Source organism: Oceanibaculum sp., assembly GCF_022449305.1.
Taxonomy (GTDB): Bacteria; Pseudomonadota; Alphaproteobacteria; order Oceanibaculales; family Oceanibaculaceae; genus Oceanibaculum; species Oceanibaculum indicum.
In genome coordinates, this window is record NZ_JAKUSO010000003.1 from 56,957 (window position 1) to 167,263 (window position 110,307).

General features: G+C 66.0%; 112 protein-coding genes (2 of these 112 only partly in view). 45 read left to right on the forward strand and 67 right to left on the reverse strand.

Annotation, left to right across the window (positions count from 1 at the left end; translation table 11 throughout):
• The 7 genes from MK313_RS01775 to MK313_RS01805 form a co-directional block, all read right to left on the reverse strand.
• A protein-coding gene (locus MK313_RS01775; RefSeq protein ID WP_287779899.1) for an NAD-dependent epimerase/dehydratase family protein crosses the window boundary here: on the reverse strand, positions 1–703 show its 5' portion. It extends 230 nt beyond the left edge of the window; 703 of the gene's 933 nt are visible here — the first part of the coding sequence; it begins with the start codon at positions 701–703; its stop codon lies off the left edge, out of view.
• A gap of 3 nt (positions 704–706) precedes the next feature.
• Positions 707–1,720 carry an MraY family glycosyltransferase gene (locus MK313_RS01780; RefSeq protein WP_287779900.1) on the reverse strand — a complete coding sequence of 338 codons (1,014 nt, stop codon included), beginning with the start codon at positions 1,718–1,720 and terminating at the stop codon, positions 707–709.
• An 18-nt stretch (positions 1,721–1,738) separates the two neighbouring features.
• The gene (locus tag MK313_RS01785) at positions 1,739–3,433 is read right to left on the reverse strand and encodes a heparinase II/III domain-containing protein (protein ID WP_287779901.1); all 1,695 of its coding nucleotides are present in this window, start codon (positions 3,431–3,433) and stop codon (positions 1,739–1,741) included.
• A gap of 2 nt (positions 3,434–3,435) precedes the next feature.
• Positions 3,436–4,098: a ribulose-phosphate 3-epimerase gene (gene rpe, locus MK313_RS01790; protein ID WP_287779902.1), complete on the reverse strand. Its 663-nt coding sequence runs from the start codon at positions 4,096–4,098 to the stop codon at positions 3,436–3,438.
• An 18-nt stretch (positions 4,099–4,116) separates the two neighbouring features.
• Positions 4,117–5,409 (reverse strand): RsmB/NOP family class I SAM-dependent RNA methyltransferase, encoded by a 1,293-nt coding sequence (locus MK313_RS01795; RefSeq protein WP_287779903.1) that lies wholly within the window; start codon positions 5,407–5,409, stop codon positions 4,117–4,119.
• A gap of 8 nt (positions 5,410–5,417) precedes the next feature.
• The gene (locus MK313_RS01800) at positions 5,418–6,008 is read right to left on the reverse strand and encodes an NUDIX hydrolase (protein WP_121221245.1); all 591 of its coding nucleotides are present in this window, start codon (positions 6,006–6,008) and stop codon (positions 5,418–5,420) included.
• A 133-nt stretch (positions 6,009–6,141) separates the two neighbouring features.
• A complete protein-coding gene (locus MK313_RS01805) occupies positions 6,142–6,411 on the reverse strand; it encodes a hypothetical protein (protein WP_147431084.1) in 270 nt (89 codons plus the stop codon).
• 239 nt (positions 6,412–6,650) lie between these two features.
• On the opposite strand from MK313_RS01805, the gene MK313_RS01810 reads away from it, so the two are divergent.
• Both MK313_RS01810 and MK313_RS01815 read left to right on the forward strand, forming a co-directional pair.
• Complete coding sequence (locus MK313_RS01810) at positions 6,651–7,256, forward strand: SCO family protein (RefSeq protein WP_287779904.1); 606 nt, start codon at positions 6,651–6,653, stop codon at positions 7,254–7,256.
• Between the two features lie 89 nt (positions 7,257–7,345).
• Positions 7,346–8,278 carry a dihydrodipicolinate synthase family protein gene (locus MK313_RS01815; RefSeq protein WP_008945545.1) on the forward strand — a complete coding sequence of 311 codons (933 nt, stop codon included), beginning with the start codon at positions 7,346–7,348 and terminating at the stop codon, positions 8,276–8,278.
• 71 nt (positions 8,279–8,349) lie between these two features.
• Here the strand turns inward: MK313_RS01815 and MK313_RS01820 are convergent, their stop codons facing one another.
• From MK313_RS01820 to ugpB, 7 genes are all read right to left on the reverse strand, one after another.
• On the reverse strand, positions 8,350–8,901 hold the full coding sequence (locus MK313_RS01820) for an SRPBCC family protein (protein WP_287779905.1): 552 nt from the start codon (positions 8,899–8,901) through the stop codon (positions 8,350–8,352).
• A gap of 71 nt (positions 8,902–8,972) precedes the next feature.
• Positions 8,973–9,866, reverse strand: a complete 894-nt coding sequence (locus MK313_RS01825) for a DMT family transporter (RefSeq protein WP_287779906.1) — start codon at positions 9,864–9,866, stop codon at positions 8,973–8,975.
• The gene (locus MK313_RS01830; protein ID WP_287779907.1) at positions 9,863–10,792 is read right to left on the reverse strand and encodes a bifunctional helix-turn-helix transcriptional regulator/GNAT family N-acetyltransferase; all 930 of its coding nucleotides are present in this window, start codon (positions 10,790–10,792) and stop codon (positions 9,863–9,865) included. Before MK313_RS01830 ends, MK313_RS01825 begins: the two co-directional genes overlap by 4 nt.
• Positions 10,793–10,872: 80 nt before the next feature.
• Positions 10,873–11,952, reverse strand: coding sequence for a sn-glycerol-3-phosphate import ATP-binding protein UgpC (locus MK313_RS01835; RefSeq protein WP_287779908.1), 1,080 nt, complete (start codon positions 11,950–11,952; stop codon positions 10,873–10,875).
• 21 nt (positions 11,953–11,973) lie between these two features.
• Positions 11,974–12,813, reverse strand: coding sequence for a sn-glycerol-3-phosphate ABC transporter permease UgpE (ugpE, locus tag MK313_RS01840; protein WP_008945550.1), 840 nt, complete (start codon positions 12,811–12,813; stop codon positions 11,974–11,976).
• Positions 12,814–12,823: 10 nt separating this feature from the next.
• On the reverse strand, positions 12,824–13,705 hold the full coding sequence (ugpA, locus tag MK313_RS01845; protein WP_008945551.1) for a sn-glycerol-3-phosphate ABC transporter permease UgpA: 882 nt from the start codon (positions 13,703–13,705) through the stop codon (positions 12,824–12,826).
• Positions 13,706–13,815: 110 nt separating this feature from the next.
• A complete protein-coding gene (ugpB, locus tag MK313_RS01850; protein ID WP_008945552.1) occupies positions 13,816–15,135 on the reverse strand; it encodes a sn-glycerol-3-phosphate ABC transporter substrate-binding protein UgpB in 1,320 nt (439 codons plus the stop codon).
• Between the two features lie 220 nt (positions 15,136–15,355).
• On the opposite strand from ugpB, the gene ada reads away from it, so the two are divergent.
• From ada to MK313_RS01865, 3 genes are all read left to right on the forward strand, one after another.
• Positions 15,356–16,450 carry a bifunctional DNA-binding transcriptional regulator/O6-methylguanine-DNA methyltransferase Ada gene (ada, locus tag MK313_RS01855; RefSeq protein WP_287779909.1) on the forward strand — a complete coding sequence of 365 codons (1,095 nt, stop codon included), beginning with the start codon at positions 15,356–15,358 and terminating at the stop codon, positions 16,448–16,450.
• Positions 16,451–16,817: 367 nt separating this feature from the next.
• Positions 16,818–18,653, forward strand: a complete 1,836-nt coding sequence (locus tag MK313_RS01860; RefSeq protein WP_287779910.1) for a transglycosylase domain-containing protein — start codon at positions 16,818–16,820, stop codon at positions 18,651–18,653.
• A 36-nt stretch (positions 18,654–18,689) separates the two neighbouring features.
• Positions 18,690–19,079 (forward strand): VOC family protein, encoded by a 390-nt coding sequence (locus tag MK313_RS01865; RefSeq protein WP_287779911.1) that lies wholly within the window; start codon positions 18,690–18,692, stop codon positions 19,077–19,079.
• Positions 19,080–19,110: 31 nt separating this feature from the next.
• Here the strand turns inward: MK313_RS01865 and MK313_RS01870 are convergent, their stop codons facing one another.
• From MK313_RS01870 to mutM, 11 genes are all read right to left on the reverse strand, one after another.
• Entirely contained in the window at positions 19,111–20,307 is a 1,197-nt protein-coding gene (locus MK313_RS01870) for a multidrug effflux MFS transporter (RefSeq protein ID WP_287779912.1), read from the reverse strand.
• Positions 20,300–21,028 carry a M48 family metallopeptidase gene (locus MK313_RS01875; protein ID WP_287779913.1) on the reverse strand — a complete coding sequence of 243 codons (729 nt, stop codon included), beginning with the start codon at positions 21,026–21,028 and terminating at the stop codon, positions 20,300–20,302. The genes MK313_RS01870 and MK313_RS01875 overlap by 8 nt, the downstream gene beginning before the upstream one ends.
• Complete coding sequence (locus MK313_RS01880; RefSeq protein WP_287779914.1) at positions 21,025–22,230, reverse strand: multidrug effflux MFS transporter; 1,206 nt, start codon at positions 22,228–22,230, stop codon at positions 21,025–21,027. The genes MK313_RS01875 and MK313_RS01880 overlap by 4 nt, the downstream gene beginning before the upstream one ends.
• Before the next feature lie 73 nt (positions 22,231–22,303).
• Positions 22,304–24,754, reverse strand: a complete 2,451-nt coding sequence (gene gyrB / locus MK313_RS01885; protein ID WP_287779915.1) for a DNA topoisomerase (ATP-hydrolyzing) subunit B — start codon at positions 24,752–24,754, stop codon at positions 22,304–22,306.
• 13 nt (positions 24,755–24,767) lie between these two features.
• Positions 24,768–25,949 (reverse strand): DNA replication/repair protein RecF, encoded by a 1,182-nt coding sequence (recF, locus tag MK313_RS01890; protein ID WP_287779916.1) that lies wholly within the window; start codon positions 25,947–25,949, stop codon positions 24,768–24,770.
• 11 nt (positions 25,950–25,960) lie between these two features.
• Positions 25,961–27,079 (reverse strand): DNA polymerase III subunit beta, encoded by a 1,119-nt coding sequence (gene dnaN, locus MK313_RS01895; RefSeq protein WP_287779917.1) that lies wholly within the window; start codon positions 27,077–27,079, stop codon positions 25,961–25,963.
• 253 nt (positions 27,080–27,332) lie between these two features.
• Entirely contained in the window at positions 27,333–28,772 is a 1,440-nt protein-coding gene (dnaA, locus tag MK313_RS01900) for a chromosomal replication initiator protein DnaA (protein WP_008945564.1), read from the reverse strand.
• A gap of 640 nt (positions 28,773–29,412) precedes the next feature.
• On the reverse strand, positions 29,413–29,673 hold the full coding sequence (gene rpsT / locus MK313_RS01905; RefSeq protein ID WP_287779918.1) for a 30S ribosomal protein S20: 261 nt from the start codon (positions 29,671–29,673) through the stop codon (positions 29,413–29,415).
• Positions 29,674–29,795: 122 nt separating this feature from the next.
• A complete protein-coding gene (locus MK313_RS01910; RefSeq protein ID WP_008945566.1) occupies positions 29,796–30,572 on the reverse strand; it encodes an enoyl-CoA hydratase in 777 nt (258 codons plus the stop codon).
• Positions 30,573–30,634: 62 nt separating this feature from the next.
• Positions 30,635–31,003, reverse strand: coding sequence for a hypothetical protein (locus MK313_RS01915; RefSeq protein ID WP_287779919.1), 369 nt, complete (start codon positions 31,001–31,003; stop codon positions 30,635–30,637).
• 17 nt (positions 31,004–31,020) lie between these two features.
• Positions 31,021–31,851 (reverse strand): bifunctional DNA-formamidopyrimidine glycosylase/DNA-(apurinic or apyrimidinic site) lyase, encoded by an 831-nt coding sequence (gene mutM, locus MK313_RS01920; RefSeq protein ID WP_287779920.1) that lies wholly within the window; start codon positions 31,849–31,851, stop codon positions 31,021–31,023.
• 74 nt (positions 31,852–31,925) lie between these two features.
• Here mutM and MK313_RS01925 point away from each other — a divergent pair, with 74 nt between their 5' ends.
• From MK313_RS01925 to MK313_RS01945, 5 genes are read left to right on the forward strand one after another with little or no spacing between them, the layout of a single operon-like run.
• Positions 31,926–32,726 carry a class I SAM-dependent methyltransferase gene (locus MK313_RS01925; protein ID WP_008945569.1) on the forward strand — a complete coding sequence of 267 codons (801 nt, stop codon included), beginning with the start codon at positions 31,926–31,928 and terminating at the stop codon, positions 32,724–32,726.
• Between the two features lie 5 nt (positions 32,727–32,731).
• A complete protein-coding gene (gene ubiB / locus MK313_RS01930; RefSeq protein WP_287779921.1) occupies positions 32,732–34,282 on the forward strand; it encodes a 2-polyprenylphenol 6-hydroxylase in 1,551 nt (516 codons plus the stop codon).
• Between the two features lie 31 nt (positions 34,283–34,313).
• The gene (coaBC, locus tag MK313_RS01935) at positions 34,314–35,528 is read left to right on the forward strand and encodes a bifunctional phosphopantothenoylcysteine decarboxylase/phosphopantothenate--cysteine ligase CoaBC (RefSeq protein ID WP_287779922.1); all 1,215 of its coding nucleotides are present in this window, start codon (positions 34,314–34,316) and stop codon (positions 35,526–35,528) included.
• Positions 35,525–35,992 (forward strand): dUTP diphosphatase, encoded by a 468-nt coding sequence (gene dut / locus MK313_RS01940; protein ID WP_008945572.1) that lies wholly within the window; start codon positions 35,525–35,527, stop codon positions 35,990–35,992. Before coaBC ends, dut begins: the two co-directional genes overlap by 4 nt.
• Positions 35,993–35,997: 5 nt before the next feature.
• A complete protein-coding gene (locus tag MK313_RS01945; protein WP_287779923.1) occupies positions 35,998–36,453 on the forward strand; it encodes an RrF2 family transcriptional regulator in 456 nt (151 codons plus the stop codon).
• Positions 36,454–36,462: 9 nt separating this feature from the next.
• Here MK313_RS01945 and MK313_RS01950 read toward each other — a convergent pair whose 3' ends face one another.
• From MK313_RS01950 to MK313_RS01960, 3 genes are all read right to left on the reverse strand, one after another.
• Positions 36,463–37,212 (reverse strand): SDR family oxidoreductase, encoded by a 750-nt coding sequence (locus MK313_RS01950; RefSeq protein ID WP_008945574.1) that lies wholly within the window; start codon positions 37,210–37,212, stop codon positions 36,463–36,465.
• Positions 37,213–37,238: 26 nt separating this feature from the next.
• On the reverse strand, positions 37,239–38,030 hold the full coding sequence (locus MK313_RS01955; RefSeq protein ID WP_287779924.1) for a hypothetical protein: 792 nt from the start codon (positions 38,028–38,030) through the stop codon (positions 37,239–37,241).
• A 108-nt stretch (positions 38,031–38,138) separates the two neighbouring features.
• Positions 38,139–39,122: a nicotinate-nucleotide--dimethylbenzimidazole phosphoribosyltransferase gene (locus MK313_RS01960; protein WP_287779925.1), complete on the reverse strand. Its 984-nt coding sequence runs from the start codon at positions 39,120–39,122 to the stop codon at positions 38,139–38,141.
• A 117-nt stretch (positions 39,123–39,239) separates the two neighbouring features.
• Between MK313_RS01960 and MK313_RS01965 the strand changes: the two genes are divergently transcribed.
• Positions 39,240–39,887 (forward strand): histidine phosphatase family protein, encoded by a 648-nt coding sequence (locus tag MK313_RS01965; RefSeq protein ID WP_008945577.1) that lies wholly within the window; start codon positions 39,240–39,242, stop codon positions 39,885–39,887.
• A 111-nt stretch (positions 39,888–39,998) separates the two neighbouring features.
• Positions 39,999–40,685 carry a lipid-binding SYLF domain-containing protein gene (locus MK313_RS01970; protein ID WP_287779926.1) on the forward strand — a complete coding sequence of 229 codons (687 nt, stop codon included), beginning with the start codon at positions 39,999–40,001 and terminating at the stop codon, positions 40,683–40,685.
• 42 nt (positions 40,686–40,727) lie between these two features.
• Here MK313_RS01970 and MK313_RS01975 read toward each other — a convergent pair whose 3' ends face one another.
• On the reverse strand, positions 40,728–41,237 hold the full coding sequence (locus tag MK313_RS01975) for a pentapeptide repeat-containing protein (RefSeq protein WP_121221195.1): 510 nt from the start codon (positions 41,235–41,237) through the stop codon (positions 40,728–40,730).
• A 1,096-nt stretch (positions 41,238–42,333) separates the two neighbouring features.
• Here MK313_RS01975 and sdhC point away from each other — a divergent pair.
• From sdhC to MK313_RS01995, 4 genes are read left to right on the forward strand one after another with little or no spacing between them, the layout of a single operon-like run.
• Positions 42,334–42,732 carry a succinate dehydrogenase, cytochrome b556 subunit gene (gene sdhC / locus MK313_RS01980; RefSeq protein ID WP_040707927.1) on the forward strand — a complete coding sequence of 133 codons (399 nt, stop codon included), beginning with the start codon at positions 42,334–42,336 and terminating at the stop codon, positions 42,730–42,732.
• Between the two features lie 3 nt (positions 42,733–42,735).
• The gene (gene sdhD / locus MK313_RS01985; RefSeq protein WP_008945581.1) at positions 42,736–43,116 is read left to right on the forward strand and encodes a succinate dehydrogenase, hydrophobic membrane anchor protein; all 381 of its coding nucleotides are present in this window, start codon (positions 42,736–42,738) and stop codon (positions 43,114–43,116) included.
• A 3-nt stretch (positions 43,117–43,119) separates the two neighbouring features.
• Positions 43,120–44,916 carry a succinate dehydrogenase flavoprotein subunit gene (gene sdhA / locus MK313_RS01990; RefSeq protein WP_008945582.1) on the forward strand — a complete coding sequence of 599 codons (1,797 nt, stop codon included), beginning with the start codon at positions 43,120–43,122 and terminating at the stop codon, positions 44,914–44,916.
• Positions 44,917–44,957: 41 nt separating this feature from the next.
• The gene (locus tag MK313_RS01995) at positions 44,958–45,737 is read left to right on the forward strand and encodes a succinate dehydrogenase iron-sulfur subunit (RefSeq protein ID WP_008945583.1); all 780 of its coding nucleotides are present in this window, start codon (positions 44,958–44,960) and stop codon (positions 45,735–45,737) included.
• 61 nt (positions 45,738–45,798) lie between these two features.
• Here the strand turns inward: MK313_RS01995 and MK313_RS02000 are convergent, their stop codons facing one another.
• From MK313_RS02000 to MK313_RS02015, 4 genes are all read right to left on the reverse strand, one after another.
• Positions 45,799–46,788 carry a cobalamin biosynthesis protein gene (locus tag MK313_RS02000; RefSeq protein ID WP_287779927.1) on the reverse strand — a complete coding sequence of 330 codons (990 nt, stop codon included), beginning with the start codon at positions 46,786–46,788 and terminating at the stop codon, positions 45,799–45,801.
• A 231-nt stretch (positions 46,789–47,019) separates the two neighbouring features.
• Complete coding sequence (locus MK313_RS02005; RefSeq protein WP_287779928.1) at positions 47,020–48,447, reverse strand: alkaline phosphatase D family protein; 1,428 nt, start codon at positions 48,445–48,447, stop codon at positions 47,020–47,022.
• Positions 48,448–48,451: 4 nt separating this feature from the next.
• The gene (locus tag MK313_RS02010) at positions 48,452–49,249 is read right to left on the reverse strand and encodes an ABC transporter permease (RefSeq protein WP_121221188.1); all 798 of its coding nucleotides are present in this window, start codon (positions 49,247–49,249) and stop codon (positions 48,452–48,454) included.
• Positions 49,246–50,013: an ABC transporter ATP-binding protein gene (locus MK313_RS02015; RefSeq protein WP_121221186.1), complete on the reverse strand. Its 768-nt coding sequence runs from the start codon at positions 50,011–50,013 to the stop codon at positions 49,246–49,248. Before MK313_RS02015 ends, MK313_RS02010 begins: the two co-directional genes overlap by 4 nt.
• Positions 50,014–50,063: 50 nt before the next feature.
• On the opposite strand from MK313_RS02015, the gene MK313_RS02020 reads away from it, so the two are divergent.
• Both MK313_RS02020 and MK313_RS02025 read left to right on the forward strand, forming a co-directional pair.
• The gene (locus MK313_RS02020) at positions 50,064–51,368 is read left to right on the forward strand and encodes an ActS/PrrB/RegB family redox-sensitive histidine kinase (protein ID WP_121221184.1); all 1,305 of its coding nucleotides are present in this window, start codon (positions 50,064–50,066) and stop codon (positions 51,366–51,368) included.
• Positions 51,369–51,491: 123 nt separating this feature from the next.
• Positions 51,492–52,040: an ActR/PrrA/RegA family redox response regulator transcription factor gene (locus MK313_RS02025; protein ID WP_008945589.1), complete on the forward strand. Its 549-nt coding sequence runs from the start codon at positions 51,492–51,494 to the stop codon at positions 52,038–52,040.
• Between the two features lie 25 nt (positions 52,041–52,065).
• Here the strand turns inward: MK313_RS02025 and MK313_RS02030 are convergent, their stop codons facing one another.
• Positions 52,066–52,500: a DUF1178 family protein gene (locus MK313_RS02030; RefSeq protein ID WP_121221182.1), complete on the reverse strand. Its 435-nt coding sequence runs from the start codon at positions 52,498–52,500 to the stop codon at positions 52,066–52,068.
• 76 nt (positions 52,501–52,576) lie between these two features.
• On the opposite strand from MK313_RS02030, the gene MK313_RS02035 reads away from it, so the two are divergent.
• A complete protein-coding gene (locus tag MK313_RS02035) occupies positions 52,577–53,095 on the forward strand; it encodes a class I SAM-dependent methyltransferase (protein ID WP_121221180.1) in 519 nt (172 codons plus the stop codon).
• 18 nt (positions 53,096–53,113) lie between these two features.
• Here MK313_RS02035 and MK313_RS02040 read toward each other — a convergent pair whose 3' ends face one another.
• Positions 53,114–53,554 (reverse strand): hypothetical protein, encoded by a 441-nt coding sequence (locus MK313_RS02040; RefSeq protein WP_008945592.1) that lies wholly within the window; start codon positions 53,552–53,554, stop codon positions 53,114–53,116.
• Between the two features lie 295 nt (positions 53,555–53,849).
• Here MK313_RS02040 and MK313_RS02045 point away from each other — a divergent pair, with 295 nt between their 5' ends.
• Positions 53,850–55,298 (forward strand): malonyl-CoA decarboxylase, encoded by a 1,449-nt coding sequence (locus tag MK313_RS02045; protein ID WP_416054101.1) that lies wholly within the window; start codon positions 53,850–53,852, stop codon positions 55,296–55,298.
• An 8-nt stretch (positions 55,299–55,306) separates the two neighbouring features.
• On the opposite strand, the gene MK313_RS02050 is transcribed toward MK313_RS02045, so the two are convergent.
• Positions 55,307–56,719, reverse strand: coding sequence for a helix-turn-helix domain-containing protein (locus MK313_RS02050; protein WP_287779930.1), 1,413 nt, complete (start codon positions 56,717–56,719; stop codon positions 55,307–55,309).
• Positions 56,720–56,888: 169 nt separating this feature from the next.
• Between MK313_RS02050 and MK313_RS02055 the strand changes: the two genes are divergently transcribed.
• Positions 56,889–57,137, forward strand: a complete 249-nt coding sequence (locus tag MK313_RS02055; protein WP_008945595.1) for a hypothetical protein — start codon at positions 56,889–56,891, stop codon at positions 57,135–57,137.
• Between the two features lie 137 nt (positions 57,138–57,274).
• Positions 57,275–58,588, forward strand: a complete 1,314-nt coding sequence (gene aceA / locus MK313_RS02060; RefSeq protein WP_121221639.1) for an isocitrate lyase — start codon at positions 57,275–57,277, stop codon at positions 58,586–58,588.
• A gap of 171 nt (positions 58,589–58,759) precedes the next feature.
• Here aceA and MK313_RS02065 read toward each other — a convergent pair whose 3' ends face one another.
• Positions 58,760–59,410, reverse strand: a complete 651-nt coding sequence (locus MK313_RS02065; RefSeq protein WP_121221178.1) for a TetR/AcrR family transcriptional regulator — start codon at positions 59,408–59,410, stop codon at positions 58,760–58,762.
• Between the two features lie 124 nt (positions 59,411–59,534).
• On the opposite strand from MK313_RS02065, the gene MK313_RS02070 reads away from it, so the two are divergent.
• Complete coding sequence (locus tag MK313_RS02070; protein ID WP_121221176.1) at positions 59,535–59,981, forward strand: ABA4-like family protein; 447 nt, start codon at positions 59,535–59,537, stop codon at positions 59,979–59,981.
• The gene (locus MK313_RS02075) at positions 59,978–60,787 is read left to right on the forward strand and encodes a hypothetical protein (protein WP_287779931.1); all 810 of its coding nucleotides are present in this window, start codon (positions 59,978–59,980) and stop codon (positions 60,785–60,787) included. Before MK313_RS02070 ends, MK313_RS02075 begins: the two co-directional genes overlap by 4 nt.
• An 11-nt stretch (positions 60,788–60,798) precedes the next feature.
• Here the strand turns inward: MK313_RS02075 and MK313_RS02080 are convergent, their stop codons facing one another.
• On the reverse strand, positions 60,799–62,640 hold the full coding sequence (locus MK313_RS02080; RefSeq protein WP_008945600.1) for a bifunctional diguanylate cyclase/phosphodiesterase: 1,842 nt from the start codon (positions 62,638–62,640) through the stop codon (positions 60,799–60,801).
• 228 nt (positions 62,641–62,868) lie between these two features.
• Positions 62,869–64,158 carry a phosphoribosylamine--glycine ligase gene (purD, locus tag MK313_RS02085; RefSeq protein WP_287779932.1) on the reverse strand — a complete coding sequence of 430 codons (1,290 nt, stop codon included), beginning with the start codon at positions 64,156–64,158 and terminating at the stop codon, positions 62,869–62,871.
• Positions 64,159–64,218: 60 nt separating this feature from the next.
• On the opposite strand from purD, the gene xseA reads away from it, so the two are divergent.
• Together xseA and MK313_RS02095 are read left to right on the forward strand one after the other, a co-directional pair.
• Positions 64,219–65,823: an exodeoxyribonuclease VII large subunit gene (xseA, locus tag MK313_RS02090; RefSeq protein WP_287779933.1), complete on the forward strand. Its 1,605-nt coding sequence runs from the start codon at positions 64,219–64,221 to the stop codon at positions 65,821–65,823.
• The gene (locus MK313_RS02095; RefSeq protein WP_287779934.1) at positions 65,823–66,722 is read left to right on the forward strand and encodes a M23 family metallopeptidase; all 900 of its coding nucleotides are present in this window, start codon (positions 65,823–65,825) and stop codon (positions 66,720–66,722) included. The genes xseA and MK313_RS02095 overlap by 1 nt, the downstream gene beginning before the upstream one ends.
• Here MK313_RS02095 and MK313_RS02100 read toward each other — a convergent pair.
• The 9 genes from MK313_RS02100 to MK313_RS02140 all read right to left on the reverse strand — a co-directional run bounded on the left by MK313_RS02100 (position 66,655) and on the right by MK313_RS02140 (position 76,122).
• Positions 66,655–67,548 carry a lysophospholipid acyltransferase family protein gene (locus tag MK313_RS02100; RefSeq protein ID WP_287779935.1) on the reverse strand — a complete coding sequence of 298 codons (894 nt, stop codon included), beginning with the start codon at positions 67,546–67,548 and terminating at the stop codon, positions 66,655–66,657. The genes MK313_RS02095 and MK313_RS02100 overlap by 68 nt on opposite strands.
• Positions 67,541–68,539, reverse strand: coding sequence for a tetraacyldisaccharide 4'-kinase (gene lpxK / locus MK313_RS02105; RefSeq protein ID WP_287779936.1), 999 nt, complete (start codon positions 68,537–68,539; stop codon positions 67,541–67,543). The genes MK313_RS02100 and lpxK overlap by 8 nt, the downstream gene beginning before the upstream one ends.
• A gap of 11 nt (positions 68,540–68,550) precedes the next feature.
• Positions 68,551–69,837, reverse strand: coding sequence for a 3-deoxy-D-manno-octulosonic acid transferase (locus MK313_RS02110; protein ID WP_287779937.1), 1,287 nt, complete (start codon positions 69,835–69,837; stop codon positions 68,551–68,553).
• Positions 69,834–70,556 carry a lysophospholipid acyltransferase family protein gene (locus tag MK313_RS02115; protein ID WP_040708245.1) on the reverse strand — a complete coding sequence of 241 codons (723 nt, stop codon included), beginning with the start codon at positions 70,554–70,556 and terminating at the stop codon, positions 69,834–69,836. The genes MK313_RS02110 and MK313_RS02115 overlap by 4 nt, the downstream gene beginning before the upstream one ends.
• 6 nt (positions 70,557–70,562) lie before the next feature.
• Positions 70,563–72,434 (reverse strand): ABC transporter ATP-binding protein, encoded by a 1,872-nt coding sequence (locus MK313_RS02120; RefSeq protein ID WP_287779938.1) that lies wholly within the window; start codon positions 72,432–72,434, stop codon positions 70,563–70,565.
• A 55-nt stretch (positions 72,435–72,489) separates the two neighbouring features.
• Entirely contained in the window at positions 72,490–73,326 is an 837-nt protein-coding gene (locus tag MK313_RS02125) for an FkbM family methyltransferase (protein WP_287779939.1), read from the reverse strand.
• Positions 73,323–74,180, reverse strand: a complete 858-nt coding sequence (locus MK313_RS02130; protein ID WP_287779940.1) for a DUF5672 family protein — start codon at positions 74,178–74,180, stop codon at positions 73,323–73,325. The genes MK313_RS02125 and MK313_RS02130 overlap by 4 nt, the downstream gene beginning before the upstream one ends.
• 85 nt (positions 74,181–74,265) lie before the next feature.
• A complete protein-coding gene (locus tag MK313_RS02135) occupies positions 74,266–75,342 on the reverse strand; it encodes a glycosyltransferase family 4 protein (protein WP_287779941.1) in 1,077 nt (358 codons plus the stop codon).
• 6 nt (positions 75,343–75,348) lie between these two features.
• The gene (locus MK313_RS02140) at positions 75,349–76,122 is read right to left on the reverse strand and encodes a UDP-2,3-diacylglucosamine diphosphatase (RefSeq protein WP_121221154.1); all 774 of its coding nucleotides are present in this window, start codon (positions 76,120–76,122) and stop codon (positions 75,349–75,351) included.
• Between the two features lie 209 nt (positions 76,123–76,331).
• Here MK313_RS02140 and MK313_RS02145 point away from each other — a divergent pair, with 209 nt between their 5' ends.
• Positions 76,332–77,228: a diacylglycerol/lipid kinase family protein gene (locus MK313_RS02145; RefSeq protein ID WP_287779942.1), complete on the forward strand. Its 897-nt coding sequence runs from the start codon at positions 76,332–76,334 to the stop codon at positions 77,226–77,228.
• Between the two features lie 19 nt (positions 77,229–77,247).
• Here the strand turns inward: MK313_RS02145 and MK313_RS02150 are convergent, their stop codons facing one another.
• The 3 genes from MK313_RS02150 to MK313_RS02160 form a co-directional block, all read right to left on the reverse strand.
• Positions 77,248–77,739 (reverse strand): nucleoside deaminase, encoded by a 492-nt coding sequence (locus tag MK313_RS02150; RefSeq protein ID WP_287779943.1) that lies wholly within the window; start codon positions 77,737–77,739, stop codon positions 77,248–77,250.
• 66 nt (positions 77,740–77,805) lie between these two features.
• A complete protein-coding gene (locus tag MK313_RS02155) occupies positions 77,806–78,114 on the reverse strand; it encodes a DUF1153 domain-containing protein (protein ID WP_008946006.1) in 309 nt (102 codons plus the stop codon).
• A gap of 160 nt (positions 78,115–78,274) precedes the next feature.
• On the reverse strand, positions 78,275–79,171 hold the full coding sequence (locus tag MK313_RS02160; protein ID WP_008946007.1) for a branched-chain amino acid aminotransferase: 897 nt from the start codon (positions 79,169–79,171) through the stop codon (positions 78,275–78,277).
• A 113-nt stretch (positions 79,172–79,284) separates the two neighbouring features.
• Between MK313_RS02160 and MK313_RS02165 the strand changes: the two genes are divergently transcribed.
• The 4 genes from MK313_RS02165 (at position 79,285) to MK313_RS02180 (ending at position 83,231) form a co-directional block, all read left to right on the forward strand.
• Positions 79,285–79,851 carry a MarR family winged helix-turn-helix transcriptional regulator gene (locus MK313_RS02165; RefSeq protein WP_121221144.1) on the forward strand — a complete coding sequence of 189 codons (567 nt, stop codon included), beginning with the start codon at positions 79,285–79,287 and terminating at the stop codon, positions 79,849–79,851.
• Positions 79,848–80,552 carry a response regulator gene (locus MK313_RS02170; protein WP_008946009.1) on the forward strand — a complete coding sequence of 235 codons (705 nt, stop codon included), beginning with the start codon at positions 79,848–79,850 and terminating at the stop codon, positions 80,550–80,552. Before MK313_RS02165 ends, MK313_RS02170 begins: the two co-directional genes overlap by 4 nt.
• Before the next feature lie 7 nt (positions 80,553–80,559).
• Positions 80,560–81,882, forward strand: a complete 1,323-nt coding sequence (locus MK313_RS02175; RefSeq protein WP_287779944.1) for an ATP-binding protein — start codon at positions 80,560–80,562, stop codon at positions 81,880–81,882.
• 80 nt (positions 81,883–81,962) lie between these two features.
• Positions 81,963–83,231: a hypothetical protein gene (locus MK313_RS02180; protein WP_121221138.1), complete on the forward strand. Its 1,269-nt coding sequence runs from the start codon at positions 81,963–81,965 to the stop codon at positions 83,229–83,231.
• A 6-nt stretch (positions 83,232–83,237) separates the two neighbouring features.
• Here the strand turns inward: MK313_RS02180 and MK313_RS02185 are convergent, their stop codons facing one another.
• The 5 genes from MK313_RS02185 to MK313_RS02205 all read right to left on the reverse strand — a co-directional run bounded on the left by MK313_RS02185 (position 83,238) and on the right by MK313_RS02205 (position 86,519).
• Positions 83,238–83,762: a hypothetical protein gene (locus MK313_RS02185; RefSeq protein WP_287779945.1), complete on the reverse strand. Its 525-nt coding sequence runs from the start codon at positions 83,760–83,762 to the stop codon at positions 83,238–83,240.
• A 119-nt stretch (positions 83,763–83,881) separates the two neighbouring features.
• On the reverse strand, positions 83,882–84,220 hold the full coding sequence (locus MK313_RS02190) for a tRNA-binding protein (RefSeq protein ID WP_008946013.1): 339 nt from the start codon (positions 84,218–84,220) through the stop codon (positions 83,882–83,884).
• A 134-nt stretch (positions 84,221–84,354) separates the two neighbouring features.
• Entirely contained in the window at positions 84,355–84,795 is a 441-nt protein-coding gene (locus MK313_RS02195; protein WP_008946014.1) for a phasin family protein, read from the reverse strand.
• A 140-nt stretch (positions 84,796–84,935) separates the two neighbouring features.
• A complete protein-coding gene (locus MK313_RS02200) occupies positions 84,936–85,508 on the reverse strand; it encodes a TetR/AcrR family transcriptional regulator (protein WP_287779946.1) in 573 nt (190 codons plus the stop codon).
• 87 nt (positions 85,509–85,595) lie between these two features.
• A complete protein-coding gene (locus tag MK313_RS02205; protein ID WP_183077992.1) occupies positions 85,596–86,519 on the reverse strand; it encodes a LysR family transcriptional regulator in 924 nt (307 codons plus the stop codon).
• A 130-nt stretch (positions 86,520–86,649) separates the two neighbouring features.
• Here MK313_RS02205 and MK313_RS02210 point away from each other — a divergent pair, with 130 nt between their 5' ends.
• From MK313_RS02210 to MK313_RS02230, 5 genes are all read left to right on the forward strand, one after another.
• Positions 86,650–87,072, forward strand: a complete 423-nt coding sequence (locus MK313_RS02210) for a winged helix-turn-helix domain-containing protein (RefSeq protein WP_287779947.1) — start codon at positions 86,650–86,652, stop codon at positions 87,070–87,072.
• Between the two features lie 77 nt (positions 87,073–87,149).
• Positions 87,150–87,953 (forward strand): molybdate ABC transporter substrate-binding protein, encoded by an 804-nt coding sequence (gene modA / locus MK313_RS02215; protein WP_287779948.1) that lies wholly within the window; start codon positions 87,150–87,152, stop codon positions 87,951–87,953.
• A gap of 37 nt (positions 87,954–87,990) precedes the next feature.
• Entirely contained in the window at positions 87,991–88,659 is a 669-nt protein-coding gene (modB, locus tag MK313_RS02220; protein ID WP_287779949.1) for a molybdate ABC transporter permease subunit, read from the forward strand.
• Positions 88,656–89,777 (forward strand): ABC transporter ATP-binding protein, encoded by a 1,122-nt coding sequence (locus MK313_RS02225; protein ID WP_287779950.1) that lies wholly within the window; start codon positions 88,656–88,658, stop codon positions 89,775–89,777. Before modB ends, MK313_RS02225 begins: the two co-directional genes overlap by 4 nt.
• A 7-nt stretch (positions 89,778–89,784) precedes the next feature.
• A complete protein-coding gene (locus MK313_RS02230) occupies positions 89,785–90,381 on the forward strand; it encodes a nucleotidyltransferase family protein (protein ID WP_287779951.1) in 597 nt (198 codons plus the stop codon).
• On the opposite strand, the gene MK313_RS02235 is transcribed toward MK313_RS02230, so the two are convergent.
• Positions 90,351–90,914 carry an HNH endonuclease gene (locus MK313_RS02235; RefSeq protein ID WP_008946022.1) on the reverse strand — a complete coding sequence of 188 codons (564 nt, stop codon included), beginning with the start codon at positions 90,912–90,914 and terminating at the stop codon, positions 90,351–90,353. The genes MK313_RS02230 and MK313_RS02235 overlap by 31 nt on opposite strands.
• 172 nt (positions 90,915–91,086) lie before the next feature.
• The gene (locus MK313_RS02240) at positions 91,087–91,737 is read right to left on the reverse strand and encodes an alpha/beta hydrolase (protein ID WP_287779952.1); all 651 of its coding nucleotides are present in this window, start codon (positions 91,735–91,737) and stop codon (positions 91,087–91,089) included.
• A gap of 90 nt (positions 91,738–91,827) precedes the next feature.
• Here MK313_RS02240 and gluQRS point away from each other — a divergent pair, with 90 nt between their 5' ends.
• Positions 91,828–92,664, forward strand: a complete 837-nt coding sequence (gene gluQRS / locus MK313_RS02245) for a tRNA glutamyl-Q(34) synthetase GluQRS (RefSeq protein WP_287779953.1) — start codon at positions 91,828–91,830, stop codon at positions 92,662–92,664.
• Between the two features lie 191 nt (positions 92,665–92,855).
• Here the strand turns inward: gluQRS and MK313_RS02250 are convergent, their stop codons facing one another.
• The 5 genes from MK313_RS02250 to MK313_RS02270 all read right to left on the reverse strand — a co-directional run bounded on the left by MK313_RS02250 (position 92,856) and on the right by MK313_RS02270 (position 97,227).
• Entirely contained in the window at positions 92,856–93,740 is an 885-nt protein-coding gene (locus tag MK313_RS02250) for a DUF4743 domain-containing protein (RefSeq protein WP_287779954.1), read from the reverse strand.
• A 17-nt stretch (positions 93,741–93,757) separates the two neighbouring features.
• A complete protein-coding gene (locus MK313_RS02255) occupies positions 93,758–94,447 on the reverse strand; it encodes a J domain-containing protein (protein WP_287779955.1) in 690 nt (229 codons plus the stop codon).
• 181 nt (positions 94,448–94,628) lie between these two features.
• Positions 94,629–95,099 (reverse strand): 8-oxo-dGTP diphosphatase MutT, encoded by a 471-nt coding sequence (gene mutT / locus MK313_RS02260; RefSeq protein WP_287779956.1) that lies wholly within the window; start codon positions 95,097–95,099, stop codon positions 94,629–94,631.
• On the reverse strand, positions 95,080–96,312 hold the full coding sequence (argJ, locus tag MK313_RS02265; RefSeq protein WP_287779957.1) for a bifunctional glutamate N-acetyltransferase/amino-acid acetyltransferase ArgJ: 1,233 nt from the start codon (positions 96,310–96,312) through the stop codon (positions 95,080–95,082). The genes mutT and argJ overlap by 20 nt, the downstream gene beginning before the upstream one ends.
• A 30-nt stretch (positions 96,313–96,342) precedes the next feature.
• Positions 96,343–97,227, reverse strand: a complete 885-nt coding sequence (locus tag MK313_RS02270) for a peptidylprolyl isomerase (protein WP_121221112.1) — start codon at positions 97,225–97,227, stop codon at positions 96,343–96,345.
• A gap of 281 nt (positions 97,228–97,508) precedes the next feature.
• On the opposite strand from MK313_RS02270, the gene secA reads away from it, so the two are divergent.
• Both secA and MK313_RS02280 read left to right on the forward strand, forming a co-directional pair.
• On the forward strand, positions 97,509–100,241 hold the full coding sequence (secA, locus tag MK313_RS02275) for a preprotein translocase subunit SecA (protein ID WP_121221110.1): 2,733 nt from the start codon (positions 97,509–97,511) through the stop codon (positions 100,239–100,241).
• 231 nt (positions 100,242–100,472) lie between these two features.
• Positions 100,473–100,823 carry a hypothetical protein gene (locus tag MK313_RS02280; protein WP_121221108.1) on the forward strand — a complete coding sequence of 117 codons (351 nt, stop codon included), beginning with the start codon at positions 100,473–100,475 and terminating at the stop codon, positions 100,821–100,823.
• 14 nt (positions 100,824–100,837) lie between these two features.
• Here the strand turns inward: MK313_RS02280 and MK313_RS02285 are convergent, their stop codons facing one another.
• Complete coding sequence (locus MK313_RS02285; RefSeq protein WP_287779958.1) at positions 100,838–102,064, reverse strand: glycoside hydrolase family 2 TIM barrel-domain containing protein; 1,227 nt, start codon at positions 102,062–102,064, stop codon at positions 100,838–100,840.
• Positions 102,065–102,170: 106 nt separating this feature from the next.
• Between MK313_RS02285 and MK313_RS02290 the strand changes: the two genes are divergently transcribed.
• Positions 102,171–102,884, forward strand: a complete 714-nt coding sequence (locus MK313_RS02290; protein ID WP_287779959.1) for a tellurite resistance TerB family protein — start codon at positions 102,171–102,173, stop codon at positions 102,882–102,884.
• A gap of 213 nt (positions 102,885–103,097) precedes the next feature.
• Here MK313_RS02290 and MK313_RS02295 read toward each other — a convergent pair whose 3' ends face one another.
• Both MK313_RS02295 and MK313_RS02300 read right to left on the reverse strand, forming a co-directional pair.
• Complete coding sequence (locus MK313_RS02295) at positions 103,098–104,141, reverse strand: histone deacetylase family protein (protein ID WP_287779960.1); 1,044 nt, start codon at positions 104,139–104,141, stop codon at positions 103,098–103,100.
• The gene (locus tag MK313_RS02300) at positions 104,141–105,418 is read right to left on the reverse strand and encodes an ArgE/DapE family deacylase (protein ID WP_287779961.1); all 1,278 of its coding nucleotides are present in this window, start codon (positions 105,416–105,418) and stop codon (positions 104,141–104,143) included. Before MK313_RS02300 ends, MK313_RS02295 begins: the two co-directional genes overlap by 1 nt.
• A gap of 130 nt (positions 105,419–105,548) precedes the next feature.
• On the opposite strand from MK313_RS02300, the gene MK313_RS02305 reads away from it, so the two are divergent.
• A complete protein-coding gene (locus tag MK313_RS02305; protein WP_287779962.1) occupies positions 105,549–106,778 on the forward strand; it encodes a Zn-dependent hydrolase in 1,230 nt (409 codons plus the stop codon).
• A gap of 2 nt (positions 106,779–106,780) precedes the next feature.
• Complete coding sequence (locus MK313_RS02310; RefSeq protein ID WP_287779963.1) at positions 106,781–107,749, forward strand: GNAT family N-acetyltransferase; 969 nt, start codon at positions 106,781–106,783, stop codon at positions 107,747–107,749.
• On the opposite strand, the gene MK313_RS02315 is transcribed toward MK313_RS02310, so the two are convergent.
• Positions 107,733–108,185: a nucleoside deaminase gene (locus tag MK313_RS02315; RefSeq protein WP_121221095.1), complete on the reverse strand. Its 453-nt coding sequence runs from the start codon at positions 108,183–108,185 to the stop codon at positions 107,733–107,735. The two genes, MK313_RS02310 and MK313_RS02315, sit on opposite strands and share 17 nt — an antisense overlap.
• A 275-nt stretch (positions 108,186–108,460) precedes the next feature.
• Here MK313_RS02315 and MK313_RS02320 point away from each other — a divergent pair, with 275 nt between their 5' ends.
• The 3 genes in view from MK313_RS02320 to rsmD are tightly spaced (each overlapping or abutting the next) and all read left to right on the forward strand, a layout consistent with a single transcriptional unit that may run on beyond the window.
• Positions 108,461–109,174, forward strand: a complete 714-nt coding sequence (locus tag MK313_RS02320; protein WP_287779964.1) for a gamma-glutamyl-gamma-aminobutyrate hydrolase family protein — start codon at positions 108,461–108,463, stop codon at positions 109,172–109,174.
• The gene (locus MK313_RS02325; RefSeq protein ID WP_287779965.1) at positions 109,174–110,061 is read left to right on the forward strand and encodes a pseudouridine synthase; all 888 of its coding nucleotides are present in this window, start codon (positions 109,174–109,176) and stop codon (positions 110,059–110,061) included. Before MK313_RS02320 ends, MK313_RS02325 begins: the two co-directional genes overlap by 1 nt.
• Positions 110,027–110,307, forward strand: partial view of a 16S rRNA (guanine(966)-N(2))-methyltransferase RsmD gene (gene rsmD / locus MK313_RS02330; RefSeq protein WP_287779966.1) — the 5' portion only. 280 nt of this gene lie beyond the right edge of the window; 281 of the gene's 561 nt are visible here — the first part of the coding sequence; its start codon is at positions 110,027–110,029; its stop codon lies off the right edge, out of view. The genes MK313_RS02325 and rsmD overlap by 35 nt, the downstream gene beginning before the upstream one ends.

The following is a 110,307-nucleotide window of genomic DNA, read 5'->3' on the forward strand; positions in this document are numbered from 1 at the left end:
CCAGCGATAGTTCCTCCGCATCATTCAGGAGGAACCGCTGGCCGCCGGAGACCGGATGGGTTTCCAGACAACGCCTTATGGCGTCTACCATATTACCGACATAAAGCATCGCCCGCCGATTGTCGATACTGGCGACGGGCAGCGGCAGTGGAATCAGCGCCAGTCGAAGCAGCCGGGCGAAATTGCCGCCGGCACCGGGTCCATAGACCAGCGGCGGGCGCAGGATGGTGGCGCCAGGCAGGGCCGCCAGAACCGCCTCCTCCGCCTCCAGCTTGTAGCGCGCATAGGGCGTGGCCGGGGCTGGCATGTCGCTGTCGTCGAAGGACCGGCCGGGCGGCGTCTCCTCGCCCATCACCTTGGCGCTGCTGACCTGCACGAAACGCCCGATGCCGGCGTCCGAGGCGGTACGGGCCAGGGCTATAGCGCCCTCGACGGTGATGCGCCGCAGGCTGGGTTCGTCCAGTCCGCTCTGGTCAGCGGGCGAGGCAAGATGGATGACCGCATCGATGCCTTCCAGCGCCGGGCGCCAGTCCGTTGCCGGTCCAATATCGCCGACGATGACAGGCTCCATGCCCTCTGGGAGCGGTGTGGATGCGGGAGTGGGCCGTCGCAGCGCCGCACGGACGCGATGGCCATGTGCCAGCAGATGCTGGCTGAGCGCCCGCCCGAGATAGCCGCCGGCGCCGGTGACGAGAATATGCATGGACTAGCGGCTGCCCTTCGGTTGCGCGCGGGCCATCCAGGCCAGCAGCCCGGCAGTGACCAGCAGCGCTCCGGCCAGCGCCGGCGCCTCATGGCCATGGGTGGCCAGTGCGGACAGGACAATCAGCAGGCTATTGCCGATGGCGACACGCAGGCTGACAGCGGCATGGCTGAAACCGCGCCGGACCGCCTGCTGGTAGAAATGCTCGCGGTGGCCATGCCAGAATTTCTCGCCGCGCAGGATACGGCGGACCAGCGTGATGCTGGCATCGGCGAGGTAATAGGCCGGCAGGATCAGCGCCGCCGCCCACTGCCCGCCGGCCGCCGCGGCCAGCAGCAGGAAACCCAGCAGGAAGCCCAGCGGCACGCTGCCGACATCGCCCAGGAACAGCCGCGCCGGGTGCCAGTTGAACCACAGGAAGCCGGCTGCTGCTGCTGCCAGCATCAGCAGCGGCGGCTGCCAGTCGGCGAGGGCAGTGGTCAGCGGTGCCAGCAGGGCGAGGCCAAGCGCCAGCGCCACCGTTTGCACGCCGGCCAGCCCGTCGATCCCGTCCATGAAGTTGAACAGGTTCACGAACCACAGCCACAGCAGAAGCGTGGCCAGCATATCCAGCCAGCCGGGCAGCAGACCCTGAAAGACCGGGCCGATATCGGCCAGCGCCAGCATGCCCAGCAGGACCGCGAGAAACTGCGCCAACAGGCGGGTGGTAGCCTTCAGGTCGAACAGATCGTCGAGGAAGGAAACGGCGGCCAGCCCAGCCGCCGCCGCCAGCAGCAGCGCCATGACCGGCAGCAGCGCCGGCATGGTCAGCGCATAGGCGATCCAGCCGATGGCCAGCGCCGCCAGGACGGCGATGCCGCCACCGCGCGGCACCGCGACGTTGTGGCTGGACCGCCGGTTCGGATGGTCGAGCACGGCATGGCGCAGCAGCAGGCCCAGCACGGCGCGCGTCGCCATTGCCGCCAGCAGCAGCACCCCGAGCGGGGCTGCCATCGACCAGACCCAGCCTGCGGCCATTCCTTCGCGCCTTTCTTCTCAGTCCTGTTCCGGCGGCGTCTTGTCTGGTGCGCGCTTTTCCTCGCGCCGCAACGCCCATTTCACAGTCGTTCCGCTACCGGAAAGAGTGCCGGACAGCACGATCTGCTGGTTGCGCTTCATCTCGCCGCGCTGGCCGAGATAGACGCTGTCCGCCAGCTCCATCGCCGCACCAGCGCTGCGTAGCCGCCAGCCCTGCCCGCCGGGCAGGCGCAGCAGCACGAAGGCCCCGTTCTGGCTGAGCGAGGCCTTCACCTTCGGGTGCAGATGGAAGCGGATGGCGAAGCGTTCGCCGCCGCTGCCCGTCAGCATGTCCTCGCCGCGCACATCGGCGCCATCGGCTGAGAGGAACAGCCGGCGCTGGTGGGTCAGCATCAGCCGCTCCGCATAGCCGTCATGGCTGGCGTCGATCAGCTGGTCGCCATCCTGTTCCTGGCGCTGGGCGGTAACGTGCTCCGGTCCCCGGGCCAGTGTGCCATCCTCCAGGATTTCGGCGGAATTCACGTCGCCCACGATCAGCGTGGAATGGGCGGCGGTGGCGCGTTGCGCCCGGTTCCAGTCGGGCCGGCCAGAAGCGGCGCCGCAATTCACGATCAGCCGCTCCTTGCCGACGCTCATCTCGAAGGACAGGGTGCCGGCATGGGCGCAGCCATCCAGGGCACCGGGCCGGCCGGCATCGACGATCAGCAGCGTGCGGGCGGCGGATAGCCGGTGGAAACCCGACGCCCCGGGGTCGTTCTGGGGACGGATCTTCGCTTCCGATTGCGCCAGGACGGCGTCGATCAGCAGCGTATCCTCCTCATTGCTGTCGTTGAATAGGGCCAGCCCGCCATCGCCGTGGCGCAGGGCCCGCAGCATCGCCGCCATACGCTCGATGGCGGCCTCGACGGCGTCTGGAACGTTGCTGCCGCTGGCGCGCAGGCAGGCGCGGATATCGATCAGGTCACGCAGCACAGCGAGGTGGCGCGACGGGCTGCGTGAGGCGTGGCAGCCATCGGCCAGGATCTGCACCGACAGCCGCTCCGACAGCAGCCGCTTGCCCAGTGCCAGCCAGGCCTTTTCCTCGGGCAGGGCGGTGCCGGCGTAAACCAGACCCTTGGCGGCCTGTACCAAGCCAGTGCCATCGCCTACCGTCGTCGCAACCCGGCCGAGATGGCGGGCCTGCCGGAACAGGCTGTCCAGGAAGCGGGCGCGGAACTCGTCGTCGGCGCTGGCGCAGAAGAAATCGTGATGGCTGATCCAGTTGGCGATGCGCTCGCCCAGAATGTCGGCTTCCCAGGCGAAGCTGTCCCAGTCGTCGTAACGGTCGGTCCAGTCCGCCACCAGCTCACGCGCGCGGCGCCTCGCCATGTCACCACCGACCTGGCGCAGGTCGCGCAGCCAGGCGAAGCCGTTCAGGGCGGCCTGCCAGTCACCGGTGGCGTTCTCCGGCACCCAGGCGTCGGGATCGCGGGGGTCCGCCGACAGCAGCACCACATGGCCGAGCAGCGAGAAGCGGCCCTCCAGGATCATCCGGCCATGGTCGGAATTGCCGGGCCAGCTATCGGAGGGGACGGCGGCAATACGGTCGGGCACGCGGCCGGCGAGCATGTAGCGGTAGAGCGGCGTGCCGTAGGCGAAGGTCCTGACTGTCCGCCAGAGACCGCCCGGCCTGCCGCCTTGATGCCCGCCGCTGCTCTCGCGCGTGCCGCTCAACCCTATTTGCCCCTCAAGGTCTGGATGTTGGTGGCATAGGCGGCGGTGCCGCCGGCGAAAGTGGCGGTGCCGGCCACCAGCACATCGGCGCCGGCGGCAATCACCTGCGGCGCGGTGCGGGCATTGACCCCGCCATCGACCTCAAGCTCGATTACTCGGCCACTGTCGTCGATCATCCGGCGCAGCCGCGCAATCTTGCCAAGCTGGCTGTCGATGAAGCTTTGCCCGCCGAAACCGGGATTGACGCTCATCACCAGGATCAGGTCAATGTCGCCCATCAGATATTCGACCGCCTCGACCGGCGTTGCCGGGTTCAGCACGATGCCGGCCTTCTTGCCCAGCGACTTGATCAGCTGGACCGTGCGGTGCGGGTGCGGGCCAGCCTCCGGGTGGAAGCTGATGATGTCAGCGCCGGCCTCGGCAAAGGCTTCGATGAAGGAATCGACCGGCGAGATCATCAGATGCACGTCGAAGGGCAGCGGGCTGTGCGGGCGCAGCGCCTTCACCACCAGCGGGCCGATGGTGAGGTTCGGCACGAAATGCCCGTCCATCACATCGACATGCACATAGTCGGCGCCAGCCTCCGTCAGCGCGCGCACTTCCTCACCCAGGCGGGCGAAATCGGCCGACAGGATGGAGGGGGCAATCTTCACGGGTCGAGACATGCTGCGTTCCTTATCCCTTTAACCAAGACGCCGCAAGCGCGCGGCATAGAATCCATCAACTCCGCCCTCATCCGCAAGATGGGAGGGCAGGGTGCGCACATCGCCGTCCGGGGTCACGCACTCGGCCCAGCCGCCAATCTCGGCCGGATCGACCGGAACCCGCTCCCACTTGCCCGCAGCGCGACCGAGCAGGGCGGCGATGCGCTCCTCCCCCTCTGCCGGCAGCAGCGAGCAGGTGGCATAGACCATCAGCCCGCCCGGTTTCACAAGCTTGGCGGCATGATCGAGCAGCCGGTCCTGCAGGGCCGCCAGCTTGGTGACATCGGCGGGCGTCTTGCCCAGCGCCACATCGGGATGGCGGCGGATCGTGCCGGTGGCGCTGCACGGCGCGTCCAGCAGCAGCGCGTCGGCGGGTTCATTGGGGGTCCATGCCGTACCATCGGCGGCCTCTGTCGTGGCGGAAAGGCCGAGGCGCTGTAGATTGCGCGACAGCCTTTCCAGCCGTTTCGCAGAACGGTCAATTGCGGTGACCCGGGCGCCGGCGGCGGCCAGCTGCGCCGTCTTGCCGCCGGGCGCGGCGCACAGATCGATCACATCCTTGCCGGCAACATCTCCCAGCAGCCGGGCCGGCAGGGCGGCGGCGGCGTCCTGCACCCACCAGGCGCCTTCCTCATAGCCGGGAAGATCGGCGATGGCGCCGCCGAAGCCACGACGGATGGTGCCGGTCGGCAGCAGGGTGCCTTCCAGCCGTTCGGCCCAGAGTGCGGCATCGGCCTTCACGCTGATGTCGAGCGGCGGCTCGGTCAGGTTGGCGGCGGCGATGGCGCGGGCGGTCGCCTCGCCATAAGCGCCGGCGAGTGCGTGCCACAGCCAGTCCGGCATGTTCAGCCATGCGGCTTCCTGGCTTTCCAGCAGGGCCTTGCCCTCGCGGTCCAGCCGGCGCAGCACCGCGTTCGCCAGCCCCTTGAAGCCGGCATGGCGGGTCTTTGCCAGCAGCGAGACGGCGGAATCGATGGCGGCATGGGCTGGCACATCGAGAAACAGCAATTGCGTGACGCCCAGCCGCAGGGCGTGGCGCACCGGCTGGGCCGAGGCCGGCAGCGGCTTTTCCAGGCAATGCGCGATGAGGGCGTCGGTCTGGCCCAGCCGCTTCAGCGCCGTGCTGGCGATCAGCCGGGCGAAGCCCCGGTCGCGGGCTGACAATCCGTTGCCCGCCGCCTCGTCGAACGCTTCCTCCAGCGGCCGGTTGCGGTCCAGAACGGCGGATAGCGTGGCCAGGGCCACGGCGCGGTCTGCATAGGAACGGGGCATGGCCTGCTTCAGTAATGTCCGGTTTCGCCGGCGGGATTGCCGAAAGGCGGAAAATCGGTCATTCCGCTGGTCTGGCGATGATGGTCGAGCGCCCAGTGCACGCTGGGGAAGGCGATTTCCTGCCAGGGGATCTCCTCCCAGCGGAACAGCGCCACTTCCTGCGATTCCTCACCCGCCGCGACCTCGGGCGACAGCAGCCGGGCGCGGTAGATCAGCTGCACCTGGCTGATGCGGGGAATGTTATAGACCGCCAGCAGCCGGTCGATTTCGATGCGCGCGGTTGCCTCCTCGAAGGCTTCGCGGGCGGCACCGGCTTCCGTCGATTCGTTCAGTTCCAGATAGCCGGCCGGCAGCGTCCAATAGCCGATGCGCGGCGCAATGGCGCGGCGGCACAGCAGGATGCGGTCCTCATGCAGGCACACGGCACCGACCACGATCTTCGGATTGTCGTAATGGATGAAGCCGCAATCGTCGCAGATCAGCCTTGGCCGGTTGTCGCCCTCGGGCACGCGCCGGTTCACAGGCCCCTTGTTGAGGGCGGAATCCAGGGGCGTTTCGCCGGTCCGGGCATCGGGCCTGTCTGAGGGGTCGCGCGACATGCGCCTAGATTTGGCGGGCTTTGCCGGCGGCGGCAAGCAGAAATACCGGCCCTGCGCGCTGGGAGGCTATCGGGAGGCAGGCATGAAAAAGGCCGGCAAAGGCCGGCCCTTGAGGCATGGAGGCAGATTTGGCTCAGACGGTGATGTCGAGCTGGCTGCCGCGGCCTTCCGCATTCGCCTGGCTGGCCTGCTGGGCATTGCGGGCATCGAACAGGCGACCGCCATTGCGCTGCTCGTTCTCGCGGGCGCGCTCATCCTGGCGCTGCCGTTCGACGACCTGACGATTGCTGCTGACCGCCTCCGGTGTCACCTGCACGGGCTCGCCACGAATTTCCGCAGGGCGCGGGGCCGCTACGGTCGTGGTGGGCGTCGGTGCGACAGTCGGGGTAAACGGTTGCAACATTACAAATACTCCTACGCCCATAAGATAGTCCTGATGCGGGGCAAATACAAGGTCCGGCCGGGTTTGCCGGAAAGCCGGATCTGGAATCCCCGGGAACAGGGCATTGTCGGACCCTGCCAACACCCCACATAAAGGCGTGCGACGGCGGGCCGCATGGATTTTGTGGGCCCGCTGCTTCTATAAGAAGAGCTTGCAATTAACCTCCCGGTTCTTTTCCGACCGTTGCGAAAGACTGCCCGATGTCTTCCACCCTTCTGCGCCGCGCCCTGCTGATCTTCATCGCTGGCGCTCTCGTGCTGCTGGTCGCCTTGGCGGGCCGCGTCTACATGATGATGCAGCAGGATGCGCCGCAGGGCACGGCGGCGCTGATCGGCGGGCCGTTCGAGCTGGTCGATCAGGACGGCAAGCCGCGCCGCGACAGCGACTTCCGGGGCCAGTACATGCTGGTGAATTTCGGTTACACCTATTGCCCGGATGTCTGCCCGCTGGGGCTGCAGGTGATGGCGCAGGCCATGGACATGCTGCCGGAAGAAAAGGTGCAGAAGCTGACGCCGATCTTCATCACCGTCGATCCGGCGCGCGATACGGTGGAGCAGATGAAGAACTATGTCGGGTTCTTCCATCCGCGCATGGTCGGCCTTACCGGCACGCCGGAGCAGGTGGCCACCGCCGCCAAGGCTTACCGGGTCTATTACAAGAAGGTGGAGAGCGAGAGCGCCGCCGACTATCTGATGGACCACAGTGCCATCATCTATCTGATGGGTCCGGACGGTAAGTATCTTGCGAATTTCACGCATGAGACTCCGCCGGAACGGATGGCAGAGACCCTAAACAAGATGCTATAAGGCGCGCGGCAGCGCCGCCGCTTGATTCGCGGCGCCTTTCCTTCATAGAGTCGTGAAAGCGCTTACAACATTCTTCAGGAGACCCCGAAATGAGCACCCTGACCGGCCCGGCGGGCGTTGTCGCCGCCAGCCTTACCGCCTTCAAGCCCGATCTTTCCATCGATACGGAGCGCACCCTCGCGCACGCCAAGTGGCTGCTGGCCAATGGCTGTGACGGCGTGCTGATCTTCGGCACCACCGGCGAGGCGAACTCGCTGTCCGTCGCCGAGCGGCTGGAGGTCATCGAGGCGATCGGCAAGTCCGACCTGCCGAAGGACAAGCTGATGATCGGCACCGGCTGCTGCGCCATTCCGGATACGGTCGCCCTGTCGAAGGCCGCTCTCGCGGCGGGCGTGGTGCGCCTGCTGATGCTGCCGCCCTTCTACTACAAGAACCAGTCCGAGGACGGGCTGTATGCCGCCTTCGCCACCGCCATCGACCGGATCAACGATCCGCGGATGAAGATATTCCTGTACCACTTCCCGCAGATGTCGGGCGTGCCGATCCCGGATGCCGTCACCGCGAAGCTGATCAAGAACTACCCCGGCATCGTGGTCGGCATGAAGGACAGCTCCGGCGATTTCGAGCATATGAAGAAGATGCTGACCGAGCATCCCGGCTTCGAGCTGTATTCCGGCACCGAGAAGTATCTGCTGGATGTGCTGCGCCTGGGCTCGCCCGGCACGATTTCGGCCACGGTGAACGTGACCTGCGCACAGGCGGCGAAGGTGTTCGCCAATTGGAAGAGCGCCGATGCCGATGCGCTGCAGGCGGAAATGACCGCGCAGCGCGTCGCCATGGAAAGCGCGCCGGCGGCCAGCGCCATGAAGGAGATGATCGCCCGGCAGACCGGCGATGCCGCTTGGCGTCCGGTGCGTCCGCCCTTCGTCGCGATCTCCGACGAACGCTATGCGGCGCTGGAGGAGAAGCTGGCCCAGACCCAGTTCCGCTTCCCCGGCACCCAGGCCAAGGCTGCCGAGTAAGCTTTCGGCGCATGCAATAAGAAAAGCCCCGCTCGCAAGAGCGGGGCTTTTTCATGTGATGGCAGGTCCGGTCAGGCGGCGCGCGGGGCTTCCCACTCGGCCAGCTTCTTCAGATCGGCAAGGCCGGTCTCGAACGCCCCGCCTACCATCTTCTCGGAATTGCACACGAGGCTGAACGCCTTGCCGGCGAAGTTCATCGGGCCTTCCATCGCCCAGGTGAGCTTTGTCCCGCCCTGTGCCGGCTCCAGCGTGAAGATGACGCGGTTGCTGGCCTTCATCGGACGGCTCATCTCCAGGGCCAGGGCGATATGGCTGTGCGGCACGCTTTCGACGATGCGGATGCTGCCGGTCCCGCATTGCCGGCTGCCGTCCCAGGCGAGGGTCGCGCCAACCCCCTGGTCGGGGCCGGTGAAGACGCGCTTCATGTTCGGGTCCGTACGCTCGAAGGGCGACCAGTCGACGCCGCGCCGTGGGTTGTTCAGGATGGCGAAGACGGTCTCCGGCGGTGCGTCGATCAGCGTCGACCGGGCGATGCGGAAATGGTCCGGCCGCCGCGCCACGACCAGCGCCAGCAGGGCAATAGCTGCCAGAGCGGCAATCGTTACGATCCAGAAAAGAGTCATCTCAGCCTCCAAGTCTTAAAAGTTGATATCAACTTAAAATAAGACTGTCAAAGCCGTAATCTTGCGAACCTCTAGCGATGCGCCATCACGATTCCGGCGACGATGGCGGCAAGCCCGGCCAGCAGCGACAGGGTCAGCGGTTCGTCGAGGAGCAGGACCCCCAGCAACGCCGCCGTCGGCGGGCTGAGCGCCAGGAACACGGCAACGCGGCTGGCCGGGGCGTGACGCAGTGCCCAGAGCCAGAGGAAGAAGAACACGCCGCTGCTGAGCCCGATGAAAAGGACAGCAAGGGCTGCGGTCATATCGATGGCGGTGAGGGGTGTGGTCCCCTGCTCCCACCAGGCCGGCAGCAGCAGCGACAGGATGGCTGCCGCCATCGCCAGCGCCCCGACCCGCACCACCGGATAACGGGCAAGGTAGGGGCGGTACAGCACGGAACATATGGCGCCGGTGACCGCACTGCCCAGCACCGCCAGCGCGCCGAGCCAGTCATTTCCGTCGCCGGTCGGCGCGGCCAGTGTCTCACCCAGCGCCAGCCCGACGCCGATGAGTGTCAGCATCACGCCCAGACCCTTGGCGCCGCTCAGCTTTTCCTGCCCGATCAAGGCGGCCAGCAACAGCGTCAGCAAAGGCATGCTGGCAAAGACCAGGGCGGCGCGGGCGGCGGTGGTGTATTGCAGGCCGATATTCAGCAATGCCACCAGCAGCGCGAACTGGCCTATGCCCAGCAGAACGATGGCCAGCAGGTCGCGGGGCGCAAAGCGTGTCCGTGGCGCCAGCAGGGCAGGGGCCAGCAGGACCGCTAGCCCCAGCGCATAGCGGAGCAGCGTCAGCGTTGCCGGGCCTGTCTGCTCCACCGCATAGCGGCTGGCGACTAGGGTCGCGCCGACTTGGATGCCAGTGCCGGCGGCGGCCAGCCCGGCCAGCCGCGCGGTTCGCCGGTCGATTGCCGGCGCGCCTGTCACAAATCGCGCTCCCAGGTTTCGCCCACCAGATCCTTGCCGAAGCTGTGGTGCGGCTCGGAGGCGACCAGACGGAAGCCAGCTTTCACGTAGATGTGCCGGGCGGCATGCAGCACATCATTGGTCCACAGGATCATCCGGCGATAGCCGGCCTGGCGGGCGAAGCGCAGGCATTCCTCCACCAGCCGGGCGCCGATGCCGAGCCCGCGGGCCTTGGGATCGACGATCACCAGCCGCAGCTTCGCGGTCTCCGTATCCTGCCGGACCACGAACGCCGATCCGACGCGCTCCCCGGCGATCTCGGCCATCCAGCAGCAATCGCCTGCCGGATCAAAGTTGCGCAGGAACGTCGCCGCCACCTCGGCCACCAGAGCCTCGAAGCTGATGTCCCAGCCATATTCCTCGGCATAGAGTTCGGCATGGCGCTGGATCACCCAGCCGATATCGCCCGGCCGATGCGGCCGCAGGAGATAGGCGGGGGGCTGCAGGGCCTCACCGGACAGCAGGGTCTCAGCCGTTTCCAGCGATGACACCAGCCTTTGCCGCGCGGCTTCCGGCAGCGTGTCGAGGAGATCGCCGATCTCGTCATGACTGCGCGCATTGAGCTGAGCGAAGGCGGCCTGCCCCTCCTCGGTCAGGGACAACAACGTGCGGCGGGCATCCTCCGGCGACGGGCGCCGCGCAAGGATGCCCTTATCCTCCAGCCCCTTCAGGACGCGGCTCATATAGCCGGCGTCGAGGCCGAGATCGGCACCAAGATCGCTGGCGGTCAGCGGTGCATGCTGCGCCAGCTCATAGATGATTCGGCCTTCGGTCAGGGAATAGGGACTGCCGAGCAGCCCCTCATGCAGCACGCCGATACGCCGGGTATAGAAGCGGCTGAAGCGGCGGATCGCCGCGATGCGCTGTTCACGAATAGTCTCTTCCATGCCCGACCCTCCTGATCAGAAGGATCGAGCATGATTTATTTATTTGCCGATGGCAACCAATCCGCTGCTGATAGCAGGGATCAGTTCAGCCGCTTCTGGCTTTCCTTGTCGAACAGATGCAGCTCATTGTCGGCCGGGCGCAGGTGCAGCGTGTCGCCGGCCCGGAACTGCGCCACGCCGGGCAGGCGGGCGGTCAGATGCGCCTCGGTGCCCTGGATCGAGCCATAGACCAGCGTGTCGGCTCCCAGCATCTCCACCAGATCGACCGCGACTTCCAGCGTGCCCGGGGCGGCTTCGGCCTGCTGCTGGAGATGTTCCGGGCGAATGCCCAGCACCACCGGCTTGCCATCGGCAGCACCGCGGACCCCGCCATTCAGCGGCAGCATCACGCCGCCCAGATCGGCGGTGCGGCCGCCGTCGGACAGGGTGGCCGGCAGGAAGTTCATAGAGGGCGAGCCGATGAAGCCGGCGACGAACATGGTGGCCGGCTTCTCATAGACCTCCAGCGGCGTGCCGATCTGCTCGGCGACACCCAGATTCATGACCACCAGCCGGTCGGCCATGGTCATCGCCTCGACCTGGTCGTGGGTGACGTAGATCGAGGTGGTGCCGAGGCGCCGCTGCAGCCGCTTGATCTCCACGCGCATCTGCACGCGCAGCTTGGCGTCGAGGTTGGACAGCGGCTCGTCGAACAGGAAGACGGCCGGCTCGCGCACGATGGCGCGGCCCATGGCGACACGCTGGCGCTGGCCGCCGGACAGCTGGCGGGGATAGCGCTCCAGCAGCTGGCCGATCTGCAGCAGGCTGGCGGCATCCTGCACCCGCTTTTCGATCTCGGCCTTCGGCAGGCCCTTGATCTTCAGCCCATAGGCCATGTTGGCATAGACCGTCATGTGCGGGTACAGCGCGTAGTTCTGGAACACCATCGCGATGTCGCGGTCCTTCGGCTCCAGCTGGTTCACCACGCGGTCGGCGATCGAGATGTCGCCACCGGTGATTTCCTCCAACCCGGCCACCATGCGCAGCAGGGTGGACTTGCCGCAGCCCGACGGGCCGACCAGCACGATGAACTCGCCATCGGATATATCCATGTCGATCCCGTGGATCACCTGGGTATCGCCGTATTTCTTGAAGACGTTCTTCAGATGGACGTCAGCCATCGGTGTTGACCCTTCCAAGCCTTACTTTTCGGTTTCGACCAGGCCTTTGATGAACAGGCGCTGCATGAAGACGACAATGGCGACAGGCGGCAGCATGGCCAGCATGGCGGTCGCCATGACGGCCGGCCAGTCGGTGAAATCGTCCACGCCGATCATGTGGCTGATGCCCATGACGATGGTGTTCATGTCCTTGTCGGTGGTGATGAGCAACGGCCAGAGATACTGGTTCCAGCCATAGATGAAGAGGATGACGAACAGGGCGGCGATGTTGGTGCGCGACAGCGGCAGCACCACGTCGCGGAAGAAGCGCATCGGCCCGGCGCCGTCGATGCGCGCGGCTTCCAGCAGCTCGTCCGGGATCGTCATGAAGAACTGCCGGAACAGGAAGGTCGCGGTCGCCGACGCGATCAGCGGAATGGTGAGGCCGCCATAGGAATTCAGCAGCCCCAGATCGGCCACCACCTCGAAGGTGGGCAGGATGCGCACCTCCACCGGCAGCATCAGCGTGATGAAGATCGTCCAGAAGCACAGCATCCGGAACGGGAAGCGGAAATAGACGATGGCGAAGGCCGAGGTCAGCGAGATCGCGATTTTGCCGATGGCGATGACCAGCGCCATGATCAGGCTGTTCAGCATCATCTGCCCGACCGGCACCACCTTGCTCGACCCCTCGAACAGGGCGCGCGTGTAATTGTCGATCAGATGCGGCCCTGGCACCAGCGGCAGGGGCGGCTGCAGGATCTCGCCCTGCGTCACCGTGGAGGCGACGAAGGTCACGTAGAGCGGAAAGGCGACAATAGCGATTCCGCTCAGCAGGATGATGTGGCTGAGGATCGTCAGTCCGGGGCGGCGTTCGATCATGGCGCGTTCCTCAGTAATGCACGCGGCGTTCGATATAGCGGAACTGCACGACGGTCAGCGTGATGACGATCGCCATCAGGATGACCGACTGCGCCGCCGAACCGCCGAGGTCGAGGCTGACGAAACCGTCCGAGAACACCTTGTACACCAGCGTCTCGGTCGCCTTGCCGGGACCGCCCTTGGTGACGGCATGGATGATGCCGAAGGTGTCGAAGAAGGCATAGACGATGTTAACGACCAGTAGGAAGAAGGTGGTCGGGGACAGCAGCGGGAACACGATGGTCCAGAACCGCCGCGACGGGCCGGCGCCATCAATGGCAGCCGCCTCAATCAGCGATTTCGGAATTGCCTGCAGCCCGGCCAGGAAGAACAGGAAATTGTAGCTGATCTGCTTCCAGGCGGCGGCGAACACAATCAGCGTCATGGCCTGGTTGCCGTTCAGCACATGGTTCCAGTTATAGCCCATCTGCTTCAGCCAGAAGGCGACGAGGCCGGTCGACGGGTTGAACATGAACAACCACAGCACGCCGACGATGGCCGGGGCCACGGCATAGGGCCAGATCAGCAGGGTGCGGTAAGCGTCGGTGCCCTTGATGACGCGGTCGGCCATGACGGCCAGCACCAGCGCCATGCCGAGCGACAGCGCCGTCACCGAGATGCTGAACACGGCTGTGGTCTTGAAGGAGGAGAAATACAGCGGATCGCTCAGCAGGTTCTCGAAATTCTCGAACCAGACGAACTCGCTCGACAGGCCGAATGCGTCCTCGATGAGGAAGGACTGGTACAGCGCCTGGCTTGCCGGCCAGAGGAAGAACACAGCCGTAATCACAAGCTGGGGAAAGACCAGGGCCAGCGGCAGCAGGCGCTGGCGGAAGACGACGCGTTTTTCCATCGGGGCGGTCTGTTCTGCAGAAAAGGGCGAGGTTTGTGGCTTGGTAACGACTCAGGCGGCGCATCGCAAGGATGCGCCGCCCTCTGTCGTCGTCTTGAGCCGTCAGCGGGTTACTTGTTGGCCCGCTCGAAGCGGCGCAGCAGCTCGTTGCCACGGGCAACCGCATTGTCGAGAGCCGCCTTGGCGGTCTTCTGGCCGGACCACACGCCTTCCAGCTCCTCGTCGATGATGGTGCGAATCTGGTCGAAGCTGCCCAGGCGCAGGCCCTTGGAGTTATCGGTCGGGGCCTTGCCGGTCATCTGCTTGATGGCGATGTCGGTGCCCGGGTTCTTCTCGTAGAAGCCCTGGCTCTTGGTCAGCTCATAGGCGGCGTAGGTGATCGGCAGATAGCCGGTATTCTGGTGCCACTCGGCCTGCACTTCCGGCGAGGACAGGAAGTTCAGGAAGTTGGCCACACCCTTGTATTCCGCCGGGGAATGGCCGGTCATCACCCACACCGACGCGCCGCCGATGATGGTGTTGTAAGGCGCGCCCTCGACTTCGGCGTGGTAGGGCAGGTTGCTGATCGCGAAGTCGAACTTGGCCTCCTTCTTCACGCCTGCATAGCCGGCCGAGCTTTCGAACATCATGCCGCATTCGCCGCTGCGGAAGCGGGCGGCAGCCTCGTTGCGGCGGCCACCGTAGAAGAACTTGCCTTCCTTCGCCCAGGTACCCAGCATGTCGATGTGCTTCACCTGCACCGGGCCGTTGAAGGTCAGCTCGGCATCCATGCCCAGCATGCCGTTCGCCTTGGTGGCGAAGGGCTGGTTGTGATAGGCGCTGAGGTTCTCCAGCTGGGTCCAGGACTGCCAGGAGACGGTCATCGGACACTCGACGCCGGCGGCCTTCAGCTTGTCCACGGCGGCAGCGACCTCGGCCCAGGTCTTGGGCAGGGTGGCGGTGTCGATACCGGCCTTCTTGTACAGGTCCTTGTTCACATACATGACCGGGGTGGAGCTGTTGTACGGGAACGACAGCATCTTCCCGTCCAGCGTGCTGTAGTAGCCGGTCACGGCCGACAGATAGTTCTTCGGGTCGAACGGGAAGCCATTCTCGTTCATCACCTCATAGACCGGCTTCACCGCACCCTTGGCGGCCATCATGCTGGCGGTGCCGACCTCGTACACCTGCAGCAGGTGCGGCTGCTGCTTGGCGCGGAACGCGGCGACGCCGGCGTTCAGGGTTTCGGAGTAGTTGCCCTTGTTGGTGGCAACGACCTTGAACTCGCTCTGCGAGGCGTTGAACTTGTCAACCTGGGCCTGCAGCAGCTCGCCCAAGCGGCCGCCCATGGCGTGCCACCACTGGATTTCGGTCTGCGCATGGGCAGCGCTGGCGCCGGTGAGCGCGGTGGCGAGAACGCCAGCAGCGAGTGTAAACTTGCGGATGATCATTTCAGGTCCCCCCTTTATGGGCTGATCAGCGGTACGCTGGAGCCCTCTTGTAGGCTGAACTCATTATGCTCTCGCGACAAATTTGTGAAGCTTTTATTACAGCCGTGTGAGCGTCGGAGACTCTATTTCGACCGCGGATAAGGCCGCAAGCTTCGGATAGTGAAGCCTTTCCCGAAGGATGAGACTGGTGCCTGTGAAGCGGGATGACGAGGAGAAGATCATGCGGGCCCAGCGACAGGAAGCGGCGCCACAGAGGGCGGTCATGCAGCCGGCGGATGAAGAGGCACGCTGGCTGCAAGTTCTGGCACGCGATAGCGATGCCGATGGCCATTTCGTCTATGCGGTGAGCTCGACGGGGATCTATTGCCGGCCAAGCTGCCCCAGCCGCAAGCCCAAGCGCGAGAATATCGGCTTCTATGAATTGCCTGAAGCCGCCGAACAGGCGGGGTTCCGTGCCTGCAAGCGCTGCCGGCCGGAACAGGCTGCCCTTGCCGATCCGCGCATGGTGGCGGTACGCCGCGCCTGCCGGGAGATCGAGCGCACGGAACAGCCGGCACCCGATCTGGAGACGCTCGCAGCGGGTGCGGGCCTCAGCCCGTTCCATTTTCAGCGCCTGTTCAAGCAGCTGGTCGGGGTAACGCCGAAACAATATGCCGAAGCGCGCCGGCAGGCGCGGCTGCGCCACCATCTGCGCAAGGGCGAGGATGTGGCCAGCGCCCTCTATGGTGCCGGCTATGGCTCCAGCAGCCGTCTTTATGAGAAGGCGGGGGATTATCTCGGCATGACGCCGGCAGTCTATCGCAAGGGCGGCGAGGGGATGGCGCTGGGCTATGCGATGGCGGAGACGGCGTTCGGCCTGCTCTATGTCGGCGCGACGGAGCGCGGGCTGTGCGCGGTCGGCCTCGCCGATGATGCGGCGGAAGCACTGGCCGATCTTGCCGCCGAATTCCCGAAGGCTGCGCGGGTACCGGACCAGCAGGGGCTGGCGCCGGCGCTGGCGGCGATCCTGGCGCATCTGGACGGGCGCAGCCCGCATCTCGACCTGCCGCTCGACATCCGCGCGACCGCTTTCCAGCATCAGGTGTGGGAGGCGCTGCGCGTCATTCCGCGCGGCGAAACGCGCAGCTACAGCGAGATTGCGGCTGCACTCGGTCGGCCGGCGGCGGTGCGCGCAGTGGCGCGGGCCTGTGCCACTAATCCGGCGGCGCTGGTCATCCCCTGCCATCGGGCGGTGCGCCAGGACGGGTCACTGGCCGGCTATCGCTGGGGCATCGATCGCAAGCGCCGTCTGCTGGCGCAGGAGCGGAAGGTTTGACGCTGGATCAATTTTCTCTGATAATGTACTGAAATTCATGTTTATATTAACGGACTGTTAAACCAAAAGCTTAAAACTGGCGATTTTGAAGGCCTTCGCACTATCGCGGACGTAAGATCGAAGCCGATCCGGGTAATCGGGGATGCCGATTCCAGGCGGCGACAAGCTAATTGGCATATATCTCTAAAGCATGATAATGATGGGCCGAGGATAAGGCGTTCGGGGCTCCATGGCGGGAAAGCGGACAGCGGCACGGGCGAAAGCCGACACGCAGCGCCGTCGCACGAAAGGCGGCAATACAACGCCTCGATACGGAATAGCTCGATTTTTACTAAAATGGTCTTTTGTTTCCCTGGTCTGGCTCTCCATGCTGTTTGCCGGGGTGATGGGATACTTCGCCTATCAGCTGCCTGATATTTCCACCCTCAACGAACAGGCGCGCCGGCCCAGTGTGCAGCTGCTCTCGGCCGATGGCGCTGCCTTCGCCAGCTTCGGCGAGGTCTATGGCGAAACCCTGCCGGTCAAGCAGATGTCGCCGCACCTGCCGCGTGCCGTCATCGCCATTGAGGACCGGCGTTTCTACGATCATTTCGGTGTCGATCTGATCGGCCTGGCCCGCGCCAGTGTCGCCAATTTCCGCGAGGGCCGCGTGGTTCAGGGGGGCAGCACCATTACCCAGCAGCTTGCCAAGAACCTGTTCCTCACCTCCGAACGCAGCCTTGAGCGCAAGATCAAGGAAGTGATGCTGGCTCTCTGGCTGGAGCGGAAGTTCAGCAAGGACGAAATCCTCGGCATCTATCTGAACCGGGTCTATTTCGGCGCCGGCACTTATGGCGTTGATGCTGCGTCCCGGCGGTATTTCGGACGCAGCGCACGCGACCTCGATCTCTACCAGTCGGCCATGCTGGCCGGCCTGCTGAAGGCACCCTCGCGCTACAACCCGTCCCGCGACAAGGCGCAGGCCGATGGCCGCGCCCGGCAGGTGCTGGCGAGCATGGTGGAGGCTGGCCTGGCCGATTCGGCGGCCGCCGCCCGCGCGGCAAAGCAGGGCACGGCCATCGCCGTCGGCGCGCGGGGCGGCGATGGCGCGCGCTACTTCGCGGATTGGGTGCTGGATCGCGCCATGGGCTATCTCGGCCATATCGACCGCGACATCATCATCGTCACCACGCTGGACCCGGCCTTGCAGCGCGCCGCGGAAGAGACGCTCGACAGCGCGCTGGCGCGGGACGGCAAGGCCGCGAAGGCCGGCCAGGCGGCGCTGGTCGCGCTCGATCTTGATGGCGGGGTGCGGGCGATGGTCGGCGGGCGGGATTACGGCCAGTCGCAGTTCAACCGGGCAACCCAGGCGCAGCGCCAGCCCGGCTCGGCCTTCAAGCCCATCGTCTATCTGGCGGCCTTGCAGGCCGGCTGGGAACCGGCGGACAGCATCGATGACCAGCCGATCCGCATCGGTGACTGGAGTCCGGCTAATTTCGACGGTCGCCATCATGGCACGGTGACGCTGGCCGATGCCTTCGCGCAATCCTCGAACGTCGCGACCGTTCGGCTTGCCGAGCGTGTCGGCCGGTCGCGGGTGATCCAGACCGCGCGCCGCCTCGGCCTGTCGGGGGAACTGGCCAACCACCCCAGCCTGCCGCTGGGTGTCAACGAAGTCAGCCTGCTGGAGCTGACCGGTGCCTATGGCCCCTTTGCCAATGGCGGGCAGGGCGTCATCCCCTATGGCATCCGGGAAATCCGCGATGCCGACGGGCTGGTGCTGTTCCGTCATAACGGCTCGGGCATCGGCCCGGTCATGTCTCCGGCCGATGCGGCTGCCATGACCGACATGATGGTCGGTGTGATCTCCCGGGGCACCGGCCGCGCGGCGCAGCTCAGCCGGCCCGCGGCGGGCAAGACCGGCACCAGCCAGGATTATCGCGATGCCTGGTTCGTGGGCTATTCCAGCGATCTCATCACCGGCATCTGGATGGGCAATGACAATGCCGCGCCGATGAACAAGGTCACCGGCGGCGGCCTGCCGGCAAAGGCCTGGCAAAGCTTCATGGAGCGCAGCCATCAGGGGCTGCCGCCCAGCCCGCTGTTCGCCCATGCGCTGATGCGTATCCAGCAGGCCTCCGTCGAGCCGTCGCGGCCGGCGCTGGCAACGACCGGTGTCGCGCCGGGCAACCGCGTGGATGGCCTGTCCGGTGCGCGGGATTAGGGGTGTGTTGGACTCGAGACGGCCTGCGAGACAGGCATGAGCGGCCTCAGCCAGATCGGCCAGATCGATTACACCGTCATCTACACGCGCAATTTCGATGCGATGCGGCGCTTCTACGAAGAGGTAATGGGCTTCCCGCTCACGCGGACGCTCAGCGCGCGCTGGCTCGAATACAAGATTGGGCCGACCATCCTGGCGCTGACCACATATGGCGGGCGGTTCGACGACCCGCAATTGCCACCGGGTGCGCTTTCCGTGCAGTTGGCGTTCAGTGTTCCGCCTGAAGCTGTTGCGGTCTGCGCTGAGGAATTGCAGGCCAAGGGCGTGGCGCTCGAATCGCCGGTGACTGATCAGCCCTTCGGTCACCGGACCCTGTTCTTTAGGGACCCCGACGGCAATATCCTCGAAATCTATGCGGAAATCTGAGACGCCGGGCGCGCGGAATTAGCGCTTTCGTCTAGCGCTTCCTGGGCAGCACCAGAAACCGGAAGCTGAGCAGCGCCAGGATGGTCATGGCGGCGATGCTGGCCGTCATCGGGATGGCGGTGCCATCATGCCAGTGACCGACGCCGATGCCGACGATCGCGGCCATGCCCATCTGCAGGAACCCCATCAGCGCCGAGGCGGCGCCGGCCATCTGCGGATAGGGGCCGATGGCGCCGGCCATCGCGTTCGGCATGATCAGGCCGATTCCGGCCATGACCAGCGCGAAGGGCCCAACAATGCCGGCGACGCTGGGCAGGCCTGCCAGCACCAGCCCGGCCATGAAGGCCCCCGCCAGCGCGGCCAGCGTAGCGCCCAGCAGGATCAGCCGGTCGCCCCCCAGGCGCAGTGTCAGCCGCCCGGCGGCCAGCGCGCCGCTCATGAAGCCCAGTACCACGGCGGCGAAGCAGAAGCCGAAATATTCCTCCGGCACGCCCAGCACCCCGATCAGCACGAAGGAGGAGCCGGAGATGAAGCTGAAGATCGTGGAATAGGAAAAGGCGACGGTCAGCGCATAGCCAAGATAGGTGGGGTCTCGCAGCAGCAGCCGGTAATTGCCGATCAGGGTGGCGGGGTCGAGGGCCCGGGGGTTGCGCTGCGCGTTCGTCTCCGTCAGCAGGAGCAGCAGCCCTGCCAGCACCGTGCCGCCAAAGCCCGCCAGCACCCAGAAATTCGCCTGCCAGCCGAACCAGACATGCAGGAAGCTGCCCAGGATGGGGGCGGCTGCCGGTACCAGCGCCATGGCGCTGGACATGTAGGCCAGGACCTTGGCGGCGCGGGTGGGTCCATAGACGTCGCGGACCACGGCACGGGCCAGCACCGGCCCGCAGCAGGCGCCGACCGCCTGCAAGCCGCGCGCGGCGATCAGCGCCTCGATGTTCCAGGCCAGCGCACACAGGATGGAGGCCAGGAAATACAGCGCCATGCCGCCCAGCATGACCGGTCGCCGGCCGAACCGGTCCGACAGCGGCCCATAGATCAGCTGCGCCACGGCAAAGCCAACCAGAAAGACGCTGAGCGTCAGCTGCACGCTGGCCACGTCGGTCGAGAAGACCCGTGTCATGGTTGGCAGCGAGGCCAGATACATGTCGGTGGAGATCGGCCCCAGCGCGACGCACGCGGTCAGCAGGATGGCGACCGGCAGGCTGTCCGCCCTTGGCTTTTCAGCCATAGCGGTGCAGCCGGGGGCCGTGCGCCTTCAGCCAGCGCTGGGCGCGCTGCCGGTCCACCTCCAGCTGGTCCACCAGCCGCCAGAAGCGAACCGAATGGTTCATCTCCACCAGATGGGCGGCTTCGTGGGCGACCACATAATCGATCACGAAATCCGGGGCGAGGATCAGCCGCCAGCAGAAGGACAGGTCGCCGTTGGAGGAACAGCTGCCCCAGCGGCTGCGCGTGTCGCGGACCGTCACCCGGCCGATCTGCCGGCCCAGCCGGGCGGCATAGAGACGGGACCGCGCCGCAAGGTCGCGCCGCGCCTCCGCCTTCAGCCAGTCGGTCAGCCGGCGGGGTAGATGTTCTTCCGGCCCGGCGATGTGGAGTTCCGGCCCGTCCGCCGCTGCTTCCAGCCAGACCACGCCGCGCCGTCCCCGGCCTTCACCGGTGTTGCGATGGCAAATTCGATGCTCGACGCCGCGATAGGGAACGCTGGCACCGGGCGCGAAAGCCAGCTTTTCCGGCACCTTGGCCAGCCGGCTTTCCAGCCAGCCTGTATGCGCTTTCAGGAAGGCCTGCGCCTCCGCCTCGCGCACGCCGGGCGGCAGCACCAGCGTGACCTTGCCGGTCTGGTCGAGGCGCAGGATCAGCCGTTGGGCGCGGGCGCTGCGGCGGACGGTGACGGACACTGTGCGGTCCCGCCCGACGGACAGCTGCATCGCGCCGGCCCCGCTCATTGCAGGCGTACAGCCTCTGGTCGCGCACCGCGCACCAGCGCCAGATAGCTGGCGAAGGTCAGCAGGGCGGACAGGGCGAAGACAAGCGGCATGGGCATATCATGCACGGACTGCAGCAGGCCGACCAGCACCGACATCACCATCGCCATCGCCATCTGCAGGAAGCCCATCAGCGCCGAGGCGACGCCGGCCATGGCGGGAAACGGGCCGATGGCGCCGGCCATGGCGTTCGGGATCAGCATGCCCATGCCGGTCAGCATCACCATCATCGGCCCGATCAGGGTATAGGCCGTGACGAATCCGGCCAGCGAGAAGCCGATCATCGCTCCGCCGGACAGCAGCACGACGAGCGCGCCAATCGCCACCATGCGCGGTGCGGCCACACGGCCGGAGGTCCTGTTGGCGATGGCGCTGCCGATGGCGTAGCCCAGCACGTTGAAGATCGACAGCACGCCGAACAGGTCGGGCCGGATTCCCAGCTGGTCGATCAGGATGAAGGGAGAGCCGGTCATATAGGCGAACAGGCAGCCGAAGCTGAAGGCCAGCGTCAGCGTGTAGCCCATATAGAGGCGGTTGCGCAGCAGGCGCCCGAAATTACCCGCCATGACCGAGATGTCGAGGGCACGCGGGTCGCGGGCTGCATTGGTTTCCTGCACGCCCACCATGGTGACCAGCAGCAGCACCAGCCCCCATCCGGCCAGGAACAGGAAATTCGCCTGCCAGCCGAAGGCGACCTGCAGCACGCCGCCCAGTACCGGGCCGGCCGCCGGTGTCAGCGCCAGGGCGAGGCCGACCAGCGCCATCACCTTGGCGTAGCGCTGGCCCTCAAACAGGTCGCGGCCGATGGCGCGGCCCAGCACCTGACCGGAACAGGCACCGATGGCCTGGAACAGCCTGGCTGCGATCAGCCATTCGATGCTGGGGGCCAGCGCGCAGGCCAGGCTTGCCAGCGCGAAGATCGCCAGCCCGCCGATCACCACCGGACGCCGTCCGAAGCGGTCGCAGAGGGGGCCATAGATCAGCTGCGCCACGGCGAATCCCGCCAGAAAGACGCTCATTGTCAGCTTCACCGTGCCGGGATCGGTGGCGAAGACGGCGGCAAGCGACGGCATGGACGGCAGATAGATGCCGGTGGACATCTGCCCCATCGCGACCAGCACGGTCAGATAGGCGATGGTCCAGGCGGACTCCGGGCGGATCATGATTGGCGCACCAACTATTTTGTAATGCCGGTATACGCCGCTATGGCGACGGCGTACAGCCAGTACATCAGGACTAAACGTCCAGGTTGGCGACCTTCAGCGCGTTGGTCTGGATGAAATCGCGGCGGGGTTCCACAACATCGCCCATCAGGGTGGAGAAGATTTCCGCCGCCTCGTCGGCGTGGCTGACCTTCACCTGCAGCAGGGAGCGGACATTCGGGTCCAGCGTGGTCTCCCACAGCTGGTCGGGGTTCATCTCACCCAGACCCTTATAGCGCTGGATGGCGATGCCCTTGCGTCCGGCATCGAGGATCTTCTCGACCAGCTCGACCGGCCCGTAGATGCGGCTGCTGCCTTCCTTGGTCGTTAGGTCGGCAACCGTCTCGTAGCCCTGTGCCAGTGTCTCGGCCATCTGGTCGAGGCGCCGCGCCTCGCCGCTCGTCAGCGCGGCATGGTCGATGCGGAAGCTTTCGCGCACGCCGCGCAGCGTGCGCTCGAACACCAGCGCCTGGCCCGCGTCCACCTGGCCCTGCCAGCCGCGTTCGGTCTGCTTTTCCAGCGTGTCGAGGCGGCGCGCCACCTCGTTGGCCATTTCCTGGCCACGCGCCTCGTCGAGCAGCAGTTCCGGCTTCAGCGCGCCGGCAATCGCCGCCTGTTCGACGACGCCGAGGCTGCCGATCCGGCGGGTCAGCGGCTCGATCAGCCCCTTCATGCGGCGCGCCGTGTCCACGACATCGCGCAGATCCTGGCCGACACGGACGCTGTTGTCGCTCATCGTCAGGCTGGCATTTTCCAGCCCTTCGCTGACCAGGTAATCCTCAAGTTGCCGGTCATCCTTCAGATAGACGCCGGAATTGCCGCGCTTGGCCCGATACAGCGGCGGCTGGGCGATATAGAGATAGCCCTGCTCGATCAGCTGCGGCATCTGCCGGTAGAAGAAGGTCAGCAACAGGGTGCGGATGTGGCTGCCGTCCACGTCCGCGTCGGTCATGATGATGATCTTGTGGTAGCGCGTCTTCTCGACGTTGAAATCGTCGGCGCCGATGCCGGTGCCCAGTGCGGCGATGATGGTGCCGATTTCCGCCGAGCTCAGCATCTTGTCGAAACGCGCGCGCTCCACATTCAGGATCTTGCCGCGCAGTGGCAGGATCGCCTGGAACTTGCGGTCGCGCGCCTGCTTGGCGCTGCCGCCTGCCGAATCGCCCTCGACCAGGAACAGCTCGCTCTGTGCCGGGTCGCGCTCCTGGCAGTCGGCCAGCTTGCCGGGCAGGCTGGCGATGTCGAGCGCGCCCTTGCGCCGGGTCAGGTCGCGTGCCTTGCGTGCCGCCTCGCGGGCGATGGCCGCTTCCACCACCTTGCCGATGATGCGCTTGGCCTCGTTCGGGTTCTCCTCGAACCATTGCTGCAGCCGCTCGCCGACCACATTCTCGACCGCCGGCCGGACTTCGGAAGAGACCAGCTTGTCCTTGGTCTGGCTGGAGAATTTCGGGTCCGGCACCTTCACCGACAGCACGCAGGTCAGGCCCTCGCGCGCATCCTCGCCGCTCAGCGTCACCTTCTCCTTCTTGGCGATGCCGCTTTCCACGGCATAGCTGTTGATGGTGCGGGTCAGCGCGGCGCGCAGGCCTGCCAGATGGGTGCCGCCGTCGCGCTGAGGGATGTTGTTGGTGAAGCACAGCATGGTCTCGTGATAGGAGTCGGTCCACTCCATCGACATTTCGACCGTGATGCCGTCGCGCTCGCCGATCACATGGATCGGCCCCTCATGCAGCGCGCCCTTGGAGCGGTCGAGATACTTCACCATCTCGCGCAGACCGCCCTCGTAATGCAGATCCACCGTGGCCTGCCCCTCGACCGAGCGGGCATCGACGATCTGCAAGCGCACGCCGGAATTCAGGAAGGCCAGCTCGCGCAGCCGGTGTTCCAGCGTGGCGAAGTCGAACTCGCGGGTGCCGAAGGTATCCAGCGAGGGCAGGAAGGTGACCTGCGTGCCGCGCTTGCCCTCGGCCGGTCCAGTGACGGAAAGCGGCGCTTCCGGCTCGCCATGGCGGAAGCGCATGAAATGTTCCTTGCCGTCGCGCCAGACGGTCAGCTCCAGCTTCTCCGACAGCGCGTTCACGACCGAGACGCCCACGCCGTGCAGGCCGCCGGAAACCTTGTAGGAATTCTGGTCGAACTTACCGCCGGCATGCAGCTGGGTCATGATGACCTGGGCAGCGGAAACGCCTTCTTCCTTGTGGATTTCCACCGGGATGCCGCGGCCATTATCACGCACCGTGATCGAGCCATCCTCGTTCAGGATGACATTGATCATGTCGCAATAGCCGGCCAGCGATTCGTCGATGGCGTTATCCACCACCTCATAGACCATGTGGTGCAGGCCGGTGCCGTCCTCGGTGTCGCCGATATACATGCCCGGGCGCTTGCGCACCGCATCCAGGCCGCGCAGGACCTTGATCGAATCGGCGCCATAATCGGCGCCGTTATTCTCCGGCTGGCTGCCCAGGGCTGGCTCTGTGGTCATTTTCGGTTTCCCGTCAAACGGATGCTTCGGGTGTGATCGTGGCATCTGCCACGATGGCGTACTGCGCCCGCCCGGCGAACGGCTCGAACAGGGCCCGATCGGTCCCGGTCAGCCAGGCTTGCGAGCCCAGGGCGCAAATCTCGTCATACAGTGCGGCGCGGCGCGCCTCGTCCAGATGCGCCGCCACCTCGTCCAGCAGCAGGATCGGCGCGATGCCGGTCTCCGCCGTCTGAGCCCGCGCATGGGCCAGGGTGATGGCGATCAGCAGCGCCTTCTGCTCGCCGGTTGAACACAGGGCGGCGGGCATGTCCTTCTCGACATGGCGGGCCACGATGTCGCTGCGGTGCGGCCCTTCGGCGGCGCCGCCAGTCTCCGCGTCCAGTCGCCGGCTGTCGGCAAGGGCGGCGCGCAGCCGGTCTTCCGCGTCCAGCGCCGGCATCTCGGCCAGCCATTGATCGACCGCGCCCTCCAGCGCCAGCGCGGCGCGCGGGAACGGTCCCGTGCTCATCTCGCAGGCCTGGTTCAGCCGCGCCACCAGCGCCTGCCGGGCGGCGGCGATGGCGATACCGCCCGCCGCCATCTGTTCCTCCAGCGCCGTCAGCCAGCGGGCATCGGCCCGGCCCTGCTTCAGCAGCCGCGCGCGTTCGCGCAAGGCCTGCTCATAGGCCGACACGCGGCCGGCATGGGCCGGATCGGCGCCATAGGCCAGCCGGTCGAAGAACCGCCGGCGGCCCGAGGCGCCATCGAGGAACAGCCGGTCCATCTGCGGCGTCAGCCAGGCCATCGAGAGATGGTCGGCCAGCACGCTCTGGCTCTTCGCGGTCTCGCCGTCGATGCGCACGACCCGCCGCTCCACGCCGGTTGCCGCCGCCATGTCGCGGCCGGTGCCGATATCGAGCGGCCCCAGCGCCGTCTCCAGCCGGGCGGCGACCGCCCAGCCGCCGGCATCGCCGGAAAGCCGGTCAATCTCCGACAGTTTCGCGCGGCGCAGGCCACGGCCTGGCGCCAGGAAGGAAACCGCTTCCAGCAGGTTGGTCTTGCCCGCCCCATTGGCGCCGGTCAGCACGACCGGCCGGCCGTCGATCTCCAGCCGCGCCGAGGCGTAGCAGCGGAAATCGGTGACAATGAGCCTCTCCACCGCGAGCCGTGCGGAGGCACGGGCGGGCTGCTGCTGAAAGGCAAGGGCGGCGTTCACGCTGAGCCGGATCAGACGCGCATGGGCATCAGGACGTAGAGCGCGCTTTCGTCGGCCTGATCGCGCACGATGGTCGGCGAGGCGGCGTCCGCCAGGGAGAACTGTGCCTCGTCGCCTTCGATCTGCGTCGTGATGTCCAGCAGGTAACGGGAGTTGAAGCCGATCTCGATGGGGCCGGCGCCATAGGCGACCTCCAGCTCCTCGATGGCGGTGCCGTTTTCCGGGCTGGTGGCGGACAGCACCAGCATGCCGTCCTGCAGCGACAGCTTCACCGCGCGGCTCTTCTCCGTGGAGATGGTGGCAACCCGGTCCACCGCCTCGGCGAATTCCTTGCGGCCGACCTGCAGCGTCTTGTCATTGCCGGTCGGGATCACCCGCTCGTAATCTGGGAAGGTGCCGTCGATCAGCTTGGTGGTCAGCGTCACATCGCCGAACTGAAAGCGCAGCTTGGTCTCCGACAGGGCCACACGGATGTCGCCCTCGGAATCCTCCAGCAGCTTGCGCAGCTCGCCCACCGCCTTGCGGGGTACGATGACGCCCGGCATGCCGGCGGCGCCATCCGGCAGCGGCATTTCAACACGCGCCAGCCGGTGGCCGTCGGTGGCGACGGCCCGTAGCACCGGCACGCCATTGTTGCTGGCGGCGTGCAGATAGATGCCGTTCAGATAGTAGCGCGTCTCCTCGGTGGAGATGGCGAAGCGGGTGCGGTCGATCACCGCCTTCAGCTCGCCCGCCTGCAGCATGAAATTGTGCGGCAGGTCGCCGTCGCTCAGCGCCGGGAATTCCTCGGTCGGCAGCGTCGCCAGGCTGAAGGTGGAGCGGCCGGCGCGTACCGTCAGCCGGTTGCCGCCCTCATCCTCTGTCAGCTCGATCTGTGCGCCGTCCGGCAGCTTGCGGACGATGTCGTAGAGCGTGTGCGCGGCCACCGTCGTGGCACCGGGCTGGGACACCTCGGCGCCGACTTCCTCCACCACGTCAATGTCCATGTCGGTGGCGGTCAGCGCCAGCCGGTCCGAATCGGCGCGGAGCAGGACATTGCTGAGGATGGGGATGGTGTTGCGCTTTTCGACGACGCTCTGAACGTGGGCCAGGGGCTTCAGCAGCGCGGCCCGATCGATGATCAGCTTCATCCTGATAACTGCCTATCTGCGTGCGAATAGCGGTTGCGTAACGTACCTGTCGGCCCGCCCCGGACACCACGCCCGCAAGGTTGGAAGAACGGCCACGCCAAGGGGGCGGAGCAGCCTGCGGCGCGGGGCGCCGAACGGTCGCTGACTATAGCACAAATGGATGAAAGTCAGGGCAAATTTCACCCGGACGGACAAGAGATTTCGCGTGTCCAGGCGTCGCTGGCCACTAAGGATAGGGGATAGGCGCCTTAACTCAGCTTTCCAGCATCCGGCGCAGCAGCTCGACATCCTCGGCGAAGGACTGGTCGTTGCCGCGCAGCTCTTCGATCTTCTTCACCGCATGCATGACGGTGGTGTGATCACGTCCGCCGAACTTGCGGCCAATCTCCGGCAGCGACCGGGCGGTCAGCTGCTTGGCAAGATACATCGCCACCTGGCGGGGCCGGGCAACGGCGCGGCTGCGGCGGGCGGAATGCATGTCGGCGATGCGGATGTTGAAATGCTCGGCAACCCGCTTCTGGATTTCCTCGATGGTCACCCGGCGGTCATTGGCGCGCAGCAAATCATGCAGCAGTTCCTGCGCGCTCTCCAGCGAGATCGGCCGGCCGACCAGCGTGGCATGGGCCACGAGGCGGTTCAGCGCGCCTTCCAGCTCGCGGACGTTGGAGGTGATCTTGTGGGCGAGGAATTCCAGAACCTTGTAGGGGATCGGAATCTCGCACTTCTCGGCCTTGGCCTGCAGGATGCCCAGGCGCAGCTCATAGCTGGTCGGGTGGATGTCGGCGACCAGCCCCCAGCCGAGGCGGGAGCGTAACCGCTCCTCCATGCCTTCCAGGTCGTGCGGCGACTTGTCGGCGGAGATCACGATCTGCCGGTTGCGGTCCACCAGCGCGTTGAAGGTGTGGAAGAATTCCTCCTGCGTCGAATCCTTGCCGCTGATGAACTGCACATCGTCGATCATCAGCACATCGACCGAGCGGAACTGCTCCTTGAACGCCACCGTGTCCTTGAAGCGCAGCGCGCGGATGAACTGGTACATGAACTTTTCCGCCGACAGGTAGATGACGCGGCGGTTGGGGTCGCGCTTGCGGATGTGCCAGGCAATCGCATGCATCAGATGCGTCTTGCCGAGGCCTACCCCGCCATAGAGGAACAGCGGGTTGAAGGGCACGGTCGAGGATTCGGCGGCACGGCGCGCGGCGGCGAAGGCCAGTTCGTTGGGCTTGCCGACGACGAAATTCTCGAAGGTGAAGCGCGGATCGAGTCCGGCTTCCATCTCCAGCGGCTCCAGGCCGCCACCGTGCAGGGCGGGTGCGGCGAGATGGGCAAGAACAGGCCCCGGGACAGGGCTGGACCCCGCTTCCGACTGCGCGCTGCCATTTCCCGCTTCGGGTCTCGCTTCGGGGGTGATTTCCGGAACTGTGTCCGCCGCCTCGCTCCGGGCGCCATTTGCGGTTGCCTTGCCTGGGGCCGCCTTGCTCGGGGCTGCCACGCCGGTGACGATCTCGACATTGCGCAGCGCCGGGTCTTCGCTGGCCCACAGGGCGCGCAGCCGGTCGGCGTAATGGGTGTTCACCCAGTCCCGCATGAAGCGGGTCGGCACTGACAGGGTCACGCTCTGGCCATTGATGGCGATCAGCGTCAGCGGCTTCAGCCAGCTGCGGAAGGCAGAGTCGCCGACCTCGCTGCGCAAGCGTGCGCGAATCCGGGTCCATTGGGCGTCATGGGCGAACGTGCCGGTCTGGGATCCGGTGGACGTGCTATCAAGGTGAACCATTTCCGGCGCCTTTCCTTATTACTTATTGTTGCTGCGCGCGGGTGGCGTTCGGCAAGTCGGCGGCCATCACGGCAAAGCGCGGCGCATACAGGCGAGCGGGTACGGAAACGGTTCGCCGGAAGTCTGTTTTGGAATGCCGAGGCTGAGGGTTTGTCGCCGAATCACTTGCGGCGATGCCTGTATAAATCCCGTTTCTGTCAGGACGTGTTATGTAAAAGCGAAACACCGAAGCCCTCATTTTAAATAAAACTCTCTATCCCGATTGCCCTACCGGGTTTCAATTTTTAATCTAATACTCTGGACATTCAGATCGGTTTCAATTTTTAAGGCGCTGGCGTGAAATTTTGTTTCCTATTGCTTCCCGCCAACGCTTCTCAAATGTATCGGGCTAAAAATTGACTCGCAACAGGACGAATAGAGAACGGTGTATTTTTTGTCACCCGCCTGCAATGAAAATGACAAAAGCCCACTCATCGGGCCAGGAATGGACCGGGTGGGCTGTCGTCAGTGGATGCTGGTGGCGGTTCCCGAAGGGGCCGCCGGGTGGCGCGCCGGCTTACAGAGCCTTGATGCGCGCGGACAGGCGGGAGAGCTTGCGGGCGACCGTGTTCTGGTGCAGCACACCCTTGGTCACGCCGCGCTGCATTTCCGGCATGGCAGCCTTCAGCGCCTGGGCGGCAGCTTCCTTGTTGCCGCCGGCGATGGCGGTTTCCACCTGCTTCACGAAGGTGCGGATGCGGCTGACACGCGCACCGTTAACCGCCGTGCGGCGGATGGTCTGACGGATGCGCTTCTTTGCCGACGCTGTGTTGGCCATGATGTGCCCTTGCTCGCTAAATCACTGTCGCCTTATCGAAAGGAGCGCGGTTTATATACCCCGGCCCCCGGCGCGTCAAGGCCGCTGTGGGGGTATATCCACAGCCGGCCTGGCGCATTGCCTCATTCGTCGCGGAAGGCGGGTTTGCGCTTTTCGATGAAGGCGGCCATGCCCTCCTTCTGGTCCGCCGTGGCGAAGGTGGAATGGAACAGCCGGCGCTCGAACCGCACCCCTTCGGCCAGGGTAGTCTCATAGGCGCGGTTGACCGATTCCTTCGCCATCATCACGGCGGGCTTCGACATGCCGGCGATCCGCTCGGCGGTCTTCATCGCCTCGTCCATCAGCTCGGCCGCAGGGATGATGCGGCTGACGAGGCCGGCCCGCTCTGCCTCCTCGGCATCCATCATGCGCCCGGTCAGGCACATCTCCATCGCCTTCGACTTGCCGACGAAGCGGGTCAGGCGCTGCGTGCCGCCGGCCCCAGGAATGGTGCCGATGGTGATTTCCGGCTGGCCGAACTTGGCGGTGTCGGCGGCCAGGATGAAGTCGCACATCATGGCGATCTCGCAGCCGCCGCCCAGCGCGTAGCCGGCGACCGCCGCAATCACCGGCTTGCGGCACTGGGCGAGCCGTTCCCAGCCCCTGGTGATAAAGTCGGCCTTGTAGGCGTCCATGTAGGAGAAGCCGGCCATTTCCTTGATGTCGGCGCCGGCCGCGAAGGCCTTCTCGCTGCCGGTGACGAGGATGCAGCCGATCTCCGCATCGGACTCGAAATCGTCCAGCGCGGCGCCAAGGTCGGCGATCAGTCCGGCGGACAGTGCATTCAGCGCCTTCGGGCGGTTCAGCGTGATGACGCCGACGGCGCCCTTCTTCTCCGCGATGATGTTTTCGTAGGCCATGATAGTCCCCACTTCGAGATTGTTGACGGCGCTCTGCGGCGCCCGGTCAGCGTGGCGCCCGTTCAGCGTGGCGTGAGGGCGAAGCGGACGGTGAGCACGCCGCCCGACCGGGCGATCTCGATCACCAGCTCCTCGCCCTCGCGGCGATAGGTTCCCTCATCTGCCTGCTGCCAGCCCAGCTGCGGCAGGGTGCGGGCGTAGAAATCGGCAACCGATCCGGCATCGATGCGCCCGGTGGCCAGGGATTCGACGATACGTCCGCCCGCCGAATCGAAGCTCATGGCGGCATCCGGCACCGCCGTCAAGCCCGGTGCCAGCGGCAGATCCTCGAAGCCCGGCACGAATTCGTCCGCCGCGCGAGGGGCTGCCATCAGTGACGGAAAAGACAGCGCCGTCACCAGAAGCACTGCGAACTGTCGCCTGCTGATCATGGGCACCGTCTATACCATCAGCGCTGGCAGCGCGCACAATAGAAAGTGGACCGGCCGGACTGCACCAGCCGGAGCACGGGGCGGCCGCAGCCCGGATTGCCGCAGGCCTCGCCCCCGCGGCCATAGGCCTTGAAGGCGTGCTGGAAATAGCCCAGCTCGCCATCGGCCTGGCGGTAATCGCGCAGCGTCGAGCCACCGGCCTCGATGGCCTCGGCCAGCACCTGCTTCACCGCCGTCGCCAGCCGCTCGGCGCGCTCGCCCTTGACGGTGTAGGCCTGCCGGCGCGGCGACAGGCCCGCCCGGTACAGCGCCTCGCAGGCATAGATATTGCCGATGCCGGCGACGACATGCTGGTCCAGCAGCGCGGCCTTGATCGGCGTGCGCCGTCCCTTCAGGGCGAGCGCCAGCGCCGGCCCGTTGAAGGCGTTCGACAGCGGCTCCGGCCCCAGCCCGGCCAGCAGCTTGTGGGCGTCCAGCGCGTCCAGCGTGGTCAGGTCCATGGCGCCGAAGCGCCGCGCATCGTTGAAGCGCACCCAGATGTCGCGGTCGGTCGCCAGCACAATATGGTCGTGCTTTTCCAGCACCGGCGGCTTGCCTTCGGTGATCAGCATGCGGCCCGACATGCCGAGATGGGCGATCAGCACCGTGCCATCCTCCAGCTCGGCCAGCAGGTATTTAGCGCGGCGGCGCAGCGCCACCACCGTGCGGCCCTGCAGGCGCTGGGCGAAATCCACGGGCAGCGGCCAGCGCAGGTCGGGCCGGCGCGCCTCGACATGGACCAGGCGGCGTCCTTCCAGATGCGGGGCCAGGCCCCGGCATACGGTCTCGACCTCGGGCAATTCGGGCATGCGACATAAAACCTTAAGCGACAACCGGCGTTACCGTAGCGAAACCGCCGGGCAGAGGCTATCTTCCCCGAACCATGCAGACGGACAAGCAGGAAAAGCAGCCGACCATGCAGGCGCAGCACAGCGAAGAGACAGCCCCCTTCGGTTTTCGCGAGGTGAGGGCGGCGGAGAAGCACGGGCTGGTGCAGACGCTGTTCGGCGGCGTCGCGCAGAATTACGACCTGATGAACGATCTGATGAGCGGCGGCGTCCACAGGCTGTGGAAGTCGGCGATGATGGACTGGTTGGCGCCGCGTCCCGGCATGCGACTCATCGACGTGGCCGGCGGCACCGGCGATATCGCCTTCCGCTTCCAGGATCGCGGCGGCGGGCCGGTCATGGTCTGCGACCTGACGCCGGAAATGCTGGCGGTAGGGCGCGACCGCGCCATCGACAAGGGCCGGCTGACGCCCTACGCCGGGGGCGGCCTCGCCTGGGTTTCCGGCAATGCCGAGAGCCTGCCCGTCGCCGACCGCTCCTTCGACGCCTATACAATCGCCTTCGGGCTGCGCAACGTGACCCGCATCGACAAGGCGCTGGCCGAGGCGCACCGCGTGCTGAAGCCGGGCGGGCGCTTCCTGTGCCTGGAATTCAGCCATGTTGTGCTGCCGGTGCTGGACAGGCTCTATGACGCCTATTCCTTCAGCGTGCTGCCGGCGCTGGGCCAGTATGTGGCGAAGGACCGTGATGCCTATGTCTATCTGGCCGAGAGCATCCGCACCTTCCCGCCGCAGGAGGAGCTTGCGGCGCGCATCCGTGCCGTAGGGTTCGAGCGTGTGAGTTATCGCAACCTGTCGGGCGGCATCGCGGCGTTGCATTCCGGCTGGCGTATCTGACCCGCATGATCCGCGCCTTCCGCAATACCGGCCGGCTGATCGGCATCGTGCGCATCCTTGCCCGGCATGATGCGTTGTTTCCGCTGGAGGCCGTGCCCGGCCTGCCGGCGCTGCGCTGGTTTGGCCGGCTGCTGGGCAGGATCGGCCGCAAGCGCGGCCGGCAGCAGCGCCCCGGCCTGCGTCTGGCCGCCGCACTGCAGGAAATGGGGCCGAGCTTCATCAAGTTGGGGCAGACGCTGGCCACCCGGTCCGACCTGCTGGGCGAGGATATCGCCGCCGACCTTTCCACTCTGCAGGACCGGCTGCCGCCCTTCTCCAGCGCTCGGGCACGGGCCACCATCGAGGCGGAGCTGGAAAGGCCGCTGGCCGAGCTGTTCGCCAGCTTCGATGACCGGCCGGTCGCCGCCGCCTCGATCAGCCAGGTGCATTTCGCCGAAACGGCGGAAGGCGAAAAGGTCGCGGTGAAGGTGCTGCGCCCCGGTATCGAGGCTGCCTTTGCCCGCGATCTTGACCTGTTCGACTGGATCGCCGAGACGGTGGAACGGGTGCAGCCGCAGCTGCGCCGGCTGAAGCCGCGCGCGGTGGTCGCCACCTTTGCCGCCACGGTGCGCGCCGAGATGGATTTGCGGCTGGAAGCCGCCGCCGCTGCCGAGCTGTCGGACAATTTCGCCGATTATGACGGCTTCCGCGTGCCGCAGGTGGACTGGCAGCGCACCGCGCGCCGGGTGCTGACGCTGGAGCGGATCGATGGCATCCGCATCGACAATGTGGCGGCGCTGAAGGAGGCCGGACACGACACCGACCAGCTGCTGCGGCAGTCGGCGGAAGTGTTCTTCCTGCAGGTTTTCCGCGACGGCTTCTTCCATGCCGACATGCATCCCGGCAACATGTTCGTGGATGCGGAGAGCGTGCTGCGCCCGGTCGATTTCGGCATCATGGGCCGGCTTGACGTGAAGACCCGCTATTTCCTCGCCGACATGCTGCTGGGTTTCCTGAACGGCGATTACCGCCGCGTCGCCGAGGTGCATTTCCAGGCCGGCTATGTTCCCGCCGACCAGTCGATCGACGATTTCATGCAGGCCTGCCGCGCCATCGGCCAGCCGATCCTGGGCCGTCCCGTGCACGAGATTTCCGTCGCCCGGCTGCTGGCGCAGCTGTTCCAGGTGACCGAGACCTTCGCCATGGAGACCCAGCCGCAGCTGCTGCTGCTGCAGAAGACGATGCTGGTGGCCGAGGGGGTGGGGCGCACGCTGAACCCGACGCTGAACATGTGGGAGCTGGCGCGCCCGCTGATCGAAGACTGGATGCGTGCCCATCGAGGGCCGGAGGCACGCATCCGCCAGGCGGCGCTGGATATCGGCCAGGTGCTGGAGCGGCTGCCGGCGCTGCTGGGCCAGATCGAGCGCGCCGCTGACCGGCTGGCTGACCCGGTCGGCGTGAAGCTGCACCCTGACACGGCGGAGGCGCTGTTGCGCCGGCGCCGTAATGGTGCGGTGGCCCTCTGGCCGCTCTGGCTGGGATTGCTGCTTGTGTCGGTGGCAGCGGTATTGTACTAGGCGATACTGTGTTTTACCTGTTGGGGCTGACATGCTGGCCGGCAAGCGCATCCTGCTGATCGTCTCGGGCGGTATCGCCGCCTATAAGAGCCTGGAGCTGGTCCGCCGCCTGCGCGAGCGCGGCGCGGCCGTGCGCTGTGCGATGACCGCCTCGGCCGAACAGTTCGTCACGCCGCTCTCCCTGCAGGCGCTGACCGAGGACAAGGTCTATCGCGACCTGTTCTCGCTGACCGACGAATCCGAGATGGGTCACATCAACCTGTCGCGTCAGGCTGACCTCATCGTCGTGGCACCGGCGACCGCCAACATTCTCGCCAAGATGGCAGGCGGGCTTGCCGATGACCTTGCCACCACGCTGCTGCTGGCAACCGACAAGGAGGTGCTGGCCGCCCCCGCGATGAATGTCCGCATGTGGACCCATGCCGCGACCCAGGCCAATCTGGAGCTTCTGCGCCAGCGCGGCGTGCGCTTCGTCGGGCCGAACGAGGGTGATATGGCGTGCGGCGAATACGGGCCGGGCCGCATGGCGGAGCCGCTGGAGATTGTCGCTGCCATCGAGAGCTATTTCGGTAAGGGCGCCCCGTTGGCGGGGCTGCGCGCGCTGGTGACCAGCGGCCCGACCTATGAGGCCATCGATCCGGTGCGCTTTATCGGCAACCGCTCCTCCGGCAAGCAGGGGCATGCCATCGCCACGGCGCTGGCGCGCGCCGGCGCCGCTGTCACGCTGGTCTCCGGCCCGGTGGCATTGCCCGATCCGGCGGGGGTGAAGGTGGTGCGCATCGAATCGGCGCGCGAGATGCAGGCGGCCTGCGAATCCGCGCTGCCGGCCGATATCGCCGTGTTCGCCGCCGCTGTCGCCGACTGGCGCGTGGCGCAGGAAGCACCACAGAAGATCAAGAAGCCGGCGGAAGGCGGGGCCGCACCGACCCTCAGCTTCGCCGAGAATCCCGATATCCTGGCCAGCATCGCCGGCCTGAAACAGGGCCGGCCGGCCCTGGTCATAGGGTTCGCGGCGGAGACCGAGAAGGTGGCGGAGCATGCCGCTGCCAAGCGCGCCCGCAAGGGCTGCGACTGGATCCTGGCGAATGACGTCTCCGCCGGGACCGGCACCTTCGGCGGCGACGCCAACACCATCCATCTGGTGACGGAGAACGGCACCGAGGACTGGCCGCGCCTTACCAAGCAGCAGGTGGCGGAACGGCTCGCCGCCCGCATCGGCGATCATTTCGGAAAGAAAACGACATGAGCATTGCGCTTCCCGTCCGCATCCTGCCGCATGGCGAGGGGCTGGCCCTGCCGGCCTATCAGACGGCGGACAGCGCCGGCCTCGATCTGGTCGCGGCGGTGGAGGCGGAGATGGTGCTTCAACCGGGCGAACGCGCGCTGGTGCCGACCGGGCTCGCCATCGCCCTGCCATCCGGCTATGAGGCGCAGATCAGGCCACGCTCCGGCCTTGCCTTCAAGCACGGTCTCACGGTGCTGAATTCCCCGGGCACCGTCGATGCCGATTATCGCGGCGAGGTGAAGGTGCTGATGATCAATCTGGGGCAGGAGCCTTTCGCGGTGAAGCGCGGCGAGCGCATCGCCCAGATGGTGGTCGCCCCGGTGACGCAGATTGCGTGGCAGCCGGTTGCCGATCTGGACGAGACGGCGCGCGGCGCCGGAGGCTTCGGCTCGACCGGGACCGCGACCGGTACAGCCGGCACCTGACACCCATGCTGAAATCCTCGCGCAAGCTGCTGTTCGCCATCGAGGCGGTGCTGGATATCGCCTACAACGCGGCCGATACGCCGGTGCAGAGCCGGGAGATCACCGAACGCCAAGGCATCCCCCGGCGCTATCTGGAGCCGGTGCTGCAGCAGCTTGTCCGTGCCGACATATTGATCGGCGTGCGCGGCCCGCGCGGCGGCTACCGGCTGGGGCGGGAGCGGCGGCGCATCACGCTGGGCGAGATTTGCCGCACCGTCGATGGCGGGCTGGAGGCCGAGGAAGACCGGCAGGATACCGAAGGCTCCGAACTGGGGCGCGAGGTGCTGCGCCCGCTCTGGGCCGGCCTGCGCGACGAGTTGCTGGCCAGGCTGGATGCCGTCACCATCGAGGATCTGTGCGAGGAAGCCCGCGCCAAGGGCATCCGCAAGATCGGCAAGAGCGCCCTCGACTTCACGATCTGACGAAAATTCCTACAGCCGGCCGCCGCCGATCTGGATCGAGGTGCCGGTGACGTAGGACGAAGCCGGCGACAGCAGCCACAGGATCGCCTCAGCGACTTCCGCCGCAGTGCCGGTACGGCCCATCGGCACGCCCTTCACCAGCCGGGCGAGCCGGTTCGGGTCGCCGGTCGTGTCATGGATGTCCGTCTCGATCAGTCCGGGCGACACTGCGTTCACCCTGATCCCTTCGGCGGCTACTTCCTTGGCGAGGCCGAGCGTCAGCGTCTCGATGGCGCCCTTGCTGGCGGCATAGGGGATCAGCTCGCCGCTGCCGCCGATCCGCGCTGCGACCGAGGACAGGTTCACGATGCCGCCGCCCCGGCCGCCGCGTGACTTCGCCATGTGGCGCACGGCTTCGCGCGCCACCACCAGCGCGCCGGTCACGTTCAGGTCGATGACCGACTTGATGGTGGCGAGGTCAGTATCGGCCAGCAGGCTGCCGGTGCCGGTGATGCCAGCATTGTTCACCACGCCGGTCACCTTGCCGAGCGCCTTCTCGGCTTCCAGGAAGAGGCGGATCACGTCGGATTCGAGGGCCATGTCACCCTGGATGGCGACGGCGCGGCGGCCCTCGCTCTCGACCTCGCCAGCCACTGTCTTCGCGGCGCTGGCATTGCCCTTGTAGTTCACCACCACATCCCAGCCGCGCTGGGCGGCCAGCCGTGCGGTGGCGGCGCCAATGCCCCGGCTGCCGCCGGTGACGATGAGAATGCCGGTCATGATCCCCTCCCCTTATTCGCTTTATATTACTGCTTGGGCGGAACGTCCTCCCGCTTCGGGCCGCCACGCCGTTCCGGCGCCGGGGCGGTGGTGCCCAGGATCACGGTGGCGCTCTGCACGATGCGGCGGCTGACCGACAGGCCCTCGCCGCCAGCCTGGTCCTTCATCATGGCGGGCGCGGATTCCGCCGCCATGCCGCGCACCATCATGGCCGGGCGCGGGCTGGGCATGCCGGCCGACTGGAAATCGATCATGCGCACGCGGTAGTCCCGGTCCGGGAAGATGTCGGCCAGACGCGCCAGCTCTTCCTTGGTCTGGCGGTACAGCTCGGCACGCAGCGCCGATTCGACCGCCGTGTGCTCAGCCAGCGTCGGGGTGAAATCGATATCGGCGACGCGCACCGACAGGCCCGGCTTGCTGGCATTCTTGGCTTTGTCGTGGACGCCGGCCAGCTTCACCTCCGGCACGCGCGCCTCGGCGACAACCTGCCAGCGCTCCAGGCCCGCCGAATCCATCTGCCGGGAGAAGCGGGTGGTGCGCCAGTCCACACCGGCCACCAGTCCGCCCAGCGTGTCATTCACCTGTGCACGGGCATCCGCCATCTCACCACCCTGTAGGGCCATGTCGATGGCGACGATCAGCTTCGCGGTCTGGGTCTCGACCCAGCCTTCGGCCTCCAGCCGCAGGACGATCTCGTCGTCGGCGGGACCGTGGCGGCCGGCGGGCTGGGCCTGTGCGGCGAGCGGCACGCTCAGCAGCAGCACGGCCAGAACAGGCAGCGCCAGAAGGCGGGTCTTATTTGGCGCAGGATGGCGCATCGGAGTCTCCCTTGGCGGTTGTCCCCCTCAATCGGGGTATTTGTGCCAAGTAACGCCCGACAATGGCAAGAGTACGGCTGTTTTCGCCCCGTAAAAGCCGCGATATTCTCAGTTGCGCTGGTCGGCGGCGATCTGGCAGGCGCAGGCGGCGCGCAGCACGGACAGGGCGGTGGCTGAGGCGACACCATCGCCGGTCGAAATGCCGAGGTCGAGCAGCGGCTCGAACCCCAGCGCCCGGCCGAGTGCCGCCGCCAGCGGATCGGCGCTGGCATGGGCCAGCAGGCAGTGCTGGATTACCGTCGGCTCCAGCGCGCGCATCACCAGCGCGGCAGCCAGCCCTTCGATACCGTCGATCAGCACCGGCGTGCGGGCGAAGCGGCAGGCCAGGATGGCGCCGGCCATTGCCGCGATATCGAGGCCGCCCAGGCAGCGCAGCGCCTCCAGCGGGTCGGCCCTGGTGCCGGCATGCAGCGAGACCGCCTTGTCGATGAGGGCGAGCCGCGCCGGATCGGTGGAGGGTCCGCACCAGTCCGCCGCCATGCCGCCCAGCAGCAGGGTTGCCAGCGCCGCCGCCGGCAGCTGCGATTCGGCGGAGATGCTGGCCAGCGCCAGCACGTCGATGCCGGGTTCGACGGCGATCATGCCGTAGGTCATGGCGCGCGCGCAGTCGGCCTCCTCCAGCGCCGGGCCCTGCGTGAAATCGCCGCTCGCCAGCTCGACTGACAATTCGTAGATGCGCAGGTCGGAATCGAGCGATTCCGCCAGCCGGTTCAGCGGCGTCTCGCCGTCTAGGAAGCGTTTCACGGACGCCTCGCTCGCCGCCACCGGATCGAGGCCGAGCGCGGCGGCGGCGCCATGGCTGGCGGCGAACAGGGTCAGGCGCGGATGGTTCAGCTGCGGCGCGGCGCGGCCCTGCCAGCCGGCCAGGAAGCGCGCCAGCGTCGCCAGCCGGCCAGTGCCAGGCAGGGCGGCATGGCCCGCCGCACTCGCGGCATCGCGGTCGATGTCCGGCAGGTCGCCCAGCATGCGGCGGATTTCGCCGAAATGCGGCTCCTCTGCACGGGTCTCTTCGGCGCGGGGCTCCTGGGCCATGGCGGTGTCCTCTCCATATCGGGTCGGCTCATGTCGGCGATGAAGATATCGCGACGGCGCCTCTCTCCTATATCCTCACGCGCGAGAGAGAAAGCAGAATGAAAAGGATGCGACGGGATGAACCAGGACAGTCCGATGACGACGCGCTGGTGGTGGATACGGCACGCGCCGGTCAACAGCACTGGCGGCCGGATCTACGGCGCCGGCGATCCGCTGGCGGATGTGTCGGATATCGAGAGCTTCCGGGGGTTGGCCGGGCTGCTGCCGCGCGATGCGGTGTGGGTGACCACGCACCTGCAGCGCACCCACCAGACCATGGCGGCGATCGGCGAAGCCGGCTATCCGCTACCGGAGGCCGGCACGCAGGGCATCGAGATCGATCTCGGCGAGCAGAGTTTCGGCGATCTGCAGGGCAGGCCCCGGCATGAGGTGTTCGCCACGGTGGAATTCCAGCGCCACCGCTTCTGGCTGACCGCGCCGGAGGTGGCACCGCCGGGCGGCGAGAGCTTTGAGGATCTGCTGGGCCGCGTGACTCCGGTGGTCGAGCGGCTGACGCATGACTATGCGCGGCGGGATGTCATCTGCGTCGCCCATGGCGGCACGATCCGGGCGGCGCTGGCGCATGCGCTGGAGATACCGGCGGCCAAGGCGCTGCATTTCCAGATCGATAACCTGTCGGTCACCCGCATCGACCATCATCCGGCGGAGGAGAACTGGCCGGACCCGGCCTGGCAGGTGGTGATGGTGAACCGGCATCCTAAATAGGCCCAGGGCCAAAGGTGGAGACGGAACGTATTGCCGGTCCCGGCGTTTCTATCGGCAGGAAACAAGCCCGCACGGCGGGCATCTGTTGCATGAAACATGAGGAGATTGGCCATGCGCCGTCTGCGATACGCCCTTACCCTGGCCCTCGGCCTGTTCGTCGCCGCCCCGGCGATGACGGCCCCGGCCCATGCCGACGACACGCCGCAGCTGCTGGTGGACAAGTCGCTCGGCTCACTGCGCGCGATCCTGAATGAGAAGGGGCTGGAACCGGCCCGCGAGCATCTGAAGCAGGCCAAGGGCGTGCTGATCGTGCCCGACCTCATCAAAGCCGGCTTCATCCTGGGCGGCCAGGCTGGCGATGGCGTGCTGCTGACGCGCGGCGCGGATGGCAGCTGGAGCGGCCCGGCCTTCTATCAGGTGATAGCCGGCAGCATCGGCCTGCAGGCGGGTGTCGAATCGCGGGAGACCATCTTCCTGGTGATGAGTGATGCCGGCCTGAAGAAGCTGATGCAGAACGAGATGAAGCTTGGTGCCGATGCCAGTGTCGCCGTGGGCGGCGTGGGTGCCGGCGTGGGTGCGGCCAGTGCCGGTAACCCGGAAGCCGACATTCTGGTCTATGCCAAGTCGAAGGGTCTGTTCGGCGGCGGTGCGCTGGAAGGCGGTGTCGTGAAGCCGAAGCCTGAGATGAACAAGGCCTATTACGGTGCCGACGTCACGGCCGAGGGCATCGTCATGGGTGGCGGTCGCACGCCGGCCGGCAGTGCCGAGCTGCGCAAGGAGCTTGCCGCCAACGACTAAGGCCGCTTTCCCGGCCTTCTGGAAATCGGCGTCTGTCGCACATCAGCGGCAGGCGCCGATTGAGTCTTCGCCGCAGCGGCGCTTGCCGTCGATCCACAGCGCGCCGCGCAGATCGGCCCGGAAGAAATCCGCGTCCCGGATGTCCGCGCCGGTAAAATCAGCCTCGCGCAGAATCGCATTATGAAAACGGGCGCGCGACAGGTTGGCGCCTTTCAGCGAGGCGCCGGTCAGGTTGGCGCGGGAGAAATCGGCATAGGTGAAGCGCCCGCCATCCAGCGTGGCGCCCGGCATCCTGGTTTCCAGGAACAGCGCCCGGTTGGCGTCAGCCTCGCTGAGATCGGCCCCGGCGATGTCGCTGCGGTTCAGGTTGGTCTGCCACAGGGTCGCCTTCGTCAGGTTGGCGCCGGGCATCTCCTGCCGGCTCATATTGCAATTCCGCCAATCCACCCCCGGACCGGGCGGATCGCCGCAGCCCGCAAGGGCGGGGGAGGAGGCAGGCGGGAGCATCGTCAGCGCCGCCAGCAGGAAGGAAAGGCCGATGATCTTCTTCATTGCCAGCCAATGTAGCGCCTCACGGCCCGCTTGCAATGTTCGGGGGGCATTTCCGCCGTCCCGTTCGAGGTCTTATGGCCGCGGCATGCTGTTCCGGCGCAATAGCCCTATGGGGCCAGGGTTTGCCGGCTACCTTATCTAGTTGTCCGGAGGGGGTGGTTTTGCTAAAAAAGCAGAGGCGTCGAGGATGTAGGCGATAATCGCCCGGCCCGGGAAGGCACGTCCTCGACGCCTCTCTTTTCGGGGCCGGAGGCGGGCCGCAAGCGACCGCCGGAACCCCAGACGCAGAAACCGTCATTCTCTTTGCGCTGTCCGGTGCGGGGCACCAACCTGGGCGACAGCTTGGCACGGAGCCGCCCGGCCGACAGCGCGCAAGATCTCCCGCAAGTCATGCCGCCCCGTCATCGCCGTCGTTGGGCCACGAAGGAACCCGGACCGGCGCGACCGCTGGCATGCCCCTTCCCCTCGGTGCCGGTCCGCCTGATCGGCTGAACCGGACCGCGCGGTTCCGCTATCCACCATCGCCGCTGGCGCGGCGCGGTTTCCAAGCGGGCGGGTGGCGGTGCGATGCCGTATGGATCGTTTCCGATCAGCCAGCGGGGGCCGGTAACCGGCCTGCCGCCAGCATGGCATTAACATCGCCCTGTGCCATGACGCCTACTGCGCTGAAATCAAGTTTGTCGGAATTTCATTGCTCTGGCAACGAAAAATCGGTATCAATCAACCAATTTATTGCAAGAAAAAGTTACTAAGTTTCACTAACGGTTTTTCCACAGACCCTTCCATTTGTACCCAAGCCGCATCCTCGCGAAAAATCATTCCATGGCTGTGTGTTGTGCCGTCGCCCGGCGCCATTGGCGCGTTTTATCCACAGCGGTGGATAAAGCCCTGCAAAAAATCCACAGGACGAGGCCTTGATGCTGCGCCGGACGGTTCTCTGCGGTGCGGGGCGTTGGACGGCTGCGCCGGGGGTAAGGCAGCGCTGCGTTGACTTGAAGGCGGGCGGGGTCTAAATCAACTGCGTGTTTAAGAGACGGGCCCAACCCGTTCAGGTACAGTTGAAAACCATTCTTACCGCTCTGGCGAAGGGGGCACCATGCAGTCCGGCGGGAAGGCGGCACGGCCGCTATCACCCCATTTGCAGATTTACCGTCCGCAGATCACTTCTGCGCTGTCGATCCTGCACCGCATCACCGGCGTCGCACTCTCGGTCGGCACGCTGATGCTGACCTGGTGGCTGCTGGCCGCCGCGGCTGGCCCTGATCATTTCGCGCTGGCGCACGGCTTCATCACCTCCTGGCTTGGCTGGCTGCTGCTGCTGGGCTGGTCGGTGGCGCTGTTCTATCACCTGTCCAACGGCATCCGGCATCTTGCCTGGGACGCCGGCTGGGGCTTCGAGCTGCCGCAGGTGTACAAGAGCGGCTATGCGGTGCTTGCCGCCACGGTGATCCTGACCGCCATCGCCTGGGGCGTTGGCCTCTCGATGGGGAGCTGAGCCATGTCGATGCAATCCAATCTCGGCCGCGTGCGCGGCATGGGTTCCGCCAAGGAAGGCGTGCATCACTGGTGGATGCAGCGCCTGACCGCCATCGCGCTGGTGCCGTTGATGCTGTGGCTGGTGATCTCCATCGTCGCCCATGCCGGGGCCGGCCATGCCGCCGTGACCGCGTGGATGGGGCAGCCCATCCCGGCCATCCTGATGATCCTGCTGGTCGTTGGCGGCTATTATCATGCCAAGCTGGGCATGCAGGTGGTCATCGAGGATTATGTGCATAACGAGGGTGTCAAGTTCGCCGCCCTCATCGGCTTGAAGTTGCTCACCGTGGTGCTAGGTGTCGCTTCCGTGTTCGCCATTCTGAAGCTGGCTTTCGGAGCTTAACCCATGCAGTCCTACAAGATTGTCGATCATGCCTATGATGTTGTCGTGGTGGGGGCCGGCGGTGCCGGCCTGCGCGCGACCATGGGCGCCACCATGGCCGGGCTGAAGACCGCCTGCGTGACCAAGGTGTTCCCGACCCGCAGCCACACGGTGGCCGCGCAGGGCGGCATCGGTGCCGCGCTGAACAACATGAATGATGGCGATAACTGGCAGTACCACATGTACGACACCGTGAAGGGGTCGGACTGGCTGGGCGATCAGGACGCCATCGAATATATGTGCCGCAACGCGATCCCGGCGATCATCGAGCTGGAGCATTTCGGCATGCCCTTCAGCCGCACCGAGGAGGGCAAGATCTATCAGCGCCCGTTCGGCGGCCACACCACCAACTACGGCGAGGGCATGGCCAAGCGCGCCTGCGCCGCCGCCGACCGCACCGGCCATGCGCTGCTGCACACGCTCTACCAGCAGTGTCTGAAGCACAAGGCGGAGTTCTTCATCGAATATTTCGCGCTCGACCTCATCATCGACGAGGAGGGCGAGTGCCGTGGCGTCATGGCGCTGTGCCTGGAGGACGGCACGATCCATCGCTTCCGCGGGCACCAGGTGGTGCTGGCGACCGGCGGCTATGGCCGCGCCTATTTCTCCTGCACCTCGGCGCATACCTGCACCGGCGATGGTGGGGCGATGGTGCTGCGCGCCGGCCTGCCGCTGCAGGACATGGAGTTCGTGCAGTTCCACCCGACCGGAATCTATGGTGCAGGCTGCCTGATCACCGAGGGCGCGCGCGGCGAGGGCGGGTACCTCACCAATTCCGAGGGCGAGCGCTTCATGGAGCGCTATGCGCCGAACGCCAAGGACCTGGCCAGCCGCGACGTGGTCAGCCGGGCGATGACGGTGGAGATCAACGAGGGCCGCGGCGTCGGTCCGAACAAGGATCACATCCACCTGCATCTGGAGCATCTGGACCCGGCGGTGCTGCACCAGCGCCTGCCCGGCATCTCCGAGACCGCCAAGGTGTTCGCCGGCGTCGATGTGACCAAGGAGCCGATCCCCGTGGTGCCGACCGTGCACTACAATATGGGCGGCATCCCGACCAACTATCATGGCGAGGTGTTCCGGCCGACCAAGGACGATCCGGACGCCACCATCCCCGGCCTGATGGCGGCGGGCGAGGCGGCCTGCGTGTCGGTGCATGGCGCCAACCGCCTCGGCACCAACTCGCTGCTCGACCTGGTCGTGTTCGGCCGGGCCTGCGCCAATCGCTGCGGCGAGACGCTGAAGCCGGGCACCCCGCACAAGCCGCTGCCCGAGAGTGCGGGCGAGAACGCCATCGCGCGACTCGATGCCGTGCGCTTCAACAAGGGCGGCACCAAGACCGGCGAGGTGCGGCTGAAGATGCAGCATGTCATGCAGCGTCATGCCGCCGTGTTCCGCGACCAGAACATCCTGGAGACCGGCGTGAAGAATATTCACGATGTCGCCAAGGGGCTGGTCGATGTGGCGGTGACCGACAAGTCGCTGATCTGGAATACCGACCTGGTGGAGACGCTGGAGCTTCACAACCTCATGGGCCAGGCCATCGTCACGCTGGAATCCGGCGAGGCGCGCAAGGAAAGCCGGGGCGCGCATGCCCGCGACGATTTCACCGAGCGCGACGACGAGAACTGGATGAAGCACACGGTCTCCTGGTGTGATGTGGATAACGGCTTCAAGGTGGAGCTGGGCTATCGCCCGGTGCATCTGAACACCATGTCGAACGAGATCAAGACGATCCCGCCGAAGGCCCGCGTCTACTAAGCCCGGCCATTTCTTCTAGAGCCCAGGACAAGGAAACCCCCATGGCTCAGTTCACGCTGCCCGCCAACTCCAAGGTTACCGACGGCCAGACCTACAAGGCGCCGGACGGGGCGAAGCGGGTCAAGAAGTTCAAGATCTACCGCTACGATCCCGACAGCGGGAAGACGCCGCGTGTCGATACCTACGAGATCGATCTGGATGATTGCGCGCCGATGGTTCTCGACGCGCTGATCAAGATCAAGAACGAGGTCGATACCACGCTGACCTTCCGTCGTTCCTGCCGCGAGGGCATCTGCGGTTCCTGTTCGATGAACATCGACGGCACCAACACGCTGGCCTGCCTGAAGCCTATCGAGGATGTCGAGGGCGAGGTGAAGATCTACCCGCTGCCGCACATGCCGGTGATCAAGGACCTGGTGCCCGACCTCTCGACGCCCTATGCGCAGCTGGCCTCCATCGAGCCGTGGCTGCAGACCGAATCGGCCCCGCCACCGGATACCGAGCGCCGGCAGAGCCCGGAGGAGCGCGAGAAGCTGGACGGGCTGTGGGAGTGCGTGCTGTGCTTCTGCTGCTCCACCTCCTGCCCCAGCTACTGGTGGAATGGCGACCGCTATCTCGGCCCGGCCGTGCTGCTGCAGGCCTATCGCTGGATCGCCGACAGCCGCGACGAGAAGACCGGCGAGCGTCTGGACGCGCTGGAGGATCCGTTCCGCCTCTATCGCTGCCACACGATCATGAACTGCACCAAGACCTGCCCGAAGCATCTGAACCCGGCTAAGGCAATCGCCGAGATCAAGAAGATGATGGTGATGCGCCGCTGATCGCGGACTGTATCGCAGGCGAAACGAAAACCCCGCCGGTCATGCCGGCGGGGTTTTCGTTTTAAAGCCGCAGGCTGACCACGATGGTCGCGGCCAGTACGCCGGCCAGCACCACGCCGGACACCGCATAGAGCATCAGCGCGCGGCGCACATCGTCGGGTTGCAGCCGCGCACGGCCGCTGCCGATCCATGCGCCGGGCACGGTCAGCGCGGCATGCTGGCGCGGGCCGCCCAGCGACAGATCGAGCGCGCCGGCCATCGCCGCCAGAGCTCGTCCTTCGGTTTGGTCTTTCGCCTTGCCGCCGTCGCGCAGCAGAATGCGCAGGGCCGTGAGGGGCCGCGCGGTCGGTACGGCGATGGCGGCTATCGTGAAGGCAAGCCCCGCCAGCCAGGAGGCAGGCGCCTGGAACAGCCGGTCGGCCAGGGTGAAGGCGCGGCCGTAGAGCGTCTGGTCGCCGCGCCGCAGGATGCGCGCGCCGGCATGGGCGGCAGCCTGGGCCAGCAGGCCGGGCAGGCCGAACAGCGCCGCCCACAGCAGCGGGGCCGCGACCCAGGCAACGAAGCGCTCGGTCAGCGACTCCACGGCGACGCGGGCCACGGCATGCTCGTCCAGCCGGTAGATATCGCGGTCGGTCAGCGCATCGACCGACAGCCGCGCCTCGGCGAGCGTGCCGCCTTGCAGCAGGCGGCGGGCATTCTCCGCCAGATCGTAAGTGCGGCGCAGCGTCACGAAGGCGACCATCAGCCAAAGCGCCAGCGCCCAGCCGAAGCCGCTGGTCATCGCCAGACCATGCACCGCAATTCCCACGGGAAGGACCAGGATCAGCAGGGCCAGCAGGGCCAGCCAGCCCCGGATGCGCAGCGAGCGCGGCGTGCGTTCCGGCCGGTTCAGCCGGTCGTCGAACCAGCGCGCCAGCCGGCCCAGCAGATGGGCCGGATTCAGCCGCGACAGGCTGCGCGGCCACACGAAGCCGCCGGCATAGGCATCGATGGCCAGCGCCGCGATCAGCAGGATCAGGATTTCCGTCGATTGGCCGAGAAACAGGAGCATGCGCTACAATGCCCATCGCCCCGCGTGAGCGTCAATTGGTGGTGAGAGACAGTATTTCTAACTGATACGCCAATAGTGGAATTCCCTCTGTCGTCATTCCCGGGCTTGTCCCGGGAATCCAGGGTTCCGCTTACACGGGCGAGCATCCAGCAGACTGAAGCCTGGACCCCCGCAACAAGTGCGGGGGTGACGGTCTGGGTGTGTGGAGGGATTCCGCTGCCGTCCTGCTTCTTAAATATCCACCTCGGACGTGCGGCCGGACTGTTCCAGCTCCCAGCTGGCGGTCCAGTCCGCGCCTCTGCGCTCCAGCACCAGATAGTTGCGCTCCGCCGTATAGGTGCCGGACTGGCCGGGCAGGCCCCGCAGGCGGATCGGATGACCGGGCAGCGGCGAACTGCCAAAGCGCGCCAGCAGGCCGAGACCGATGGCATAGCCCTTTGGCGGGGCGGGATGGGCGATGCCGGAAGCGACCAGCTGGTGCAGCGGCTTCGGCGGTACATCCAGCGTGCCGTGGGTGGCCAGGTGAATCTCGCCCGACAGGCAGGTCACCGGCGTTGCGGGGTTGGCATGGAGTGCCGCCAGCCGCTCCAGGAAAGTCTTCCATTCCTCGCGGTGGGTGCGACTCTGCCACTGGTCGCGCAGATCGTCCTCGTATTTTTCCAGCCGCGGCGTCAGATGCATCAGCGCTTCGACCCAGGACAAGCGCGGCCCCAGCGCTGGCACGCTGGACAGCAGCAGGACGCGACCACCCGCGCCGGACCGGATAGTCTCCAGCATGGTCTCGAAGGATTTCCAGCCCGCCAGCCCCATGACGCAGTTCGGCCGCCGTTCGGAGCGCAGATCGGGTGCAATCACCTGCAGGCCGGGCAAGGCGACATGCCAGCCCAGGCTGGCGCCGGTCCGGTCCGGGCAGAAGCCGGGCAGCTCGTCCGGCCGGGCGCCATACTGGAACAGCAGGAAATGCTCGCGGGCGACGGCGAACAGCGTCTTGCCCTCCGGCGAATCCAGCTTCGCCGGGCGCAGCGAACCCCAGCCGTCGCAGATATCGTGATCGTCCCACATGGCGAGCGAGGGCACTCGCGCCATTATGCCGGAGATCGCCGGCTGGCCCAGTATGTCGAGATACAACCCGAAGAAACCATCCTGCAGGGTTTCGGCGAGATCGGCCTGCGGTGTGCCCGCCTCGGGGGGCCGCTTGCCGCGCGCCCAGCGCTTCAGCGCCGGATGGCTTTTCAGCAGTTCGTCGGCATAAATCTGGTCGCCGCCCTGCAGCAGCAGCTGGAAGGGCCGGTCTTCATGTTCGATCCGCAGCCGCCGCCACATCGCGTTGCGTTCGTCCAGTGGCCGCTTGCGGTCATCCTCCTCCTGCCCGTTGCAGGACACGAAGGCGATGCGCAGGTCGCCGTGGAAATCGGCATTCACCGGATAGTGCGTGCCACCCAGGCTGTATCCGGTATCCCGCCGCATCGGTAGGGTGAAGTCATAGCGCCAGGCGGTTTTCTCCAGCCGCGTCAGCAGCCGGGTCGCGGAGACACTCTCGCCCTCGGCATCAAGCAGCGGCGGTTCGTGTCCGTCCGGCAGCACCAGCAGGGCGGCGAGGCTGATTCGTTCCTCTGATGCGCCGCGCAGATAGAGCAAGGGGCCGACAGTATCCGTCACCAGCCTATTCCCCCTGTTGCAGAAGCAGGCCGCGTTGCCGCGCGCTGCGGAAGGCCAGCAGGAAGAAGCCCACGGCCAGCACCAGATAGACGGCGTTCACAGCCATGGCGCCGGCCCACAGGTCCCAGCGGAACACGCCCTCGAACATGACGGCGCGCATGCCCTCGAACACATAGGCCGACGGCGTGGCCCAGGCGATGGGCTGCAGCCAGAAGGGCAATGTGGCGATTGGGTAGTAGATGCCGCTGACCGGCGCGAAGGCGAAAATGGTGATCCAGGCCAGGCTTTCCGCGCCCAGCCCCACGCGCATGATGAGGCCGGTGACCGCCAGCCCCAGCGACCAGCCCATGATCATCAGGGCGCTGAAGAAGGCGAGCAGCGGCAGGCCCAGCGAGAAGATCGAGTAATGATAGAGCGGGATCGCTAGCAGCATCGCCGGCACCACGCCGATCAGCGTGCGGATCAAGGCCATGCTCACCAGCGCCGCGGCAAATTCCTGCGGCCTCAGCGGGCTGACGAAGAGATGGCCCAGATTGCGTGACCACATTTCCTCCAGGAAGGAGATGGAAACGCCGAGCTGGCTGCGGAACACCACATCCCACAACAACACGGCGGCCAGCAGGACGCCGACGGCCTCCGCCACCCAGGAGGAGTGGCCGAGGAAGAACTGGGTGATGAAACCCCATATGACCATCTGAACGGTCGGCCAGTAGGCAAGTTCCAGCAGTCGTGGCCAGGAGCCGCGCAGCAGATAGAGATAGCGCAGCACCATTGCCGCGATCCGGTTGGCGGACGCGATCATGCGGAGACCGCCTCCGGCGCGGTGTCGGGCCGGCGGGCGATGTCGAGGAAGACTTCCTCAAGGTTCTGGCGGCCATAGCGCGCGATCAGCTCCGACGGGGCACCCCGGTCCACGATCCGCCCGCCGCGCATCATCAGCACGGCATCGCACAGCCGCTCCACCTCCTGCATGTTGTGCGAGGCGAGCAGGATGGTGGCGCCGCTGTCCTGCTGGTAGCGCCGCAGATACTGGCGCACCCAGTCCGCCGTGTCGGGGTCCAGACTCGCCGTCGGCTCATCCAGCAACAGCACTTCCGGCCGGTTCAGCAGCGCCTTGGCCAGCGCCACCCGCGTCTTCTGCCCGGCGGACAGTTTGCCGGCGGGGCGTTCCAGCAGGGCCTCGATATCCATGTCGGCGGCGATTGCGGCTATCCGCGCCTTGCGGTCGCGCACGCCGTAGAGCCGGGCATAGATGCCCAGATTTTCGGCAACGGTCAGCCGGTGCGGCAGCTCCACATAGGGCGAGGAGAAATTCATGCGCGGCAGCACGCGATAGCGGTGGCGCACCATATCCTCGCCCAGGATACGAATGGACCCGGAAGTGGGGATCAGCAGCCCCAGCAGCATGGACAGTGTGGTGGTCTTGCCGGCGCCATTGCCGCCCAGCAGCGCCACGGTCTGGCCGGGCGCGATGGCGAAATCGATCCCGTCCACGGCGGTCACGGTCCGCTCGCGGCTGATATAGTCCTTGCGCAGGGATTGGACTTCGAGGACGGCATCGGGCATAGCGTCTATATAGGACGATGCGGTCCGTTGCGTACAGAAGCGATAGTGAGATGAGCCCGACCCCGCCCGACCGTCCGATGACGCCCTACGAACTGACCCACCCGGTGCGTCTGCACACGCTGGTCATGCTGCGCTGGGTGGCGGTCAGCGGGCAGGCGGCGACGCTGCTGGTGACCTATTTCTGGCTGGGCTTCGACCTGCCCATCGAGCTGGGCTTCACCATCGTCGGCCTGCTGGCGCTGCTGAACCTCTCGACCGCACTGCGCCAGCCTTCCTCGGCGCGGCTGACCGACCGCGAGGCGGCGGGGTCGATGGCCTTCGACATCCTGCAGCTCTCGGGCCTGCTGTTCATCACCGGTGGCCTCACCAACCCCTTCGCGCTGCTGGTGCTGGCGCCGGTGACCGTGGCGGCGACCATCCTGTCGGCACGCTCCACCATCGCGCTGTGCGTGCTGTCGCTGGCCTGCCTCAGCCTGCTGGCCTTCTTCCACCTGCCGCTGCCCTGGATGACAAGGCCACTGTTCGACCTGCCGCAGACCTATGTGCTGGGCATCTGGGCCGGGCTGTGGATCGCCACGATCTTCATGGCGACCTTCGGCTGGCTGGTGGCGGAGGAAGCACGCCGCATGCGCGATGCGCTGGCCGCGACGCAGATGGCGCTGGCGCGCGAACAGCGCCTGTCCGCGCTGGGCGGGCTGGCGGCGGCGGCGGCGCACGAACTGGGCAGTCCGCTGTCCACCATCGCGGTGGTTGCCAAGGAGTTGATCCGCGAAGTGCCGGCGGGCAGCGAGATCGCCGACGATCTGAAGCTGCTGCAGAGCGAGACCGACCGCTGCCGCCGCATTCTGGCGCAGCTGAGCCAGCGGCCGGAGGCCGACGGCAATGCGCCGTTCAGCCGCATCCGCCTGACCGACGCGGTGGAAGCAGCCGCAGTGCCTTATCGCCGCGATCCGATCGTGCTCGTGCTGGAAGCGGCGGACTCGGAAGGCAATCCGCCAACGGGGGAGGAGCCTACCCTGCCGCATACGCCGGAACTGATGCACGGGCTGGGCAACATCATGCAGAACGCCATCCAGTTCGCGCGTGAGACCGTGGAGGTCCGGCTGCACTGGGATGAGAACACGGTGCTGGTGGAAATCCAGGATGACGGGCCAGGCTATCCCCTCGCCGTGCTGGACAGTCTGGGCGAGCCGTATCTCTCTGGCCGCACGCAGCGGGACGGCCATATGGGCCTTGGCATTTTCATCGCCAAGACCCTGCTCGGGCGGACCGGGGCGCTGGTCGATTTCGGCAATGCCGGGGAAGGCGGCGGCGCGCGGGTGACATTGCGCTGGCCACGGGCGCATACCGGCTAGTATTTGCTGCTAAAAAGCTGGTTTTGGCTTCCAGAACCACCAGATAATGCCCAGGGATGAGAACGCTATCCCGGTAAGAACGAAGGAGCAGGCCGAGACATGGCGGAAGACAGTTCTCACAGGATGACGGGGCCAGTCGCCGGCGACATGACCCTGCTGCTGGTGGATGACGATTCGCCCTTCCGCCAGCGTCTGGCGCGGGCCATGGAAAAGCGCGGCTTTGCCGTTACCGATGTGGAAACCGTCGCGGAAGGTCTGGACGCCGCGCGGCACGGTCAGCCGCCGGCTTATGCGGTGGTCGATCTGCGGCTGGCCGATGGCAGCGGCCTGGATGTGGTGGAGGCGCTGCGCAGTGCCCGCCCGGACATGCGGATCGTGATGCTGACGGGCTATGGCAACATCGCCACCGCCGTCGCCGCGATCAAGGCCGGTGCCGTCGATTACCTGCCGAAGCCGGCCGATGCCGATGCGGTCGAGGCGGCGCTGCTGGACCATAAGGAGGCACTGCCGCCGCCGCCGGACGATCCGATGTCGGCCGACCGGGTGCGCTGGGAGCATATCCAGCGCGTGTTCCAGCAATGCGACCGCAATGTCTCGGAAACGGCGCGCCGGCTGAAGATGCACCGGCGGACCCTGCAGCGCATCCTGAACAAGCGGGCGCCGCGGCCTTAGCTTTTAGGGCCCTAAGCCCCGGCTGTCAGTTATCGGCTGTGGGAACCCAGGGCACGACGGCGATATCGATGCCTTCCTCGCGTAGTGCCTTGGCGTCCTCGCCCGAGGTCTCGCCATAGATGCTGCGCGGATCGGCCTCGCCATAATGGATTTTGCGCGCCTCCTCGGCGAAGGCAGGACCGACATAATCGGCATTCGCCTCGATCTGCCGCCGCAGCTCGCGCAGCTGGCGCAGCTGTTCGCCCGCGACGGCCATGGCCTGATCGTTGCCTGCGGTCGCGGGGGCGCTTTCCGACGGTTTCGCGATGGCAGGGGCCATCAGCTGCTTTTCCACCTTGGTGCTGCCGCAGACCGGGCAGGCGACCTCGCCCACCTTCACCAGCGCATCATAGGCAGCACTGTCGCGGAACCAGGACTCGAAGCCGTGCGCCTTGTCGCAGCGTAGCTGATATCGGATCATGGGGTGTCTGCATGAATGCCAATCGAATTGGGCATTTAATGTGGCGTGTCATCCGAATGAAACAAGAGAAATCGGCATGCATGGTGATCCCCGCCCCTCAGACTGGATCGTGCGCCACGCCGGGCTGGTGCCGGAGGGCGGCACGGTACTGGACGTGGCCGCGGGCGGTGGACGGCACACGCGGCTTTTGCGGCGGCTGGGCCATCCGGTGGTTGCGGTCGATATCGACATTGCCGGGCTATCCGATCTTGCGGACGATCCGGAAGTCGAACTGCTGCAGCACGACCTTGAGGATGGCGGGCCCTGGCCGTTTGCGGACCGGCGCTTCGCCGGTGTGGTCGTCACCAACTATCTATGGCGGCCGATCCTGGCGGATATTGTGGCCTCGGTAGCGCCCGGCGGTGCCCTGCTCTACGAGACCTTTGCCGCCGGCAACGAACGCTTCGGCAAGCCCAGCAACCCGGATTTCCTGTTGCAGCCGGGTGAGTTGCTGGACGCCGTGCGCGGGGCGTTCAGAATCGTCGCCTACGAGGATATCGAACAGTCGGAACCGAAGCCGGCCATGGTGCAGCGGATCGTCGCCCTTCGGTCCTGATGGGTCGCCTGTAAAGCGTCAGCGCATGATGCCCGCACCGGCCAGGAAGTCGGTGAAGGCAAACAGCAGCCAGATGATGGTGATACCAGCCCCCAGGATAACGAGCAGCCAGATCACCGAGCGCAGGAAGACCGAAACCTCCGCCTTCGCGCCGGCCTTGTGCTTGTGGTGCTTGAAATCGACATTGGCCTTCGTGTCGGCAGCGGCGGGTGCCGCCTTTGGCGTCTCCTTTACCAGCGTGCGCTTCTCGGTGGCCGGTTTGCTGGTGTCGTAGATGACGATCTCGCGGCCCTGATTGGCGTCGGCGTCATAATCATCCTTGATGACCTTCACGCCCTCGAAACGTTTTTCGGCATAAAGCTGCTTGGCCGTATCGACCGCCTTATCCCTGTCGGAATAGGTCGAATCGATCATCCAGTTTCCGCCTTTCAGCGTGTGAACCTCATAGAGAATCGGCATCAGGCGTCCCGTTTAAGGATTGCTGGTGGCTGGCCGGCGGGGCTTTTGGCCCCCCGGTGCCGTCAATACCTCGCATTGTCTTTATTTGCGCAGTTCAATCAAGCATCTTGCAGCAAGATGACAGGGTAGCCGGTTATTGCCAGAAGGGTGGCAATACCCACATGCTGAAGAAGCCATTCCGTCAAACGCCATTGCGAGGTTCCCTGTGTCTGCTGCGAATCCGGTTCCGGAAACAATCCCGTCCGGCGATGCCCCCCAGCCTGGCGTACCCCAGCAGGGGCTTCCGGCGCCCGGCCTGCTTGACCGCGCGCTCACCAACCTGAAATCGGCCTGGCGCGAGATTGCCGGCGGCAAGGAACAGGAGCCGCGCGCGCTGGACGATGGTGCTGTGCAGAAGCTGCGCGCCCGCATCGCCGAATGTATCGAGGCGCGGGGTGGTGAGGTGTCGGCCCGTGCCCGTGCGGCGGGTATCGGTCAGCTCTATCTCGGGCTGAACCGGGAAGGGCGCGAACGCTTCCTGACCGTGCTGGCCGGGGAGTTCGATGTCGAGGATGCGGCGCTGGATGCGGCGCTTGCCGCCTGTCGGGAAGCACCGGACCGGGCGGCGCGGCTGGCAGCGGAGGAAAGGCTGCGCAGCGTGCTGGTGGCGCCGCGCGTAAAGCTGCTGACCCAGTTCAACGTCTTGCCGCAGGGGGTGAAATTCCTGGTCGATATGCGCGCCGACCTGCTGCGCATGGATCTGAAGCAGCCGCACCTGGCCAGCCTTGACCGCGACATGAAGGATCTGCTGACCGCCTGGTTCGATGTCGGCTTCCTCGATATGCGGGCGATCTCCTGGGACTCGCCGGCGGCCCTGCTGGAGAAGCTGATCGCCTATGAGGCGGTGCATGAAATCCGCTCCTGGGCCGATCTGCGCAATCGGCTGGCCCGCGACCGGCGCTGCTACGGCTTCTTCCATCCGCGCATGCCGGACGAACCGCTGATCTTCGTCGAGGTGGCGCTGGTGAAAGGGCTGGCGGGATCGGTCCAGGCGCTGCTGGACGAAAGCGCGCCGGTGGCCGACCCGAAAGACGCGGACACCGCGATCTTCTATTCGATCTCCAACACCCAGAACGGCCTGCGCGGTATTAGCTTCGGCAGCTTTCTCATCAAGCGCGTGGTTGATGCGCTGGCCGCCGATCTGCCGCAGCTGAAGATCTTCTCCACCCTGTCGCCGATCCCCGGTTTCCGGCGCTGGCTGGACGGCGCGCTGGCCGCCGATCCGGAGCTGCTGCCCGATGCCGAGCGCGCGACCATCGCCGAGCGGAATGCGGACTTCGCCGATCCGTCGGTCCTGGCAAAGCTGCTGGCCGAGCCCGGCTGGCAGCAGGACAAGGCGTTGGCGGATGCGCTGCACGAGCTGCTGGAGCGGTTGTGCGCCCGCTATCTCACCATCCAGCCCAAGGGAAGGCTGCTCGACCCGGTGGCGCGCTTCCATCTCGGCAATGGCGCGCGGATCGAACGGCTGAACTGGCTGGGTGACGTGTCCGCCAAGGGACTGAAGGAATCTGCCGGGCTGATGGTGAACTATCTCTACCGGCGCGAGGATATCGAGGAGAATCACGAGGCCTATGCGCGCGACGGTACGGTCGCCGTCTCGGCCGATATCGCCGATCTGCTGGCGCCGTGGCGGGGCGACAAGAAATCCGCTCCCAAACTGCGCGTGCGCGGCAGCCGGAACCCGCTGCGCCGTATCGCCGGCTAACCGGCCTTTTACATCATCGTGTAAAGGCTTTCCGGGCGGATTGCCTCGTCCAGCCGGAAACGGTGGTTGGCCGGCGGATGCGCGCGCTGGCCGCATTCCATGCGCGGGCAGATGCGGCAGCCAACACCGATCGGCACCACATGCGCGCTGTTGGCAAGGTCGAAGCCATCGGCATAGATCATCTCGCGCGCATGGATCATGGCGCAGCCGATGCCGATGGCGAAATGCCGGCGCGGGGCGTTGTGGCGGTAGTCGCCCTTGGTGATGGTGCGGGCGATGCAGAAATAGCGCTCGCCGCTTGGCATCTCGGATATCTGGATATTGATGCGTTCCGGCTGCAGGAAGGCGGCATAGACGTTCCAGCGCGGGCACGCACCGGAATGGCGCGGAATCTGGATACCCGACAGCGAGAAGCGCTTGGAGATGTTTCCGGCGATATCGGTGCGCACAAGGTGCATCGGGATGCCCTGCAGGCCCGGCCGCTGCAGGCTGGTCAGCCGGTGGCACACCTGCTCGAAGCTGGCGCCGAAGCGGCGTGCCAGACGCTCGATGTCGTAACGGTAGTCGCGTGCCATCCGGTAGAACGGCTCATAGGGCATGATGAGGGCGGCGGCGAAATAGGCGGCCAGCGCGTTGCGCGCGAGGTCAGGCGCGTCGCCTTCCGGCAGGCTGGCCTCGGCGACGATGGCGTCGATCTCGCGCACCGCCGCCAGCAGGCCCAGTTGGTGCGCCGCCGCGAAGATCGCCGATTCCGGCGGCAATATGTCGGAGACCAAAAGCCGGCCACTGGTGGGCTCCAGCTTGCGGGCAATGCCGGAGGGCAGCGAGGAAAGGCGCCAGTCGATACCGAACACATTGGCAAGGTAGCTCTTCAGCCCGCCCTCGAAATCCTCGGCGGCATGGTCGATATCGGCGCGCACCCGCTCCGCCGCCGCCTCCAGCGCCGGGAAGTAATTGGCATTCTCCTGGATGAAATCGGAAATCCGGTCGGTCGCCAGATGAAAGGGCGGGCCTTCCTCGCTCGGTATGTCGGGCTCTGCCTGGCGGTGCGATTCCAGCGCGCGATAGCGGTCGGAGAGATGCCGGATGGCGCGCGCCACGGCCGGGTTGCTGTGCGCGAAGTCGCGGATGTCGTGGTTGGTAAGGTCGGATTCCGCGAACAGATCCTCGCCGAACATCTCCATCAGGTCGCCGACGATCCGCGCCTCGTCGCCATCGACCAGGTCGCCCGGCTCCACGCCGAAATACCCGGCCAGCTTGAACAGCAGCGGCACGGTGATCTTGCGGCGGTTGTGCTCGATCAAATTCAGGTAGCTGATCGAGATTCCGAGTGCCGACGCCAGGTCGGTCTGGCTCAGCCGGCGCTGCAGGCGAAGCTTGCGGATGCGCGATCCGATCTGCGGGTCCGATTTTGCGGTCATGTCCGCCCCTCGGTTTTACAAAATTTTACAAACCGTGCCGTTTTCTTTGACCTGTGTTTTGCAGGTTTACACGGCTAACTCACGATATTTGTTGCGTAAATTCGGCTCGTGTCAAATCTTTACATCAACAGCCCGCGCCATTGCGGAGCAGAGATTGAGGAGACCGACCATGCAGGACCAGAACAACCGCACCATGCCTCCGCAAGAGGATTACTGCACCATCATCGCGCCCTCCATGGCGGAGGCGATGCGCCAGTTCACCGCCCGCGGGCTTGACCGCGAAGGCTACAGCATCGCCGGCCGCGTCGGCCGCCATGAGTTGCTGCTGGCCGATGGCGAGGCCACGACCGAGCTGTTTGCCGGCGAGAAGATGTTCGCCGCCACCTTCGTCCGCCGCCGCGCCGCGGCGACCGCCTGACCGCTTCCCTCAACCTCCTCGGCGGCGTTCCGGCCAAAGGCAGAAAGACCGAAGCCGCGCCGCTCTTTTCTTCCGACGACAGAGATCGGGTCGCCACCAGGCCCAGCAGATTGGAGACTATAATGCTCGACCAGCCGATGAATTTCCCGCCCTCCGGCGGCGCGCCGAATGAACCCTTCCCCGCGCCGGAATGGGCGCCGGACCGCTGGCGCACTGTTGCCCGTACCTACACGATGGCGGATGTCCGTCGGCTGTCGGGCTCGCTGCCGATACGCCACACGCTGGCCGAGAACGGCGCACGCAAGCTCTGGCAGCTGCTGCATGAGGAGGATTTCGTCCCGACGCTGGGCACCTTCACCGGCAACCAGGCGGTGCAGCAGGTGAAGGCGGGGCTGAAGGCGATCTACCTGTCGGGCTGGCAGGTTGCCGCCGATGCCAACACCAGCGGCAATATGTATCCGGACCAGAGTCTGTATCCGGTGGACAGCGTGCCCTCCATCGTGCGGCGTATCAATAAGGCGCTGCAGCGTGCCGACCAGATCCAGACCATGGAGCGGCATGACGGGCAGAAGACCCCCCAGGAGTCGGGCGAGCACGACTTTTTCGTGCCGATCATCGCCGATGCCGAGGCCGGTTTCGGCGGTCCGCTGAACGTGTTCGAGCTGATGAAGGCGATGATCGAGGCGGGGGCTGCGGCCGTGCATTTCGAGGACCAGCTCGCCTCGGAGAAGAAGTGCGGTCATATGGGCGGCAAGGTGCTGGTGCCGACCAGCCAGTTCGTCCGCACGCTCAACGCCGCGCGGCTGGCCAGCGACGTGATGGGCGTGCCGTCCATCATCATGGCCCGCACCGATGCGGAGGCGGCGCGCCTCATCACCTCCGATGTGGACGAGTATGACGCGCCCTTCATCACCGGCGAGCGCACGGCCGAGGGCTTCTTCCGGCTGAAGGGCGGCTTCGACTGCGCCATCGCGCGCGGCCTCGCCTACGCGCCCTATGCCGACCTGATCTGGTGCGAGACCTCGACGCCCAATCTGGAGGATGCGAAGCGCTTCGCCGAGGCGATCCGCAAGCAGTATCCTGACCAGATGCTGGCCTATAACTGCTCGCCCTCCTTCAACTGGGCGAAGCATCTGGACCAGGCGCAGATGAAGGTGTTCCAGCGCGAGCTGGGTGCGATGGGCTACAAGTACCAGTTCATCACCCTGGCCGGGTTCCACAATCTCTCCTACACGACCTTCGATCTGGCGCGGCGCTACAAGACCGACGGCATGGCCGCCTACAGCCAGCTGCAGCAGGCCGAGTTTGCGGCAGAGAAGGACGGGTTCTCCGCGACCCGCCACCAGCGCGAGGTCGGCACCTCCTACTTCGATGCGGTGTCGATGGCGGTGTCGTCCGGCCAGAGCGCCACGACGGCGATGGCCGACTCGACCGAAACGGCGCAGTTCTGAGGCAATAGGATCTGGGCGGCACAGGGGAGGCGCCTCAAAAGTTTCGCGGATTACCGGTGCCCGGTCCGGTTCAAACCGGCCCGGGGTCAAGGGGCCGCCGGCGATCCGCGAAAACAGAATTAACAGGGACCGCTACCAAGGAACCCCGGAGAGCCCTTCTCCGGGGTTCTTCTATGTGCGGGAAATGCGGCGCAGCACTTCCGCCAGAATCCGCTGCCGGACCTCGGGTGGCTGGGTCTGGAGATATTTCAGCCGGCCGGAATTCATCAGATCCGCCATGCCATGCACGACGGACCAGATGCCCGCCACCTCGGCCATCAGGGATTCGTCCTGCATCAGGCCGGCAAGCGATGTGCTACCGGTATCTCCGCGCAGCCGGCGCACACCCTCCACCAGATGCAGAAAGGCGGCCGAGGCCGCGCTGTCCAGCGCTGGATCGGAAAAATCAGGCCGGTCGGAGGAGAAGATCAGCCGGAACAGTGCCGGGCTGCGCGCCGCGTAATCCAGATAGCCCTGGCCGGCAGCGTTCATCTGCGCCGCCGGGTCCGGCGCGGCGTTGCGCTGAGCCGCCCGCATGCTTTCCAGGAAGCGTGTGAAGCCTTCTGCTGCCAGAGCGGTAAGCAGGCCGCCCGCATCACCGAAATGATGCGCCGGGGCGGCGTGGCTGACGCCGGCGCGCTTGGCGACGCCGCGCAGGGAAAAGGCTTCCACGCCCTTGTCCGTCAGCTCCGCCTCGGCGGCCTCGATCAGCGCCGCGCGCAGATTGCCGTGGTGATACTGCCGGCCCGATGCCGCCTCGGCGGGTTTCGCGTCTTCCTGCATGGTTCTTTCCGGTTGCGATCCTGCCTTCTGAATAGCGCCTTTGGATCGCACGGTCAAAATAATCTTGACAGCGTCAGGATTCGCGTTCATCCCTATCTTTACATCGTCAAGTTAGGAGGTGATCATGTCCCCCGATGCATTGTTCCAACTGGCAAACACGGCTGCCCTGCTGGGCTGGGCCGGGCTGCTGGCCACGCCGCTGGCGCCGCGTCTGTTGCCGCGCCTGTCCGCCCTGCTGGTGCCGGGCCTCTTGTCGCTGGCCTATACCGGCCTGATCCTGGCCTTCTGGTCGAGGGCGCAAGGCGGCTTCGATACGCTTGAGAATGTGATGATCCTGTTCACCCAGCCGGAAATCGTGCTGGCCGGCTGGCTGCATTACCTGGCCTTCGACCTGTTTGTCGGGGCCTGGGAAGTGCGCGCGGGCCAGCGCGCCGGCATGCCGTTCTGGCTGGTCCTGCCCTGCCTGCCGCTGACCTTCCTGTTCGGCCCGGCGGGGTTCGTTGCCTTCCTCATTCTGCGTGCCGCTCACCGGACAGTTCGCCCGACCGTGGCGGGGCAGGTGGCGTCATGAGCACGCTGGCGATGCAGGAGGCCGGCTTCCGGCCCGTCCGTCCGCTCAACCGCTTGTTCCTGGACCTGTTTGGCGCGGAAAGGCTGTTCGCCGAAACGGCACTGGTGTTGATGCTGATGATACCGCCGACGCTGCTGGCGATGGCGTTCGATGGTCGCATGTTGCTGGGCGAGAATCTCTGGATCAAGCCGCTGAAGTTCGAGATTTCCCTCACGCTGTATTTCCTGACGCTGGCCTTCTTCGCGCGCTGGCTGCCGGCTGGCATGACGGAAACCCGCTGGTACCGCCTGTTCGCGGGTGGGGTCGTGCTCAGCACTGGGCTGGAGATGCTCTGGATTGGTGCTGCCGCGACACAGGGAATCCAGTCGCATTTCAACACGACGAACCCGCTGATGGCGGCGCTTTATCCGATGATGGGGGCGCTGGCGACCTACCTGACCTCGTCCAGCCTGATCTACGGGCTGGCGATCCGCCGTGCCGGCGGGCTGGCGCTGGAGCCGGCCTTCCGTTTCTCGGTGATCTGGGGGCTGATCCTGACCTTTGCGCTGACCGTTCCGGTGGCCGGCGGCATGGCTGTTGCCTTTCCCGGTCATGCTGTCGGGGCGGGCGACCTGCGGGTGCCGCACTTCCTGGCCACCCATGCGATGCATTTCCTGCCGGTGGCGGGCTATGCGGCGGGCCGGCTGCTGCCCGGGCGGATGGCATTGCCGGCGGTGCGGTTCTTCACCCTGGGCTTCGTTCTGTTCGTGGCCTACAGCCTCGCCGAGGCGGCGATGGGCTTCGGGTTCCTTGGCCTGATCTTCTGACGGGTGGCGGTTCAGTCGGCAGAATCGAGGATCTGGACCGCCATGCCGTTCTCCGCCCCCTTGGCCTGCTTCTTCAGCTTGCCGACGGTATCCATCATCGTATCCGGCGAGCAGCAACGCCGCCCGGCCGGAACATGCAGCAGCGCCGCGCTGCAGGTCATCAGCCGGTAGCGGTGCGGCTGCCCGTCCCGGTCCGTGGCGTCGATATAGCCCTTCGCCCGCGCCTCGGAATCGTAGAAGCTGGCGATATCCTCGGCGAAGGTGCGACACAGATCGCTCACCATTTCGGCCGCACTCTCCGGCGCCACGCCTTCCAGCGCCAGGAAGAAATCGTCGCCGCCGACATGGCCGATCAGCGCCGCGCGGTTCACGAAATGCTTCTGCAGCAGTTCGGCGAACAGCAGGATCGCCCGGTCGCCCTGGCGGAAACCGTAGGTGTCGTTGAACGGCTTGAAATTATCGAAATCGAAATAGACTAGCGTGACCGCCAGTTCGGGGTCCGTCGCCGCCGTGGCGACATAGGCGTGGATCGAATTGTTGCCGGGCAGCTTGGTCAGCGGGTTCTGGTCGCGCGCGGTGGCGATATTCTTCTCGTTGATCAGCCGCAGCAGCGAGGTGGTGGACAGGAAGCCGACATAGCGCTGGTCGGTGACGATCAGGATTCCCTCGGCATTTTCCGCCAGCGCGAAGATTTCCAGGATCTTGCCAGTATCGTCATGGATATCGGCCACCGGGCAGTGGGTGATGAAATCCTTCAGCGCCTTGCCATAGGCCTTGTTGTGGATCAGGTCGCGGCCATAGGGCGAGTAGATGTAATCCTTCAGCGCTTCCTCGCGCACGATGCCGATCGGCTCCCCCTGACGGTCGATCACCGGAAAGAAGGTGCGCTGCTTGTTGGTCCGGAAGGTCTCGAAGACGTCCTTCATGTCGGTATCGACCGTCAGCGGCTGGATGAACTCCATGGCCAGCCGGTCGCCGGCATTGCCATCCCGGGAGGCACGGCGGTCGCGCAGCGTGATCTGCGCCACATGCTCGTAGTGATCCTGAATTTGCGCCAGTTCCGTGGTCGGACGGGCCACGAAATAGCCCTGCACCAGGTCGCAGCCGATATCCCGGCAGGTGATCAGTTCGGCCTCGGTCTCCACCCCTTCGGCGACCACGATGATGCCCAGCACATGCGCCAGATCGACGATGGTGGAAACGAACAGCTTCTTCTTCGGATCGCGTTCGATGCCGGTGATGAAGAACCGGTCGATCTTCACCTTGTCGGGCTGATAATCGTACAGCAGCTTCAGGCCCGAGAAACCGGTGCCGAAATCGTCAATCGCCAGCAGGTAGGATTGCGTGCGGTAGCTGCGCAGCACCCGCATGGAATCCGCAATATTGCTGGTGTCATGGCGTTCCGTCAGCTCGAAACAGACCGATCGCGGATCAATCCCATGGCGCTCGATGATCGGCAGCGTCTGGTTGGGCTGGTAGTCCGGCGATTCCAGCAGCCTGGGATCGAGATTGAAGAACAGCTTCCGTTCGGTGCTGCCCGGCAGCTGCGCGAATTTCGCGATGGCCTTCTCGCGCAGCAGCATGTCGGCCTTGTGCAGCAGATTCTCGCTGTAGGCATGATCGAAAAGCTGCTGGATGCTCTTGAAGCCGATGGTTTCCGCGCCGCGCAGCAAGGCTTCATAGCCATAGCAGGTGCCGCTGCGGATATTCACGATCGGCTGGAAGGCATAATCGATATGCTCGCGCAGGGATGCCAGGAACCGGGCATTGGCATCGGCGCTGCGGCGGCCGATGGTGATGGCGGGCAAAATGGTGCCGCCGCCGTCGCTGAGATCGTCCCGGTTAAATGACATTTTCTCTTTCTGTGCAGACGGTTGCTCCCGGATTATCCGGCAGCGTTTCAGTGCAGTTTCAACCGACTATTAGCGCAGCATCGACAATCTGGAAATCCATCCACAGCCGATGAAACAGAAAATTCATTTAGATATGGTAAACAAAACAAAGAATTTTAAGGAATTTTCCACCGATATAGATAATGAATCCCGAATGTAGCTGACGGGAAAGTAAAACAAAAGCGGCGTTCAGTTGCTGTTCTTAAGTGCAGCGAGAGCGCGCCAGCCAATATCCCGCCGATAAAACCCTTCCGGCCAGTCGATGCGGGCTATGGCGTCATAGGCATTCTTCTGTGCGGCCGCCAGGTCTTTGCCAAGAGCGGTTACGCCCAGCACGCGGCCCCCCGTTGCCACTAACCGGTCTGCCTCGTCGCGCGCGGTTCCGGCATGGAAGACAACCATATCGTTGGCGTCCGGCAGCGCCTCCAGCCCCTGTATTTCCGTACCCTTCTTGTAGCTGCCGGGATAGCCGTTGCTGGCCATCACCACGCACATGGCCGGCTCGTCATGCCAGCGCAGATCGAAATGGCCGAGCTGCCGGTCGGCCGTGGCGAGAAGGGCGGGCAGGATGTCGCTCTTCAGCCGCATCATCAGCACCTGGCATTCCGGATCGCCGAAGCGGACATTGTATTCGATGAGGCGTGGGCCGGTTTCAGTGATCATCAGCCCGGCATAGAGCACGCCGGTGAAGGGATTGCCCTCCGCCTTCATGCCGGCGACGGTTGGCAGGATGATGTCCGCCATGATGCGCCCGGCCATCGCCTTATCGACGATGGGGGCCGGCGAATAGGCGCCCATGCCGCCGGTGTTCGGCCCGGTGTCGCCGTCGCCGACGCGCTTGTGGTCCTGCGCATTGCCGAAGGGAATCGCCGTCTCGCCATCGGCCAGGGCGAAGAAGCTGGCCTCCTCGCCCTGCATGAATTCCTCGATGACCAGCTCCGCGCCGGCGCTGCCGAAGGCCTTGTCCGCCATCATCATGTCGATGGCGTCCATCGCCTCCTGCTCGGTCATCGCGACGACCACGCCCTTGCCGGCGGCCAGCCCGTCCGCCTTCACGACGATGGGCGCGCCCTGCTGGTGCACGAAATCCTTCGCCTGCTCGATATTGGTGAAGCGGCCATAGGCGGCGGTCGGGATGTTGTGGCGGGCGCAGAAATCCTTCATGAAGCCTTTGGAGCCTTCCAGCGCCGCGGCGGCCCGGCGCGGGCCGAAGGATTTGAGCCCGGCGGCGTCCAGCGCATCGACCAGCCCGGCGACCAGCGGTGCTTCCGGCCCGACCACCACAAAATCGATGGCATTATCCGTGGCGAAGCGGACCACGCCTTCGATATCCTCGGCGGCGACGGGGACGCATTCGGCCAGCTGCGCGATGCCGGCATTGCCGGGGGCGCAATAGAGCGTGTCGCACAGCGGCGAGGCAGACAGTGCCCAGGCCAGCGCATGTTCCCTGCCGCCCGATCCGACCAGAAGAATCTTCATGCTTCTTTCTCCACCGCCGCTGGATTCCTTTCGCGAGGCGGGTCTTGTATCATAGAGCGTATGACATTCGACACACTTCAGAACGAGCCCGGCTCCACGCCCGGAAATGTCCCCGTCTTTTCCGTCGGCGAGCTGTCGCAGGCGGTGAAGCGCACCATCGAGGGTACCTTCGAGCGGGTGCGCGTGCGCGGCGAGGTTTCCGGCTTCAAGCGCCATTCCTCCGGCCATCTCTACCTGTCGCTGAAGGACGACCAGGCGGTGCTGGCCGCCGTGTGCTGGCGCGGCCAGGCCGGCAGGCTTTCGATCCAGCCGGAAGACGGGATGGAGGTGATCTGCGTCGGGCGGCTGACCACCTATCCCGGCCAGTCGAAATACCAGCTGGTCATCGAGCAGATGGAACTGGCCGGCGAGGGCGCGTTGCTGAAGCTGCTGGAGGAGCGCAAGCGCAAGCTGGCGGCCGAGGGGCTGTTCGCCGCCGAGCGCAAGCGCGCGCTGCCCTATCTGCCGCGCGTGATCGGCGTCATCACCTCGCCGACCGGGGCGGTGATCCGCGACATCCTGCATCGCCTCGCCGACCGCTTTCCGCGCCATGTGCTGGTCTGGCCGGTCGCCGTACAGGGCGAGGCCTCGGCGGCGCAGGTCGCGGCGGCCGTGCGCGGGTTCAACGAATTGCCGGCCGATGGTCCGGTGCCGCGCCCGGATGTGCTGATCGTCGCGCGCGGCGGCGGTAGCCTGGAGGATCTCTGGGGCTTCAATGAGGAGATCGTGGTGCGCGCCGTCGCCGACAGCGCCATTCCGGTGATCTCCGCCGTCGGTCATGAGACCGATACGACGCTGATCGATTTCGCGTCCGACCGGCGGGCGCCGACCCCGACCGCCGCCGCCGAGATGGCTGTGCCGGTGCGCGCCGACCTCGAAGCCTCGGTCCGCACCGCTGATCTGCGGCTGTTCCAGGCGATGGCGCGGGGGCTTGCGGACCGGCGCAAATATCTGGACGCGATGGCGCGCGCGCTGGGCGATCCGCAGACCTTGCTGGGCACGGCGGTGCAGCGCCTCGACGTGGCGGCGGAGCGGCTGGAGAACGGCGTTGCCGCCGGGCTGCGCCAGCGCCGGTCCGATGTCGCCGCGCGCGCCGCGCGCCTCGTCCATCCGCGCCAGTTGCTCGCCGCCAAGGGGCAGGCGCTGGCGGCCGGTACGCGGGCCCTCGACCAGGCGATGGCCGGGCAGCTCGACCGCAGCCGGGCGCGCCGCGACCGGGTGGCAGCAAGGCTGCATCCCGGCCTGTTCGCCAGCGAGCTGCGGGTCGCGGCGGACCGCGTGCGCCGGGCCGCCACCGACCTGGACGGCAGTACCGGCCGGCTGCTGAAGGCGGCGGATGACCGGCTGCGGGCACAGGGCCGGCTGCTCGAAAGCTATTCCTTCAGGAACGTGCTGGACCGCGGCTTCGCCCTGGTGCGCGACGCTGACGGCCATGTGCTCCGCCGGGCGGCCGATACCAGCGTCGGCCAGGCGGTCAGTCTGCACTTCGCCGATGGCAGTGCGGGTGCGGTGATCGGCGGTGCCGATACGGACGCGCCCTCGAAACCGCGCCCCGCGCCAAAAACCGCGCCCAAGGCCACGCCGGCCGCTTCGTCGCCGCCGCCGAAACAGGGAAGTTTGCTGTGATGCGTCTGCTTGTCGCCTTCTTCATCCTGTGCCTGTCCGCCCTGCCGGCTGCCGCCCAGAGTGGACAGCTCTCGCTGGAGGGAAAACCGATCCAGGGCGGGCTGATGCGCGGCAAGACCGCACCCGGTGCCACCGTGACCTTCGATGGCAAGACCATGCGCGTCGCCGAGGATGGGGTTTTCCTGATCGGCTTCGGCCGGGAGGCGCCAGCGGAAATGACGGTCGAGGTCAGGCTGCCCTCCGGCCGTGCGCTGACGCGGACCCTCCAGGTCGAGCAGCGCAGCTACGATGTTCAGCGTATCGACGGGCTGCCACAGACCATGGTCACGCCGCCGCCGGAGCTGCTGGCGCGCATCCGGTCGGAAAATGCGGAGATCCAGCGGGCACGCGATCTGGATACCGCCGTGCCCTTCTTCCGCAGCGGATTCATCTGGCCGGCGCTGGGGCGCATCAGCGGCATCTATGGCTCGCAACGCATCCTGAACGGCCAGCCGCGCCAGCCGCATTACGGCATCGACATCGCGGCCCCGAAGGGCACCCGCGTCGTCACCCCGGCGGATGGTGTTGTGGCACTGGTGCATCCCGACATGTACTACACGGGTGCGACCATCGTGATCGACCACGGCCACGGTCTCACCTCCGCCTTCCTGCATCTCGACGAGACCTTTGTCGAAGTCGGGGAGATCGTGCGTCAGGGCCAGCGCATCGCCACGGTCGGGTCCAGCGGCCGGTCCACCGGCGCGCATCTGGACTGGCGGGTCAATCTGTTCGATATCCGGCTGGACCCCGCCCTGCTGGCCGGGCCAATGCCGAAGACGGGCGCGGAGGAGGCTAGTCCGGCCAGCGCCGGTGCAGCCAAAGCCACTGCCCCGGGCGCTCCCGCACCCAGGACTCAATAATCGCGGTGCAGGTCGCCGTCAGCGCGGCGATATCGGCCTTGCGGTCGCCGCTGTCCGGCAGTTCCAGCGGCGGATAGGCGGTGATGCGGAAGCGGCAGCCCTCCAGCCGTTCGACCCGCGCCGGAATCAGCGGACAGCGATAGCGCAGCGCGAAGGCGGCGAAGGCCGTGCCCGTCATCGCGTCGCGTCCGAAGAAGGGCACCGGGATGCCCTCATTCATCTTCTGGTCGATCAGCAGTCCGGCATGGCCGTCCGCGCGCATGGTGCTGAGCAGCGCTTCCGCCCCTTCCCGTCCTTTCGGGACCAGGTCGCCGGCAATCTTGTGGCGGCCCCACAGGATGATCCGGTTCATCAGCGGGTTGTTGGCGGCGCGGTAGATGCGTGTCAGCGGCAGGCCGGCCTGGCTGGCGGCCAGGCTCATCAGCTCCCAATTGCCGATATGGCCGGAAAAGAACAGGCCGGGCTGGCCATCGTCGCGGGCATTGCGGACATGTTCCATGCCGACAAGGTCGATGCGCGGATCGTTCAGCAGGTCGAGGCGCGGCAGATGCGGATATTCGCCGACCAGTCGGCCGAGATTGTCCCACATCGCGCGGATGATGACGTCGATCTCGGCGGCGGACTTCTCCGGGAAGGCCCGCTGCAGATTACGCCGGGCGCGCCGGGTTGCGCCAAGCCAGGGGCCGACCGTACGGCCGATGGCACCGCCCAGTGCCGAGGCCCAGCCGATCGGCAGGATGGCCATAAGCCCGATGATCGGCGCCACCCCCGCCGCCTGCAGCGGGTAGCGCACGAAGCGGTTGAAGGCGCTGTAGCGGTCAGACATTGCCCTGTCCTGTGTCGGTCCGTCTGGCGAAAAGCGCATCCAGCAGGGCCATCGGCGCGGCCGCGTCCTGCCAGCTCAGGATGACGTCCAGCACCGCGATGCCGTCCCGGTAGGCGGGCGGCAGCCGTACCCAGTCCTTGCGGGTTGTGACCGGCAGCAGCCCGGCATCGTCCGCCCGCTTCGCAAGTGCCGCAATCTCCGTGGTGCTGTAGGGATAGTGATCGGGAAAAGCCGCGCTCTCCACGATCTCCGCACCGGCCTCGCTTAGGCTCTCGAAGAATTTCTCCGGCCGGCCAATGCCGGCGAAGGCCAGCACGCGGCGGCCGGTGAGATCGGCACCGGCAACTGGTGTCAGCCGTGCCGGCAGGATCGGCAGCGCGTTGCCGATCTGCGCGGCGGCACCGGTGCGGTCCTCGCCGATCAGCACGACCGCCTGCGCATGGGCGAGCCCGTCGGTGACCGGTTCGCGTAGCGGGCCGGCGGGCAGCAGCAAGCCATTGCCGAAGCCATAGCCGCCATCGACGACGATCAGCGACAGGCTCTTGGCAAGCGACGGATTCTGGAAGCCATCATCCATGACGATGGCTTGGGCGCCGGCGGCGATGGCGGCCTTTGCCCCCGCCACCCGGTCGCCCGACACCCAGGCCGGGGCAGCCTCGGCCAGCAGCAGTGGCTCGTCGCCGACATCCGCGGCGCTGTGCACCTCGGGATCGACCCGCACCGGTCCCGTCAGGCTGCCGCCGTGGCCGCGCGACAGGAAATGCGCCGCCACGCCCCGGTCTTTCAGCAAGGCCATGATGGCCAGTGCTACCGGCGTCTTGCCGGCACCGCCGGCAACCAGATTGCCGATACAGATGACCGGAACAGACGCGGTCCAGGGCTGCGCTGTCCGCGCCCGGCAGCGCGCCGCCCAGCCATAGGCGAAGGCGGCTGGCGACAGCAGCCTGCTGCGCCAGTCGCCGCGCCGTTCCCAGAAGCCGGGTGCCCGCATCGCGCCCTCCTTCAGGCCGGCAGCCGGTCGAGGAACGGCGCCAGCGCCGCCATCGCCCGGTCCAGCACATTGGCATGCGCCTGCGCCACCTGGCTGGCAGCCGCTGCCAGCCGCCGCCGCTCCGTCGGTGTGGCGAACAGGATTTCCACCGCGCCGGGCAGCGCATCGGGGGTGGCGATGGTCAGCGCCGCGCCGGCCTCGGCCAGCGCCTCGGCCATTTCCAGATTGTTGCGCATGTCCGGCCCATGCAGGATGGCGCAGCCGAAATGCGCCGGCTCCAGCGGGTTGTGGCCACCGCGCGGCGTCAGCGATCCGCCGACGAAGACGATGCCGTCCCGCTGGCCGGTCAGGCCGAAGAACAGCCCCATCTCGCCCAGCGTATCGGCGACATAGACCGCACAGGCCGGCGTCGGCAGCGCCTCCAGCGACCGCCGTGCGGCGGGCAGGCCAGCTTCCTCAGCGAGAGCCGCCACAGCCGCCCCGCGCTGCGGATGGCGCGGCACGATGATGGTCAGCAGATCGGGGTGCTGTGGCGCCAGCCGCCGGTGTGTCTCGATGGCGGCCTGTTCCTCCCCGTCATGGGTGCTGGCGGCAAGCCAGAAAGGCCGCCCGCCGATGGCGGTGTGGAGTGCTTCCTGCGCGGCGGGGGCCGCGGGCAGCGGGGCGGCGGCGAATTTCAGATTGCCGGTCACCTCGACCTCCCGGGCCCCCAGCGTGCGGAAGCGGTCGGCCTGTTCCGCATTGCGGGCAAGGCACAGATCGAAGCGCCCCAGCACCTCGCGGGCCAGCCCCGGCAGCATGCCCCAGCGCCGCGCCGAACGGTCGGACATGCGTGCATTCACCAGCACCATAGGGATGCCGCGCGCGGCGGTGGCGGCGATCAGCGTCGGCCACAATTCCGATTCGACCCAGAGGGCAAGGTCGGGCCGCCAATGGTCGAGGAAGGCGGCAACCCAGTCCGGCCGGTCCACCGGCACAAACTGGTGCCGTGCCGCTGGCGGCAGACGGTCGCGCAGCAAACCCGCCGAGGTCACGGTTCCGGTGGTGACCAGCACCTGCAGGCCGGGGCGTGCGGCCAGCAGCCGGTCGATCAGGATCAGCGCGGAGGCGGCCTCGCCGACGCTGGCGGCATGCAGCCAGACGAGTGCGCCGTCCGGGCGGGGCAGGGACGCCTGGCCGCGACGCTCCGGCAGCCGCTCCGCATCCTCCTTGCCCTGCCGCAGCCGGCGGGCGAGATAGGCCTCGACCAGCGGGCCGGCGGCGGTGCCGATACAGCGATAGGTAGCCAGCAGGCTCATGGCGCGGTTTTCGTGTCCGGGGCCGGTGGGGCGGGCGCGATGGGGACATGGCCCATGCGGCGGTCGGCCTCCTCGCTCAGCCGGTTCAGCGCATCTTCTATGGCCAGTCGACCGGCCTCGATGGTGTCCTGGTCTGTGTCTGCGGGAAGCAGGATCGGCTCGCCCCAGACGATGACGCCGCGCCCGAAGGGCAGGGGCAGGATGAAGCGGTCCCAGCTGCCGAGAACCCGGCAATGGCGCATCGCGGCGGAGACGGGGATGACGGGAACCCGTGCCGCCGCCGCCGCCAGCACAAGCCCGCCGGCGGCACGCATGCGCGGCCCGCGCGGCCCGTCCGGGGTGATCGCCACGATGCGGCCCGCGCGCAAGGTGCGGATGACGCCGCGCAGCGCCGTGACCGCGCCGCGTGAGGTGGAGCCCTCAATGGTGCCCATGCCGAGATGGCCGATGACCGTCGATATGAAGCGCCCGTCGCCGTGTTGGGAAATCAGAACATCAACCGGAATTTCCCTGGGCCAGGTCGGGGCGACCAGCATCATGCGGCCGTGCCAGAAGCAGCCGAGAAAGGGCCGGCCGTTGTCCCAGTGCTGACGCGGATGTTCCGCGCCAACGATTTCCCAGCGGGTGGTCCAGGAAGCGAAACGCATATAGAGCGAGGCCACCCGGCACAGGAAGGCCTTTATCTCCGTCCGGCGCAAAATCCTCTTGAGCGGGCGCATCGCGGCCTAGGCCTTGGCGCGGCGCGCCGTCCGCGACGGTTCCGTCACGTTCGGGGTGTCCACGTCCAGCGTGTCGGCACTGCCAGAAGAAACGGGGGCGGTTTCCGGCGCGAACTGCAGGGCGTGCAGCCGGGCATAGATCCCGTTTCGGGCCATCAGCTCGGCATGGCTGCCCTGCTCGACGACCTGCCCCTGGTCCATCACGAAAATGATGTCGGCATCGACGATGGTGGACAGGCGGTGCGCAATGACGATGCTGGTGCGTCCAACCATCAGCTGCTTCAGCGCCGCCTGCACCAGCCGCTCCGACTGGGTATCGAGCGCGGAGGTTGCTTCGTCCAGCAGCAGGATCGGCGCGTTCTTCAGCATGGCGCGGGCAATCGCTATACGCTGGCGCTGGCCGCCGGACAGCTTCACGCCGCGTTCGCCCACCATCGTGTCATAGCCCTGCGGCAGGTCGCGGATGAACTCGTCGGCCGCCGCGTTGCGGGCAGCGGCCAGAATTGCCTCCTCGTCCGCATCCGGGCTGCCATAGGCGATGTTGGCGCGGATCGTGTCGTCGAACAGCATCACTTCCTGGCTGACCAGGGCGATGTTCCGGCGCAGCGAGGAAATCGTGACGTCGCGGATGTCGGCGCCGTCGATCAGCACACGGCCCGCCGTCACGTCATAGAAGCGCGGGATCAGGTTCAGCACGGTCGATTTGCCGGCGCCCGACAGGCCGACCAGGGCGGCCATCTTGCCGGCCGGTACGGCGAGGCTGACCTGGCGCAGCGCCGGGATGTCGCCATCATAGCTGAAATCGACCTGTTCCAGCCGGACCTCGCCGGCGGCGACGGCCAGCGGCTGCGCGTCCGACCGGTCAACGATGGCGGGTTTGGTGTCCAGCACATCGAAGATGCGGTGCGCGGCAGCCAGCCCTTCCTGCAGGTTGGCGTTCAGCGACACCAGCCGCTTCAGCGGCTCGTAGGCCAGCATCAGGGCGACAACGAAGGAGAAGAAGGAGCCGGTCGTGCGCGCGCCCTCGATCACCTGCCAGCCGCCATAGAAGATGACGACGACGATGGCGATGCCGCCCAGCGTCTCCATGATCGGGTGCGACAGGCCGCGCGTGCGTGCCGCCTTGATGCCGAGATTGGCGACCAGATCGACCAGTCGGCCGCCGCGCTCCGCCTCATAGGATTCGGTGGTATAGGCCTTCACATGACGGATGCCCTGGAAGGTCTCGTCGAGATGGCTGGTCAGGCGCGACATCTCTGCCTGGGAATTGCCCGAAACCTTGCGCATGCGCTTGCCGATGCGCGCAATCGGCAGAATCGCGGTCGGGAAGGCGAAGAAGGAAGCCAGCGCCAGCGCCCAGTCCTGATAGAACATGACGCCGATCAGGGCCAGCAGCGTCAACAGATCCTTGCCGAAGCCGGTCAGCGTCTTGCCGACCGCCATGTGCAGCAGCGCCACATCGTTCATCATCCGGCTGATCAGCGCGCCGCTGGAAGTGCCGTGGAAGAAGGCGAGGTCGGCGGTCAGCAGATGGCTGAACAGGCGCTTGCGCACGTCGGCGACGATGCGCTGGGTCACGCCTTCCATCACCACCTGCTGGCCGAAATTGGCCAGCCCCTTCACGACGAAGGTCGCCAGCACGAACCCGGCCACCAGCATCAGCTGGTCGCGGTCCTTGGCGGTGAATACCTCGTCGAGTACCGGCTCCATCAGCTTGGCGAGCGCGGCGGTGGAGGCGGCGACCAGCATCATCAGCACCAGCGCCAGCCCAAAGCGCGGCGCATAGCGCTTCACATGCTCGCGCAACAGCCGGCCGACCAGCGCCTTGGTGGACGGGTTGAGAACCTTTTCCAGCGATGTGCCGGCAATCAACGTCATCGCATCTGCGACGCCTGTACGGCGCCGTCCATCCTGTTGGCTGCGTGGGTATCGATCAAGCGCCGCGAGTCCCTGGTTGCTTAATGGGTCGCGCCCCGGCCGCAGCCGGCGATCTCTCCATATAGATTACATTTTTCCGGTTACGAGAGAAATGCAGCAGGAAACCGGCTTCCATCAGGCCGCGGACCACGCCCGATATGGCCGCATCCCCGACAATCTCCGGATGGACCTCCAGGCATATCTTCTGAACGCAGGTCAGGTCGGCGCCGGGCAGCAGGTCGACCTCGCCGCCTTCGATATCCATGATCAGGTAGCTGGGGCGGTAGCGGTCCAGCAAATCCTGAAAGCCGGCGGCGGGCAGGCGCACGCGTTCCACCGTCTCGGACGGGCGGCCATGAATGCCGGAAGAGGTGTAGGAGCGATCCAGCGCGAACTCGACCTCTCCTGTCTCCTTCGCCGCCGCCATATTGTGGAAGTCGGGCCGCACGCCGTTCAGCGCGAAATTCCGTTCCAGCACCGGAACGAGTGCCGGGTTGGCTTCCAGCGCGTGCACCTTCGCGCCATCGCCGATGCGCCTGGCGCAGAAGATCGAGGTCAGGCCGATGCCGGCCCCCAGCTCCAGAACACTGTCCTCCGGCGTCAGGGTGGCGTCGAGGATCGACAGCTCGGCTTCCTCATAGTCGTGGCGCACGATCTGCCGGCGGTGCCCCTTGCGCAGGACGGGGGCAGCCAGCCACAGCTTCACGCCATGCGTCTCGGCGACTTCCGGGCGGCGGAATCTCAGCGTCATCACGCGCAGCTCGCGGGCCAGCGCCGAGAGCATGCGTTGCCATTTACGAGGACGGCGGCGCGGGACGCCGGCGTGAAGGACTGGAAGGTTGTTGGCGGTCACGCGGCGGCATCCTCGGTTGGCGCGGCCTGCAGCAGGGCCGCGTCGTCAGCATCGATAAAGGCCAGCCAGCGGCCGGTGTCAATCTTGTGCCAGCCATGGGCGCCGAAAGGCAGGTCGGCGGGGGTTTTCGGGAAATCACCCTCGGCGGAGCGTTCGCGCGCGAAGCGCAGCGCCGTCTCCACCGGGGGGATCGTGTAGGACTCGTCCAGCAACGGCGCGTAATAGGCCCAGAACATATCCTCCGCCTGGTCGAAATGCCGGCGGATGGTGTGCGCCGCCGGGCGGCGGGATAGCTTGCTGCGCAGCCAGTGGGCAATCAGCCGCTTGCCCTGGCGCCAGCTGTGGAAGAAGCGGCAGGACTGGTCGCTCTTGCCGGTCAGGCGCAGGCGGCGCGATTCTAGCACCCGCAGATGGTCGCCGACATGGCGCAGCGACAGCCCGCCATTGCCGACCGCGAGGTAGTGCCGGCGCTTCTTGTCCCGGTCCTTGCGCAGCCAGGGCGCGCCGATATAGGAGAAGCCGGCCTCGCACCAGGCACGCAGCTCGTCCCGGAACACCAGGCAATCGGTCTGGTAGATCAGGATATAGCGGTAGTCGCTGAAGCGCCGGTAGAAGCCGGGGCTCATCAGCATGGCGCTGTAGGCACCGATATCGCGGAACCGGCGCGGCGAGAGCGGCAGCGCCGCCATGCCATTCAAGGCCGCCGGTAGCTGCAGGCCAATCGGGTGCACGACGAAGCGGTCATGGTCGCCCAGATGCCGTTCCAGCGCACGCAGGGCCACCATTTCCGTCGCGTCCAGTTCGGTGCGATAGATCGGAACGACGATGGCAACCTGCTTCGATGCGCCCGGCACGCTGTCTCCTGCTCTGCGGTCTGTCGGCGGCGCTTCCTAATACCGCATGGCGCAGGCGGAGGCAAAAGCGTATGTGCCGATGACCTCAGGAAGCGCTGACGGTCACCAGACTGTCGAGCAATTGCCGGGCGCAGGCGTCCCAGCCATTTTCCAGCGCGTAGGCTCGGCAGGCCTCGCGCGGGATGTCGAGAGCCGCCAGAACGGCCGCGCGTAGATACTCGTCCATGCAGCCGACCGCCGGCGTCAGCACGTCCAGCGGGCCGGTGACGGGATAGGCGGCGACCGGCAGGCCACTGGCCAGCGCCTCCAGCATCACCAGCCCGAAGGTGTCGGTGCGGCTGGGGAAGACGAAGACATCGGCGGCGGCGTAGTGGCGCGCCAGCTCCTCGCCATGCTTGGCCCCGACGAAGACGACATCGGGATAGCGGCGCTTCAGCTCCGGCAGCAGCGGGCCATCGCCCACCACCACCTTCGTGCCCGGCAGGTCGAGGTCGAGGAAGGCGTCGATATTCTTCTCCACCGCGATCCGTCCGACGGAGAGGATTATGGGGCGCGGCAGGTCACGCAGTGCGGGCGCCTGCTCGGCATGGTCGCGCGGATGGAACAGATTGGTATCGACGCCGCGCGTCCAGCGCCGGACATGGCGGAAGCCGCGCGAGTCCAGGTCGCGGCGCAGTGTCTCTGTCGCCACCAGCATGCCCTTGCCACCATTGTGGAACCAGCGCATGCCGGCATAGCTCCAGGCCAGCGGCACCGGCAGGCGGGCGTGCAGATATTCCGGGAATTTGGTGTGGTAGGAGGTAGTGAAGGGCAGGCCCTTGCGGCCGCAATGGATGCGCGCGGCCAGTCCGATCGGTCCTTCGGTAGCGATATGGATGGCATCCGGCCGGCTCTCGCGGATCATCCCCGCCACCTTGTGCAGCGGATACCAGGCCAGCGGGATTTCCGGATAGCCCGGGCAGGGCAGGGTGCGGAACCGGTCAGGGGCGATCACCGTGACCGTGTGTCCGGCGCCTTCCAGCATGTCGATGATCGTGGTCCAAGTGCGCACCACGCCATTTACCTGCGGCGCCCAGGCATCCGTCACCAGGGTGATGCGCAGTGGCGACTCGCCAGCGGCGGTTTCGGGCAGGTTGAAGGCGGGCGCGAGACTATCGGGCATGCCGCCTCACGCCGCCGTCGTCAGCTGGCGCACCTCGACCCAGTTCAGGATCTCCATGCGTCCGTCCATATGCTCGACCAGGGCGGTGCAGCTCTCCACCCAGTCGCCGTCATTGCAGTAGGTGATGCCGTCGATCTCGCGGATTTCGGCATGGTGGATGTGGCCGCAGATCACGCCATCCACGCCGCGCTGGCGGGCCTCGTCGGCGACCGCTTCCTCGAACCGGCTGATATATTCCACCGCGTTCTTCACGCGCAGCTTCACATAGGCCGACAGTGACCAGTAGGGATAGCCCAGCTTGCGCCGCACCATGTTGAAGCCGACATTCACGCGCAGCATCATGTTGTAGCCCCAGTCGCCGATCAGCGCGAGCCAGCGGGCATATTTCACGACACCGTCGAACCGGTCTCCATGCAGCACCAGGTAGGTCCTGCCGTCGGCGGCCTTGTGGATCACCTCGTCCTCGATCTCGATCTCGCCGAAGGTGAGGCCGATATACTCGCGGAAAATCTCGTCGTGATTGCCGGGCACGAAGACGACGCGGGTTCCTTTGCGCGCCTTGCGCAGCAGCTTCTGCACCACGTCATTGTGGCTCTGCACCCAGTACCAGGACCGGCGCAGCCGCCAGATATCGAGGATATCGCCGACCAGATAGAGATGGTCGCTCTCGGTATATTTCAGGAAGTCCAGCAGCAGGTCGGCGTTGCAGCCGCGCGTGCCCAGATGGATGTCGGAAATCCAGATCGACCGGTAATGGCTGACGCCGCGCTGCGCGTTCATCGCGCCATCCTCATCTGACTACCAGATGATCGGAGACCGACTTGCAAGCCCGCTATATCTGGTTTTCCGATCATGGGGCACTACATGCCCCGATTTCGGTTACCGGCCCGCGTCGGAAATATGACAATTGACTGAAATTTCTGCGCTTCTGTAGGGTCGCGGCGCCTTTCGCCCTATCTCATGGGCATTTGTGCTTTGGGGAGCAGGGTTTGGCCGAGTCCCGCCGTCTTCTGGTGATCCATAATCCGACCGCGGGACGCCGCCGGCGCCGGCGGCTGGACGACGTGCTGCATCTGCTGTCGGAAGCCGGCTGCACCATCACGCTGGTGCCAACCACGAAGCGCGGCGATGCCGAGGATTTCGCCGCCACCGCCGTGGCCGACGAGGTCGATCTGCTGGTCGCGGCGGGGGGAGACGGCACGCTGAACGAGGTCGCCAACGGTCTGCTGCGTCGGCGTGCCGAGGGGCTGGCGCCCCTTCCCATGGCCATCGTGCCGCTGGGGACGGCGAATGTGCTGGCCGCCGAGATCGGCCTTGCCGAGGATGTGGCCTCCATCGCGCGCTGCATCCTGGAAGGCGTGCCGCGCCGCGTCTATCCCGGCATCGCCAATGGCAGGCACTTTCTGTGCATGGCGGGCAGCGGGCTGGACGCCTTCGTGGTGCAGGATGTGAACCACCGGCTGAAGCGGCTGCTGGGCAAGGGGGCCTATGTGCTGGAAACCCTGCGGCGGCTGTGGCTGGGCCCGCCGGAGCCCTACCGGCTGCTGATCGATGGCCGGCCGGAGACGGCGGCGCAGATCATCCTCGCCAAGGGGCATTTCTACGGCGGCACCTTTGTCATTGCACAGGAGGCCAGACTCGAAGAGCCGCTGCTCTGGGCCTGCCTGTTCCGTCGTGGCGGTCGCTGGGCCGCCGCGCGCTATATCCTGGCGGTGATGCTGGGTTTTCCGCACCGGTTGCGGGATATCGACATAATGCCGGTGCGCCGTGTTTCCATTGAGGGCCGCGCCGCCGATCCGGTGCAGGGCGATGGCGATATCGTCACCCGTCTGCCGGCTGATATCCGTATCGATGAAGAGGGGCTGGAGCTGGTGTTTCCGGTCTGAAGATGGCCGACGGCAAGGCTCATTTCGGAGGCGGATTGGCTTTCCAGATGGCCACGATCTCGTCCTCCAGCACCGGGCCGATCACCGGTACCTGCTTGTTGCTGGACGCCACCACCTCGGCACAGCGGATCGACAGCCGGGTCCGCGTCGGCGCGTTGTCGAATTCCTTCTGCTGGCGCGGGATCGACAGCCCATAGACGACACGGCCGATGCCGCTCCAGACGATGGCGGCGGAGCACATTGTGCAGGGCTCACCGCTAGCATACATGGTGGCGCCGGCCAGTTCCTCCGGCGTCATGTGCTTGCCGATGCCGCGCAGGATGTTCAGCTCGGCATGGCCGGTCGGGTCCTGTGTCGAATAGACATTGTTCATGCCTTCGAAGAGCGGCTTGCCCTCGGCTGTGACGATGAGCGCGCCGAACGGACGGTCGCCGTTCAGCCGGGCCTGGCGCGCCAGTTCGAAACTCTGGCGCAGCCAGTGATGATCCTGTTCGGTGACGGTTTCGTGCATGGCCGGGCCTCCCTGTCTATAAGAGGCCCAGTGTAGGGAAGGGCGGTCACCGACCGCCAGTGCAAATCAGACTTCGCGGATACGGTAGCGCTGGATACGGGTGGCGCGCAGGCCCTTCATGCCGTGGCGTTCGACCAGCTTGGTCCAGCCTTCCAGCTCCTCTTCGGAGAGGTTGTAGCGCGCGCAGGCTTGCTGCGCCGTCAACAGGCCGCTCTTCACGCCGGCCACGACCAGCGCCTTGCGCCGGATGACCCAGCGCTTGGTTTCGGGCGGCGGCAGATCGTCGAGAGCGAGGCTCGTGAGGTCGATGCCGTCCAGCGTCTCCCGCGAAGTATTTTGGACAGCCGCCCTGAGGGCGGAGCTTCGAGAGTGCATGGGATTAAGACCTGTCGCAAAAGTAAGAATAGGTCTTAATCTAGCCGGCACTTCTTAAAAAATGCCTAAGCTTGCACGGCATTTTCGACTCATTGCCGCGGATACAAGAACCCCCGCCATATCGCAATGGCGGGGGTTTTTCCTGGCCGAGTGGAATACCCTACTCGGCGGCCTTGGCGGCCGGTGCGCGGCGCACCTCGGCGCTGTAGTCGTCCATCAGGTTGCGGACCATGTCGCCGACGGTGAAGCGGTAGGGGCCGATCTCGCCGACCGGCGTCACTTCCGCTGCAGTACCGCAAAGGAAGCACTGCTCCGCCTTCTCCATCTCTTCCGGCATGATCGCGCGTTCGACGACCTTGATGCCCCGGCGCTTCGCCAGCTCGATCACGGTGCGGCGGGTGATGCCATCCAGGAAGCAGTCCGGGGTCGGTGTGTGCAGCTCATCGCCGAAGGCGAAGAAGATGTTCGCACCCGTCGCCTCGGCCACCTGGCCGCGATAATCCAGCATCAGCGCGTCCTGATAGCCGTCGCGCTCCGCCTTGTGCTTGGACAAAGTGCAGATCATATACAGGCCCGCCGCCTTGGCTGCCGTCGGCGCGGTATTCGGCGCCGGACGCCGCCAGTCGGAGATGGCGAGGCGGATGCCCTTCTGCCGCAGTTCCGGCGCGAAGTAGGACGGCCAGACCCAGGTTGCGATGGCCAGGTGGATCTTGTTGTGCTGCGCCGAGACGCCCATCATCTCGCTGCCGCGCCAGGCAACCGGGCGGATATAGCCATCCACGATCCCGTTCGCGGCGACCGTCTCCATCTTGAAACGGTCGATTTCCTCGACGGAATAGGGAATCTTGAAATCCATCAGCTCGGCGGAGCGGACCAGACGGGCCGAATGTTCGGTGGATTTGAAGATGCGCCCTTCATATACACGTTCGCCCTCGAACACGGCGCTGGCATAATGCAGGCCGTGGCTGAGGACATGGAGCTTGGCATCGCGCCAGGGGATGAGCTGACCATCGAACCAGATGGTGCCGTCGCGGTCGTCGAAAGGAAGGAGTGTCATATCTATGCGATTCCTGCCCAGGGGTTACAAGATATTTGATTTGGCGTTTCTAGGGTTAGATAATTACCCAAATCATGAGTCGGGTAATAACATTCTGTTCGATATACGTCAATATGGTTGACATAAAAACCCGCGCAAACCCCCTGTTCCTCCGCGAGGAGGAGTTGCGCCAGGGGATCGAGCTGCTGTTCTTCGCCTATCGCGACTTCACCGCCGAGCCGGACAGCATGCTCGCCGAACTCGGCATGGGCCGGGCCCATCACCGCGTCATCTATTTCGTCGGGCGGCATCCGGGCATCACCGTCACCGACCTGCTGCGCATCCTGAAGATCACCAAGCAAAGTCTCAGCCGGGTGCTGAGCCAGCTGGTGCGCGAGGCCTATATCGAGCAGCGCCAGGGCCGCACCGACCGGCGGCAGAAGCCGCTGCACCTGACCGAGAAGGGCGTGGCGCTGGAGCAGGCGCTGACCGCCAACCAGCTGACCCGGATCGCCGGGGCCTACAAGGCGGCCAGCGCCGAGGCAGTGGAGGGGTTCTGCAAGGTGCTGCTCGGCATGATCGACGAAAGCGACCAGCGCCGCTTCATCAGGGCGGGCCGTCCGCAGGGCCAGGAGGCGGCAGGCGCTTCAGGCGGTCGGGTTGCCGCCGGCCAGGCCGTGCGCGGGCGCGACGGAAGATGAGCGCCGCGCCGCCGCATATCCTGGTGGTGGATGATGATGGGCGGCTCCGTGACCTGCTGCGCCGCTATCTGAGCGAGAACGGCTTCCTGGTCAGCACCGCCGCCGACGCGGCGGAGGCACGCGCGAAGCTGGAGAGCTTCTCCTTCGACCTGCTGGTGCTGGATGTGATGATGCCGGGCGAGAGCGGGCTGGACCTGACCCAGGATCTGCGGCGCGCCGACGCGCAGACAGGGGCAGTTCCGATTCTGATGCTGACCGCGATGGCAGAGGCCGAGGACCGCATTCACGGGCTGGAGCGCGGCGCCGACGATTACCTGACCAAGCCGTTCGAGCCGCGCGAGCTGCTGCTGCGCATCCGCACCATCCTGCGCCGCGTCAATGGCGCCGCCCCGGCGCGGGCGGTAGGCGCTCCGGTTCTGCTCGGCGGGTTGCTGTTCGATGCCGAACGGCTGGAACTGCGCGGCCCGGGCCGCACCGTCCGGCTGACCGAGGCGGAGGCAGCGCTGCTGCGCGCGCTGGCGGAAAACCCCGGCGCCACGCTGACCCGCGACGATCTGGCGCAGCGCCTCGACCTGACCGGCAATCCGCGCACGGTGGATGTGCAGGTCACAAGGCTGCGCCGCAAGATCGAACCCGACCCGCGCTTTCCACGCTATCTGCAGACGGTGCGCGGCAAGGGCTACGCGCTGCTGCCGGACTGAGGCCGCGATGGCCCGCCTGACCCCGTTCATCAAGCGCTTCCTGCCGCGCAGCCTGTTCGGCCGGTCGCTGATGATCATCGTCACGCCGATGATCCTGGTGCAGGTCATTTCCACCTATGTCTTCTATGACCGGCACTGGGACCTCATCACCAGGCGGCTGTCCGGTGCGGTGGCCGGCGAGCTGGCCTTCGTGGTGGAACTGCTGGCCGAGGAGCCCAGCATCGAGGGCAACGAGCCGATCTTCGAGATGTCGCGTCGGCATTTCTGGGCCGAGCTGACCTACCGTCCGGGCGACATCCTGCCGAATGAGACCCTCGTGCCGAGCGGGTTGCTGGAGGAGAAGCTGACCCGCGAGCTGAACCAGCGGGTGAAATTCCCGCATCGGCTGGATGCGCGGTCGATCGAACGTCATGTGAAGATCAGCGTACAGCTGCCCAATGGCGTGCTGGATTTCACCACCACGCGCGACCGGCTGTTCAGCTCCACCACCTATGTCTTCCTCATGTGGATGGTCGGCAGCTCGCTGATCCTGTTCGCCGTCGCCGTGGTCTTCATGCGCAACCAGATCCGCCCGATCCGGCGGCTGGCCGCTGCCGCCGACAGTTTCGGCAAGGGCAGCGACGCGCCCGGCTTCAAGCCGGAAGGGGCGGTGGAGGTAAGGCTGGCCGCCAGCGCCTTCATCCGCATGCGCGACCGCATCCAGCGCCAGATCAGCCAGCGCACCGAGATGCTGGCCGGCGTGTCGCACGATCTGCGCACGCCGCTGACGCGCATGCGCCTGCAGCTCGCCATGATGCCGGGGGGCGAGGACGCCGAGGCGCTGCGCCAGGACATCGCCGAGATGGAGCAGATGCTGGAGGGCTATCTCGCCTTCGCGCGCGGCGAGGGGACGGAGCAGGCACAGCCTGTCGATCTCGACCGGCTGCTGCGCGAGGTGACAAACGATGCACGGCGCGGCGGCCGGCGCGTCGTACTGCGCTCGGAGGAGCCGCTGACACTGACGCTGCGGCCCAACGCCTTCAAGCGGGCGCTGACCAACCTGGTGCAGAATGCCTGCCGCTATGGCAAGGCGGTGGAGGTGTCGGCCCGGCAGATGGATGGCCATGTCGAGATCGCCATAGACGATGACGGCCCCGGCATTCCGCCGGAAAAGCGGGCGGAGGTGTTCAAGCCGTTCTTCCGCTTGGAAGGATCACGCAATCCGATGACCGGCGGTGTCGGCCTTGGCCTCACCATCGCCCGCGACATCGTTCTGGGCCATGGCGGCGAGCTGGTGCTGGGCGACGCGCCGCAGGGCGGCCTACGCGCCACAATCCTGCTGCCAGTGTGATCGGCCCCTGTAAAAACATAAAAAGCGATGTAATTTGGGTTGTGCGGCGCTCAGGATAGGGCCGTGTCCTGGAGAAGATAATGTACAGCCTTGTTGCCGACAGTACAGTTTTCCCATATCGGGCAATGGTTTATATCGAAGTCGGTTATGCTGATACGACGACGAAGACACGCGGCAGCGGGGTGGTGATCGGCACGAATGACGTGCTGACAGCAAGCCATGTCTTGAATAGTGCGACTTTCGGGCCAGCCACCAGCGTGACTATCATTCCTGGGATGAACGCGGCCGGAAATCCGTTCGACACCTTTGCCGGCGTGAACTTCACGTCGAACGGCGTCATTACGGAAGCCGTGGAGATCTCACGGGATGTCGCCGTCATCGGACTCTCCACCAACATTGCCGCAATTACCGGAAGTCTCGCTGTCAATGCTGCGCCGCTGGATCGTTTCGTGACGATGACGGGGTATCCAGGCCAGGAAGGGCGGGTGATGACGGAGCAGACCGCTTTTGCCATCTTTCGCGATTCTCTTTTGTCGATGGACGACATTACGGAAGTGAACGGATTCGAGACGTTGGGCGGCCACAGCGGTGCGCCTTACTGGTATCAGGAAAGTGGAATTTATCAGGTCGGCGCCATTCATTTCGGGTCGGTCGGAACCTCGAAAGTCGCGTCGAGCATCGCCCTGAATTATGACGATATCATCTTCTGGGGACTGCAGAATGACAGCCTCTTGGGTGGTGTGGCGCATCATCGGTACGGTACCGCGCTTGACGACCGTATGGTGGCGGAAACATCCGGAGCATTGTTGTTTGGCGGTGGCGGCAACGACACGCTGATTGGCGGGGAAGGGCAGGCGACCCTGATCGGCGGGACTGGCAATGACAGTGTTCAGGGCAGTGCGAGCCACGACTACATCGACCTGCTGGGCGGTGGTGACAATGTGGCGAATGGCCAGCGCGGCGGCGATACGCTGATCGGCGGCGCTGGCGACGATGTGCTGCGCGGCGGCAAGGGCTTCGATTCGCTGGTCGGTGGTGCCGGCGATGACACGCTCTATGCCGGGCTGGGGCAGGACACGCTGACCGGCGGCAATGGGGCGGACCTGTTCGTGCTGCGCGGCTACGATCCAAATTTTCCGGGTGCGCTGCTGAATCCTACCGTCACCGACTTCGTGCGCGGCACCGATGTCATCGGGCTGGAGGGTATCGGCCAGGCGCAAGTCGAATCGGCGCTTGCCCTGCAGGACAGTGTATCGGGCGGGGTGGCCTTCCAGGTGGGCGGCGCGACGGTCACGGTACTGGGCGTCACGGCACTCGATATCGGTGATTTCGTGTTCACCGGTTTCTGAAGCTGCTCATTTTCCGGAAAAAGCGTCCCGGTCCAGCGCCTCATAGACGATGATGCTGATGACGTGATCGACCGTGCGGCCATCGCTGGCGAGCGGGAAGTGGCAGACCTCAATGCTGGAGAAGTCCAGCCGGAATTTCAGCCTCGGCTTGCCGCGCCGGAACACCAGGCAGCCCGTCTCAACCACCTGTTCCCTGTCGGCAATGGGATAGCGCGGCGATGGGTCTTCCGCCGTGACGAACTCGTCCAGATAGCGGCCGATGATCGGGCGGTCTACGGATTTCAGGACTGTGTCACCAGCCACCTTCACCAGAAAGCGGTACTTCATATCCGGCGTGTCACTGGGCACCACTTTGGCCAGCACGATGTCGGGCAGCAGGCGCGGCAGTTCGATCGGGTCGAAGGCATCGCGCCCCGGCAGCCGGTCCTGCGGGTGCAGCTTCCGGAAATAACCCAGAAACTCGCGCACATTCTGTGCCTGTGACTGGGCGAGCGCTTCATCGAGCGCCTTGAGGTTCGGGTGCGTCCCCATACAGAGTTCCCTTGGGGGTAAACGGCTAAATTTCACCGCACTATCCGGCAGATATATTGAATTTTAGTTAAATGGACCTTTTGTGCCGGCCGGAAAGTGCCCGTGGCGGCTAAAACCCCTTAATGCAGGCGCCCGCCATTCGGGACGGCGCGGTCCACATCGACCAGAACGACCGCGCCCTGCGCGTCGGGGAAGCCCAGCACCAGGCATTCCGACAGGAAAGGGCCGATCTGCTTGGCCGGAAAATTAACCACGGCGGCGACCTTGCGGCCCAGCAACTCCGACATCGTGTAGCGCACCGTCACCTGCGCGGAGGTCTTGCGCACGCCGATTTCCGGTCCGAAGTCGACCTTCATCTTGAAGGCTGGCTTGCGCGCCTCGGGGAAGGGCGAGACCTCGATCACGGTGCCGACGCGGATATCGACTTTCAGAAAATCGTCGAAGGAAATCGTGCTCATGGATTCGGTCTGCTTCACTGTGATTGCTGCAAGAACAAGGGCAGTATCGGCGCCGTGGCGGCAAAAGAGAAGGGCCGGCCTGCGCCTGTGCGCAAGCCGGCCCCGGTCTCAAAAAGGCCGGGTATGGGGTCCGGTTACTTCTTCGCAGCCGCGTCGATGGCCTTCTTCACCTCATCCAGGCTTTCGGTCATGCGCTGGTTGATGAGGTTGACCGCCTCGCTGTTCGACTTCGAAACCATCTCCGACAGCTCGCGCATGTTGGCCAGGGCCTTTTCCATGGCGACCTTCATGACCTCGGTCTGCTTGGCGATGCGCTGCTCCGGCGTGCCATTGGCCATCAGGTCGGAGGCAACCTTGGTCGCTTCCTCCATCGACTGGCGCAGGATTTCCGCCTGACGCTGTGCGACAGCCTGCATGCCCTCGAAAGCCACGCGGTTGGCGTTGGTCAGCGCTTCCATGTTGCGGCGCTGGGCCGACAGCAGGGTGTTCACGTCAACGCCCGGCATGCGGAAGTCGGCGAAGAATTTGGTGAAATCCATCTCGGGGAAGGACGGGTACGCGCTTTTGGCGGCCATGTTGCATTCTCCGTTGCTTGTTTGTGTCAGCCGATTGCTGCAATGCAAGATGCGCCGGAAGCTACAGTTAACGCTTATTCACGTCAATATTATGTGTGCATTGCAACATAAACGAAACAAGGTTTGCTTAACCATGTTTTCTAGCGACCGATTCCGCCTGTCCAGCCTTCCAGGCGGCTAAGATTCTTGTCCAGGCTGGCAGCGGTCTTGCTTAGATCCGGGCTGTCATCGTTCAGCCAGACCCGCAGGGACAGCGCATAGAGGCCGGCCAGCGCCCGCACCCGGAGCATGCCCTTCAGCCCGTGATCGTCCAGGCCGGCGGCGCGCAGCATCCAGCGCATCGACATTGTCGCCTGCTGGGCGAGGCAGGCCGCGGTGACGGGATCGCGCGGCAAATCCTTCACGATGGCAGCAATCGCCTCGCGCTGCGGGCGCAGTGCCTCGAAACGGCGCATCAGGACGTCCAGCAGCCGATCGCGCACCGGCTCCTCCGCATCTTCCGGGTCGGTGCCGGCCAGCACTTTTTCGTCGATGCGCCGGGAGAAGGCGACGAGGATCGCGGTCTTGGAGGCGAAGACAGGGTAGAGTTCGGCGATCTTCAGCCCGGCCTTGGCCGCGATCTCGGCATAGCTGGTCTTTTCCCAGCCCTGCTCTTCCGCGAGCGCCATCGCCGCTTCGATTGCCCGGCCTTCGATGTCTGTCTTGCGTGCCATGGAAAGCCTTTCCGTTTGCTTTCCCTGATATAGGCGCTCTTGCCAGCCTTTCCAGACGAATCGCTCCGTCCGTCGTCGCCGATTCCTTTATTCGGCGGCCAATGGTCGGGTCGTTTGCTGCGGTGCGCCGTTCAGGGCGGGTGCGCAGCGCCGGAATTCCTTCTGCATCCAGTCGATGACCGTGCGGATGCGCGGCAGCGGCCGCAGATCGGGATGCACCAGCAGCCAGAAATCGGCGGCGAGGGCCGGAATGGGCTCGGGCGATACGCGCACCAGCCGGTCGTCGATATCGCCCAGGAAGCAGGGTAGGATACCGACGCCGGCCCCGGCGCGGATCGCGGCATGCTGAAGATGGATACGGGAGGCACGTACCTGGGCGCTGCGCTCGCCCAGCTTGCCGGTCAGCCAGGCCATGGTGCTGAAATATTCGTGCGGTGCGTCGAAGGAGACGAAATTGCAGCTTTTCCAGCGCCGTTCGTCCAGCGCTTCCGGGTTGGCGTCGGCATAGTCGCGGGCGGCATAGAGCGTGCCCTGCATGGTGCCAAGGCCAACAGCCAGCAGGTCGCCGCGTTCCGGCAGGCCGTGGCGGACCATCAGGTCGGCCTCGCGCCGGGCAAGATCGGGGTCGCTGTGGGTTTCCGACAGTTCCAGGATGATCGCTGGGTTGTTGCGCGCGAAGTCGCCCATCCGCTCGGCCAGGAAGGCGGCTCCCCATTCGCCGGCATAGATCTTCACGATTCCTGCCGTGTCCTCGGCATAGGCGGCGCGGCGCCGGTCGATGGCGGCGGCGGTCTCGGCCATGCTCTCGGCCAGCGGCATCAGATCGCGCCCGGCGTCGGTCAGCAGGTGGCCGTCGGGCGTGCGCTCGAACAGCAGCACATCAAGATCTGCTTCCAGCGTGCGCAGCCGGCGCAGCACTGTCGGCTGGGTCAGCGCCAGCTCACGCGCCGCCGCCCGCAGGCTGCCGCCGCGTGCTACTGCCAGAAAGACTTTCAGATCGCTCCATTCCATGCGGATTAGAATAATACGAAATGACATGATCGGGCGATACAGATTCGTATCACCCCCGAACGGGATGTCCCCGCTGGCCGGCTTGCCGCTATAGTGGCGCCATGCGTTCAAGTGTTTTCCGGGGACGAGCATGAAGGCCGTGGGGGTTACCCGCCAGCCGCCGCAGCGGCGGGGCGGCGACAGCGAGACGCGGCTGACGATTCGCGTCGATTTCGGCGCGCACGGCGCCCTGGGCCCAGGGAAGATCCGGCTGATGGAGCTGATTGGCGAGAAGGGGTCGATCACCGCGGCCGGCCGGGCCATGAAGATGTCCTACCGCCGGGCCTGGCTGCTGGTCGATACGCTGAACCGGATGTTCCGGGAACCGCTGATCGAGACCCAGCATGGTGGCTCCGGCGGCGGCGGCGCTGTGCTGACGCCGCTCGGCCAGCGCGTTGTCGCGCTGTATCGCGGGATTGAGGCTGGGGCGTCCACGACTGCCAGCGCCTCTCTGGGTGAGCTCGAGGATGCCTTGTCGAACGAGCTTGCGTCCGAGAGCGATATATCCGGCTGAAAATATCGTTGTGCTGCCCGGAAGATCGCGTCAGGATATCGATATATCCAATTGAGCATATCGATGGGATGCACAGGATGGTCTCTCTTTTCCGTTTGGTCTGTTCCCTGTTGGCGCTGGTGATGCTCCCCGCTGTCAGCCTGGCACAGTCCGGCACAGCACCAGTTACGGCACCTCCGGTGATCGCCTCGGCAAACAATCTGCAGTTCGCCATTGAGGAACTGGCAGAGGCCTTCCGCGCCGAGACCGGTCAGGCGGTGCGGCTGGCGATGGGGTCGTCCGGCAATGCCTCCCGGCAGATCCGCCAGGGGGCACCCTTCGAACTCTTCCTGTCGGCGGACGAGGATTACGTGCTCGACCTCGCCCGCGACGGCTTCACCCGCGACGAGGGCATTGTCTATGCAATCGGCCGCCTGGCCATCGTGACACCGAAAAATTCGCCGCTGAAAGCCGACGGCACGTTGCAGGACCTTGCAGCCGCCCTGGCGGATGGGCGGCTGACCCGCTTCGCCATCGCCAATCCGGAGCATGCGCCCTATGGCCAACGCGCCGTCGAGGCACTGCGTCACAAGGGGCTCTGGCAGGCCATAGAGCCGAAGCTGGTCTATGGCGAGAATATTTCCCAGGCAGCGCAGTTCGCCCTGTCGGGCAATGCACAGGGTGGCCTCGTCGCCTATGCGCTGGCGCTGACGCCACAGGCCCGGCAGGCTGGGGCTTACGCGCTGGTCCCGCAGGAGTATCACTCGCCGCTGCGCCAGCGCATGGCGCTGACGAAAAAGGCCGGCCCCGCAGCGGAACGGTTCTATGCCTATCTGCAGACGCCACCGGCGCGGGCCATCTTCCGCAAATACGGGTTCCTGCTGCCCGGCGAATCGGGCTAAGACGGGCGTACGGGTAAACCGGAAGCGGGGGCTTTGCATGGACTGGACCGCTCTAGGGCTGTCGCTGAAACTGGCGGCGATCACGGTCCTGTTCCTGCTGCCCATCGGCATCGCGCTGGGCCGGTTACTCGCTTACCGGGACTTCAGGGGCAAGGGGCTGGTCGAAGCGCTGGTGGCGCTGCCGCTGGTGCTGCCGCCGACGGTGTTCGGCTATTACCTGCTGGTCGCCTTTGGCGCCGCCTCGCCGCTGGGCCAGCTGTGGGAAAGCCTGTTCGGCAGCCAGCTCGTCTTCACTTTCGAGGGGCTGTTGCTAGCCTCCATCATCTTCAACCTGCCCTTTGCGATTCAGCCGATGCAGCGCGGTTTTGAGGCCATCCCGCCGGAAGTGCGGGAGGCCGCAGCCTGCTGCGGCATGACGCCGTGGCGGGCGCTGGCGCGGGTCGAACTGCCGCTGGCTTGGCCGGGCATCCTGACGGCGATGGTACTGAGCTTCGCGCACACGCTGGGCGAATTCGGCATCGTGCTGATGGTCGGCGGGTCGATCCCTGGCGAGACGAAGACCATCGCCATCTCGATCTATGACCGGGTGCAGGCCTTCGACGATGCGGCGGCCGGGCAGATGTCGGCGCTGCTGCTGGCGCTGTCGCTGGTGGTGATTGCGCTGACCTTCGCCTTCTCGCGCCGCATCGGCCGGAGGCTGGGATGAACGTCGGAATGGGCGCTGGGGCGGGGCTGGAGGTTTCCCTGCACCAGCCGGGACCGATCCCGCTGACGGCAGAGTTTCGTTGCGCGTCGGGCGAGTTGCTGGCGCTGGTCGGGCCGTCCGGCAGCGGGAAATCGACGGTGCTGCGCGCCATCGCCGGAGTCTACCGTCCGCAATGCGGCCATGTCGCGGTGAATGGCGCGCGCTGGTTCGACGGCGCCGCCGGCCTGTGCCTGCCGCCGCACCGCCGTGCCGCCGGCATGGTATTCCAGAGCTACGCGCTGTTCCCGCACATGAATGCGCAGGAGAACATCATGGCGGCGATGGGTCATCGCGCGCCAGGGGAGCGGGCGGAGAAGGCGGCCGAGCTTCTGGAGATGGTGCATCTGGGCGGGCTGGAACGCCGGCGGCCGGCGGAACTGTCAGGCGGGCAGCAGCAGCGCGTTGCCGTTGCCCGCGCGCTGGCCCGCGATCCGCAAGTGCTGCTGCTCGACGAGCCCTTCTCCGCCGTGGACAAGGCAACCCGCCAGCGGCTCTATCGCGAGATTGCAGAGCTTCGGCGCAGCCTTGCCATGCCCATCGTGCTGGTCACGCACGATCTTGACGAGGCGATCATGCTGGCCGACCGGATGGCAGTGCTGTATCGCGGGCGGACCCTGCAGACCGGCACGCCGCTGGAGGTCACGACGCGTCCGGCCTCGGCGGAGGTCGCCCGGCTGGTCGATCTGCGCAACCTGTTCGCCGCCACGGTGCTGGGCCATGAGGCCGCGCGCGGCTTTACGGTGCTGGACTGGAACGGCAGGCGTCTTGAGGCGGCGCATAATCCGGATTTTGCGCCGGGTGCTTCTGTATCCTGGGTGGTGCCGGACGGTTTCGTGGTGCCGCACCGGCGTGACCGCCCGTCGCGGGGCGAGCATGAGAACCCGGTCGCCGGCACGCTGGAAACCTGCCTGGATGTCGGGCCGCTGACCTATCTGACGCTGCGCCCGGACGACGACGCCACGCATCCGCTGCATTTCTCCGTGCCCTCGCATGTTGCGCGGCGCAACGGTTTCGCGCCGGGCGCGCCGGTCACGGTCAGCCTGCTGGCCGAGGGCATTCATCTGATGCCCGCGAGCTGATCCGGCCATGAGCGACCGCCTGATTTCCCTGATGCTGGCGAACCCGGTGAACCGGGCCATCCTGGAACGCTTGCCGGCGCTGGACCTGTATCAAGCCTGCCTGGTCGCTGGGGCGCTGGCGCAGAGCGTGTGGAACGGCCTCGACCGGCGCCCGCCGCAGGCCGGTATCAAGGATTACGACATTTTCTATTTCGATGATGCCGATACCGGCTGGGCGACGGAGGACGCGGCGATCAGCCGGGTGCGGGACGCGTTTGCCGACCTGGCTGTCGAGATCGATGTGAAGAACCAGGCGCGGGTGCATCTCTGGTACGGGGATCGCTTCGGCGTGCCCATCGCACCGCTCAACAGCGCGCTTGATGGCGTGGCGATGTTTCCGGTGCGCGGCACCTGTCTGGCGCTGCAGCCCGGCGCGGCGGGACCGGTCCTGCATGCGCCCTATGGCACGGCGGAGCTGGAGGCGGGGCTGCTGGCGGATAATCCGAACTGCCCGGATCGCACCGCCTTCCGGGCCAAGGCGCAAAGTTACCGCGCGCGCTGGCCGTGGCTGCGGATCGTGGAAGGAGCGAGCGGTCAGCCCTCTTCCAGCTCGGTATCCCAGTAGAGGTAGTCCTGCCAGCTGCGATGCAAATGGTTGGGCGGGAAGCCGCGGCCATTCTGCTGCAGCTCGAAGCTTGTCGGCTGGCGCGGCGGTTCCAGCGGCAGCATGCCGATATCGCGCGGCATGCGGTTGCCCTTGAACAGGTTGCACGGCCCGCAGGCGGTGACGACATTCTCCCAGCTGGTGCGACCGCCGCGCGAGCGCGGGATCACATGGTCGAAGGTCAGTTCCTGGGTGGAGAACAGCTCGCCGCAATACTGGCAGCTGAAGCGGTCGCGCAGGAACACGTTGAAGCGGGTGAAGGCGGGGCGCCGTGCGGCGGGCACATACTGCTTCAGCGAGATCACGCTGGGCAGCCGCATCTCGAAAGTGGGGGAGCGCACCAGCTGGTCGTAATGGGCGAGGATATTGACCCGGTCCAGGAACACCGCCTTCACCGTGTCCTGCCAGTTCCACAGCGACAGCGGATAATAGCTGAGCGGCCGGCAATCGGCGTTCAGCACCAAGGCAGGCCAGTCGTTCGCAAGCGACGTCACGGCACCCTCCCGTCCGGTTGCTGCGATCCTGACGCACCGCAGCGATCAGAGAAGTGTAATTTAGATAGCCTGCCGCAAGGGGAAACACAACAACTAGGTGCTGTGTTTCACGTGCCTACCGAATTTTGTAACACAATGACAATAAACAGCGAATCCTGATGCTCCTGCCGCCTCAGTCCGCCAGGACGCGCTGGAGGAAGGCGCCACCGGCTTCCAGCCCGGCCGGGTCGATGCCATGGCCAAGGCCGGGGCAGCTCAGCGTCTCCACCGGCACGTCCAGCGATTCCAGCCCCTGCTGCGACAAGGCGAGGCTCTCATAGGGCACGATCGCGTCTTCCGTGCCGTGCACCAGCAGCACCGGCGGACGCGAGGCGATCTCGCCGGTCAGCGTGCCGTCATCGATCAGCCGGCCAGAATAGCCGACCACGCCGGCCACCGCGCGTTTACGGCGGGGTGCGGTGAACAGGCTCATCATGCAGCCCTGGCTGAAGCCGACCAGCGCCAGCCGGTCCTCGGTCAGCTTGTGGGCGGCCAGCTGCTCGTCGATAAAGGCGTCGAGGATCGGCCAGGCGGCGCGCACGCCGGCCACGACGCGCGCGGGCGTGCGGTCCTGCAGGCTGAACCACTGGTAGCCATAAGGCGCCATGTCGCAGGGAAAGGGCGCGTTCGGCGAGACGAAGGCGACATGCGGCAGCAGCCGCGCCCAGTGCGGGGCGAGGCCAATCAGGTCATTGCCGTCCGCCCCCAGCCCGTGCAGCAAGATGACGAGGCCGCGCGCGGGCTTGCCGTCGGCGGACGGAAGGGAGGGACCGGAAAGCTGCATCGAGTGTCTCTCATACTGTCTTGGTTCCAGATGCCCCCTCCTAGCACAAAGCGCTTCGGTGCCGAAATCGTTCCGGCTAGTTTTGTCGGCATGATCGTCACCCGCTTCGCCCCCAGCCCGACCGGCCTGCTGCATCTGGGCTCCGCCTATTCCGCGCTGGTCGGCTGGCGCCGCGCGCGGGATGCTGGCGGGCGCTTCCTGCTGCGTATCGAGGATATCGACCCGACCCGCTGCCGGCCGGAACATGCGGAGGCGATCCTCGAAGATCTCGCCTGGCTTGGCATCGACTGGGACGGGGAGGTGCGCCGCCAGTCCGAGTATCTGGGGGAGTACCGCGCGGCGCTGGACCGGCTGGCGGGCAAGGGGCTGCTCTATCCCTGCTTCTGCACGCGCAGCGATATTGAGGCGGAAATCGCCAGGTCAGGGCATGCACCGCATGGGCCTGAAGGCCCGGTCTATCCCGGCATCTGTCGCGCCATTCCGGCGTCAGAACGAGAGGCCCGCATCGCCGCCGGGGAGCCGCATGCGCTGCGGCTCGACATGGCGCAGGCCGTTGCGTTGGCAGGGCCGCTTGACTGGCAGGATGAGGAGAAGGGCACCATCCGCGCGACGCCGGAAGCCTTTGGCGATGTGGTGCTGGCGCGCAAGGAAACGCCAACCTCCTACCATCTCTCCGTCACGCTGGACGATGCGCTGCAGGGGGTGAATCTGGTGACGCGCGGCATGGATCTGTTCGAGGCGACGCACATCCACCGGCTGTTGCAGGCGCTGTTCGATCTGCCGGTGCCGCTCTACGCGCATCACCGGCTGCTGACCGGGCCGGACGGGCGGCGCTATGCCAAGCGGGACCGCTCGCTGACCATCGCCGCCCTGCGTGAGGCCGGCCATTCACCCGCTAAGGTTCGCGCGATGGTGGGGATGGGGTAGGGGCGCGGCGTAACCCGCCCTATGCTTCGAGACGCCATCACCAGATTGACTGGCGATGGCTCCTCAGCATGAGGTCACCAAGTGGCACCAACTGTACTCCCATCCTCCCCTTGTCCTGAGGAGCACGCGACGAGCGTGCGTCTCGAAGGACATGGGTGGAGGGTTCCCGCAAGGGGAGAGGAATCATTCGCCTACCGGTGCAGGCCCGAAACGAGGTCCAGATAATCCGGCCGGTCCGGCCCGATAAGGCCGTGGCGGATCAGGAAGTCGATGATGACGAGGTTGCAGTTGAACTTGAAATCGTCGCTGGTATCGACGATGCGCGCCACCTCGGCAATCGGCAGCAATTGGAATTCCTCGATCTCGCCATCCTGGCAGACCGGGGTGAAATCCGCCGGCAATTCGAGGTCGAAACAATAGAGCACGTCGCGGCGCAGCCCGTCCTGGCCGATATCGGCGGCGGCGCCGTGCGCCGTGCCGGACCCCACCTCCATCATGTAGGTGATGGCGCCGACCGGATGCGCCTGGCGGGCGAGGGCTTCGGGCAGGCCGGCTTCCTCCCCGCATTCCTTCACCAGCGTCTCGACGGGGCCATAGCCGTCGCCCATGCCGCCGGCCACCATATTGTCCAGCTTGCCAGGGGCGACGCTCTTGTCGCGGGCGCGGCGGCCGATCCAGAGGTGGATGCCGTCGGGCTTGCGGACATAGCCGTTGAGATGCACGCCGAAGGAGATGATGCCGAAATGCGCCGCCGCCGCCCGATTGATTCGCATCAGAATCGGTCCGCCCGGCCGTTCCAGCACCGGATATTGCTCGAAGCGGATTTTCGCGACCGCCCCTTCCGCCACCAGCTGCCGCACAGCGCGGTCTACCGCCTCGGTGCGGGCCTCCGGGTGGCTCAGGGCCGGTGACAGGCGCACCGTGCTCGCATCGACCTGGAAGGTATCCGCCTGCGCCTTCAGCCGCTCGGCCATCGCGTGCCGCAGATAGCCGGCATGGGCGTCACCGATCAGGAAGCGGCGGAAGCCGGAGAGATCGTGGCGGTTCACGCGCTGGACATGGTCTAGAAAGCTCATCTCGGCTCCGTGACGGTCTATAGCCTGAGGAGATCGCGGGCGGCATTCAGCTGCCCCATGCGCAGCGTATCGCCCTGCGGCGAATCCGGGTGGAAGATCATCGCCAGCATGCGATAGCGCGCCTTCAGCGCCCGGGCATCCGGTTGCGCATCGGCCGGGAAGCCCAGCACATAGAGCGCCTGCATGCGGGTGCGCACGCCGTCCTTCAGCGGTTCGAAGGCGACGGCGGAGAGCATCAGGCGGAGCCGCTCCAGCTCCTCCTCCAGCGCCTTGATGCGGTCGGCCTGCTTGCCTCTGGCGGTGGGCGCTTCGAGCGCCACCACATGGTCGCCGCGCGCCATGGCAACGGCCAGACCCAGCGCCCGGCGCAGCTGCACCACTGCCAGGCCGGGCTGCAGGCGAACCTGCAGGCGCGGCTTCCGGCGCAGCACGCGTCCCTTGGACGCCCCGGACAACAGGGTCACTTCCTCGCGTTCATGGGCCGGCGGCTCGCCCGGATCGGGCGCGGCGTTTACGGTCGCTTCCGGAACGGTCAGCAAAATGGCGCGCGCAAGGTCGGCAATGCTGACCCCGCGCTGCTGTGCCAGTTCCGTCACCTGATCGCGAAAACCGGCGCTGCACGGGATGGCATAGGTGCGGCTGCGTTCGCCGGTGCGCGGTGCGGCTTTCCGGAGGGGCCTCTGGGCGGACATCAGGCTGTCGGGCATTCTCTGTCTGTCTCGAAATCGCGCGCTAACGAATCGGAAGCGATTCGGTCTGCCGGCCTATTCCTGCCCGGTAACTGCAAATCGCCATCACCCGGCCAGCCTTATCGGGCTCCGGACAGGGCGTCAACTGCAATCGAAGTTAAGGAATCGTTAACCACACGCCTGAAACTGCAACTTGCAGCTACAGCAGGTCGCGCAGCATGGAAACCAGCGGCACATCGGCCGGCGGCATCGGGTAGGCGCCCATCTGCATGGGACGTACCCATTTGATTTCACTATGTTCTTTGGCTGCGATACGGCCGCGCCAGCGGCGACAGACATAGAGCGGCATCAGCAGGTGGAAATCGTCATATTCGTGCGAGGCGAAGGTCAGCGGGGCAAGGCAGCTGCCCGAAGTGTCGATGCCCAGCTCCTCGCGCAGTTCGCGCACCAGCGCGGCCTCCGGCGTCTCCCCCGGTTCCACCTTGCCGCCGGGAAACTCCCACAGGCCGGCCATCTTCCTGCCTTCCGGGCGTTTGGCGATCAGCACCCGCCCGTCGATATCGACCAGGGCGCCGGCGACCACCAGCACGACCGGTTTCGGCCCCGCGGCGACGGGCGTAGCGGGGCCGGACGGGCACAGATCGTCGAGATCAGCTGCGGTAGGAGCCATTGATGTCGATATAGGCGTGCGTCAGATCGCAGGTCCACACCCGGGCGCGGCCCTTGCCGAGGCCGATATCGACCTCGATCTGGATGTCCTGGCCCTTCATGTGGGCGACCACCGGGCTCTCGTCATAGCCTTCGACGGCGGCCCCTTCCTTCGCCACCTCGACGCCGCCGATCTTGATCGCCAGCCGGTCACGGTCGGCCCATTCGCCGGATTTGCCGACCGCCATGACGATACGTCCCCAGTTGGCGTCCTCGCCGGCGATGGCGGTCTTCACAAGCGGCGAATTGGCGATGGCAAGGCCGATGCGCTTGGCTGCCTTGGCGGACGCCGCCCCGGTCACGTCGATGGTCACCAGCTTGCTGGCGCCCTCGCCGTCGCGCACGATCTGGACCGCAAGGTCGGTCAGCAGATCCTCCAGCGCCGCCCGGAACTCCTTCAGATGCGCATCCCGGGCGCTCTCCACCGGCGGGTGGGAGGCCTTGCCGGTGGCGAACAGCAGCACCGTGTCGCTGGTCGAGGTGTCGCTGTCCACAGTGATGCAGTTGAAGGACTTGTCGGTCCCGCGCGACAGCATCTCCTGCAGCACCGGGGCGGGGATGGCCGCATCGGTGAAGACGAAGCCCAGCATGGTCGCCATATCCGGCGCGATCATGCCGGAGCCCTTGCAGATGCCGTTGATCGTAACCTTCGTGTCGCCGATGCGGGCCGTACGCGTGGCCCCTTTCGGGAAAGTATCCGTGGTCATGATGGCCTTGGCCGATTCATGCCAGGTTTCCGGCTTCAGGTTCGCGCGCAGCGTGCCGATGGCAGCCACCACCTTGTCAGCCGGCAGCGGCTCGCCGATCACGCCGGTGGAGGCCAGGAACACTTCCGACGGCTTGCAGCCGATCGCCTTGGCCGCCGCTTCCGCGGTGGCGACCGCGCCGTCATGGCCCTTCTTGCCGGTAAAGGCGTTGGCGTTGCCGGAATTCACCAGCACCGCGCGGCCCCTGCCGTCCGCCAGATTGGCGCGGCACCATTCGACCGGCGCCGAGGCGGTCAGCGACTTGGTCAGCGTGCCCGCGACCGTGGTGCCAGGCGCCAGCTCCGCCAGGAACACGTCGGTGCGACCCTTGTAGCGCACGCCAGCCTCGGCAGAGGCCAGGGTGACGCCGGCAATTGACGGCATGTCCGGAAAATGGGCCGGGGCCAGGGGGGAAACCTTCAGCGCCACGATGATCCTCTCCCTCTAACTAGCTGCTGCTTATTTCGGCTGGGTCTGCTGCGGCGGCAGCGGCTGGCCGTCCATGCTGAACCGCTCGATGGTCGCCTTGGCGCGCAGTTCCGCCAGGATGCGGCGGGCTTCCTGCTCTGCCAGCTCAGCGCGAATTTGCTCGCTGGCCTGCTCCAGGCTGGGCGGGGCGACGTCGCGACGGTCGGCGACCTTGATCACATGCCAGCCGAACTGCGACTTCACCGGCTCCTTGCTGTAGGCGCCGGGCGCCAGCTCGAAGGCGGCGGCGGAGAATTCCGGCACCATCTGCTCGGCAGTGAAATAGCCGAGGTCGCCGCCATTGGCGGCACCGGGATCGATCGACTTTTCCTTGGCCAGCGCCGCGAAGTCGGCACCCTTGTCGAGTTCGCGCACGATGTCCTTCGCCGTCGCCTCGTCCGAGACCAGGATATGGCTGGCCCGGATTTCCTCGGCCTTCGGCATCTCGGCGCGCAGCTTTTCGTACTCCGCCTTGACCTTGTCCTCGCTGATCGCCGCTTCCAGCTTCTCGGTCAGGTACTGTTCCTGGATCAGCTGGTCGCGATAGCGCTCGACGCGGCGCTTCACCTCCGGGTTCTCGGCCATGCCGGCGGCCTTGGCCTCGCGCTGCAGCAGCTCGCCGTCGATGGCGCGCTCCAGCAAGGCCGGAAACAGCATCTGCAGCGGAATGTCGCGGTACTGCTGCGGCAGGGTCGCGACCAGCGCGGCGATATCGCTCTGCCGGATCTTCGTGCCATCGACGCTGGCGACAATCGGGTCCGCCTCGCCGGAGGCGGCAGGCTGTTGCGCCAGGGCCGGAACGGCGACCGCGCCGATGAGCGCGCCCAGAAGGGCGCCTGTGACGGCGGGGGCGAAGGATCGAAGGGGATGGCGCATGGCTGTCTCGTTTCCTGTTCTGGTCCGGTTTTAACGCGTGCGGGCGGACCCGTTATTGTGCCGCCTGCCGGCGGCGCGGGGGGACAGTAGCGCAGCCCGCCGGGCGGCGGAAGGCGCTTTACAGTCCAGTCATATGGAGCCCTGCATAGCAGAAAGGAAGCCGCCCCGCGACCGTGCGGCCTTTCGCTTTGGGGGCGGCAGCGTTGACAGTATTTGACGATGCCCCTATCTGTCAGCCACGCAGGCTCCCTTCTTTCTTCATGTACACCCCGAGGTTTCCCATGTTCGGCGCCATCGCCAGAAGCTTGTTCGGCTCATCGAACGACCGCGTGGTCAAGCGCCTGCGCAAGAAGGTCGAGGCGATCAACGCGCTGGAGGCGGAGCATCAGGCCCTGTCGGACGAGGCGCTGCGTGGCCGCACCGAGGAGTTCCGCAAGCGGCTGAACGACGGCGCCACGCTGGACGACATCCTGCCCGAAGCCTTCGCCACGGTGCGCGAGGCGGCAAAGCGCACGCTAGGCCTGCGGCCCTTCGACGTGCAGCTGATGGGCGGCATGGTGCTGCATGAAGGCATGATCAGCGAGATGAAGACTGGCGAGGGCAAGACGCTGGTCGCCACGCTGCCGGTCTATCTGAATGCGCTGTCGGGCAAGGGCGTGCATGTCGTCACGGTGAACGACTATCTGGCAAGCCGCGATGCTGCCTGGATGGGCCGGGTCTATAATTTCCTCGGCCTGTCGGTCGGGGTCATCAAGCATGGCATCGAGGAGGATGACCGCCGCGCTGCCTATGCCGCCGACATCACCTACGGCACCAACAACGAATTCGGCTTCGACTATCTGCGCGACAACATGAAGTTCCGGCTGGAGGACATGGTCCAGCGCGACTTCAACTTCGCCATCGTTGACGAGGTGGACTCGATCCTGGTGGACGAGGCGCGCACGCCGCTGATCATCTCCGGCCCGGCCGAGGATTCCTCGGAACTGTATCGCGCGATGAACGCGCTGATCCCGAACCTGACCGCCGAGGATTACGAGAAGGACGAGAAGCAGCGCGCGGTCACCCTGACCGAGGTTGGCACGGAGAAGATGGAGCAGCTGCTGCGCGAGGCCGGCATGCTGACCCAGGGCGATCTCTACGACATCCACAATGTCACGCTGGTTCATCACATGAACCAGGCGTTGCGCGCCCACCAGCTGTTCCAGCGCGATGTCGATTACATCGTGAAGAATGACAAGCTGGTCATCATCGACGAATTCACCGGCCGCATGATGGAAGGCCGGCGCTATTCCGAAGGGCTGCATCAGGCGCTGGAAGCCAAGGAAGGTGTGACCATCCAGCAGGAAAACCAGACGCTGGCCTCGATCACCTTCCAGAATTATTTCCGGCTCTATCCGAAGCTGGCCGGCATGACCGGCACGGCGATGACCGAGGCGGCGGAGTTTGCCGAGATTTACGGGCTCGAAGTGGTCGAGATGCCGACCAACGTGCCGATGGCCCGCAAGGACCATGATGACGAGGTCTATCGCAGCCAGCGCGAGAAGTTCGACGGCATCATCGAGCTGGTCCGGGAATGTCAGGCGCGCAAGCAGCCGGTGCTGGTCGGCACCGTCTCCATCGAGAAGTCGGAGATGCTGTCCGAGGCGCTGAAGGCCAAGGGCATCCCGCATGAGGTGCTGAACGCCCGCTATCATGAGCAGGAAGCCTCGATCATCTCGCAGGCCGGCCGTCCCGGCGCGGTCACCATTGCCACCAACATGGCCGGCCGCGGCACCGACATCCAGCTCGGCGGCAATCTGGACATGGCGCTGGCGCTGCGCCTGCAGGGCGTCGAGGACGAGGCGGAGATCGCCCGCATCACCGAACAGGTGAAGGCGGAAATCGGGGAAGGCCAGCGCATCGTGAAGGAGGCCGGCGGCCTCTATGTCGTCGGCACCGAGCGGCATGAGAGCCGCCGCATCGACAACCAGCTGCGCGGCCGTTCCGGCCGCCAGGGCGATCCCGGCGCCTCCAAGTTCTTCCTGGCGCTCGACGATGACCTGATGCGCATCTTCGGGTCCGAGCGGATGGACGGCATGCTCCAGAAGCTGGGGCTGAAGGAAGGCGAGGCCATCGTTCACCCCTGGATCAACAAGGCGCTGGAGAAGGCGCAGCAGAAGGTCGAGGCGCGCAACTTCGAAATCCGCAAGCAGCTGCTGAAATACGACGATGTGATGAATGACCAGCGCAAGGTCATTTACGAGCAGCGCAAGGAGATCATGCGCGCCAAGGAGGTGCAGCAGATCATTCTCGATATGCGCCACGAAGTGGTGGAAGACCTCGTCGCGTCCTGCATCCCGGCCAATGCCTATGCCGAGCAGTGGGATATCGAGCGGCTGCATCAGGAAGTAGGCCGCTTGTTCAACCTCGACCTGCCAATCGCGGACTGGGCCAAGGAAGAGGGCATCGCCGACCAGGAGATCCAGGACCGCATCATCGATGCGGTGGACCGCAAGATGGCGGAGAAGGTCGCCAATTACGGCGCCGACATCATGCGCATGGCGGAAAAGAGCCTGCTGCTGCAGATCCTCGACCAGTGCTGGAAGGATCACCTGCTGCAGCTCGACCATCTGCGCCAGGGCGTGTCGCTGCGCGCCTATGCGCAGAAGGACCCGCTGAACGAGTACAAGCGCGAGGCCTTCCTGCTGTTCGACGGGCTGCTGAGCCGGCTGCGCGAGACCGTTGTCTCGGTGCTGGCCCATGTCGAGATGCGTGTGAACCGGCCGGAGGATCTGCAGCCGCAACCGCAGGAAATGCATGAGACGCGGCATGACCCGGCGCTGGACGAGACGGTCGGTGCCAATGGCGAGCCGGCCCCCGGCGGGTTTGCCGGCGGTGCCGAGCCCGGCCGCCGCATGGCCGCCGCGGCGGTCGATCCGAACGACCCGAGCACCTGGGGCAAGGTCCAGCGTAACGCGCCCTGCCCGTGCGGTTCCGGCAAGAAGTTCAAGCACTGCCACGGGCAGTTCGCCTGAGGCCGGTATCGGGGTAGTCAGATTCGCGCAGAATCAGAATCGCACGAATCCGTCAAGTTTTTTCTTGATTATGTTTAAGGGAAAATTAATACTGATTTGTCGATAGGCAACCCAGAACGGGGGCGCAAGGTGTTGGTGCCGTCAGTAGCGACGTTGGATCCCATCTCTTCGGCCGGCTTTGCCGGGCGGAGCGATAGTGATTCCAGCCCCGCTATATATCAGTCGGAACCCTTGCCGACGCAGATCGCCTACAGCGCGACGCGCCTGTCCTACGATTCCGAAATCCGCCGCCTGTTCTTCCAGTACCGCGATACCGATACCGGCGAGGTCGAACGCGAGATTCCGTCGCGGGAGGCCCTGCGCGCCTATGAGCAGCAGGAACGGGGGCGCGAGGAGACGGGGCGTGAGGTCAATGAGGCCGACGATGCGGTGAACCGCCGGCTGCAGGTCAGGGTCATCGACGGCGAGTCGGTGAGTCAGGCGCGCAATGTCACCTCTGGCACAGAAACCGACTCCGGCAGCGACAGCCCGTCCACGGACAGCAGCGCTCCGCGCGGCGTCACGACCGACCAGCTCGTCTGATTTCCTTCTGATCCCTATTCCACGCGGAACGGCAGATTGCCGGCTGCTGCAGCACCCTTGCCGTCGCGCACCGTGACATAGAGCCGGTAGGCACCGGGGGCGAGGCCGCCCAGGGTAACGGCCTCCTTGCTGGCCTTGCGGACGGCTTCAGGGTAGCGTCGCAGCTCCGGCTCGGCATCGCCGGCCTTCAGCAGCGTCTGCTGCTCCTCCATGATTTCCCACTCGACAGTCAAGGGATCGCCGTCCGGGTCGATGGCTTCCAGCCGGGCGGATATCTCCCGGCCCAGCGGCAGGCTATTGGTTCCGGCAAAGGCCAGGACGGTGATGCGCGGCGCCCGGTTGCCGCCGGGCGTGTTGCCGTCCCAGGCCCTGGCCATGATTTCCGTGGTCTGTTTCCACTCGCCGGTGGGCAGCAGCAGGCTGTGCCAGGTGTGGGTCACTTCCTGCTTCCAGCCCCACAGGAACAATATCTGCCCGGCAGTATCCGGTCCGATGGCAGCAAGCTGCTTGTCCAGCAGCGTCGCCTTCTGTGTGCTGGTTGGCTCGATGGCCGCCCCCCACTCGGTCTTCGGCGCCTGCCACTGGCCGATGGCGCCCAGCTCGGTGAGGATCAGCGGGCCGGTCCAGCCCTGCGCACGCACCCGCGCCGGCACGCTGGGCACGCTCTCGCCATAGGAATTGATGCCCAGTACATCGATGCTGGGGGCCTGGGCCTTCAGCTTCGCCACCTTGTCCGTGCCGGTTTCGGCCAGCACCGCCAGGGTGGGGTGGTGCGGGTCGAGCGATTTCACCAGCCGGGCCGCCTCCTCAATGGCGGGCCAGACCCTGCTGTCATCCGCCAGCTCCGACTCGACCTCGTTGCCGATGCCCCACATCAGCAGGGCGGGATGGTCCCTGTGCGCCAGCACGAAGTCGCGCAGCCGCGCCATCTGCGGGCCGACATGGGCCGGGTTGTCGTAATCGAAGCCGCGCCGCGGATGTTCCAGCCAGAAGCCCAGGATCACCTTCAGCCCCAGCCGCTGTGCCTCGTCCAGCACATCCTCGGCATTGTCGCCATAGGTGCGGATGGTGGTGACGCCAAGGCCGGGCAGCATGTCGAGATTGCCCCAGCCGGCCACGCCATGCGCCTGGAAGGGCTTGCCATCCACCAGCAGTCGCGTGCCCTCGACACGGACATCCGCGTGCGCCGGAAGGGTGGCCAGCAGCAGGAACAGCAGGGGCAGGACGCGGCGAAACGGCATGGAACCTCCGAGGGCCTCCGGCTTCATGGTCTTTTCGGGGCAGGCGTTGAACCGGATACCGCCCTTCCTATCTCAACGGAGCAAAGCAGCGAAGTGTGGAGAAAAGATGGACCCGACGAAATTCCTCGACCAGTTCCTTGGCGGCAACTCGAACCAGAAACTGCAACAGGCCGGCGGCGCCGCGAAACAGCAGTTCGACCGCATGGGCGGTATGGGCGGCTTTGCCGGCGGGGCGGCGGCTGGCGGGCTGGCCGGGTTGCTGTTGGGTAACAAGAAGGTGCGCAAGATGGCCGGCGGCGTTGTCGGCTATGGCGGGGCGGCGGCGCTGGGCGCGCTCGCCTTCAAGGCCTATCAGAACTGGCAGCAGGGCAAGCAGGCGGAGTCAGCTCCGGTCGCGACCGAGGCCGACATGCCGCGGACCGAGGCGCGCTTCCTGCCCGATTCCGCACCGGCCGCCACGGGTGAGCCGTTCCAGCTGTCGCTGATCCGCGCGATGATCGGCGCGGCCAAGGCCGACGGCCACGTCGATGCCGAGGAGCAGAAGCGCCTGTTCGAGCAGGTCGAGCGCATGGGGCTGGATGCCGAGGCCAAGGGCTTCGTGTTCGACGCGCTGGCGAAGCCCACGGACCTGTCGGAGGTCGCCGCCGCTGCCCGCACGCAGGAACAGGCGGCGGAGCTTTACCTCGTCTCCCGCCTCGCCATCGATCCCGACCACCCGGCGGAGAAGGCCTATCTGGAAGCGCTCGCCCACCGGCTGAACCTGCCGGCGGAGCTTGCCGCACATCTCGACCGCCAGGCGGAGGCCGGGCTGGCGGCGTAAGGAGTGATGGTTAAGGCTGGTGAGGGCGCTACGTCCAACTCCGACCGTCATTCCCGGCCTCAAGCCCCATTGGGTGCCGGGAATCCAGGGTTCAGCCTGCTCGACCAACGATCCAGCTAGCGGAAATCTGGACCCCCGGCACAAGGCCGGGGGTGACAGTTAGTATATATAACGGCCCTTGCGGGGCTTGGTATGACAGTGAAGAAGAGCTGTTTACCGCCCCTCGAAGCCTTTCAGGAAGCTGGCCAGATTCTCGCCGAGGATGTCGGACGGGTAGCCGCCCTCCTGCACCAGCACGCTCGGCAGGCCGAGGCCGGCGATGGCCGCGCCGATCCGCCCGAAGCCCGGCGTGGTGATGTGGAAGAAGCGCAAGGGGTCGGCCTCGGAGGCGTCCAGCCCCAGCGCCACCACCAGCGCGCCCGGCTGGAATGCTTTAACCGCCGCCAGCGCCGGTTCCAGCGCCTCCAGATAGGCATCGTCGCCGGTGCCCTGCGGCAGCGGGATGTTCAGGTTGCAGCCGGTGCCGATGCCTTCGCCGCGCTCATCCTCGAAGCCCGTATACCAGGGGTAGAAGCTGGTCGGGTCGCCATGTAGCGAGACCGTCAGCACATCGTCGCGCCCGTAGAAGATGCCCTGCGTGCCATTGCCGTGATGCACGTCGACATCCAGGATCGCCACACGGCCGAACTTGGCGAGCAGCGATTGCGCGGCGATGGCGCTGTTGTTCAGGAAGCAGAAGCCGCCCGACAGATCGTGATAGGCATGATGCCCCGGCGGCCGGCACAGCGCATAGGCGGACCGTTCGCCTGACTCGACATGGGCAGCGGCGGCCAGCGCGGTCTGCGCCGACCAGTACACACCCTCCCAGGTGCCCGCACCGATCGGGCAGGCGGTGTCGGTGGTGTAATAGCCGACACGCGAGACGATGGATGCCTTGGCACCGATCCCCCTGATATCCGCCATGTGCCGGCTGGGATGCACGTTCGGCGTGATCTCCGCCGAGGCGTTCGGCAGCGCCGACCAGTCGGCGTGTGCGGTCTTCAGGAAATCGACATAGCCGGCATCGTGGATGGCGCGGATCGGCGCTTCCCCGCGATCTTCCGGTGCACGCACATCATGGCCGGCGGCTTTCGCCGCCTTCAAGAAGACGTGCGCACGCTCGGCCTGTTCCGGGCTCTGCGTCACCTGCCCCCGGAAGATGAAGGTCTTCGGGTCGTGGCGTTCCTGCTGCGGGGCGTAGAAGACGGGAATGGACATCAGGCCGCCTTCTCCAGGCCGCACCAGTCGGCGATGAACAGAGCCACCGACTGCGTGACCTTGCGGATCGACTCGATGCTCACGCGCTCGTCGAAGCCATGGATTTCCGTCGATTTCGGGCCATAGACCATGGCCGGGATATTGGCATAGAGGCCATAGAAGCGCGCATCGGTGGTGCCGGTGAAGATGCGCTTCTGCAGCTCCTCGCCATAGACTGTCTTGTGGCAGCTCTTCAGCAGATCCTGGCCTTCCTCGCCGCCTTCCAGCACATAGCCTTCCGCCTGGAAGCCGTGATAGACGATCTGCGGCGGGTTGTTGGCGAGGAAACTGCTCTTGCGCGCGGCACCAGCCACCGTCTCCTCGACGGCGCGGCGGACATCGGCCAGGTCCTGGCCCGGATAGCAGGAAATCCGCATGTCGAAGGTGCACCAGGCCGGCACGGAGCTGGTCCAGTCGCCGCCCTCGATCTTCGAGACCACAAAATTGATCGGATGTTCCTCGTCATGGAACATCGGGTGGCGGTCCTTGTTCCATTCCGCCTCCAGCCCGTGCAGCGCCTCGATGATCGGGAAGCAGGCCTCGATGGCGTTGGAGCCGCTGCCGGCATAGGCGACATGGGCCGGGCGGCCGCGCACCTTCACCTGGAACCACATGACGCCGACCTGGGCGGAGCCCAGCCGGTCGCCCGACGGCTCGGTGATGATCGCGGTGTCGGCGCGGTAGCCGCGCTGCAGGCAGGCCAGCGCGCCATTGCCGGTGCATTCCTCCTCCACCACCGACTGGAAATGGATATCGCCTGCCGGCATGTAGCCGAGGCGGCGCAGCGCATCCACGGCATAGAGATTGATGGCAAGGCCAGCCTTCATGTCGCCGGCGCCACGGCCATACAGCCAGTCGCCATCGACATAGGAATCGAAGGGCGGGCGCGTCCACATGTCCAGCGGGCCGGTCGGCACCACGTCGATATGGCCGTTCAGGATCAGCGACTTGCCCTTGGCGTTGTTGGGGCGGTGCGAGCCGACCACGTTCCAGGCATCGTCATAGGAGATATGGACCGGCGAGAAGCCGGGCAGGTTCTGGATGTCCTCGACATTGATCTTCCAGCGGTCCACCGTGTAGCCGCGCTCCTTCATGGAGCGCGCCATGAAATCCTGCGCCGTTGCCTCCTGGCCGCGCAGCGAGGGCAGCCGCACCAGCTCCGCCGTATAGTCGATCTGCTCCTGAAGCCCGTCATCGACCGCTTTCATAATCTTTGTCGTCAGTTCGGTATCGGGCATCGCCGTCTCCTGTTCGCTTATGCTTGGCTGCTGTTGATGTTGTGAGTATCAGTGACAAGTAGAACAGATGCAACGTGGCACAGCACAGGGTAGGCTGGCGCGTTATGCAGGGCAAAAGGGAAGTGGCGAGATGAAGAATATCCAGATCAAGGGCGACCGGCTGTGGGACAGCCTGATGGAGATGGCGAAGATCGGCGCGACCGAGAAGGGTGGCAATTGCCGTCTGGCGGCCAGCGATCTGGACAAGGAAGGCCGCGACCTGTTCGTGCGCTGGTGCAAGGAGGCCGGCTGCACCGTGACCGTCGATAAGATCGGCAATATCTTCGCCCGCCGGCCCGGCAAGAACAACGACCTGCCGCCGGTGATGACCGGCAGCCATCTGGACACCCAGCCGACCGGAGGCCGCTTTGACGGCGTCTATGGCGTGCTGGCGGGGCTGGAGGTCGTGCGCACGCTGAACGATGCCGGCATCGAGACCGAGGCGCCGGTCGAGGTGGTGGTCTGGACCAACGAGGAAGGCTCGCGCTTCTCCCCGGCGATGATGGGGTCGGGCGTGTTCGCCGGGGTGTTCCCGCTGGAAGAGATTCAGGCCAAGCAGGATATCGACGGGCTGAAGCTGGGCGACGAGCTGCGCCGCATCGGCTATGAGGGCACGGCGCCGATGGGCAAGCCGGTGAAGGCCTATTTCGAGGCGCATATCGAGCAGGGGCCGATCCTGGAAGCGGAGAAGAAGCCGGTCGGCATCGTCACCGGCGCGCAGGGCCAGCGCTGGTACGAGGTGACGGTGGTGGGGCAGGAGGCGCATGCCGGCCCGACGCCGATGGCGGTGCGCCGCGACGCACTGGTCGGCGCTTCGCGCATGATCCAGGAGGTGAATCGCATCGGCCTCGCCAACCAGCCCTATGCCTGCGCCACGGTCGGCTTCCTGCAGGTCAGCCCGAATTCGCGTAACGTGATTCCGGGCCGGGTGTTCTTCGCGGTCGATTTCCGCCATCCCGACGATGCGGTGCTGACCAGGATGGACAAAGAGCTGCGCGAGGCCTGCGCGAAGATCGCCGCCGAGGCCGGGCTGGAGGTCGAGGGCAGCGAATTCTGGTATTTCCCGCCGACCCCGTTCGACGAGAAATGCGTCGCCGCCGTGCGCGAGGGCGCGAAGCTCTATGGCTACGACAATATGGAGATTGTGTCGGGCGCCGGGCATGACGCGGTCTATATGGCGAAGGTCGCCCCCACCGGCATGATCTTCGTGCCCTGCGAGGGCGGCATCAGCCATAACGAGATCGAGAATGCCGACCCGAAGGATCTGGAAGCGGGCGGTAACGTGCTGCTGCACGCGATGCTGGAACGCGCGCAGGGGTAAGCATGACACTGCGTCCTGCCAGGATCGAGGATTGCCCGGCGCTCACCGATCTGGTGATGCGCTCCAAGGCGCATTGGGGCTATGACGCAGCCTTCATGGAGTCCTGCCGGGAGGAGCTTGCGGTCACACCGGAGCGGCTGGCCACCCAGCCCTGCTTCGTGCTGGAACGCGACGGCAAGCCCGCCGGCATCTGGGCGCTCGATCTCTCCGGCGCAGTGCCGGAGGTGGCGCTGATGTTCGCCGACCCGGCCCATATCGGCACCGGCATGGGGCGTATCCTCTGGCAGCATATGACCGCCGAACTGCGCCGGCTGGGCCAGGGCCGCGTGCAGCTGGATGCCGACCCGAATGCGGAGCCCTTCTATGAGCGCATGGGCTGCCGGCAGATCGGCACCCACACCTCGCCCTCGACAGGCCGTGTCCTGAAACGCTACGAGGCCGACGCGGCGGTGGTGCTGACGACGAAAAGCCTCATCCTACGCTGTTACGCGCCAGGCGAGGATGAGGCGCTCTATCCGATCATGAGCGATCCGGTCACCATGCGCTTCTGGCCGCAACCCTATGACCGGGAAGGTGTCGCCAACTGGGTCAGTCGCTGGATCGAGTCCTATGCCGAGAATGGCTATGGCCGCTGGGCGATGCTGGACCGGGAAACCGGGCAGCGGATCGGTGATGCCGGGCTGATCCGCACCGTGCTGATGGGGCAGGAGGTCATCGATCTCGGCTATATCATCCACCATCCCTACTGGCGGCAGGGCTATGCGGTGGAGGCCGCCGCCGCGATCCGCGACCACAGCTTCGAGGTGCTGTGCCTGCCCCGGCTGGTCGCCAACATGGCGCATGACCATACCGGTTCCGCCCGTGTTGCCGAGAAGGTCGGCATGGTGAAGGTGGCGGAGTTCGACAATCCGCGAAACCGCAACATCCGCACCTTCTTCTACGTGCTGGACAATCCTAACGCCGCTCCCTGAAGAAGCCGCGCAGCAATTCCGCCGCCGCGCGTTCGCCGATGCCGCCATAGACTTCCGGCGCGTGGTGGCAGGTCGGCTGGCCGAACAGGCGCGGGCCGTGCTCCACCGCGCCCCCTTTCGGGTCATAGGCCGCGAAATAGAGCCGCCGGATGCGCGCCATGCTGATCGCCTGGGCGCACATGGCGCAGGGCTCCAGCGTCACATAGAGGTCGCAGTCCGGCAGGCGCGGATCGCCCAGCAGGCGGCAGGCCTCGCGGATCGCCAGCAGTTCGGCATGGGCGGTGGGGTCGCGGTCGGTCTCCACGCGGTTATGCGCGCGGACGAGGATATGGCCGTCGCGCACCAGCACGGCGCCGACCGGCACCTCGCCCTCGGCGGCCGCCTGCCGTGCCTCGTCCAGCGCCGCCGCCATATAGCCGTTCGTCTCAGCGATCATCGCCGGACCCTGCCGTGGGGGACGGGGGCCGTCAAGCGGGTGAAATTCCATTGTGCTGCAATACCCTTCGAGACTTGCGCCCCAATGACTTGGGAGGCGCGCTCCTCAGGGTGAGGGCATTCTTAGACGCACCGTCCGTGCAGCCGGGTGACCTCATGCTGAGGAGCCTGCGATAAGCAGGCGTCTCGAAGCATAGGGCGGCAAGCGCCGTTGCCATTGCTCGACTAAGCCTTTGCGCCTACTCTCCCGCCGAGAATGACACCCTGGATGTACGCATGAAACAGCCCCTCATCGGCCTGACCCTCGATTCGGAGGAGCCGGGCGGATATTCCAAATTCCCCTGGTACGCGATCCGGCAGAATTACTGTTCCTCCGTGGCGCGCTCGGGCGGCCTGCCGCTGGCCTTGCCGCACGAGGTGGAGCAGGTGGAACATTATCTCGACCTGATCGACGGGCTGGTGGTGACCGGCGGCGCGTTCGATGTCGATCCGGCACTGTTCGGCGCCTCCGCGCGCCATGCCAGCGTCACCACCAAGGATCGCCGTACTGCGTTCGAGCTGGGCATGGTGAAGGGCGCTCTGGAGCGTGACATGCCGATCCTCGGCATCTGCGGCGGCGAACAGCTGCTGGCGGTGGCGCTGGGCGGCACGCTGATCCAGCATATTCCTGACGAGATCGAGGGCGCGCTGGCGCATGAGCAGCCCAATCCGCGCGATGAGCCGGGCCATCATGTGACGGTCACGCCTGGCACGCTGCTGCACGGCATCTGCGGCGGCGAGACCCTGCTGCATGTGAACAGCGCGCATCATCAGGCGGTGAAGGATGTGCCGCCGGCAATCGTCATCAATGCCCATGCGCCTGACGGTGTGATCGAGGGCATCGAGGACCCGAAGCGCCGCTTCTGCCTGGGCGTGCAGTGGCACCCTGAATTCTCCATCAGCAGCGGCGACGACAGGATTTTCGACGCCTTCATCGCGGCCTGCCGCTGATGGAGGACGTGCCGGTAAAGGACGGGGCAAAAGAAGGCGAGCGCATCGCCAAGCGCATCGCCCGCGCCGGCGTGTGTTCCCGCCGCGATGCCGAGCGGCTGATTGCCGAGCGCCGCGTCTCCGTCGATGGCCATGTGATTGACACGCCGGCCACCATCGTCACGGCGGCCAGCCGCATCGTGGTCGATGGCAAGCCGCTGCCGGCAATGGAGCCGACGCGGCTGTTCCGCTATCACAAGCCGGACGGGCTGGTGACCACGCACAAGGACCCGGAAGGCCGGCCGACCATCTTCCAGGCGCTGCCGCCGGGACTGCCCCGGCTGATCTCCGTCGGGCGGCTGGATTTAACCTCCGAGGGGCTGCTGCTGCTGACCAATGACGGCGCGCTGGCCCGAAAGCTGGAGCTGCCGGCGACCGGCTGGGTGCGGCGCTACCGTGTCAGGGTCCATGGACGGGTGGATGAATCGGCACTGGCGAAGCTGGCCAGCGGCATCACCGTGGATGGCGTGCGCTACGGCCCCATCGAGGCGGTGCTGGAACGCGCGCAGGGCGGCGCCAATGCGTGGATCGCGGTGTCTCTGCGCGAAGGCAAGAACCGCGAAATCCGCAAGGTGATGGAGCATATGGGCCTGCCGGTCACCCGGCTGATCCGTGTTGCCTACGGACCGTTCCAGCTGGGCCATCTGGAACGCGGGCAGGTCGAGGAGGTGCAGGCCAAGGTGCTGCGCGAGCAGATGGGCGAGAAGCCGAAGGGTGACCGCACCGGCCATGCGCGGGCGAAACCCAAGCCCAAGCGCGGCGTCAGCCCCAAGCGGGAAGCCCAAACCCGCGAAGAATCACAGCGGAAAGAAAATGCGGATCGTCGCCGGACGCCATCGCGGCGCTAGGCTGGAGGCACCGCCGGGGGATGCCACCCGGCCGACCTCCGACCGCGCCCGGCAGGCGCTGTTCGATACGCTGACCGGCGGTCGTTTCGACATCGATCTGAACGATTCGGTGGTGCTCGATCTCTTTGCCGGCACCGGGGCGCTGGGGCTGGAGGCGCTGTCGCGTGGCGCCGGGCGGGCAATCTTCGTGGAGAAGGATCGGACCGCTCTCGCGGTGCTGAACCGCAACATCGCGCATCTGAAGGC

What these genes read in the sequence shown, in the direction of transcription:
- MK313_RS01780 (WP_287779900.1), bottom strand. Translation starts at nt 1,720, where the DNA reads ATGGCCGCAGGCTGGGTCTGGTCGATGGCAGCCCCGCTCGGGGTGCTG.
- rpe (WP_287779902.1), bottom strand. Translation starts at nt 4,098, where the DNA reads ATGTCTCGACCCGTGAAGATTGCCCCCTCCATCCTGTCGGCCGATTTC.
- MK313_RS01795 (WP_287779903.1), bottom strand. Translation starts at nt 5,409, where the DNA reads ATGCCCCGTTCCTATGCAGACCGCGCCGTGGCCCTGGCCACGCTATCC.
- MK313_RS01800 (WP_121221245.1), bottom strand. Translation starts at nt 6,008, where the DNA reads ATGTCGCGCGACCCCTCAGACAGGCCCGATGCCCGGACCGGCGAAACG.
- MK313_RS01805 (WP_147431084.1), bottom strand. Translation starts at nt 6,411, where the DNA reads ATGTTGCAACCGTTTACCCCGACTGTCGCACCGACGCCCACCACGACC.
- MK313_RS01810 (WP_287779904.1), top strand. Translation starts at nt 6,651, where the DNA reads ATGTCTTCCACCCTTCTGCGCCGCGCCCTGCTGATCTTCATCGCTGGC.
- MK313_RS01815 (WP_008945545.1), top strand. Translation starts at nt 7,346, where the DNA reads ATGAGCACCCTGACCGGCCCGGCGGGCGTTGTCGCCGCCAGCCTTACC.
- MK313_RS01820 (WP_287779905.1), bottom strand. Translation starts at nt 8,901, where the DNA reads ATGACTCTTTTCTGGATCGTAACGATTGCCGCTCTGGCAGCTATTGCC.
- MK313_RS01830 (WP_287779907.1), bottom strand. Translation starts at nt 10,792, where the DNA reads ATGGAAGAGACTATTCGTGAACAGCGCATCGCGGCGATCCGCCGCTTC.
- MK313_RS01835 (WP_287779908.1), bottom strand. Translation starts at nt 11,952, where the DNA reads ATGGCTGACGTCCATCTGAAGAACGTCTTCAAGAAATACGGCGATACC.
- ugpE (WP_008945550.1), bottom strand. Translation starts at nt 12,813, where the DNA reads ATGATCGAACGCCGCCCCGGACTGACGATCCTCAGCCACATCATCCTG.
- ugpA (WP_008945551.1), bottom strand. Translation starts at nt 13,705, where the DNA reads ATGGAAAAACGCGTCGTCTTCCGCCAGCGCCTGCTGCCGCTGGCCCTG.
- ugpB (WP_008945552.1), bottom strand. Translation starts at nt 15,135, where the DNA reads ATGATCATCCGCAAGTTTACACTCGCTGCTGGCGTTCTCGCCACCGCG.
- ada (WP_287779909.1), top strand. Translation starts at nt 15,356, where the DNA reads ATGCGGGCCCAGCGACAGGAAGCGGCGCCACAGAGGGCGGTCATGCAG.
- MK313_RS01860 (WP_287779910.1), top strand. Translation starts at nt 16,818, where the DNA reads ATGCTGTTTGCCGGGGTGATGGGATACTTCGCCTATCAGCTGCCTGAT.
- MK313_RS01865 (WP_287779911.1), top strand. Translation starts at nt 18,690, where the DNA reads ATGAGCGGCCTCAGCCAGATCGGCCAGATCGATTACACCGTCATCTAC.
- MK313_RS01870 (WP_287779912.1), bottom strand. Translation starts at nt 20,307, where the DNA reads ATGGCTGAAAAGCCAAGGGCGGACAGCCTGCCGGTCGCCATCCTGCTG.
- MK313_RS01875 (WP_287779913.1), bottom strand. Translation starts at nt 21,028, where the DNA reads ATGAGCGGGGCCGGCGCGATGCAGCTGTCCGTCGGGCGGGACCGCACA.
- MK313_RS01880 (WP_287779914.1), bottom strand. Translation starts at nt 22,230, where the DNA reads ATGATCCGCCCGGAGTCCGCCTGGACCATCGCCTATCTGACCGTGCTG.
- gyrB (WP_287779915.1), bottom strand. Translation starts at nt 24,754, where the DNA reads ATGACCACAGAGCCAGCCCTGGGCAGCCAGCCGGAGAATAACGGCGCC.
- dnaN (WP_287779917.1), bottom strand. Translation starts at nt 27,079, where the DNA reads ATGAAGCTGATCATCGATCGGGCCGCGCTGCTGAAGCCCCTGGCCCAC.
- rpsT (WP_287779918.1), bottom strand. Translation starts at nt 29,673, where the DNA reads ATGGCCAACACAGCGTCGGCAAAGAAGCGCATCCGTCAGACCATCCGC.
- MK313_RS01910 (WP_008945566.1), bottom strand. Translation starts at nt 30,572, where the DNA reads ATGGCCTACGAAAACATCATCGCGGAGAAGAAGGGCGCCGTCGGCGTC.
- MK313_RS01915 (WP_287779919.1), bottom strand. Translation starts at nt 31,003, where the DNA reads ATGATCAGCAGGCGACAGTTCGCAGTGCTTCTGGTGACGGCGCTGTCT.
- mutM (WP_287779920.1), bottom strand. Translation starts at nt 31,851, where the DNA reads ATGCCCGAATTGCCCGAGGTCGAGACCGTATGCCGGGGCCTGGCCCCG.
- MK313_RS01925 (WP_008945569.1), top strand. Translation starts at nt 31,926, where the DNA reads ATGCAGACGGACAAGCAGGAAAAGCAGCCGACCATGCAGGCGCAGCAC.
- ubiB (WP_287779921.1), top strand. Translation starts at nt 32,732, where the DNA reads ATGATCCGCGCCTTCCGCAATACCGGCCGGCTGATCGGCATCGTGCGC.
- coaBC (WP_287779922.1), top strand. Translation starts at nt 34,314, where the DNA reads ATGCTGGCCGGCAAGCGCATCCTGCTGATCGTCTCGGGCGGTATCGCC.
- dut (WP_008945572.1), top strand. Translation starts at nt 35,525, where the DNA reads ATGAGCATTGCGCTTCCCGTCCGCATCCTGCCGCATGGCGAGGGGCTG.
- MK313_RS01945 (WP_287779923.1), top strand. Translation starts at nt 35,998, where the DNA reads ATGCTGAAATCCTCGCGCAAGCTGCTGTTCGCCATCGAGGCGGTGCTG.
- MK313_RS01950 (WP_008945574.1), bottom strand. Translation starts at nt 37,212, where the DNA reads ATGACCGGCATTCTCATCGTCACCGGCGGCAGCCGGGGCATTGGCGCC.
- MK313_RS01955 (WP_287779924.1), bottom strand. Translation starts at nt 38,030, where the DNA reads ATGCGCCATCCTGCGCCAAATAAGACCCGCCTTCTGGCGCTGCCTGTT.
- MK313_RS01960 (WP_287779925.1), bottom strand. Translation starts at nt 39,122, where the DNA reads ATGGCCCAGGAGCCCCGCGCCGAAGAGACCCGTGCAGAGGAGCCGCAT.
- MK313_RS01965 (WP_008945577.1), top strand. Translation starts at nt 39,240, where the DNA reads ATGAACCAGGACAGTCCGATGACGACGCGCTGGTGGTGGATACGGCAC.
- MK313_RS01970 (WP_287779926.1), top strand. Translation starts at nt 39,999, where the DNA reads ATGCGCCGTCTGCGATACGCCCTTACCCTGGCCCTCGGCCTGTTCGTC.
- MK313_RS01975 (WP_121221195.1), bottom strand. Translation starts at nt 41,237, where the DNA reads ATGAAGAAGATCATCGGCCTTTCCTTCCTGCTGGCGGCGCTGACGATG.
- sdhC (WP_040707927.1), top strand. Translation starts at nt 42,334, where the DNA reads ATGCAGTCCGGCGGGAAGGCGGCACGGCCGCTATCACCCCATTTGCAG.
- sdhD (WP_008945581.1), top strand. Translation starts at nt 42,736, where the DNA reads ATGTCGATGCAATCCAATCTCGGCCGCGTGCGCGGCATGGGTTCCGCC.
- sdhA (WP_008945582.1), top strand. Translation starts at nt 43,120, where the DNA reads ATGCAGTCCTACAAGATTGTCGATCATGCCTATGATGTTGTCGTGGTG.
- MK313_RS01995 (WP_008945583.1), top strand. Translation starts at nt 44,958, where the DNA reads ATGGCTCAGTTCACGCTGCCCGCCAACTCCAAGGTTACCGACGGCCAG.
- MK313_RS02000 (WP_287779927.1), bottom strand. Translation starts at nt 46,788, where the DNA reads ATGCTCCTGTTTCTCGGCCAATCGACGGAAATCCTGATCCTGCTGATC.
- MK313_RS02010 (WP_121221188.1), bottom strand. Translation starts at nt 49,249, where the DNA reads ATGATCGCGTCCGCCAACCGGATCGCGGCAATGGTGCTGCGCTATCTC.
- MK313_RS02015 (WP_121221186.1), bottom strand. Translation starts at nt 50,013, where the DNA reads ATGCCCGATGCCGTCCTCGAAGTCCAATCCCTGCGCAAGGACTATATC.
- MK313_RS02020 (WP_121221184.1), top strand. Translation starts at nt 50,064, where the DNA reads ATGAGCCCGACCCCGCCCGACCGTCCGATGACGCCCTACGAACTGACC.
- MK313_RS02025 (WP_008945589.1), top strand. Translation starts at nt 51,492, where the DNA reads ATGACGGGGCCAGTCGCCGGCGACATGACCCTGCTGCTGGTGGATGAC.
- MK313_RS02030 (WP_121221182.1), bottom strand. Translation starts at nt 52,500, where the DNA reads ATGATCCGATATCAGCTACGCTGCGACAAGGCGCACGGCTTCGAGTCC.
- MK313_RS02035 (WP_121221180.1), top strand. Translation starts at nt 52,577, where the DNA reads ATGCATGGTGATCCCCGCCCCTCAGACTGGATCGTGCGCCACGCCGGG.
- MK313_RS02040 (WP_008945592.1), bottom strand. Translation starts at nt 53,554, where the DNA reads ATGCCGATTCTCTATGAGGTTCACACGCTGAAAGGCGGAAACTGGATG.
- MK313_RS02050 (WP_287779930.1), bottom strand. Translation starts at nt 56,719, where the DNA reads ATGACCGCAAAATCGGACCCGCAGATCGGATCGCGCATCCGCAAGCTT.
- MK313_RS02055 (WP_008945595.1), top strand. Translation starts at nt 56,889, where the DNA reads ATGCAGGACCAGAACAACCGCACCATGCCTCCGCAAGAGGATTACTGC.
- aceA (WP_121221639.1), top strand. Translation starts at nt 57,275, where the DNA reads ATGAATTTCCCGCCCTCCGGCGGCGCGCCGAATGAACCCTTCCCCGCG.
- MK313_RS02065 (WP_121221178.1), bottom strand. Translation starts at nt 59,410, where the DNA reads ATGCAGGAAGACGCGAAACCCGCCGAGGCGGCATCGGGCCGGCAGTAT.
- MK313_RS02070 (WP_121221176.1), top strand. Translation starts at nt 59,535, where the DNA reads ATGTCCCCCGATGCATTGTTCCAACTGGCAAACACGGCTGCCCTGCTG.
- MK313_RS02075 (WP_287779931.1), top strand. Translation starts at nt 59,978, where the DNA reads ATGAGCACGCTGGCGATGCAGGAGGCCGGCTTCCGGCCCGTCCGTCCG.
- MK313_RS02080 (WP_008945600.1), bottom strand. Translation starts at nt 62,640, where the DNA reads ATGTCATTTAACCGGGACGATCTCAGCGACGGCGGCGGCACCATTTTG.
- purD (WP_287779932.1), bottom strand. Translation starts at nt 64,158, where the DNA reads ATGAAGATTCTTCTGGTCGGATCGGGCGGCAGGGAACATGCGCTGGCC.
- xseA (WP_287779933.1), top strand. Translation starts at nt 64,219, where the DNA reads ATGACATTCGACACACTTCAGAACGAGCCCGGCTCCACGCCCGGAAAT.
- MK313_RS02095 (WP_287779934.1), top strand. Translation starts at nt 65,823, where the DNA reads ATGCGTCTGCTTGTCGCCTTCTTCATCCTGTGCCTGTCCGCCCTGCCG.
- MK313_RS02100 (WP_287779935.1), bottom strand. Translation starts at nt 67,548, where the DNA reads ATGTCTGACCGCTACAGCGCCTTCAACCGCTTCGTGCGCTACCCGCTG.
- lpxK (WP_287779936.1), bottom strand. Translation starts at nt 68,539, where the DNA reads ATGCGGGCACCCGGCTTCTGGGAACGGCGCGGCGACTGGCGCAGCAGG.
- MK313_RS02110 (WP_287779937.1), bottom strand. Translation starts at nt 69,837, where the DNA reads ATGAGCCTGCTGGCTACCTATCGCTGTATCGGCACCGCCGCCGGCCCG.
- MK313_RS02115 (WP_040708245.1), bottom strand. Translation starts at nt 70,556, where the DNA reads ATGCGCCCGCTCAAGAGGATTTTGCGCCGGACGGAGATAAAGGCCTTC.
- MK313_RS02120 (WP_287779938.1), bottom strand. Translation starts at nt 72,434, where the DNA reads ATGACGTTGATTGCCGGCACATCGCTGGAAAAGGTTCTCAACCCGTCC.
- MK313_RS02135 (WP_287779941.1), bottom strand. Translation starts at nt 75,342, where the DNA reads ATGCCCGATAGTCTCGCGCCCGCCTTCAACCTGCCCGAAACCGCCGCT.
- MK313_RS02140 (WP_121221154.1), bottom strand. Translation starts at nt 76,122, where the DNA reads ATGAACGCGCAGCGCGGCGTCAGCCATTACCGGTCGATCTGGATTTCC.
- MK313_RS02150 (WP_287779943.1), bottom strand. Translation starts at nt 77,739, where the DNA reads ATGCACGAAACCGTCACCGAACAGGATCATCACTGGCTGCGCCAGAGT.
- MK313_RS02155 (WP_008946006.1), bottom strand. Translation starts at nt 78,114, where the DNA reads ATGCACTCTCGAAGCTCCGCCCTCAGGGCGGCTGTCCAAAATACTTCG.
- MK313_RS02160 (WP_008946007.1), bottom strand. Translation starts at nt 79,171, where the DNA reads ATGACACTCCTTCCTTTCGACGACCGCGACGGCACCATCTGGTTCGAT.
- MK313_RS02165 (WP_121221144.1), top strand. Translation starts at nt 79,285, where the DNA reads ATGGTTGACATAAAAACCCGCGCAAACCCCCTGTTCCTCCGCGAGGAG.
- MK313_RS02170 (WP_008946009.1), top strand. Translation starts at nt 79,848, where the DNA reads ATGAGCGCCGCGCCGCCGCATATCCTGGTGGTGGATGATGATGGGCGG.
- MK313_RS02175 (WP_287779944.1), top strand. Translation starts at nt 80,560, where the DNA reads ATGGCCCGCCTGACCCCGTTCATCAAGCGCTTCCTGCCGCGCAGCCTG.
- MK313_RS02180 (WP_121221138.1), top strand. Translation starts at nt 81,963, where the DNA reads ATGTACAGCCTTGTTGCCGACAGTACAGTTTTCCCATATCGGGCAATG.
- MK313_RS02185 (WP_287779945.1), bottom strand. Translation starts at nt 83,762, where the DNA reads ATGGGGACGCACCCGAACCTCAAGGCGCTCGATGAAGCGCTCGCCCAG.
- MK313_RS02190 (WP_008946013.1), bottom strand. Translation starts at nt 84,220, where the DNA reads ATGAGCACGATTTCCTTCGACGATTTTCTGAAAGTCGATATCCGCGTC.
- MK313_RS02195 (WP_008946014.1), bottom strand. Translation starts at nt 84,795, where the DNA reads ATGGCCGCCAAAAGCGCGTACCCGTCCTTCCCCGAGATGGATTTCACC.
- MK313_RS02200 (WP_287779946.1), bottom strand. Translation starts at nt 85,508, where the DNA reads ATGGCACGCAAGACAGACATCGAAGGCCGGGCAATCGAAGCGGCGATG.
- MK313_RS02205 (WP_183077992.1), bottom strand. Translation starts at nt 86,519, where the DNA reads ATGGAATGGAGCGATCTGAAAGTCTTTCTGGCAGTAGCACGCGGCGGC.
- MK313_RS02210 (WP_287779947.1), top strand. Translation starts at nt 86,650, where the DNA reads ATGAAGGCCGTGGGGGTTACCCGCCAGCCGCCGCAGCGGCGGGGCGGC.
- modA (WP_287779948.1), top strand. Translation starts at nt 87,150, where the DNA reads ATGGTCTCTCTTTTCCGTTTGGTCTGTTCCCTGTTGGCGCTGGTGATG.
- modB (WP_287779949.1), top strand. Translation starts at nt 87,991, where the DNA reads ATGGACTGGACCGCTCTAGGGCTGTCGCTGAAACTGGCGGCGATCACG.
- MK313_RS02225 (WP_287779950.1), top strand. Translation starts at nt 88,656, where the DNA reads ATGAACGTCGGAATGGGCGCTGGGGCGGGGCTGGAGGTTTCCCTGCAC.
- MK313_RS02230 (WP_287779951.1), top strand. Translation starts at nt 89,785, where the DNA reads ATGAGCGACCGCCTGATTTCCCTGATGCTGGCGAACCCGGTGAACCGG.
- MK313_RS02240 (WP_287779952.1), bottom strand. Translation starts at nt 91,737, where the DNA reads ATGCAGCTTTCCGGTCCCTCCCTTCCGTCCGCCGACGGCAAGCCCGCG.
- gluQRS (WP_287779953.1), top strand. Translation starts at nt 91,828, where the DNA reads ATGATCGTCACCCGCTTCGCCCCCAGCCCGACCGGCCTGCTGCATCTG.
- MK313_RS02250 (WP_287779954.1), bottom strand. Translation starts at nt 93,740, where the DNA reads ATGAGCTTTCTAGACCATGTCCAGCGCGTGAACCGCCACGATCTCTCC.
- MK313_RS02255 (WP_287779955.1), bottom strand. Translation starts at nt 94,447, where the DNA reads ATGCCCGACAGCCTGATGTCCGCCCAGAGGCCCCTCCGGAAAGCCGCA.
- mutT (WP_287779956.1), bottom strand. Translation starts at nt 95,099, where the DNA reads ATGGCTCCTACCGCAGCTGATCTCGACGATCTGTGCCCGTCCGGCCCC.
- MK313_RS02270 (WP_121221112.1), bottom strand. Translation starts at nt 97,227, where the DNA reads ATGCGCCATCCCCTTCGATCCTTCGCCCCCGCCGTCACAGGCGCCCTT.
- secA (WP_121221110.1), top strand. Translation starts at nt 97,509, where the DNA reads ATGTTCGGCGCCATCGCCAGAAGCTTGTTCGGCTCATCGAACGACCGC.
- MK313_RS02285 (WP_287779958.1), bottom strand. Translation starts at nt 102,064, where the DNA reads ATGCCGTTTCGCCGCGTCCTGCCCCTGCTGTTCCTGCTGCTGGCCACC.
- MK313_RS02290 (WP_287779959.1), top strand. Translation starts at nt 102,171, where the DNA reads ATGGACCCGACGAAATTCCTCGACCAGTTCCTTGGCGGCAACTCGAAC.
- MK313_RS02295 (WP_287779960.1), bottom strand. Translation starts at nt 104,141, where the DNA reads ATGTCCATTCCCGTCTTCTACGCCCCGCAGCAGGAACGCCACGACCCG.
- MK313_RS02300 (WP_287779961.1), bottom strand. Translation starts at nt 105,418, where the DNA reads ATGCCCGATACCGAACTGACGACAAAGATTATGAAAGCGGTCGATGAC.
- MK313_RS02305 (WP_287779962.1), top strand. Translation starts at nt 105,549, where the DNA reads ATGAAGAATATCCAGATCAAGGGCGACCGGCTGTGGGACAGCCTGATG.
- MK313_RS02310 (WP_287779963.1), top strand. Translation starts at nt 106,781, where the DNA reads ATGACACTGCGTCCTGCCAGGATCGAGGATTGCCCGGCGCTCACCGAT.
- MK313_RS02315 (WP_121221095.1), bottom strand. Translation starts at nt 108,185, where the DNA reads ATGATCGCTGAGACGAACGGCTATATGGCGGCGGCGCTGGACGAGGCA.
- MK313_RS02320 (WP_287779964.1), top strand. Translation starts at nt 108,461, where the DNA reads ATGAAACAGCCCCTCATCGGCCTGACCCTCGATTCGGAGGAGCCGGGC.
- MK313_RS02325 (WP_287779965.1), top strand. Translation starts at nt 109,174, where the DNA reads ATGGAGGACGTGCCGGTAAAGGACGGGGCAAAAGAAGGCGAGCGCATC.